We start from the raw sequence: 113843 nt of genomic DNA, 5'->3' as shown, positions 1-113843 counted from the left end.
CCCGTCGAGGTCGTCGGCCTCGATGACGTAGAAGCCGTTGGCGATCTCGGCCGACTCGGCGAACGGGCCGTCGGTGACCACCGGCGCATCGGGTCCCCCCGAGATCCGGACGGCCTCCTGCGAACCCGTCAGCGCATCGCCGGCCAGTATCGCCGCGCCCGCCTTCGCATGGAACTTCTCGTATGCCGCGAAGACGGCCGCCCCGGTGTCGGCGTCGGGCTGCTCGGTCGATTCGGGGCCCAGCAGCAGCGCGAAGTAGTACATGGCGATCCTCTCGGTGGGGGAGGGGAACCCGTCGATCCCCTCTCTACCCGACCGACGAACGGGTCGTCAGAAATCCGACAACGGGACTTGTCCAATCCGCGATCAGCAACCACGACCGTGTGTGATCTTTGACGTATGCGTAAGGCTTTGCAGACGATCCTGGTGGCCGCCGGCGTGCTGCTGGCGACGCTGGTGCTCACCGTCGCGGCGGCGTTCACGGCGGCGCTGTCGCACGGCGCGGTGGCGCTCATCGTGCCGGGCACCGGGACCCCGGATCCGACGCTGCCGGAGAAAGCCGGCTACCTGGAGCAGGCGCGGGACCGGTATCTCACCGGCACCGCGTGCGGACCGACGGGGCAGGGCTGCCCGGACGGCAACCTCGTCGGCATCAAATATCCGGCGTCGTTCTGGCCGCTGGTGATCTTCCCCAACTGGTGCCGATCGGGCCCGAACGGCTGCGACAAGTGGGACGAGTCGGTGGGCAAGGGCACCGAGGCGCTGGTCGGCCAGCTCAGCAACTACGTGGAGCACACGGACCAGGACATCGTCGTCTTCGGCTACTCGCAGGGCGGTGCGGTGGTCTCCGATGCGCTCGCCGAGTACATCAACGGGCTGCCCGACGAGGACCAGCGGCGCATCGAGGTCGTCACCATCGGCGGCATCCAGACGCCCGACGGCGGGCTGTGGTCGCGGCTGGCGTTCCTGGGCCACATCCCGATCCTCGACGTCACGCTCACCCCGGCGATGCAACCCGATCCCGACGTGCACTACACCAGCTACGCCTTCCACTTCGATCCGGTGGCCGACGCGCCGCGCTACTGGGGCAACCCGTTCGCGATGCTCAACGCGATCGCCGCACTGCAGACCGTGCACGGGTACTACCTGACGCCCTACGGCCCGCCGGGCAGCGAGACCTCGCGGGAGACACTGCCCTACGGCTACGACGACGACTCGCTCGCGCCGCAGCTGGTGTGCACCGGGAACCCGAACTGCCGCACCGACGACCGCGGCAACGAGTACATCGTCATCCCCGCGCGGTCGCTGCCGATCGCGGACCTGATCTACAGCTCCGCCCCGGCGCCGCTGCGACCGCTGATCAAACCGATGCTCGAGCTGGTGGCTCCCGCCTACCGGGTGCTGGCGGAGCTGGGTTACGACTACACCGGCAACCCGGGCGTCTCCACGCCGCTGTCGCCGCTGCCGTTCAACCCCTTCACCCTGAACCCGGTGGCGCTGGCCGCGAACCTCGCCGGGGCCGTGGTCACGGGCGTCGGCAACGCGCTCGGCGGTGGCACCAGCTTGTCGCCGCTCAACCCGCCCGAGACCGCCCCGAGCACGACGAGGACCTCGCCCGCGACGCCGGTCGCGAGCCCGGCGGCCGGCGCCCGGGCGGCGGCGGAGCCGAAGGTGGCGGCGGACAAGGCCGCGACGGAGCCGAAGGCCGCGGAGAAGGTCGCCGAGAAGCACGCGGCCGATCCGCTGCCGGCGCCCCAGCCGGGCGAGAAGACGTCCGACAACGGCACACACGCCGAGGTCGTCGACCTGAAGCGCGAACGCGACAAGGTCGCGGCGGGCGAGGGGCCGCAGGGCGCGACGCCGGCCGACGTCGCGGCGAGTAAGGCCCCGGCCGGCGCCGCCACGCCGACCGAGGACCACGCCACCGGCGCCGCGGCGACGGACACCACCGCCACCCGTCAGCAGCCGGCCGAAGACCGGCCCGCAGCCTGACCGAAACGCGACGCCTGACCAAAACGAGACGCCTGACCAAAACGCGACGTCCCCCGCACCGAAGTGCGGGGGACGTCGCGTTACCGGGGGCGGCTCAGGCCGCGGCGCCGGGCTTCAGGTACGTCACGAGGCTGACGTCGATGGCCTCGTCGAGGAAGTAGAACTGACAACCGGTCAGGTACTTCATGTAGCGCTCGTAGTTCTCGACACCCGCGGCGGCGATCGCCTCGTCCTTGTGCTGCTCCAGGCGGGCGGCCCAGATGCCGAGCGTCTTGATGTAGTGGTTGCGCAGCGACAGCACCTCGGGCACGACGAAGCCGGCCTTCTCGCCGTGCTCCACCATCATCTTGGTGCTGGGGATCCGACCGCCCGGGAAGATCTCGGTGATCATGAACTTCACGAACCGGGCCAGCTCGAACGTCAACTTCTTGCCGCGGGCCTGCAGGTCGTCGGGATGGATGGAATCCGACGCTGCTCTGGATGGTCATGCGGCCGTCGTCGGGCAGGATGTCGAAGCAGGTCTTGAAGAAGTCGTCGTAGCGCTCGAACCCGAAGTGCTCGAAGGCCTCGATCGACACGATGCGATCGACGGGGGAGTGGAACTGTTCCCAGCCCTCCAGCCGGACGTCGAAGGTGCGCTCGCTGTCGACCTTGCTGAGCAGCTGATTGCAGTAGGCCTGCTGGTTCTTGCTGAGCGTCAGCCCGATGACGTTGACGTCGTACTTTTCCATCGCGCGCTGCAGGGTGAGGCCCCAGCCGCAGCCGACCTCCAGCAGCGTCATCCCCGGCTTGAGGTCGAGCCGGTCGAGGTGCTGGTCGACGTTGGCGACCTGCGCCTCCGACAGCGTGACGTTCGGGCCCGTGAAGTAGGCGCAGCTGTACTTGCGCGTCGGGTCCTGGAACAAGCCGAAGAAGTCGTCCGACAGGTCGTAGTGCGCCTGGATGTCCTCGAAATGCGGCCGCAGGTCCTTGGTGCCGGTCGAAGTGTCAGACATCGTGATGGTGGTCCTCCTGGTAGTGCCCACGCCCCCCGCGGGTGCTTTTCGTTTGCAGAAACCCTACAGGCAGCACGGCGCGCGGGGCTGTCGTCGGCGGTTCGCGGCGGGTTCCGCTCGCCGTCGCCTACTTGGCCAGGGTGAACTGGTTGACGTCGATGTATCCCCGGCGGAACAGGTCCGCGCAGCCGGTCAGATACCGCATGTACCGCTCGTACACTTCCTCCGACTGCAGGGCGATCGCGTCCTCGCGGCGCGCAGCCAGCGACGCGGCCCACTGGTCGAGGGTGCGCGCGTAGTGCGGCTGGAGCGACTGGATGCGCTCGACGGAGAAACCGACGGCCGTGGCGTGCGTCTCCACGTCCTCGATGGCCGGTAGCTGGCCGCCCGGGAAGATCTCCTTGGCGATGAAGAGCGTGAACCGCGCGACGTCCATCGACAGCGGGATGCCGCGCCGCTTGAGGTCGGCCATCATCAGCCGCGTGATGGTGTGCAGCAGCATGACGCCGTCGTCGGGCAGCACCCGATAGGCCATCTCGAAGAACGGCTTCCACCGGTCGGCGCCGAAGTGCTCGAACGCGCCGATGGACACGATGCGGTCGACGGGCTCGTCGAACTGCTCCCAGCCTTGCAGCAGCACCCGCTTCGAGCGCGGATGGTCCGACGCCTCGAACGCCGCACGCACGTGGGCGTACTGGTTCTCCGACAGCGTGAGCCCGATGACGTTGACGTCGTAGCGCTGCAAGGCGCGCAGCAGCGTGGCGCCCCAGCCACAGCCCACGTCGAGCAGCGTCATCCCGGGCTGCAGCCCGAGCTTGCCCAGCGAGAGATCGATCTTCGCCAGCTGCGCCTCCTCGAGCGTCATGTCGTCGCGCTCGAAATAGGCGCAGCTGTAGGTCTGCGTCCGGTCGAGGAACAGCCGGTAGAACTCGTCGGAGAGGTCGTAGTGCGTCTGCACGTCCTCGAAGTGGGGCGTCATCTCTGCCACGAGCGACGCCCTACTTCTCGAGAGTGAACTGGCAGACGTCGGTGTAGCCCTTGCGGAACGCGTCCGCGCAACCCGTCAGGTAGCGCATGTAGCGGTCGTACACCTCTTCGGACTGGATGGCGATCGCCTCGTCGCGGTGCGCCTCGAGCGCTGCGGACCAGTGGTCGAGCGTCTTGGCGTAGTGCGGCTGCAGCGACTGCGTGCGGGTGAGCGTGAACCCGGCCTTGGCGGCGTGCTCGCCGACCAGCTCGATGGTCGGCAGGTATCCGCCGGGGAAGATCTCGGTGAGGATGAACTTGATGAACCGTGCGACGGAGAACGTCAGCGGAATCTTGCGCTCGGCCATCTGCGGGATGGTGAGCGCCGTGATGGTGTGCAGCAGCATCACGCCGTCGTCGGGCAGCACCCGATAGGCCATGGTGAAGAAGTCGTCCCAGCGGTCGCGGCCGAAGTGCTCGAACGCGCCGATGGACACGATGCGGTCGACCGGCTCGTCGAACTGCTCCCAGCCCTGCAGCAGCACCCGCTTGCTCCGAGGGCTGTCGGATGCGTCGAACAGCCGCTCGACGTGCGCCTTCTGGTTCTCGCTCAGCGTCAGACCGATGACGTTGACGTCGTAGCGCTCGATCGCCCGCATCATCGTGGAGCCCCAGCCACACCCGACGTCGAGCAGCGTCATGCCGGGCTGCAGGCCCAGCTTGCCGAGGGCCAGGTCGACCTTCGCGCGCTGCGCCTCTTCGAGCGTCATGTCGTCGCGCTCGAAGTAGGCGCAGCTGTAGGTCTGCGACGGGTCCAGGAACAGCCGGAAGAAATCGTCGGAGAGGTCGTAGTGCGCCTGCACGTCGTCGAAGTGCGGCGTCATGTCCTTGGACGCCGCGCGGTTGGTTCTCGCCATGCTGATGTGCCTCTCCGGCTGTTCGATCTCGACGCTGCGACCGCCATCGGCGGTGTTCGTCTGCGTGCGCGCAAAGCGCGGCAGCACCCGTCGGGCATGGTATCCGACGCCGTCGCCGGTTACCCAAACGGCCTTATCGCTGCTGGTCAGGACGCCTGTTCGAATGTGGTGACCAACTCGGCGACGATGTCGTCCCACAGCGGCTCGGGCAGCTCGTGGCCCATGCCGTCGTAGGTCACCCACCGCGCGCCGCGGATGGCTTTCGCCACGGCGCGCCCGCCGCTGGGGCGCATGAGCTTGTCGGCGGTGCCGTGGATGACGACGGTCGGACAGCTGATCTGACGGTCGTAGTGCAACAGGCTGCCGCTGCCCACGATCGCGTTGAACTGCCGGGCGATGCCCTGCGGGTAATAGGCGCGGTCATAGGAGGCGACGGCGTCGGCGCGCAGTGCGTCGTCACTGAGCGGATAGCGCGGGCTGCCGATGATCTTGCTGACGCGGATCGAGTTCTCGATGATCTGCTCGCGCGGCGCGTTCGGCGGCGGACCGGTGGTGACGGCGAGCAGCTGACGGGGGCCGGGCGGCGGCAGCAGCGGCTGGTTGTTCGACGAGAAGATGACCGCCAGCGACCGGACCCGGTCGGCGTGCCGGGCCGCCACGATCTGGGCGATCATGCCGCCCATCGAGCCGCCGACGACGTGCGCCTTGTCGATGTCGAGGTGGTCGAGCAGCGCGGCGGCGTCGTCGGCCATGTCTTCGAGCGTGTACACCGACGGGCTCTTGATGCCGAGGAACGAGCGGACCATGTTGCCGACCTGCGAACCCTTGGTGCGCCGGCCGTCGAGGTGGCTGGACAGGCCGACGTCACGGTTGTCGTAGCGGATGACGCGGTAGCCCCGGTCGACGATCTTCTGGCAGAACCCCTCGCGCCAGAAGGTCAGCTGGGCGCCGAGGCCCATGATGAGCAGCACGGCCGGGTCGGCCGGATCACCCATGTCCTCGTAGTGGATCTTGAGGTCACCGGACAGCGCCTTGCCTTCGCGGATCTCCATCAGACCTCCAACTCGTCGGTGTGCTCGCGGCTGATGTCCACCATGAAGTTGGCGAAGTAGCCGGTGAGCTGCGGGTCGCTCATCATCTGCCAGCGCGGGGCGAGCAATTTCATGTAGCGCTCGACGTAGAGGAACTGCTTGCCGATGAGCACCAGCTCGCGTGGCAGCTTGACGTCGTAGGCGTCGGCCAGCGCCGAGAGCTGCTTGCCGATCTCGGCGTAGCTCATGTCGCCGAGCGTCGACATGGTCAGCGGCGTGGCGAAGCGCTCCAGATCCTTCGCCGCCTGCGCCTCGGGTTTCACGGTGCCCACCGCGCCCATCAGCACGACGATCTTGCCGGCGGCGGCGTGGTCCTTCTTCACCAGCAGCGCGTACACCAGCTCGCGGAGCAGCCAGCGGGTGCGGGGGTCGATGCGGCCCATGATCCCGAAGTCGAGGAACACGATCCGGCCCTCGTCGTCGACGAACAGGTTGCCCGCGTGCAGGTCGCCGTGGAACAGGCCGTGCCGCAGCCCGCCCTCGAAGACGCTGAACAGCAGCGCCTTGACCAGCTCGGTGCCGTCGAAGCCCTTCTTGCGGATCGCGGCGACGTCGTCGATGCGCACACCGCTGACCCGCTCCATGGTGAGCACCCGCTCGCTGGTGTAGTCCCAGTAGACCTGCGGCACCCTGATGTTCTTGCCGAGCGGCGAGGCGTGCATGTGCGCCACCCAGGCGTCCATCGACTGCGCCTCGAGCCGGAAGTCGAGCTCCTCGGCCAGGTTGTCGGCGAAGTCGGCGACGACGTCCTGCGCCGACAGCCGGCGCCCCAGCTTGGCCCGCTCGACCAGCTGCGCGAAGCGCTTGAGGATTTGCAGGTCGGCGGCCACCCGGCGGCGGATGCCGGGCCGCTGGATCTTGACGACGACCTCTTCGCCGGTGTGCAGCGTCGCGAAGTGCACCTGCGCGATGGACGCCGAGGCGACCGGGGTCTCGTCGAAGCTGGCGAACAGGTTGGCGGGCTCGTCGCCGAGCTCCTCCTTGAACAGTTTCTGCACGGCTTTGGGATCCGCCGGCGGGACCTTGTCGAGCAGCCCGCGGAACTCCCGGGACAACGATTCGCCGAACGCGCCGGGGCTCGAGGCGATGATCTGGCCGAATTTCACGTAGGTGGGACCGAGGTCGGCGAAGGTCTGCGGGATCTCCTTGATCACCTTCTGCTGCCACGGGCCGCGCTTCGGCAGCTTCGCGAGGAACCGGGCGCCGGTGCGGGTGAGCTGCCAACCCGTCACGCCGACGCGGGCGGCCTCGACGGGCAACGGCACCCGATCGAGCTTGGCGACCTCGCGGTGCTTCGTGGTTGAACTCATGTACGCAGTGTCTCAAAAGGGCGCGAGCGGGCCCAAAAACCTGTGGATCAGGTCACAGCCGGGCTGCGTACGCTCGGCAGATGGCTCCCCGGGCGTCCAAGGCGACGTCGAGCGCGACCCGCTGGGCCGGCGTACCGCTGACCGACCGCCGCGCCGAACGGCGCGCCCTGCTCGTCGCCGCGGCGTTCCGCCTGTTCGGTGCCGGCGGGGAGGCGGCGGTGTCGGTGCGCTCGGTGTGCCGCGAGAGCGGGCTCAACACCCGCTACTTCTACGAGTCCTTCGCCGACGTCGACGAGCTCCTGGGCGCGGCGTACGACGAGGTGAACGCGGGCCTCGCGGCGGCCGTCGACGACGCGATGGCGGCGGCGGACACGTCGTTTCGAGCGCGCACCCGCGCCGGGATGGCGGCCGTGCTGCACTACAGCTCGGCCGATCCGCGGCGGGGCCGGCTGCTGTTCACCGACGCGCGCACCAACCCGGTGCTGGCGGCCCGGCGCGCCGCATCACAGGACCGGCTGCGGGAAGCGGTGCTCACCGAAGGGGGCCGGGTGCGCCCGGGCGCCGACGCGGTGCTCACCCGCGTCGGCGCCGCGATGTACACCGGCGCGATGGCCGAGCTGGCGCAGCAGTGGCTCGCCGGCGCGCTGGGCGACGACCTCGACGCCGTCGTCGACCACGCGCTGGCGCTGGTGCTTCAGCGCTGATCCGCCGGCCGCCACGGCGTGAGCCAGCCGGTCTCCGGCCAGCCCTCCGCGGCGGCGATCAGCTCGTACATCGTTGCGCCGTCGAGGGATTCGCGGATGATGTCCGCGTGGCCGGCGTGCCGGGCCAGCTCGCTGCTGAGGTGGTGGAACACCCAGCGCACCGACCAGTGCTCGACGTCGGCCGGAAACCACGGCGCGTCGCGCGGCACCGGTACTGGCGTGTCGAGGTCCAGCTCGTCGAGCGCCCGCAGCGTCGCGGCGTTCTGCGCGGTCAGCTCGGAAAGCAGCGCCGCGAGCGTCTCGTCGTCGCGCATCCGGTACTCGTCCTCGTACTCGGCGACCCGCTCGGCGAACGGGCGGTCGTCGGCGGGCGGCACGCCGGGCGCGCAGCGGGCCCGCTGCAGCCAGCCGCGCTGCACGCCGGTCGCGTGCTTGATCAGCCCGCCGATCGACAGCGCGCTGACCGTCGGGGTGGCGCGGGCCTGGGCGTCGGTCAAGCCGTACGCCACCGCCAGGAACGCCGTCTGGTGCAGGTGCAGGAACTGGCGCAGGCCGTCGCGTTCGTCGCGGACGGGAGAGGCGAGTGCGGGCATGTCAGCTGTCCTTCCGATGGATGTGAAGGTCACGGAGACAGGCGATCTCCGCGCCGTGGTGGATGACCTCGCGATTGATGTGCAGCACCAGGTCGATCAGCGGATGGTCGGCGAACGGGCCCTCGGCAGGGCCGCACGGGCGCCGGAGGTCGTCGTCGCGCAGCGCGCGGACGCCGCCGATCCAGGTGGCGTAGGCGTCGTCGAGCTGGCGCAGCGCGGTCGCGGCGTCGGTGGCGTACCGCCAGGTGTCGTACGACGCGGGCGGTCCACCGAAGTGGCTGTGGTTGCGCATGGCGAAGACCCCGACGATGACGTGCGCCAGCCGCCACGCGATGGTGGTGAACGGCTCGGGTTGCGGTGGGGGATAGGCGAAGTCCACTCCCCCGTCGGGGTGGACGGTCCAACAGTGGGGCACCGGTTCCCAGAAGTACTCGTCGTCGGTGAGGCCGTCGAGGCGCGGGCGGAGCTGCTGCCGCCAGTGCTCGTCGAGCTGAGAGGCCACGTGTTCGGTGAGGTTCTCGGTCACGTCCATGACGATTGCACCCGTAGCGGACGAGTTCGGTCCTAAAAAGGTGACACGCTGTCGGCATGCCCGAGACCACCGCGCGCGTCCTCCAACTGCTCGGGCTGCTCCAGGCCCGCCGCGCGTGGAGCGGCGAGGAGCTGGCCGAGCGGCTGGGCGTCACCACCCGCTGCGTGCGCCGCGACGTCGACCGGCTGCGTGACCTCGGCTATCCCGTCGCCGCGAGCCGAGGCCACGGCGGCGGCTACCAGCTGGGCGCCGGGGCGGCGCTGCCACCGCTGCTGCTCGACCCCGACGAGGCCGTCGCGGTCGCGGTCTGCCTGCGACTGGCGGCGGGCGGCAGCGTCGCCGGCGTCGGCGAGTCGGCGCTGCGGGCGCTGGGCAAGCTGGACCAGGTGCTGCCGGCCCGGCTGCGGTCACAGGTCGCCGCCCTGCACCAGACGACGGTCACCCTGACCCATGACGCGGTCGACACGCCGGTCGAGCCGGACGTGTTGACGACGCTTGCCCGCGCGAGCCGCGACCACGAGCACGTCACCGCCGGCTACGTCGACCGCTCGGGCGCGGCGTCCCGGCGCCGGCTGGAGCCCTACCAGCTGGTGACCACCGGGCGACGCTGGTACCTGCTCGCGTGGGATCGCGACCGCCTCGACTGGCGCAGCCTGCGACTCGACCGGATGACCGACGTGCGCGCCGCCGGCACCACCTTCGTCCCACGCGAAGCGCCCGACGCCGCCGCCTACGTCCGCCGCTCCATCACCGCCTCGCCGTACCGCTACGTCGCCAAGGTGCGCTATCGGACGTCGGGCACCGATGTCGCGCAGCACTTCTCGCCCGCCGCGGTGACGATCGAACGGGACGGGTCCGACGCCTGCATCGTCACCACCGGTGCCGACGACCCGGAACGGATCGTGCTGTGGCTGGCGATGGTCGGCGCCGACTTCGAAGTGCTGGAGCCGCCGGAGGTGGTCGCGGCGGGGCGGCGGGTGGCCGACCGGGTGCGGCGCGCCGTCAGCCCGTGATCCGCAGCCGGTCGGTGAGCACCAGGAACGCCACCGCGAAGTCGTTGCCGGCGGTGTCGCGGCGCACGGCGTCCCAGTCGACCTGCTCGCGGACCGCCCGGACGCCCGGCAGCAGCATCGCGAAGTCGCAGTGGTGTTCGTTGAGCGACTTGAGCTTCTCGGTCACCACCTGCGTCGCCGACAGCACCGGCATGCGGATGGCCAGCACCTCCAGCTCCTGCGCCTCGCGGATGTCCTCGACGCGCACCGGGACGCCGTTGAGGCGGTGCAGCACGTCGACCACCACCTCGTCGCCGTCCGACGCGCACGCCTTGAGCAGCCAGTCCTCCGGCGTGCGGTCGATGCGGAACCCCGCCGCCGCCAGGGTGTCGGCGGCGGTGTCCGCGTCCGATTCGGCGACCACCAGATCGACGTCGTGCACCGGCTCCGGGCCGCCGTGCGCCCACAGCGCGTAGCTTCCGGCGAGCGCGAACTCCGGGCCGTGCGCCTTGAGCGCCGATGCGGCGCGCTTGAGCGCGTCGCGCAACTGGTCGTTGCGATTCAGCATTCGGCCGCGTCCCGGTGTCGTCGGAGTGGGGTCGGGGGTACCTCATACCCATGCGGATGGCTACCTTCAACATCCTGCACGGCCGCAGCGTGCGCGACGGCGACGTGCGCGTCGACCGGCTGGCAGCGGCGGTCGCGGAGCTCGACGCGGACATCCTGGCGCTGCAGGAGGTCGATCTCGACCAGCCGCGCTCCGGGATGGCCGACCTGACCGCGGTGGCCGCCGATGCGATGGGTGCGCGAAGCCACCGCTTCGTCGCTGCGATCTCCGGAACGCCCGGCGCCACCTGGATGGCTGCAACCGGCGACGAGCAGCCCGGGACGGCGGCCTACGGCATCGCGCTGCTGTCGCGCTACCCGGTGACGCAGTGGCACGTGCTGCGCCTGCCCCGGATTCCGCTGAAGTTCCCGATGTACCTGCCCGAGCCGGGCCGGCTGGCGATCATCGACGAGGAGCCGCGCGCGGTCGTCGTCGCCGAGCTGGACACCCCGGCCGGGCCGCTGACCATCGCCAACACCCATCTGTCCTTCGTGCCCGGCTGGAATCGGCTGCAGCTGCGGCGGGTGGTGCGCGACCTGCTCGGCTTCGCCGGGCCCCACGTGCTGATGGGCGACCTGAACATGCTGCCCGACACCGCCGCCACCTGGTCGGGCATGCGGGCGCTGGCGTCGGCACACACCTTTCCGGCGGGCTCGCCGAGCCGGCAGCTCGACCACATCCTCACCGACGACCCCGGGCTGCGGGCCGTCGCCGTGCAGGCGCCGGCGCTGCCGATCTCCGACCACCGCGCGCTGGTGGTCGACCTGGCCTGAGTTGCCGTTGTGTTCGGGCGCGAGCGTGCGCGCAGTGCCCGCGATGTGCGGCGTGTCGGAGTGCAGACACGCACGCTCGCGGTGCGACGGGAGGCGTTTTGGCTGATCGGGCGGCGTTGCGCTAGCCTGGCACTGCTCCACCGAAGACCGTCGGTCACCGATGAGCGCTTGCGCGAAGAGTAAGTAGCTCAGATGAGCTGCCCAGCAGCTCGAAGCACATCGGTTGAAGGTCCGGGTTATCCCGGCGGCCCACGCAGGAGGACGAGGCAACCGCTGCGTCGAGCAGCGAACTCTGTGCGCCCCGGCCGTCTGCGTCGGGGCGTTCGTCGTATTCGGGGGAGCTGACCGCATACGACAAGGAGGCATGCATGGCCAAGGCTGACAAGGCCACCGCGGTCGCCGACATCGCCGAGCAGTTCAAGGAGGCGACCGCCACGGTCGTCACCGAGTACCGCGGGCTGACGGTGGCCAACCTCGCCCAGCTGCGTCGATCCCTCGGCGACTCCGCCACCTACACCGTGGCGAAGAACACGCTGGTGAAGCGTGCCGCCGCGGAGGCCGGGGTGACGGGCCTCGACGAGCTGTTCGCCGGACCCACCGCGATCGCGTTCGTCAAGGGCGAGCCGGTGGACGCCGCGAAGGCGATCCGGACGTTCTCGCGCGAGCACAAGGCGCTGGTGATCAAGGGCGGCTACATGGAGGGCCGCGCCCTCTCGGTCGCCGACGTCGAGCGCATCGCCGACCTGGAGTCGCGCGAGGTGCTGCTGGCCAAGCTGGCCGGCGCGATGAAGGGCAACCTCTCCAAGGCTGCCGGACTGTTCGCCGCTCCGGCGTCGCAGGTGGCCCGCCTCGCGGCCGCGCTGCAGGAGAAGAAGGCCGCCGACGCGCCGGCTGCCGACTGACACGACCAACCCCGACCAAGACCCGTAAGAAGTAGGAAGGAAACACCATGGCCAAGCTCAGCAACGAAGAGCTGCTCGACGCGTTCAAAGAGATGACGCTGCTGGAGCTCTCCGAGTTCGTCAAGCAGTTCGAGGAGACGTTCGACGTCACCGCGGCCGCCCCGGTCGCCGTCGCCGCTGCCGGCCCCGCCGCCGGTGGTGCCCCGGCCGAGGCCGCCGAGGAGCAGAGCGAGTTCGACGTCATCCTCGAGTCCGCCGGCGAGAAGAAGATCGGCGTCATCAAGGTGGTCCGCGAGATCGTCTCCGGCCTGGGCCTCAAGGAGGCCAAGGACCTGGTCGACAGCGCCCCGAAGCCGATCCTGGAGAAGGCTCCGAAGGACGCGGCCGACGACGCCAAGGCAAAGCTCGAGGCTGCCGGCGCCACCGTCACCGTCAAGTAGTACGACCCGTGAAGGCCGCCCCTGGCGAAGGGGCGGCCTTCGCTGTCGGTGGGCTTGCGCACCGCCAGTGCCGAGTGCAGGCCGCGTAAGCTACAGTGACTCAAGCCACAGCCGGGGTGTGCGTGGCGACATTGGTTTTTGTGAAAGGAACGCCGTGGGGATTGCAATCGACGTTCAAGGGCTGACCAAGTCCTTCGGGTCCCAGCGCATCTGGGAAGACGTCACCATGACCATCCCGGCGGGCGAGGTCAGCGTGCTGCTCGGGCCGTCCGGTACCGGCAAGTCGGTGTTCCTGAAGTCCCTGATCGGCCTGCTGCGCCCCGAGCGCGGCGCCATCTACGTCGACGGCACCAACATCATCGACTGCTCCGCCAAGGAGCTCTACGAGATCCGCACGCTGTTCGGCGTCATGTTCCAGGACGGCGCGCTGTTCGGCTCGATGAACATCTACGACAACACGGCGTTCCCGCTGCGTGAGCACACCAAGAAGAAGGAGAGCGAGATCCGTGACATCGTCATGGAGAAGCTCGCGCTGGTGGGCCTCGACGGCGACGAGAACAAGTTCCCCGGTGAGATCTCCGGCGGTATGCGCAAGCGCGCCGGCCTGGCCCGCTCGCTGGTGCTGGACCCGGAGATCATCCTCTGCGACGAGCCCGACTCCGGTCTCGACCCGGTGCGTACGGCGTACCTGTCGCAGCTGCTGATCGACATCAACGCCCAGATCGACGCGACGATCCTCATCGTCACGCACAACATCAACATCGCCCGCACCGTGCCGGACAACATCGGCATGCTCTTCCGCCGCAAGCTCGTCATGTTCGGCCCGCGCGAGGTGCTGCTCACCAGCGACGAGCCCGTCGTCCGCCAGTTCCTCAACGGCCGCCGCGTCGGCCCCATCGGCATGTCCGAGGAGAAGGACGAGGCGCAGATGGCCGAGGAGCAGCGGATGGTCGAAGAGGGCCATCACGACGGCGGCGTCGAGGAGATCGTCGGGGTGCCCCCGCAGGTCATGGCCACCCCCGGCATGCCGGAGCGCAAGGCCGTCGCCCGCCGGCAGGCCCGCGTCCGCGAGACCCTGCACACGCTGCCCAAGAGCGCGCAGGAAGCCATCCTCGAAGACCTCGAGAAGAGCGGCCAGGGCAGCGGCTTCGGCAACCGCAGCAACGGTGGCAACGGCGAGCAGACGACGTCGCGCCGCAGCTACGACGGCGACGACTCGCCGACCGCGTCGATCCCGGTGACGCGCGAGCGCTGACGACGGCGCGGTCGTGACGCAGGCCGAGCAGAAGGTCACCTTCTGCCGGATCTGTGAACCGCTGTGCGGCATGGTCGCCACCGTCGAGGACGGTCGGCTGACCGCGCTGCGCCCCGATCGCGACCATCCGCTGTCGGCCGGGTTCGCCTGCCAGAAGGGCATCGCGTTCGCCGAAGTGCAGAACGACCCCGACCGGGTCACCACCCCGCTGCGGCGTCGGCCCGACGGCACGTTCGAGCCGGTCGACTGGGACACCGCGCTCGACGACATCGCCACCCGGCTCGCGGCGATCCACCGTCGCCACGGCGCGGGGGCGCTGGGGTGGTACCTCGGCAACCCGGGCACCTTCAGCTATTCGCACCTGCTGTGGCTGGGCGCGCTGGTGGCCGGTTTCGGGCCGCGCATGCACCTGTTCACGGCCGGCTCGCAGGACATCAACAACCGGTTCGTGGCCAGCCAGCTGCTCTACGGGTCGCCGCTCGCGATCCCGGTGCCCGACATCCCCCACACCGACCTGCTGGTGGTGCTGGGCGCCAACCCGGTCGTGTCGCACGGCAGCGCGGTCACCCAGCCCCGGATCCGCGACCGGATGCACGACATCGTCCGCCGCGGCGGCCGCGTGGTGGTCGTCGACCCGCGGCGCACCGAGACCGCGGCTCAATTCGAGTGGCTGCCGATCGTTCCCGACGGGGATGCGTTCCTGCTGCTGTCGCTGCTGCAGGTGATGTTCGACGAGTCGCTGGTCGACCACGCCGCTGTCGCGGCCCGCGTCGACGGGCTCGGCTGGCTGCAGCGGCTCGTCGCACCGTTTCCACCGGATGTCACCGCGCCGCACACCGGCGTCGAGCCCGGCGTGGTCCGCCGGCTGGCGCGCGACCTCGCCGCCACCCGCCGCGCCGCCGTCTACGGCCGGGTCGGCACGAGCGTCGGCGAGAACGGCACCCTGACCACCTATCTGCTCGACGCGGTGAACCTCATCGCCGGCAACCTCGACGTCGAGGGCGGCGCGATGTTCGGCAGCTTCGGCCTGCCGGGGGAGCGCTGGCTGCTCGCGGCCGCCGGTGCCGTGCTGCGTCGCCGCTACGACCGCAGCCGTTCGCGCATCGGCGGCTTCGGCTCGGTGCTGGGGTCCGAGCCCGCCGGCGTGATGGCCAAGGAGATCACCACACCGGGCCGCGGCCAGGTCCGGGCGCTCGTCGTGAGCGCCGGCAATCCCGTGCTGTCGGTGCCCAACGGCGCGGAGCTGGAGGACGCGCTGCGGTCCCTGGAGCTGATGGTCGGCATCGACCTCTACGTCACCGAGACCACCGCGCACTGCGACTACGTGCTTCCTGCCACGACCATGTACGAGCGGGAGGACTTCCCGCTGCCCTTCACCCTGTTGAACACCACACCGTTCCGGCAGGCCACCGAGGCCGTGGTGGCGCCGGCCGGCCAGGCCCGCCCCGAATGGGAGATCATCGACGCGCTGGCGCAGCGGCTGTGGCGGCGCACCCCGGCGCTGGCGGGCATGGCGGTGATGCGAAAGGCGTTGTCGGCGCTCGGGACTCGGCTGTCGCCGCGACTGCTGCTCGACGCGCTCATCCGGCTCTCCGCCGGCGGCGATCGGTTCGGGCTGCGCCCCGGCGGGCTGACGCTGCGGCGGCTGCTCGCCGACCACCCGCACGGGACGGTGCTGGCGCCGCAACTGCGGGCGGGCATGCTCGACGTCGTGTCCGCCTACCGGGGCCGCCGGGTGCGGTTGGCTCACAACGTGATCGGCGACGAGGTGGCCGCGCTGGGCGATCGGCGGCGCCCCGAGCAGTTCCCGTTGCGGCTGATCGGCAAGCGGGAATTGCGCTCGGAGAACTCCTGGATGCACAACGCGCCGACGCTGTTGCGCGGGCATCGCGGCCAGACGGCGCTGATGCACGTCAAGGACGCGGCAGTGGTCGGCGTCTCCGACGGCGACAGGATCGGTGTGGTGAGCGAGCACGGGCGCATCGAGCTCGCCGTCACCACGACCGAGGACATCGTCGAAGGTGTGATCGCGGTGCCGCACGGCTGGGGCCACCGCGGCACCGGCGGCTGGCGGCTGGCGAACGCCGCCGGCGGCGTGAACGTCAACCAGCTCATGTCGAGCGCCGCGGCGGACCTGGAGGCGCTGGCCGGAATGGCGCGGCTCACCGGCGTGCCGGTGCGCGTGGAGCGCTGCGGCGCCGCCGTCGACTAGAAACCGGACCTTCGTCGCGGGCCGGCCATTGCCGCCGGAGGCCGGCGGCTGGCTCCGCACTCAGCAAGGTGCTATTCGCCTCGGCCGCCGAGCGCGACGTCGCGACCTGCGCGGAGTCGCTCGGGGACATGCTCGGATCAGCGGGAACGACCGCCGCCGGACTCCCCGCGGGAAACCGCGCGTCAACTATTGACGAGACGACCGCGAGCCGTCAGTCTGTTGGGCAGCGATGTGTGACGGGATGAGAAGTATCAAGACGCCAGCCAGCGCCGTTACCCTGCGGCGCGCGTGCTGAAACGCGGCGGTTGAGGAATAGCCCGTCCTGCGCTACTGTTGGACGTTGCGCTGGCTGCCTCCTGCCCACTCACCTTCCGCATCCGCCCCGCACGTGTGATCGACCTCCTGAGTTCTGCTCAGTGATCTAGACGTGTGCCGAATGTGTCGGGTTCCCGGACAGGTCAGTCCAGCCGAACCGACGCAGATAACGCGCACTCGACGGCAGCGGCTTTGACCGGCTCCGTGGGTCGCATGAGGTGCTGGAAGGATGCATCTTGGCAGTCGCCCAGAGCAGGACAGCTACTAATTCTTCAAACTCCGTGCCAGGAGCACCAAACCGAATTTCCTTTGCAAAGCTCCGCGAACCGCTCGAGGTTCCGGGGCTTCTCGACGTGCAAACCGAGTCGTTCGAGTGGCTCATCGGCTCCGAGCGGTGGCGCACCATCGCCTCGGGCCGCGGCGACGAGAACCCCACCGGCGGCCTCGAAGAGGTGCTGGCCGAGCTCTCGCCGATCGAGGACTTCTCCGGCTCCATGTCGCTGTCGTTCTCCGATCCGCGCTTCGACGAGGTGAAGGCGCCCGTCGAGGAGTGCAAGGACAAGGACATGACGTACGCGGCTCCGCTGTTCGTCACGGCGGAGTTCATCAACAACAACACCGGCGAGATCAAGAGCCAGACGGTCTTCATGGGCGACTTCCCGATGATGACCGACAAGGGCACCTTCATCATCAACGGCACCGAGCGTGTCGTCGTCAGCCAGCTGGTCCGCTCGCCGGGCGTGTACTTCGACGAGAACATCGACAAGTCCACCGAGAAGACGCTGCACAGCGTCAAGGTGATCCCCGGTCGCGGTGCGTGGCTGGAATTCGACGTCGACAAGCGCGACACCGTGGGTGTGCGCATCGACCGCAAGCGCCGCCAGCCGGTCACCGTGCTGCTCAAGGCGCTGGGCTGGACGAACGAGCAGATCACCGAGCGGTTCGGCTTCAGCGAGATCATGATGGGCACGCTGGAGAAGGACAACACCGCCGGCCCCGACGAGGCGCTGCTCGACATCTACCGCAAGCTGCGCCCGGGCGAGCCGCCCACCAAGGAGTCCGCGCAGACCCTGCTGGAGAACCTGTTCTTCAAGGAAAAGCGCTACGACCTGGCCCGCGTCGGCCGCTACAAGGTCAACAAGAAGCTGGGCCTGTCGGCCGAGCCGAGCAAGACCAGCACGACGACGCTGACCGAAGAGGACATCGTCGCCACCATCGAGTACCTGGTGCGCCTGCACGACGGCGACGCCACCATGACGGTGCCCGGCGGTGTCGAGGTGCCCGTCGAGGTGGACGACATCGACCACTTCGGCAACCGGCGCCTGCGCACGGTCGGCGAGCTGATCCAGAACCAGATCCGGGTGGGCCTGTCCCGCATGGAGCGCGTGGTCCGCGAGCGGATGACCACCCAGGACGTCGAGGCCATCACGCCGCAGACCCTGATCAACATCCGCCCGGTGGTCGCCGCGATCAAGGAGTTCTTCGGAACCTCCCAGCTGTCGCAGTTCATGGACCAGAACAACCCGCTCTCCGGGCTCACCCACAAGCGTCGGCTCTCGGCGCTGGGCCCGGGCGGGCTGTCCCGTGAGCGCGCCGGCCTCGAGGTCCGCGACGTGCACCCCAGCCACTACGGCCGGATGTGCCCGATCGAGACCCCGGAAGGCCCGAACATCGGCCTGATCGGCTCGCTGTCGGTGTACGCGCGGGTCAACCCGTTCGGCTTCATCGAGACGCCGTACCGCAAGGTCGAGAACGGTGTCGTCACCGACGAGATCCACTACCTGACGGCCGACGAGGAGGACCGCCACGTCGTGGCGCAGGCCAACTCGCCGATCGACGACAGCGGTCAGTTCGTGGAGGACCGCGTGCTGGTGCGCCGGAAGGGTGGCGAGGTCGAGTACGTGTCGTCGACCGAGGTCGACTACATGGACGTCTCGCCGCGCCAGATGGTGTCGGTCGCGACCGCGATGATCCCGTTCCTGGAGCACGACGACGCCAACCGCGCGCTGATGGGCGCCAACATGCAGCGTCAGGCCGTTCCGCTGGTGCGCAGTGAGGCGCCGCTGGTGGGCACCGGCATGGAGCTGCGTGCCGCCATCGACGCCGGTGACGTCATCGTCGCCGACAAGACCGGTGTGATCGAAGAGGTCAGCGCCGACTACGTCACGGTCATGGCCGACGACGGCAGCCGGCAGACCTACCGGATGCGCAAGTTCGCCCGCTCCAACCACGGCACCTGCGCCAACCAGCGTCCGATCGTGGACGCCGGTCAGCGGGTGGAGGCCGGCCAGGTCATCGCCGACGGGCCGTGCACCGAGAACGGTGAGATGGCGCTGGGCAAGAACCTGCTGGTTGCCGTCATGCCGTGGGAAGGCCACAACTACGAAGACGCGATCATCCTCTCCAACCGCCTGGTCGAAGAGGACGTGCTGACCTCGATCCACATCGAGGAGCACGAGATCGACGCCCGCGACACCAAGCTGGGCGCCGAGGAGATCACCCGGGACATCCCGAACGTCTCCGACGAGGTGCTGGCCGACCTCGACGAGCGCGGCATCGTCCGCATCGGCGCCGAGGTCCGCGACGGCGACATCCTGGTCGGCAAGGTGACGCCGAAGGGCGAGACCGAGCTGACCCCGGAGGAGCGGCTGCTGCGGGCGATCTTCGGTGAGAAGGCGCGCGAGGTCCGTGACACGTCGCTGAAGGTGCCGCACGGCGAGTCCGGCAAGGTCATCGGCATCCGGGTGTTCTCCCGCGAGGACGACGACGAGCTGCCCGCCGGCGTCAACGAGCTGGTGCGCGTGTACGTCGCGCAGAAACGCAAGATCTCCGACGGCGACAAGCTCGCCGGACGCCACGGCAACAAGGGCGTCATCGGCAAGATCCTGCCGATCGAGGACATGCCGTTCCTGCCCGACGGCACGCCGGTGGACATCATCCTCAACACCCACGGTGTGCCGCGACGGATGAACATCGGCCAGATCCTGGAGACCCACCTGGGGTGGGTGGCCAAGGCCGGCTGGCAGATCGACGGTTCGCCAGAGTGGGCCGCCGCGCTGCCGGAGGAGCTGCACTCGTCGCAGCCGGACAGCATCGTCAGCACCCCGGTGTTCGACGGTGCCCGCGAGGCGGAGCTGCAGGGCCTGCTCGGCTCGACGCTGCCCAACCGCGACGGCGAGGTGATGGTGAACGCCGACGGCAAGGCCAACCTGTTCGACGGCCGCAGCGGCGAACCGTTCCCGTACCCGGTGACGGTCGGCTACATGTACATCCTCAAGCTGCACCACCTGGTGGACGACAAGATCCACGCCCGCTCCACCGGCCCGTACTCGATGATCACCCAGCAGCCGCTGGGCGGTAAGGCGCAGTTCGGTGGCCAGCGGTTCGGCGAGATGGAGTGCTGGGCCATGCAGGCCTACGGCGCGGCGTACACGCTGCAGGAGCTGTTGACCATCAAGTCCGACGACACCGTCGGCCGGGTCAAGGTGTACGAGGCGATCGTCAAGGGCGAGAACATCCCCGAGCCGGGCATCCCGGAGTCGTTCAAGGTGCTGCTCAAGGAGCTGCAGTCGCTGTGCCTCAACGTCGAGGTGCTCTCCAGTGACGGCGCCGCGATCGAGATGCGCGACGGCGACGACGAGGACCTGGAGCGCGCAGCGGCGAACCTGGGAATCAACCTGTCGCGCAACGAATCCGCCTCCGTCGAGGACCTCGCGTAGCCGCGCGCATTGCTCGCGGCCGTAGTTAATTTTTTCTAGTCCCGAAAGGGGAAAGGGAGTTACGTGCTAGACGTCAACTTCTTCGATGAGCTCCGGATCGGCCTGGCCACCGCGGACGACATCCGCAACTGGTCCTACGGCGAGGTCAAGAAGCCGGAGACCATCAACTACCGCACCCTCAAGCCGGAAAAGGACGGCCTGTTTTGCGAGAAGATCTTCGGACCGACTCGCGACTGGGAGTGCTACTGCGGCAAGTACAAGCGCGTCCGCTTCAAGGGCATCATCTGCGAGCGCTGCGGCGTCGAGGTGACGCGCGCCAAGGTGCGTCGTGAGCGGATGGGCCACATCGAGCTGGCCGCGCCCGTCACGCACATCTGGTATTTCAAGGGAGTTCCGTCGCGGCTGGGCTACCTGCTGGACCTGGCGCCGAAGGATCTCGAGAAGATCATCTACTTCGCCGCCTACGTCATCACCGGCGTCAACGACGAGATGCGCCACAACGAGCTGTCGACGCTGGAAGCGGAGATGGCCGTCGAGCGCAAGGGCGTCGAGGACCAGCGTGATCTCGACCTCGCCGAGCGCAGCCAGAAGCTCGAAGCCGACCTCGCCGAGCTGGAGAAGGAAGGCGCCAAGAGCGACGTCCGCCGCAAGGTGCGTGACGGCGGCGAGCGCGAGATGCGCCAGATCCGCGACCGGGCGCAGCGTGAGCTGGACCGGCTCGACGAGATCTGGACGACGTTCACCAAGCTGGCGCCCAAGCAGCTGATCATCGACGAGCTGCTCTACCGCGAGCTGCAGGACCGCTACGGCGAGTACTTCGAGGGCGCGATGGGCGCGGAGTCCATCCAGAAGCTCATCGAGAACTTCGACATCGACGCCGAGGCCGACTCCCTGCGCGAGGTCATCCGCAACGGCAAGGGCCAGAAGAAGCTGCGGGCGCTCAAGCGGCTCAAGGTCGTGGCGGCGTTCCAGCAGTCCGGCAACTCGCCGATGGGCATGGTGCTCGACGCCGTGCCGGTGATCCCGCCGGAACTTCGTCCGATGGTGCAGCTCGACGGTGGCCGGTTCGCGACGTCGGACCTCAACGACCTGTACCGCCGCGTCATCAACCGCAACAACCGCCTCAAGCGACTGATCGACCTCGGCGCGCCCGAGATCATCGTCAACAACGAGAAGCGGATGCTGCAGGAGTCGGTGGACGCGCTGTTCGACAACGGCCGGCGCGGCCGCCCCGTCACCGGGCCGGGCAACCGTCCGCTCAAGTCGCTGTCGGATCTGCTCAAGGGCAAGCAGGGCCGGTTCCGTCAGAACCTGCTCGGCAAGCGCGTCGACTACTCGGGCCGTTCGGTCATCGTGGTCGGCCCGCAGCTCAAGCTGCACCAGTGCGGCCTGCCGAAGCTGATGGCGCTCGAGCTGTTCAAGCCGTTCGTGATGAAGCGGCTCGTCGACCTCAACCACGCGCAGAACATCAAGAGCGCCAAGCGCATGGTGGAGCGGCAGCGCCCGCAGGTGTGGGATGTGCTCGAAGAGGTGATCGCCGAGCATCCGGTGCTGCTCAACCGCGCACCCACGCTGCACCGCCTCGGCATCCAGGCCTTCGAGCCGCAGCTGGTGGAGGGCAAGGCCATCCAGCTGCACCCGCTGGTCTGCGAGGCGTTCAACGCCGACTTCGACGGCGACCAGATGGCCGTGCACCTTCCGCTGAGTGCGGAGGCGCAGGCCGAGGCGCGCATCCTGATGCTGTCCAGCAACAACATCCTGTCGCCGGCGTCGGGCAAGCCGCTGGCCATGCCGCGACTGGACATGGTCACCGGGCTCTACTACCTGACCACGATGATCGAGGGCGACACCGGCGAGTACGCCCCGGCCACGGCCGATGCGCCGGAGACCGGCGTGTACAGCTCGCCGGCCGAGGCCATCATGGCGATGGACCGCGGCGCGCTCAGTGTGCGGGCGAAGATCAAGGTCCGGCTGACGCAGCTGCGTCCGCCGGCCGACGTGGAGGCCTCACTTTTCGGCTCCTCCGAGAACGGTGGGTGGCAGCACGGCGACGCCTGGACCGTCGAGACGACGCTGGGCCGCGTGCTGTTCAACGAGCTGCTGCCGCGGGGCTATCCGTTCGTCAACGAGCAGATGCACAAGAAGGTCCAGGCCACGATCATCAACGATCTGGCCGAGCGCTACCCGATGATCGTGGTGGCGCAGACCGTCGACAAGCTCAAGGACGCCGGCTTCTACTGGGCCACCCGCTCGGGTGTCACCGTCTCGATGGCCGACGTGCTCGTGCCGCCGGAGAAGCAGGAGATCCTCGAGCGCTACGAGGGCGAGGCCGACGGCATCGAGCGCAAGTACCAGCGTGGCGCGCTGAACAAGCAGGAGCGCACCGACGCCCTGGTCGACATCTGGAAGAAGGCGACCGACGAGGTGGGTGAGGCCCTGCGGGCCCACTACCCGGCGGACAACCCGATCATCACGATCGTCGACTCGGGCGCCACGGGTAACTTCACCCAGACGCGGACGCTGGCGGGCATGAAGGGCCTGGTGACCAACCCCAAGGGTGAGTTCATCCCGCGGCCCATCAAGTCGTCGTTCCGCGAGGGCCTGACGGTGTTGGAGTACTTCATCAACACCCACGGCGCCCGCAAGGGGCTGGCGGACACCGCGCTGCGCACCGCCGACTCGGGGTACCTGACCCGTCGCCTGGTCGACGTCAGCCAGGACGTCATCGTCCGCGAGCACGACTGCGAGACCGAGCGCGGCATCACCGTCGCGCTGGCCGACCGGCAGCCGGACGGCTCGCTGGTGCGGCACCCGCACGTCGAGACCTCGGCGTACGCCCGCACGCTGGCCGCCGACGCCGTCGACGAGAACGGCAACGTGCTGGTGGCCCGCGGTCACGACCTCGGCGATCCGGCGATCGACCTGCTGCTCGCCTCCGGCGTCAGCCAGGTGAAGGTGCGGTCGGTGCTGACGTGCGCGTCGGCGTCCGGGGTGTGTGCGATGTGCTACGGCCGCTCGATGGCCACCGGCAAGCTGGTGGACATCGGTGAGGCGGTCGGCATCGTCGCCGCGCAGTCCATCGGCGAGCCCGGCACGCAGCTGACCATGCGCACCTTCCACCAGGGCGGCGTCGGCGGCGACATCACCGGCGGTCTGCCCCGCGTGCAGGAGCTGTTCGAGGCCCGCATCCCGCGGAACAAGGCGCCCATCGCCGACGTCAGCGGCCGCGTGCAGCTGGAGGAGGGCGAGCGGTTCTACAAGATCACGATCATCCCGGACGACGGGAGCGAGGAAGTGGTCTACGACAAGCTCTCCAAGCGGCAGCGGCTGCGCGTGATCAAGCACGAGGACGGCACCGAGAAGCTGCTGTCCGACGGCGACCACGTGCGTGTCGGCGACCAGCTGATGGAGGGCTCGGCCGATCCGCACGAGGTGCTGCGTGTGCAGGGCCCGCGCGACGTGCAGATCCACCTGACCAACGAGGTGCAGGAGGTCTACCGGGCGCAGGGCGTGTCGATCCACGACAAGCACATCGAGGTGATCGTCCGGCAGATGCTGCGGCGCGTCACGATCATCGACTCGGGCGCGACGGAGTTCCTGCCCGGTTCGCTGACGGAGCGCTCGGAGTTCGAGGCGGAGAACCGCCGCGTGGTGGCCGAAGGTGCCGAGCCGGCTGCCGGCCGTCCGGTGCTGATGGGCATCACCAAGGCGAGCCTCGCCACCGACTCGTGGCTGTCGGCGGCGTCGTTCCAGGAGACCACCCGCGTGCTGACCGATGCGGCGATCAACTGCCGCAGCGACAAGCTGCAGGGTCTCAAGGAGAACGTGATCATCGGCAAGCTGATCCCGGCCGGCACCGGTATCAACCGCTACCGCAACATCCAGGTGCAGCCCACCGAAGAGGCCCGCGCTGCGGCGTACACGATCCCGTCCTACGAGGATCAGTACTACAGCCCGGACTTCGGCCAGGCGACCGGTGCCGCGGTGCCGCTGGACGATTACGGCTACTCCGACTACCGGTAGTTCGACGACGGAAAGCCCCCGCTTGCGAGCGGGGGCTTTTCGCGTTCCGCGTTAGGTTGGGCGTGTGCTGCGCTGGCTGTCGGTGGTGGGTGTGCTGCTGGCGGTGGGCTGTTCCGCGCCGGGCACCGCCGCGAACGGCCTGCCCGCGGGCCTGTCGACGCGGACCGCCGGGCGCGACTACCGCGTCTACGTTCCCGCCGGCGTGGCGCCCAGCGCGCCGCTCGTGGTGGTGCTGGGCAGCGACGACCGCTGGCAGCGCCTCGCCGACGCGCAGCGCTTCGTCGTCGCCTACGCCGAGGGCGGGGACGCCGCGGCGGCCGACGCCGTGGTGACCGACGTGTCGGCGAACGTGTCGGTGGACCCGCGGCGGGTGTTCGCGGTCGGCGGCACGCCCGCCTATGCCGCGGTGTGCGCCACCGGGACCTTCGCCGCCATCGCGGTCGTGGCGGCCCCGCCGCCCGCGAGCTGTCCGGCGCCGCGGCCGACGTCGGTGCTCGCACTGGCCGCGGGCCCCAACGACGCCGCAGCGGCCCGCGCCACCGAGTACTGGCGAGCAGTGGACCGCTGCGGCCCGCCGACCGTCGACGCCGCGCCGCCGCTGCTGTCGGTGACCGCCGACTGTCCCGACGGGCGGGCGGTGGAGCTGCTCGCGGTCGACGGCGTGGGCGCCGGACGGCCGGTGCCGGTCGGCAGGCTGTGGCGGTTCTTCGCCGACCACCCCCGCCTAGACTGACCACCGTGCTGATCGGATCCCACGTCCGCTCCGAGGACCCGCTGGCCGCCGCCGACGCCGACGGCGCCGACGTCGTGCAGTTCTTCCTCGGCGACCCGCAGAGCTGGAAGAAGCCGAAGCCGCGAGCGGACGCCGAGCTGCTCAAGGCGTCGCCGATCCCGCTGTACGTGCATGCGCCGTACCTGATCAACGTGGCGTCGGCGAACAACCGGGTGCGGATCCCGTCGCGCAAGATCCTGCAGGACACCTGCGACGCCGCGGCCCAGGTCGGGGCGACGGCGGTGATCGTGCACGGCGGCCACGCCGACGACCGCGACCTGGAGGCCGGCTTCGAGCGGTGGGTCAAGGCGCTGAAGTACCTGGAGACCGACGTGCCGGTGTACCTGGAGAACACCGCGGGCGGCGACCACGCCATGGCCCGCCACTTCGACACCATCGGCCGGCTGTGGGACCACATCGGCGGCACCGGTGTCGGTTTCTGCCTCGACACCTGCCACGCGTGGGCGGCCGGTGAGGCGCTGATCGACGCCGTCGACCGCATCCGCGCGCTCACCGGGCGCATCGACCTGGTGCACTGCAACGATTCCCGCGACGCCGCCGGCTCGGGCGCCGACCGGCACGCCAACTTCGGCGACGGGCAGATCGATCCGCAGCTGCTCGTCGCGGTGGTGGAAACCGCCGACGCTCCCGTCATCTGCGAGACCTCGGACGCCGGCCGCAAGGACGACATCGCGTTCCTGCGCGAACACGTCGGCTGACCCGCCACGGTATTACCGATCTTGTGCAACCGTCGAGACGGTGTAACACTCGGCGGCATGCCCGATACGCACGTCGTCACCAATCAGGTCCCGCCGCTCGCAGACCACAACCCGGCGTCGTCGCCGGTGCTCGTCGAGGCGCTGATCCGCGAGGGCGGGCAGTGGGGGCTCGACGAGGTGACCGAGCTCGGCGCGCTGTCCGGCGGTGCGCAGGCACAGCGCTGGGGTGAGCTCGCCGACCGGCACCGCCCGGTGCTGCACACCCACGACCGCTACGGCCACCGCGTCGACGAGGTCGAATACGACCCCGCCTACCACGAGCTGATGCGGGTGGCGATCGCCCACGGGCTGCACGCGGCGCCGTGGGCCGACGACCGGCCCGGCGCGCACGTCGTCCGCGCGGCCAAGACCTCGGTGTGGACGCCGGAGCCCGGCCACATGTGTCCGATCTCGATGACCTACGCCGTCGTGCCCGCGTTGCGTGCCCATCCCGAGCTCGCCGCGACCTACGAGCCGCTGCTCACCAGCCGGGTCTACGACCCCGAACTCAAGGTGCCCAGCACCAAGGCCGGCATCACCGCGGGCATGTCGATGACCGAGAAGCAGGGCGGCTCCGACGTCCGGGCCGGGACCACCGAGGCCGTCCCCAACGGCGACGGCACCTACCGGCTCACCGGCCACAAGTGGTTCACCTCGGCGCCGATGGGCGACATCTTCCTGGTGCTGGCGCAGGCGCCCAGCCGGGGCGAGCGAAGCGACGGGGGATCAGGCGGCTTGAGTTGCTTCTTCCTGCCGCGCGTGCTGCCCGACGGCACCCGCAACCGGATGTTCCTGCAGCGCCTGAAGGACAAGCTCGGCAACCACGCCAACGCCTCCAGCGAGGTGGAGTACGACGGCGCCACCGCATGGCTGGTCGGCGAGGAGGGCCGCGGCGTCGCGACGATCATCGAGATGGTCAACCTCACCCGGCTCGACTGCACGCTGGGTAGCGCGACGAGCATGCGCACCGGGCTGACGCGCGCCATCCACCACGCCCGGCACCGCAAGGCGTTCGGCGAGTACCTGATCGACCAGCCGCTGATGCGCAACGTGCTCGCGGACCTGGCGGTGGAGGCCGAGGCCGCGACCATGGTCGCGATGCGGATGGCCGGCGCCACCGACAACGCGGTGCGCGGCGACGAGCGCGAGGCGCTGCTGCGGCGCATCGGCCTCGCCGCGAGCAAGTACTGGGTGTGCAAGCGCGCCACCCCGCACGCCGCCGAGGCGATGGAATGCCTGGGCGGCAACGGCTACGTCGAGGACTTCGGCATGGCGCGGCTGTACCGCGAAGCGCCGCTGATGGGCATCTGGGAGGGCTCGGGCAACGTCAGCGCCCTGGACACGCTGCGGGCCATGGTGACCAAGCCCGACAGCGTCGAGGCGCTGTTCGACGAGCTCGCGCAGACCTCCGGGGAGGACCCGCGCCTTGGCGTGCACGTCGACGCGCTCAAGCAGGCGCTCGGCGATGTCGAGACCGTCCAGTACCGGGCCCGCAAGGTCGCCGAGGACATCTGCCTGGCGCTGCAGGCGTCGCTGCTGGTGCGGCACGGGCATCCGGCGGTCGCCGAGGCGTTTTTGGCCACCCGGCTGGACCGCCGGTGGGGCGGTGCGTTCGGCACGCTGCCCGTCGGCCTGGACCTCGACCCGATCCTCGAGCGTGCGATGGTCACGGCATGACTCTCGGTGGTCGCGAGCGTGCGCAGCATGCCGGTGCTGCGCGGCGTGTCGCGTGCAGACACGCACGCTCGCGGGGGAGGGGGAGCACGCTGTGACCCACGCGATCCGGCCCGTCGACTTCGACGACCTCAAGACGATGACCTACGAGGTCACCGACCGCGTCGCCCGCATCACCTTCAACCGGCCCGAGAAGGGCAACGCGATCGTCGCCGACACGCCGCTGGAGCTGTCGGCGCTGGTCGAGCGCGCTGATCTCGACCCGAACGTGCACGTCATCCTGGTGTCGGGCCGCGGCGAGGGGTTCTGCGCGGGCTTCGACCTGTCGGCCTACGCCGAAGGGTCGTCGTCGGCGGGTGGCGGCAGCCCGTATCGCGACACCGTGCTGTCGGGGAAGGTGCAGGGCCCCAACCACCGGCCCGATCAGCCGTGGGACCCGATGATCGACTACCAGATGATGAGCCGGTTCGTGCGCGGCTTCGCCAGCCTCATGCACTGCGACAAGCCCACGGTGGTCAAGATCCACGGCTACTGCGTGGCCGGCGGCACGGACATCGCGCTGCACGCCGACCAGGTGATCGCCGCCTCGAACGCCAAGATCGGCTACCCGCCCACCCGCGTCTGGGGGGTGCCCGCGACGGGCCTGTGGGCCCACCGGCTCGGCGACCAGCGAGCCAAACGGCTGCTGCTCACCGGCGACAGCATCACCGGCGCGCAGGCCGCCGAATGGGGGCTGGCCGTCGAGGCGCCCGACCCCGAGGAGCTCGACGAGCGCACCGAGCGGCTGGTCGCGCGCATCGCGGCGATGCCGATCAACCAGCTCATGATGATCAAGCTCGCGATGAACTCCGTGCTGCTGCAGCAGGGCGTCGCGACCAGCCGGGTGCTCGGCACGGTGTTCGACGGCATCGCGCGGCACACGCCCGAGGGCCACGACTTCGTCGCGCTGTCGCGGGAGCACGGCTTCCGCGAGGCGGTGCGCCGCCGCGACGAACCGTTCGGCGACCACGGGCGACGGGCCTCCGAGGTCTGATGCCGCACGGTGTGGGCCGCATGACGGCGCGGTCGGTGCTGCTGAGCGTGCTGCTCGGCGCGCATCCCGCCCATGCCACGGCCGCGGAGCTGGTGAAGCTCGTCGCCGACTTCGGCATCCGCGAGGCCACCGTGCGCGTGGCGCTGACGCGGCTGGTGGCGGCGGGCGATCTGGTGCGAGACGACGACGGCTACCGGCTTTCCGACCGGCTGCTCGCTCGGCAGCGCCGGCAGGACGACGCGCTGGCGCCCCGCGTCCGGCCGTGGGACGGCGGCTGGCTCGTGCTGGTGATCACCGCTGTGGGCAACGCCCCCCGCGACCGCGCGGCGCTGCGGACCGGCCTGCAGCAGCTGCGGTACGGCGAGCTGCGCGAAGGCGTGTGGCTGCGGCCCGACAACCTAGTCGGCACGCTGCCGCCGGCGGTCGATCACCAGGTGCGCATGCTGCGCGCCACCGACGACCGGCCGCACGAGCTGGCCGCCCGGCTCTGGGATCTGCAGGGCTGGGCGGCGACGGGCCGGGAGCTCTTGGCGGCCATGTCGGCCGCCGATATGCCCGCCCGCTTCGTCACCGCCGCCGCGATCGTCCGTCACGTCGTCACCGACCCCGTGCTGCCCGACGCGCTGCTGCCGCCCGCATGGCCCGGCGCCGAGCTGCGGCGCGCCTACGCCGAGTTCGCCGCCGAGCTGGCGGCGCGCCGCCATCAGATCGAACTGACGAAAGGCGTCACATGACCGAGCCGGTACGGGTCGAGCGCGCAGGCGCGGTGACCACGGTGATCCTCGACCGGCCCGCGGCCCGCAACGCGGTCAACGGCCCCACCGCCGCCGCGTTGTACGAGGCATTCCGAGACTTCGACGCCGACGATTCGGCGGCCGTGGCGGTGCTGTGGGGCGACCACGGCACCTTTTGTGCGGGCGCGGACCTCAAGGCGTTCGGCACGCCCGACGCCAACCCGACCCACCGCAGCGGTCCCGGCCCGATGGGCCCGACCCGGATGGTGCTCTCGAAACCCGTCATCGCCGCGGTCAGCGGTTACGCCGTCGCGGGCGGGCTCGAACTGGCGCTGTGGTGCGACCTGCGGGTGGCCGAGGAGGACGCGGTGTTCGGCGTCTACTGCCGCCGCTGGGGCGTGCCGCTGATCGACGGCGGGACGGTGCGGCTGCCGCGGCTCATCGGGCAGAGCCGGGCCATGGACATGATCCTCACCGGTCGCTCGGTCGACGCCGCCGAGGCGCTGGCCATCGGGCTGGCCAACCGTGTCGTGCCGCCGGGAACGTCGCGGCGGGCGGCCGAGGAGCTCGCCGCGCAGCTGGCCGAGTTCCCGCAGCTGTGCCTGCGCAGCGACCGGCTGTCGACGCTGCGCCAGTGGGGGCAGCCCGAAGCCGAGGCGATGGACTTCGAGTTCGGCAGCCTCTCGCGCGTCAAGCACGAGTCGGTGGCCGGCGCGCAACGGTTCGCCGCCGGCGCCGGTCGGCACGGCGCGACGGAATAGGCCGTTACGCCATCACCCGTTCGACGCGGTTGAGCAGCCCCAGTTCGCGGCCCCGGTCCCACACGACCGGGTCACCCCACTTGTAGAACACCGTCTGGTCGAACCCGTACACCGTGATGTCGTTGGTCACCGTGTCCGCGACGATGACGTTGCCCGCGCCCTGCACCGTCACCGCGTAGCAATTGCCCAGCGCGGTGACGTTGATGTTGTTGCCGTTGACGAACAGCGTCGCATCGTTGCAGTCGATGGTCTGCACGATGCCCTGTCCCGTGATGTGGGTGTCGCCGAGCTTGGCGTGGGCGGCGGGCGCCGCCGACAGGGCCGCCCCGAGCGCCGCGGCGGCACACACCCGTGCCGCCCGTACCGCGGTGGACTTGCTCATGGCTCACCTCATACCCGCAGGGCCGAAGGACGAACAAGAGCCTACGCGGGGCCGCGCTGTCGCCGGGGCCCGTTGGTGAACTCGCCGGGATCGGCGGCGCGACGTACCGTGTGCCCGGTGGGCCTGCGAAAGACGCTGGTCGTGGCGGCGACGATCGCCGTGGCGGCCGGTGCGTGCACCCAGACCGTCGACGGCTCCGCCACCCGCGACGCGGCCGGGCCGGCCGGGCGCGACTACGGCTACGCCGACGACCGCTGCGGGCTGCTGTCCGACGACACCGTTCAGCAACTGCTCGCCGGCACCGACGTCGACCGCGTCTACAACGGAGCCGTCTGCCAGTACATCGTCGATCGGGGCGGCGCGGTGGTCGACACGACCTTCGCATGGTTCGAGACCGGCACCCTGGCGCGCGAACGCGCGGTGGCCGCCGAGCGCGGCGGGCAGCCGACCGACACCGTCGTCGTCCGGCGCGAGGCCATCGTCGTCCGCACCGCGGGCACGGCGTGCGCGGTGACCGCCGCGACCGACCCGGGAGTGGCGAGCTGGTGGGTGCAGTTCCGCGGCGGCGGCAGCGGCGACCCCTGCGCCGACGCCGAGCGGCTGCTGACGGCGACGCTCTCGACGGAGATGTGACCGTGCGCCGCGCGCTCGGCTCCGGCCTGGCCCTCCTGTTGGTCGCCGTCGGCTGCGGCACCGGCGCGACGACGCCGCCGGACCCGCCGGCCGCGGGCGCCGGCTTCCGCAGCGGCGAATGCAACCGCGTCTCCGACGCCGAGGTGGTCGCCGCGGCGCAGTCGGCCTACACCAGGAAGGTCGACAACGACGTCGGGTGCTTTTGGCAGGAAGACGCCGCGATCGGTTCGGTGGGGCTGGGCTCGGGCATCTCGACGTGGTGGTACCGGGGCAGCACACTGGCCGCCGAGCGGGAGCTGGAGTCCGCGGTCGGTCGAACGGTCGAGGAGCTGACCCTGCGGGGCAACAAGGCGTTCCGGGCCCACGACGACAACGCCTGCAGCGTCTACGTCGCCAAGGGCGCCGACGTGATCGCGTGGTCGGTCTCCACCCTGGATCCTTCGGCGCTGCCCGACCTGTGCTCGATCGTCGACCGGCTGGCGCAGGCCACGCAGGACCGCGTCAACTGAACGGCCCGTCACCCGGGATAGAGTCGGGCGCTGACCCGCTTCCGGGTCCGTGGGAAGGCACAATCCGATGGCAGTTGGGCCGGCAGGTGGGCCGCCGCCGCGCCCGGCGAACGGCCGGGCGCGCGCCGCGTCGCGTCCCCTCGGCAAGCCACCGCGCCTGAGCCGTGAGGGCATCGTCAACGCGGCGATGACGTTCCTCGACCGCGAGGGCTGGGACGCGCTGACCATCAACGCGCTCGCCGCGCAGCTCGGGACCAAGGGCCCGTCGCTGTACAACCACGTCGACAGCCTCGAAGACCTGCGCCGCATGGTGCGGGTGCGGGTGATCGGCGACATCATCGGCATGCTCAACACCGTCGGGCAGGGCCGCACCCGCGAGGACGCCGTGCTGGCGATGGCCGGCGCATACCGCAGCTACGCCCACCACCACCCGGGGCGGTACTCCGCGTTCACCCGCATGCCGCTCGGCGGCGACGACCCCGAGTACACGGCCGCCACCCGGGCGGCGGCCGAGCCCGTCATCGCGGTGCTGGCGTCCTACGGGCTGTCGGGCGAGCTGGCGTTCTACGCCGCGCTGGAGTTCTGGGCGGCCATGCACGGGTTCGTCCTGCTGGAGATGACCGGGGTGATGGGCGATGTCGACGTCGACGCCGTCTACTCGGACATGGTGCTGCGGCTGACGGCCGGACTCGAAGCGCGATGAGCGCTCGCGCGAAGAGCCGGCGGCACCGATGAGCGCTCGCGCGAAGAGCCGGCGGCACCGATGAGCGCTCGCGCGAAGAGCAGATGGTGCAGTTGAACACCGCTTGACCTGCGGATTGCGGTCGGTCCGTGAGTTTGTTCCGGCCGCAATGCCCCTGGTATGGTAGGAGATCGAGCCTGGCGGTCAAGGCGCTTGCGGTCTGTAGAGCACGAGCGCACGCCGGGCAATTTGCATGTCGCCAGTCCTGGTAAGTGCCGACGCGTTGACGCCGCGGCGGGCGCGTGCGACACGGCCGGACCCGGGGTGACCGGGGCCGGACGAACCGCAGGACGACAGACCGATAACGACAACCGCCATACGACGACAGCGCAACACGAGAAAGCCGGTACATGCCAACCATCAACCAGCTGGTCCGCAAGGGTCGCCACGACAAGGTCACCAAGGTGAAGACCGCGGCCCTCAAAGGCAGCCCGCAGCGCCGCGGCGTGTGCACCCGCGTGTACACCACCACCCCGAAGAAGCCGAACTCGGCGCTTCGCAAGGTCGCGCGCGTGCGGTTGACCAGCGCGGTCGAGGTCACCGCCTACATCCCGGGCGAGGGCCACAACCTGCAGGAGCACTCGATGGTGCTGGTGCGCGGCGGTCGTGTGAAGGACCTGCCCGGTGTGCGGTACAAGATCATCCGCGGCTCGCTCGACACCCAGGGCGTCAAGAACCGCAAGCAGGCCCGCAGCCGGTACGGCGCCAAGAAGGAGAAGAGCTGATGCCTCGTAAGGGCCCCGCACCCAAGCGTCCGCTGGTCAACGACCCGGTCTACGGCTCGCAGCTGGTCACCCAGCTGGTCAACAAAGTGCTGCTCGACGGGAAGAAATCGCTGGCCGAACGCATTGTCTATGGTGCGCTCGAACAAGCCCGCGACAAGACCGGCACCGATCCGGTCGTCACGTTGAAGCGGGCCATGGACAACGTCAAGCCGGCGCTGGAGGTGCGCAGCCGCCGCGTCGGTGGTGCCACCTACCAGGTGCCGGTCGAGGTCCGTCCGGAGCGGTCGACCACGCTGGCGCTGCGCTGGCTGGTCAGCTTCTCGAAGGCCCGCCGCGAGAAGACCATGGTCGAGCGCCTGGCGAACGAGATCCTGGACGCCAGCAACGGCCTGGGTGCCGCCGTCAAGCGACGGGAAGACACCCACAAGATGGCCGAGGCGAACCGGGCCTTCGCGCACTACCGCTGGTGACCCCTGGGTCGGCTGCCGGCTTCGCCGGATGACGCCGCCGACGGCGTGACCGCACCACCCGACGAGCAAGCAAGCGAAGAGGAAGAACTTCTGTGGCACAGAAGGACGTGCTGACCGACCTGAACAAGGTCCGCAACATCGGCATCATGGCGCACATCGACGCCGGCAAGACGACGACCACCGAGCGGATCCTGTACTACACCGGGATCAGCTACAAGATCGGTGAGGTCCATGACGGCGCGGCCACCATGGACTGGATGGAGCAGGAGCAGGAGCGGGGGATCACCATCACCTCCGCCGCCACCACCTGTTTCTGGAACGACAACCAGATCAACATCATCGACACCCCCGGCCACGTCGACTTCACCGTCGAGGTGGAGCGCAGCCTGCGCGTGCTCGACGGCGCCGTCGCGGTGTTCGACGGCAAAGAGGGGGTCGAGCCGCAGTCCGAGCAGGTCTGGCGACAGGCCGACAAATACGACGTGCCGCGCATCTGCTTCGTCAACAAGATGGACAAGATCGGCGCGGACTTCTACTTCTCGGTGCGCACCATGCAGGAGCGCCTCGGCGCGAACGTCATCCCGATCCAGCTGCCGATCGGTTCCGAGGGCGACTTCGCCGGCGTCGTCGACCTGGTCGAGATGAAGGCCAAGGTGTGGAGCGCCGAGGCCAAGCTCGGCGAGAAGTACGACGTCGTCGAGATCCCCGCCGACATGGCCGAGAAGGCCGACGAGTACCGCACCAAGCTGCTCGAGGCGGTCGCCGAGACCGACGAGGCGCTGCTCGAGAAGTACTTCGGCGGCGAAGAGCTCACGGTCGAGGAGATCAAGGGCGCGCTGCGCAAGCTGACCATCAGCTCGCAGGCCTACCTCGTGCTCTGCGGCAGCGCGTTCAAGAACAAGGGCGTGCAGCCCATGCTCGACGCGGTCATCGACTACCTGCCGTCGCCGCTCGACGTTCCGCCCGCCGTGGGCCACGTCCCCGGCAAGGAGGACGTGGAGATCACCCGCAAGCCGTCGGTCGACGAGCCGTTCTCGGCGCTGGCGTTCAAGGTCGCCTCGCACCCGTTCTTCGGCAAGCTGACCTACGTCCGGGTGTACTCGGGCACCGTGGACTCCGGCTCGCAGGTCATCAACGCCACCAAGGGCAAGAAGGAGCGGCTGGGCAAGCTGTTCCAGATGCACTCCAACAAGGAGAACCCGGTGGAGCGGGCGTCGGCGGGCCACATCTACGCGGTGATCGGCCTCAAGGACACCACCACCGGTGACACCCTGAGCGACCCGAACAACCAGATCGTGCTCGAGTCGATGACCTTCCCCGATCCCGTGATCGAGGTGGCCATCGAGCCGAAGACCAAGAGCGACCAGGAGAAGCTGGGCACCGCGATCCAGAAGCTCGCCGAAGAAGACCCGACCTTCAAGGTGCACCTGGATCAGGAGACCGGCCAGACCGTCATCGGCGGCATGGGCGAACTTCACCTGGACATCCTGGTGGACCGCATGCGCCGCGAGTTCAAGGTCGAGGCGAACGTCGGGAAACCGCAGGTCGCCTACCGCGAGACCATCAAGCGGCCGGTGCAGAACGTGGAGTTCACCCACAAGAAGCAGACCGGCGGCTCGGGCCAGTTCGCGAAGGTCATCATCAACCTCGAGCCGTTCACCGGCGAGGACGGCGCGACCTACGAGTTCGAGAACAAGGTCACCGGCGGCCGCATCCCGCGGGAGTACATCCCGTCGGTGGACGCCGGCGCCCAGGACGCCATGCAGTACGGCGTGCTGGCCGGTTATCCGCTGGTGAACGTCAAGGTGACGCTGCTCGACGGCGCCTACCACGACGTCGACTCGTCGGAGATGGCCTTCAAGATCGCCGGTTCGCAGGTGCTCAAGAAGGCGGCGCAGCAGGCGCAGCCGGTCATCCTGGAACCGATCATGGCTGTCGAGGTCACGACGCCCGAGGACTACATGGGCGACGTGATCGGCGACCTGAACTCCCGCCGTGGCCAAATCCAGGCCATGGAGGAGCGCAGCGGTGCGCGTGTCGTCAGGGCGCAGGTGCCGCTGTCGGAGATGTTCGGCTACGTCGGCGACCTCCGGTCGAAGACGCAGGGCCGGGCGAACTACTCCATGGTCTTCGACTCCTACGCCGAAGTTCCGGCGAACGTGGCGAAGGAGATCATCGCGAAGGCGACGGGCCAGTAATCGGGACGCCGGCGGGTCAGTACTCTGGCCCGTCGGTATCAGGACAGCCAGCACTGAACAACCAACTGCTTAACCAAGCACCAACAAGTCCAGGAGGACACACAAGTGGCGAAGGCGAAGTTCGAGCGGACGAAGCCGCACGTCAACATCGGGACCATCGGTCACGTTGACCACGGCAAGACCACGCTGACCGCAGCGATCACCAAGGTGCTGCATGACAAGTACCCCGATTTGAACGAGTCGCGCGCATTCGACCAGATCGACAATGCGCCCGAGGAGCGTCAGCGCGGCATCACGATCAACATCTCGCACGTCGAGTACCAGACCGAGAAGCGGCACTACGCGCACGTCGACGCCCCCGGCCACGCCGACTACATCAAGAACATGATCACCGGTGCGGCGCAGATGGACGGCGCCATCCTGGTGGTGGCCGCCACCGACGGCCCGATGCCGCAGACCCGCGAGCACGTGCTGCTGGCCCGCCAGGTCGGCGTGCCGTACATCCTGGTCGCGCTGAACAAGGCGGACATGGTCGACGACGAGGAGCTCATCGAGCTCGTCGAGATGGAGGTCCGCGAGCTGCTGGCCGCCCAGGACTTCGACGAGGATGCCCCGGTCGTCAAGGTGTCGGCGCTCAAGGCCCTCGAGGGTGATCCGGAGTGGGTCAAGTCCGTCGAGGAGCTCATGGAGGCCGTCGACGAGTCCATCCCGGACCCGGTCCGCGACACCGACCGTCCGTTCCTGATGCCCGTCGAGGACGTCTTCACGATCACCGGCCGCGGCACCGTGGTCACCGGTCGTGTCGAGCGCGGCGTGATCAACGTGAACGAGGAAGTCGAGATCGTCGGCATCCGCCCCGGCACCACCAAGACCACGGTCACCGGTGTCGAGATGTTCCGCAAGCTGCTCGATCAGGGCCAGGCCGGCGACAACGTCGGTCTGCTGCTGCGCGGCATCAAGCGTGAGGACGTCGAGCGCGGCCAGGTCGTGGTCAAGCCCGGTACCACCACGCCGCACACCGAGTTCGAGGGCCAGGTGTACATCCTGTCCAAGGACGAGGGCGGCCGCCACACGCCGTTCTTCAACAACTACCGTCCGCAGTTCTACTTCCGGACCACGGACGTGACCGGCGTGGTTACGCTGCCGGAGGGCACCGAGATGGTGATGCCCGGTGACAACACCGACATCTCCGTCAAGCTCATCCAGCCCGTCGCCATGGACGAGGGTCTGCGCTTCGCGATCCGCGAGGGTGGCCGCACCGTCGGCGCCGGCCGGGTCACGAAGATCATCAAGTGATCTGACTGCAGTCGCAGGAAGCGGCGCTCACCTTCGGGTGGGCGCCGCTTTCGCATGTCGGCGCGGTCGACCACGCGGCGGCGTATTGAATTGGTGACATTGCATTCGCGGCGTTGACTCTCACACCACGGCGGCGACACGCCCATGCGGGCCGACATCAGGTGGAAGTCAGCGCCGTGGCGTGGAAGCGAGCGCCGTGGCGTGGAAGCCAGCGCCACGCCATCGTCACGCCGGCGACCGGCCCGGTGTCGCTCGGAGGTGGGCAATCGCGTCGCACGCTCCAGGCGGTGACGGGTGGGGCTGCTGGGGGTAGAGCACCAAGCGCGCACCGATCAGCGCCGAGCCGTGGCACCGATACCAAAGCTAGAACACGTTCTAGTAGCCTGAGCGGCAGCTCGGCGAAAGGGGCCCCGGTGGCAGCACCACACACCGCATCGTTGCAGGGACGGGTAGCGCTGGTCACCGGCGCCGCGCGGGGCCAGGGGCGGGCGCATGCGATCCGGCTGGCCACCGAGGGGGCCGACGTCATCGCGCTCGACATCTGCGCGCCGGTGTCCGACACCATCACCTATCCGGCCGCCACGCCCGGCGAGCTCGCCGAAACGGTGGCGGCGGTCGAGGCCACCGGCCGCAAGGCACTGGCCCGCGAGGTCGACATCCGCGACCTCGCCGCGCTGCAGCAGCTGGTCGCCGACGGCGTCGAGCAATTCGGCCGGCTGGACATCGTCGTCGCCAACGCGGGCGTGCTGAGCTGGGGCCGGCTGTGGGAACTCACCGAGGAGCAGTGGGACACCGTCATCGACGTCAACCTGTCGGGCACCTGGCGGACGCTGCGCGCAGCCATTCCCGCGATGATCGAGGCCGGCAACGGCGGGTCCATCGTCGTAGTCAGCTCGTCGGCCGGCCTCAAGGCCACCCCCGGCAACAGCCACTACGGCGCGTCCAAGCACGGCCTGGTGGCGATCACCAACGCGCTCGCGCTCGAATTGGGCGAGTTCGGCATCCGGGTGAACTCGATCCACCCCTACTCCATCGACACCCCGATGGTGGAGCGCGACGCGATGATGGCTGTCTTCGCGAAACACCCGAACTTCCTGCACAGCTTCGCCCCGATGCCGCTGCACCCGGTGAACCACGAGGGCAAGCAGGGCCTGCAGGAGTTCATGACGCCCGAGGAGGTGTCGGACGTCGTCGCGTGGCTCGCCGGCGACGGCTCGGCCACCATCTCGGGTTCGCAGATCGCGGTCGACCGCGGCGTGATGAAGTACTGAGTTTCTACGCCGGCAGCACGAGCACCGGCACCGGGCTGTGGCGCACGATCTTCGCGCCGCGGGACCCGAGGAAGACGCTCGTCAGCCCCGAGCGCGGCGAGGTGCCGAGCGCCAGCACGTCGCCGTCCCGCCACTCGGTGGCGTCCAGCGCCTGCCCCCAGTCGTTGCCCGTCACCACCTGCAGCTCGACGTCCGGCCCGACGATCCCGTCGATCTTCAACTGCGCCAACAGTTTTCGCGCTTCCGACGCCCACTCGGCGAGGATCGAATCCTCGGCGTGCAGTCCCACCTCGGGCGGGTACATCGTGCGGCCCCGCACCGCGAACGTCACCACCCGCAGCGGCACCTCCAGCTGGTCGGTGAGGGCGGCGACCCGCTGCACCACCGCAACCGCCTCCGGTGTCGCGGGATAGCCGACGGTGATCCGGGTGACCCGGCCCGCCGCCGCGCCGCGATAGCCCCGGGGGCTGACGGCCAGCGGCACCGGCGACGAGTGCAGCAGCCGGTCGGCGGTGGAGCCGATGACCACCTGCCCCCGCTGGCCGTCGGCCGCCGAACCGAGCACCAGCACCCGGGCGGACGCCGCCTCCGCCGCCTGCACGAGCCCGCCCGGCACCGAGCGGTGCGCCACCTTGCGGAAGCTCACCGCCACCCCGTCGGCGATCTCGCCGAGGAACGCGCGGGCCTCGGCCTCCGAGTCGGCGGCGAGCCGGTCGGCCCACTCGGCGTATTCGGCGTCGATGCGGGCCGGTGACGGCGTGGTCCACGGCCGGGGCACCACGGTGGCGACAGTGAGCGGCAGGTGCAGGGCGCGGGCGAGTTCGACGGCCAGGTGCAGCCCGGCGTGCCCGCCCTTGCCGGCCAGATACCCGACGACGACGGTCACGACGGGTCCCGCGGCGCCACGATCTCGACGCCGGGCGTGGCCGTCGCGATGACGCGGTCGCCGCCGTCGTTCAGTGCGCTGTGCCGCCGGCCCCACACCAGGTAGAAGACGAGCACCGCGGCAACCCACGCGCCGAACGCCAGCCAGGTGTACCAGCGCAGGCTGAACAGGATGTAGGCGCACGCCGCGATCGACAGCACCGGTGTGACGGGATAGCCGGGCACCCGGAAGCCGCGCGGCAGGTCGGGCTCGCGGACCCGCAGCAGGATGACGCCGACCGACACCACGATGAAGGCCGTGAGGGTGCCGATCGAGACCATGTCGGCGAGCTTGTCCAGCGGGATGAACCCGGCCAGCAACGCCACGACGATCGCCACCACGACGGTGTTGTTCACCGGGGTCATGGTGCGCGGGTTGACCTTCGCGAACATCGACGGCAGCAGGCCGTCGCGGCCCATCGCGAACAGGATGCGGGTCTGGCCGTACATCGTCACCAGCGTCACCGAGAAGATCGAGATCACGGCGCCGGCGGCCAGCGCCGTGCCGGCCCAGTCGTCGCCGGTCACCGACTCCAGGATCGCGGCCAGGCCCGCGGTCTGACCCTCGAAGAGCTGCCAGTCCTGCGCTCCCAGCGCCGCGACGGTGACCAGCAGGTAGAAGGTGGTGACGATCAGCAGCGCGGCGATGATGGCCCGCGGCATGGTGCGCTGCGGATCGCGCACCTCGTCGCCGGCGGTGGAGACGGCGTCGAGGCCGATGTAGGAGAAGAAGATGGTGCCGGCGGCCAGGCCGACGGCGGCGGTGCCCAGCGGCGCGAAGTCGGCGAACCGGTCGGCCCGGAACGCGGTGAATGCGATCAGCGCGAAACCGCCGAGCACCGCCAACTTGATGATCACCATGACCGTGTTCGCCAACGCCGACTCCGAGGCGCCGCGGATCAGCAGCACCATGCACATGCCCACCAGGACCACCGCCGGCAGGTTGATCACGCCCGGGTCGGCGTCCCACGGCGCGGCGGTGACGGCGCCGGGCAGCGAAAGCCCGAAGACGTTCTCCAACAATTTGTTCAGGTACTGGCTCCAGCCGACGGCCACCGCGGCGGTGGACACGCCGTACTCCAGCAGCAGGCAGGCGGCCACGCCCATCGCGACGAACTCGCCGAGCGTCGTGTAGGCGTAGGAGTAGGTCGACCCCGACACGGGCACCGCCGACGCCATCTCCGCGTAACAGATGGCGGCCAGTCCGGCGGCCAGGCCGGCGAGCAGGAACGAGACGATCACGGCGGGCCCGGCCTCCGGCACCGCCTCGGACAACACGAAGAAGATGCCGGTGCCGACGGTCGCGCCGACCCCGAACATCGTCAGCTGGAAGGTGCCGATGGTGCGCTGCAGCTGGTCGTCGGCACCGTGCGCCACCGGCGCGCCGAACACCGGTCTGCGCCGCGTCAGCTGCTGGGCGAAGGTGGGCTGCCGTACCTGATCGTCGCCTGCCATGGGGCCTCCGAGGTGCGCCGTACCGATTCGAGTGAACCTAGCCGCCCGGGCCGGGCCCGGCAGCCGAACGTGCGGTGTTTACACCACCGTGAGCGGCCGTAATGCGCCGCCGTGGTGTAAGAACAACGGACGTGAGCAACGGAATCGTCATCGTCGGCGGCGGGCTGGCCGCCACCCGGGCCGCCGAGCAGCTGCGCAAGACGGGCTACCGCGCGCCGGTCACGATCGTCAGCGACGAGGTGCACCTGCCCTATGACCGGCCGCCGCTGTCCAAGGCGGTGCTGCGCAGCCAGCTCGACGACGTGACGCTGAAGCCGCGCGAGTTCTACGACGACAACGACATCACGCTGCGGCTCGGCTCGGCCGCCACCGCGCTCGACACCGCCGCGCAGACGGTGACCCTCGCCGACGGCGACACGCTGCGCTACGACGAGCTCATCATCGCCACCGGGCTGCTGCCGCGGCGGATCCCGTCGTTCCCCGATCTCGACGGCATCCACGTGCTGCGCACCCTCGACGAGTCGCTGGCGCTGCGCCGGAAGGCCGGCTCCTGCCGGCACGCCGTCGTCGTCGGCGCGGGCTTCATCGGCTGCGAGGTGGCGTCCAGCCTCCGCGAGCTGGGCGTCGAGGTGGTGCTGGTCGAGCCGCAGCCCGAACCGCTCGCGTCGGTGCTCGGCCGGCAGGTCGGCGCGCTGGTGGCGCGACTGCACCGCGACGAAGGCGTGGACGTGCGCACCAGCGTCGGCGTGGCGTCGGTGTCGGGCAACGACGCCGGCCACGTGGAGACCGTCGTGTTGTCCGACGGCACCGAGGTGCGCACCGACCTGGTCGTCGTCGGCATCGGTTCGCGGCCGGCCACCGATTGGCTCGCGGGTAGCGGCGTGGCGGTCGACAACGGCGTCGTCTGCGACCACGTCGGCAAGACCTCCGCCCCGCACGTGTGGGCGCTGGGTGACGTGGCGTCCTGGACCGACGCCACCGGCCACCAGGCCCGCGTCGAGCACTGGAGCAACGTCGCCGAACAGGCCCGCGTGCTGGTCCCCGCGCTGCTCGGCCAGGACGTTCCCGCGGATGTCGTGGTGGTGCCGTACTTCTGGAGCGACCAGTACGACGTGAAGATCCAGTGCCTGGGCGAACCGGAGGCCGACGACGTCGTGCACGTGGTCGTCGACGACGGCCGCAAGTTCCTGGCCTACTACGAGCGCGACGGCGTGGTCGCCGGAGTGGTCGGTGGCGGCATGCCGGGCAAGGTGATGAAGGCCCGCGCCAAGATCGCCGCCGGCGCGCCCATCGGCGACGTCCTCGGCTAGAACTCCCCGAGGTAGAACCGGACGCCCTGGTCGTCGACGCACTCGGCCATCACCCCGTAGGGCTGGCGCGACGGCAGCTGCACCACCGTGCCGCCGGCGTCGCGCACCCGATCGACGGCCGCCTCGATGTCGGTCACGGTCCACATCGGCACCGTCACCGCGCGGGGACGGCCGCCGGCCACGCCGGACATCGGATGGCAGTCGTGCACCTCCCAGCCGTCTTTCACCCGGCCGGGGGTAAACGACCAGCCGAGCACCCGGGCGTAAAAGGCGCGGAATCCCGCGGAGTCGGTGACCTCGTGGGTGACGTAGGACAGGTCACCCGGCCCGCTGCCGTTGAGCGGCGGCCGCGGCGTGCGCCGCGACGCGCTGAACACCGCGAACGGCTGACCGAAGGGGTCGGCGGCGTCGAGCGTCGTACCGAACTCGTGTTCGGTGGTGGCGCCGACCGATCCGCCGGCGGCGACGATGCGCTCGCGGGCGGTCTGCAGGTCGTCGACCGCGTAGCAGCAGAACAGTGTGCCCGGACCGTCGCCGGCGAAGATGCCGGTCGGCAGCGTGGTGTTGACGACCTGCCGGCCGGTTCCGTCCGCCGTCGCCGCCGGCCTGTCGTACGCCCAGCCGAGTACGTGGCCGTAGAACGCGGCCGCGCGGTCGACGTCGCGCGTCCACACCGAGACGTAGCCGATGTCGCCGCGCCGGATCGGCGCCGGTCTGCCGGTGACGGGACCCGCCAGCATCCACCGGTGGCCGAACGGGTCGAGGATCGTGGCGGTGCGGCTGCCGTACGCCTCGTACGGTTCGCGTTCGACGGTCGCCCCGCCCGCCCGCGCCCGGTGCAGCGCGGCGTCGGTGTCGTCGACGGCCAGCCGCAGGCTCACCGACACCGCCCGGGGTGCGGGGGCGCGCAGCCCGAGCTCCGGGTGCTCGTCCGCCAGGTACAGCGTGGCGCCCGCCAGCCGGAGCTCGGCGTGACCGATCCGGCCGTCGTCCATCACGATCGGGTCGCCGACCGATTCGGCGCCCAGCGCGTCGGCGTACCACGCGATCGCGGCCCGCGCGTCGTGGATCGCGAGATAGGGGATCAGCGGGGCGGGCGGCTCGGGCGCCGGATCCTGGTGCAGCGCAGCGCGAGCGGCGTCGGATCGACTCATGACGACTCCTTCGGTGGGTAGCGACGTGGGCACAGCTGCGGCCGCCTCGAGCCGGGTGCGCAGCCGGGCCGCGAACTGCGGGTCGGGAGCAACCGGAGGGTCGTCGATGCGCAGGACGTCGAGCGGATCGCGATGTTGCCCGGTCATGACGGACCTCCCTCCGGGTATTGGGCGCGAAAGGCGCGGCGGGCGCGGACGAGCAGGGCTTCGGTGGCGTGCACGGTCCGGCCGAGCAGCGCCGCGCACTCGGGCACCGGGCAGCCGTCGAAGTAGCGCAGCATCAGCACCACCCGGTGCGGTTCGGCGAGCCGCGCCAGCACGGCTTCGGCCACGATCCGGTCGAGCTCGGCGTCCCAGGTGTCGGGCGGATCCGCCGGCTCCGGCAGCTCGTCGACCGGCTGCGGGGGTTGCCGGCGCCGGTAGTGGTCGGCGAGCTTGTGGCGCGCGATCCCGATCAGCCACGGCACGCTCATCGTCGGCGGATCCGGCTTCCGCGCGCTGTCCATCGCCGCCAGGAACGTCTCGGAGGTCAGGTCCTCGGCGGTGCTCCGGTCCGGACATCGCCGCACGAAGTAGCCGTACACCGTCGGCAGCGCCGCGTCGTACAGGTCCAGCAGCGCCCGCGGAGCCTCCGGTCGGTCGGTTTCGGCGCCCACGACCCTATCGTCGTCCCAGCGGCCCGAACTCCGACGCGTTCTTCCGCGATACCTCTCAGGCCAGCCCGTCGAGCGCAGGGCGGACGACGTCGAACGCGTCGCCCAGCGCCTGCGGCAGGGGGACGGTTTCGTCGCGCAACCAGTGCCCGTAGGCGGACAGCGCGACGCCGAGCAGCGTCCACGCCACCGTCTGCGGCAAGAGGTCGGTCGCCTTCAGGCCCGCGCGTTGCGCGACGAACTCGGCGATCACCTCGCGCCACCCGGCGTACATCGTCATCGAATGCGCCTGCAGCGCCGTGGTTTCCAGGATCACGCGCATGCGCTCGCGGTGGATGGCGGTCTGCGAGGGGTCGAAGGTGTTGAACGCCAGCAGCGCCTCGCGCAGCGCGTCTCCGGTGCGCGTCGCCGGCGGCACGGCCGCCAGCAGCGTGCGCATGTGGTGCAGGTGCGCGTCGAACTCGCCCCACGGGATCGCGTTCTTCGAGGGGTAGTAGCGGAACAGGGTGCGTCGCGAGATGCCGGCGGCGTGCGCGACGTCCTCGACGCTGACCTCGTCGAAGCCGCGGGCCGCGAACAGCCGCAGGGCGACCTCGGTGATGTGGTCCCCGGTGGTCGAACGGCGCCGCCCAACCCGCGACACGGCCTCGGCGGCCATATCCCCCCTTCCGTTACGGCACCCGATGCCATAAAGTTGCGATCCAAGTCACAAGTGTGATGACCAGCACAACGAAAGGCAATGCCATGGAGCCGCAGCAGCAGGTGAACGAGGACGCCGAGTTGGTCACCGAGACCCTCGTCGAAGAGGTCTCCATCGACGGCATGTGCGGGGTCTACTGACCGTGCCCGCGCAGCAGGCGCCGGCCGGCACCGCCGCTCGGCCGGTGGGCGACCCCTGCGCCGTGGCGTTCGACCCGGACGCCGGCTGGCGCCTGCACCCGCAGGTCGCCGTCCGCCCCGAGCCGTTCGGGGCGCTGCTCTACCACTTCGGCACGCGCAAGCTGTCGTTCCTCAAGAACCGCACCATCCTTTCGGTGGTGCAGTCGCTGCCCGACCACGCCGACGTCCGCTCGGCATTGCGGGCGGCCGGCGTCGACGAGGCCCGGCAGCACCCCTACCTGCACGCCCTGGCCATGCTCGCGCAGTCCGCGATGCTGGTCCGCGAGGAGAACCCATGACGTCTGCAGCGGTATCGACCGCAGTCCCCAGCCTCATCGAGCAGTTCGAGCACGGCCTCGACGCGCCGATCTGCCTCACCTGGGAGCTCACCTACGCCTGCAACCTGGCGTGCGTGCACTGCCTCTCGGCGTCCGGCAAGCGCGATCCGCGGGAGCTCTCCACCCGGCAGTGCAAGGACATCATCGACGAGCTCGAGCGGATGCAGGTGTTCTACGTGAACATCGGCGGCGGCGAACCGACGGTGCGACCGGACTTCTGGGAGCTCGTCGACTACGCGACCGAACACCACGTCGGGGTGAAGTTCTCCACCAACGGGGTGCGCATCACCCCGGACGTGGCGCGGCGGCTCGCGGCGAGCGACTACGTCGACGTGCAGATCTCGCTCGACGGCGCGACGGCCGAGGTCAATGACGCCGTGCGCGGCGACGGCTCCTACGCCATGGCGGTGCGGGCGCTGGAAAACCTTGCCGCCGCCGGCTTTTCCGACGCCAAGATCTCGGTGGTCGTCACCCGCCACAACGTCGGCCAGCTCGACCAGTTCAAGGCGCTGGCCGACCGCTACGGCGCGACGCTGCGCATCACGCGGCTGCGGCCGTCGGGCCGCGGCGCCGACGTGTGGGACGAGCTGCACCCCACCGCCGATCAGCAGGTCCAGCTGTTCGACTGGCTGGTGGGCCACGGCGAGAACGTGCTCACCGGCGACTCGTTCTTCCACCTCTCGGCGCTCGGGGCGCCCGGCGCGCTCGCCGGCCTCAACATGTGCGGCGCCGGCCGCGTCGTCTGCCTGATCGACCCGGTGGGCGACGTCTACGCCTGCCCGTTCGCCATCCACGACACGTTCCTCGCCGGAAACGTGCTAGGCGACGGCGGTTTCGGAGAAGTCTGGCAACACTCGCCACTGTTCACCGAGCTGCGCGCACCGCAGTCCGCGGGCGCCTGCGGCAGCTGCGGACACTACGACAGCTGCCGGGGTGGCTGCATGGCCGCCAAGTTCTTCACCGGCCTGCCGCTCGACGGCCCCGACCCGGAATGCGTTCAGGGCTATGGTGCTTCGGCGCTGGCCGGCGAGCGGGACAAGCCGAAGCCCAGCGTCGACCACTCGCGCACCGGCCGCCGGCGCGCCGAGCCGGTGCCCCTCACCCTCACCGTCCGCCCGCCGAGCACTCCGCCGGCGCGCATGTGTCACGAAAGCCCGGTGTAGTCATGGCCGACAAATGGTTCGAGACAGTCGCTTTCGCGCAGCAGCGGGCCAAGCGGCGGCTGCCCGCACCGGTGTACTCCTCGCTGCTCGCCGCCAGCGAGCGCGGCATCACCGTCGCCGACAACGTCGACGCTTTCAGCGAACTCGGCTTCGCGCCGCACGTCATCGGCGCGCTCGAGAAGCGCGACATGGCGACAACCGTGATGGGGCAGGAGATCTCGCTACCGGTGCTGATCTCGCCCACCGGGGTACAGGCCGTGCACCCCGACGGTGAGGTGGCCGTCGCGCGCGCCGCCGCCGCGCGGGGCACCGCGATGGGACTGTCGTCGTTCGCGAGCAAACCGATCGAAGAGGTCATCGCGGCGAATCCCAAGCTGTTCTTCCAGATCTACTGGCTCGGCGGCCGCGACGCGATCGCCGCCCGGGTGGAGCGGGCGCGCGCGGCCGGCGCCGTCGGCCTCATCGTCACCACCGACTGGAGCTTCTCGCACGGCCGGGACTGGGGGAGCCCCAAGGTCCCGGCGGAGATGAACGCCAGGACCGCGGTGCGGATGATGCCGATCGGCCTGACGCGGCCCGGCTGGCTGTTCCAGTGGGCCAAGACCATGCGGCCGCCGACCCTGCGGGTGCCCAATCAGGCCGCGCGCGGCGAGGCCGGTCCGCCGTTCTTCGCCGCCTACGGCGAGTGGATGAGCACCCCGCCGCCCACCTGGGAGGACATCGCCTGGCTGCGCGAGCTGTGGGGCGGCCCGTTCATGCTCAAGGGCGTCATGCGCGTCGACGACGCGAAGCGGGCGGTCGACGCCGGCTGCACCGCGATCTCGGTCTCCAATCACGGCGGCAACAACCTCGACGGCACCCCGGCGTCCATCCGCGCGCTGCCGGCCATCGCCGACGCCGTCGGGGACCAGGTGGAGGTGCTGCTCGACGGCGGCATCCGCCGCGGCAGCGACGTCATCAAGGCCGTGGCGCTCGGTGCGCGGGCGGTGATGATCGGGCGTGCCTACCTGTGGGGCCTGGCGGCCAACGGCCAGGCCGGCGTCGAGAACGTGCTCGACGTGCTGCGTGGCGGCATCGACTCGGCGCTGATGGGGCTGGGAAAGGCGGCCATTGCCGACCTGGGGCCGCAGGACGTCGTCGTGCCGCCCGATTTCGTCCGGGCGCTGGGCGTCCCGGCGGAATGACGCGGTCGTGATTAGCTGACAGCGACTTTGATTTGACGGATTCCGTCAACTCCTGGCGTGCCAGGCAATGATCCGCCTTACCATCAGCGGGTGGTCCTTCCCAAGAAGCTCGGGAGGGCGACGGCCAGCCAGCTCGGGACGGCGTCGCCGACACTGGTCATACCGGTGGGCGCCACCGAGCAGCACGGTCCCCACCTGCCGCTGGACACCGATTGCGTGATCGCCGCGGCGGTCGCGGACGCGGCGGTCGACCGGCTGCCCGCGGGCGATCACCTGCTTGCCCCGACAATCAACTACGGGGCGAGCGGAGAGCACGAGGGCTTTGCTGGCACCGTTTCGATCGGTACGGTGGCGCTGTGCTCGCTGCTCGTCGAATACGGCAGATCGGCGCTGCGCTGGGCGGGTCGGCTGGCCTTCGTCAACGGTCATGGCGGAAACGTGAGCGCGCTGCGGCAAGCCTGCGCGACGCTGCGCGCGGAAGGCCGCGACGCCGGCTGGTGCGCATGCTGGACGCCCGATGCCGACGCGCATGCCGGACACACGGAAACGTCGCTGCTGCTGCACCTTTCGCCGGCTGCCGTCCGGGTGCAGGAGTGGCAGCCGGGAAACCTGGCGCCGCTGGCGGAGCTGATGCCCCGGATGCGGCGGGGCGGGCTGCTCGCGGTCAGCGAGGTGGGAGTGCTGGGGGATCCGACCACGGCGAGCGCGGCCGCGGGGGAGCGGATCTTCGCGGACATGGTCGACGGCTGCGTGCGGGCGATCGAGCGCTGGCAGCCGGCGGACGACGGGAGGCTGAGATGACGCAGCCACGACTGCCCGACGGTTTCGCGGTACAGGTCGACCGCCGGGTCCGGGTGCTCGGTGCCGGCGCGGCGCTGCTCGGCGGTTCGCCCACCCGGTTGCTGCGGCTCGCGCCCGCTGCGCAGTCGATGCTCGACGGCGGCCGGCTCGAGGTCCACGATGCGCGCAGCGCCCAGCTGGCCCGCACGCTGCTCGACGCCACGGTGGCCCATCCGCGACCGACGTCGGGGCCGTCGCACCTCGACGTCACCGTCGTGATCCCGGTGTGCGACAACGCGTTCGGCGTCAGCCGGCTGGTGTCGTCGCTGCGCGGCCTGCGGGTCGTGGTGGTCGACGACGGCTCACGGATACCGCTCACCGACGCCGACTTCGCCGGCTGCACCTGCGATCTCACCATCATCCGCCACGACCAGCGGCGCGGCCCGGCCGCCGCCCGTAACACCGGACTTGCCGCCTGCGCAACGCAATTCGTGGCCTTCCTGGACTCCGACGTGGTGCCGCGGCGCGGCTGGCTCGAGGCGCTGCTGGGCCACTTCTCCGATCCCGCGGTGGCGCTCGTGGCGCCGCGCATCGTCGCGCTGTCGCCGTCGGACTCGGTCGTGGCCCGCTACGAGTCGGTGCGCAGCGCGCTGGACCTCGGCCGCCGGGAAGCACCGGTCGTGCCCTACGGCCCGGTGTCTTATGTCCCGAGCGCCGCCATCATCTGCCGCTGCTCGGCGCTGCGGGACGTCGGCGGCTTCGACGAGACGCTGCACTGCGGCGAAGACGTCGACCTGTGCTGGCGGTTGGTCGAGGCGGGCGCCCGGATGCGCTACGAGCCGATCGCGCTGGTGGCGCACGATCACCGCACCCAGCTGTGGGAGTGGTTGCGTCGCAGAGCCTTCTACGGGCGGTCCGCCGCACCGCTGGCGCGGCGCCACCCCGACAAGACGGCGCCGCTGCTGATGTCGGCCCCGATGCTCGGCGCGTGGCTGCTGATGGCGATCGGTTCGGCCCTCGGCTACCTCGCGTCGCTGGTGCTGGCCGGCTGGGCGGCCGGCCGGATCGCGGCGGCCATGGCCGGTGCGGACACCAGCGCCCGTGACGTCCTCACCGTCGCGCTGCGGGGGCTGGGCCAATCGGCGCTGCAGTTCGCGTCGGCGTTGTGCCGCGCCTACTGGCCGCTGGCGCTGTTGGCCGCGCTGCTGTCGCGGCGCTGCCGGCACGTGGTGATCGTCGCGGCCATCGCGGACGGGGTGGCGGACTGGCTCACCCGCTACGGCAAAGCCGACGACGCCCAGCAGCGCATCGGCGTGCTGCCCTACCTGGTGCTGAAGCGGCTCGACGACCTCGCCTACGGCGCCGGGCTCTGGGCCGGTGTGGCGGGCGAGCGCAGCCTCGGCCCGCTGCGGCCGCAGGTCACCACCTGAGTCCGTGCACAGCGACGTCCTGGTGATCGGGGCCGGCAGCGCCGGATCGGTCGTGGCCGAACGGTTGTCGGCGGACCTGTCGTGCGCCGTCACGGTGCTCGAGGCCGGTCCGGCGCCCACCGATCCGGGCGTCGGGGCGCTGATCGCCGACGCCACCGTGCTGCCCGTCGGGGCGGCGAGCCGGCTGGTGCAGCGCTACGAGACCACCCTCACCGAGCACCCCCCGCGCCGCTCCGCGATCGTCCGGGGCGCCGTGGCCGGTGGCTCCGGCGCGGTCAACGGCGGCTACTTCTGCCACGGGCTCCCGGCCGACTTCGACGGCTGGCGCCTACCCGGGTGGTCGTGGGCCGAGGTGGTTCCGGCGTTCGCCGCCATCGAGACCGACCTCGACTTCCCGCAGCCGCCGCACGGCACCACCGGACCCATCACCGTGCGGCGGACATCCGGCTTCGAAGGCGGCACAGCGGATTTCGTGTCGGCGGCAACGGCTGCGGGATACCCGTGGTTGGCGGACCTCAACGCCGGCGGCCCGGACCTGCCGACCGGGATCGGCGCCGTGCCGCTGAACGTCGTCGACGGCAGGCGCATGGGACCCGGCGCGGCGTTCCTCACACCGGCGCTGAGCCGGCCGAACCTGCGGCTGGCCAGCGAGTCCCGGGTCCGGCGGCTGCGGTTCCGCGGGGGCCGGGCGGTGGGGGTCGAGGTCGACGGGCCGGCCGGCGGGCAGTACCGCACCGCAGACCGCTTCGTGCTCACCGCGGGCGCCATCGCCACCGCGCAGCTGCTGCTGCTCTCCGGGGTGGGCGATCCGGCGGCGCTCGCTGCGGTGGGCGTCGAGTGCCACACCGCGCTGGCGGTCGGGCAGCGCACCAGCGACCATCCGGAGTGGGTGATGCCCACGCAGTGGCGCACCCGAACCGGTCGGCCCGTCCTGGAGGTGGTGCTCAGCACTGCAGATGTCGAAATACGGCCCTACACCGGCGGTTTCGTCGCCATGGTGGGCGACGGCGGCACGGGCCGGCCGGACTGGCCGCACCTCGGCGTCGCGGTCATGCACCCCGCGTCGCGGGGCCGCGTCGCGCTGCGCTCGGCGGATCCGGACGCACCGCCCCGGATCGAACACCGTTACGACAGTGCGCCATCCGACGTTACCGCCCTGCGCGAGGGATGCGCATTGGCCGCCGAGCTCGGCCGGCGGATGACGGTGGTCGGCGAGCCGTCCTGGTCGACGTCACAACACCTGTGCGGCACCGCGCCGATGGGCGTCGACGGCGACCCGCACGCCGTCGTCGACCCCCGCGGCCGGCTCCGCGGAATCGAGAACGTCTGGGTGGCAGACGGTTCCGTACTACCGGCGATCACCGGCCGCGGCGTGCACGCCACCATCGTGATGGCCGCCCACCGCATCGCCGGGTTCGTCGCCGGCTGAGCCGTCGGCACCTGCCGCCCGCAGCCGCCGCACGGGCCGCCACTGCCGGCCGTCACGGCCGGGTGATATGACGGCGACCACCACCGAGGCGGCACCGAGCACGATCGCCAGCATCAGCAGCGAGGAATCCATGGCGTCCAGAAAGGCGCGCTGTGCCAACTCGGCCAGCTGGGGTCCCTGCGGTCCCAATTGTGCTGCGGCGCCGAGACCTTCGGCCAGCGAATTCAGCGCCGGCTGACGCGCAGGCTCGGGGATGGCACCCAGCTGCGGTGCCAGGACGTCTTCGTAGCGGGCCGCCAGCACGGAGCCCGCGACCGCGATCCCGAGTGCCGCACCCACTTCGCGGGTGGTGTCGTTGACCGCGGAGGCGACGCCCTGCTTCTCGTCCGGTGCGGCGTTCATGATCGCCGAGGTGGTCGGTGCGGTGCACAGGCCGATGCCCGCACTCATGATGAGCAGCGGCCACATCAGGTCGAGGTAGGGCGAGCCGATGTCGAGGACGCGCAGCGACACCAGGCTGACGGCGATGAGCGCCAGCCCGAGCGCCGTGGAGAGCCGCAACCCGATGCGGGGAAGCCACAGGGGCAGCGCGGCGCTGAGCACCAGCACCGGAAGGGCCAGCGGCACCAGTGCCACCGCGGTCATCAGCGCGCTGTAACCCATCACCAGCTGCATGTACTGCATGACGACGTAGAAGAACCCGAAGTTGCCGAAGAACAGGAACGTGACGCCGAGCGATCCGGTGGCGAAGTCGGGCCGGGCGAACAACCGCACGTCAAGCAGCGGGTGGCGGCGGCGCAATTGCACCACCGCGAAGACGGCGGTCAACGCCACCCCGCCGGCCATGCAGCCCCACACCAGCGGATGCGTCCAGCCGCGCGCCGGCGCCTCGACGGTGCCGAAGACGAACACCGCGACCGCCGCGCCGATCAGCACCGCGCCCGGCCAGTCGAGCGGGGCGGCCTCGGAGTCGCGCGACGACGACACCGTGCAGGTGAGCGCGAACAGGCCGACCCCGGCCGCGGCGAACGCGACGAAGATCGACTGCCAGCCGAAGAAGTGCAGCAGCACGCCGGTCACCAGGAATCCGGAGATCGCGCCGGAGCCGGCGACACCCGCCCAGATTCCCACCGCCTTGTTGCGATCGGCCTTCGAATACGCCGCCGTCAGCAGCGACAGCGTCGCCGGCATCACAAACGCCGCGCCCGCCCCGGCGACCGCCCGGGCCGCGATGAGCTGCAACGGGCTGTCGAAGACCAAGGGTGCGGCGGAGGCGGCCGTGAAGATGGCCAGGCCCGTCAGCAGCGCCCCGCGCCGGCCGTAGCGGTCGCCCAGCGCGCCCGCCGGCAGCAGCAGACAGGCCAGCACGAGCGTGTAGCCGTCGACCACCCAGGTCAGCTGGGATTGGGTGGCCGAGGTCTGGCGCGCGATGTCGGGCAGCGCCGTGTTGAGCGCCACCATCGAGGAGATGACCGTCGACACGCCCAGGCAGGCGACGATCAGCAGCCAGGTCCGCGCCCGCGGTGACAGGGCGGCGAGCGCCGGGTCGATATCCTGATCGGGCTCGGAGCGGGTGTCAGACACCGGCGGGCTCCTTCGAACGAAGTTTTGAGACTCATAGTCTCGTTGTGGGCAGTTCCCCCGCGGGAGGTGGATCAAACGGTGGCGATCGGATCCGATCCGCGGCCCGCCCGCTCGCGGGCCCGGCTCTTGGCCGCGGCAACGGCGCTGCTGCGGTCCGGCGGGCCGAGCGCGGTCACCATCGACGCGGTGACCCGCAGCGCCAACGTCGCCCGCGCCACGCTGTACCGCCACTTCGGCGGCGCCAACGATCTGCTCGCCGCCGCGTTCCAGGGGATGCTGCCGCCACCGCCGATGCCTCCGGCGCACGGCAGCCTGCGCGACCGGCTGACCGCCGTCGTCGTCGGCTGGGCCGAGTCCATCGCCGAGGTCCCGACGACGCTGACGGCGATGACGTGGCTGGCGTCGGGACCCGACCTGCAGAGCTGGCGGAGCGGCACGCACTCCGATGCCGTCGGCTCGCTGCGCGAGCGCATCCTGGCGCTCTACGCGGTGCCGTTCGACGCGATCTTCGACAGCCCGCAGGCCGCGGCCGAACTCGACGACGTCGACCGCGTGCAGGCGGTGGCGCTGCTGATCGGCCCACTCATCCTCGGCCGGCTCTCCACGCTGCCCGACTTCGACTACCACGCGTGTGCGCGGGCCGCCGTCGACGGCTTCCTGCACACGCACGCGCGCGTCAGCGCACCCGGTACCGGATCGGAAGGTGCTTGAGGCCGCCGACGAAGGTGGTGGCGGTGCGCTGCGGGACGCCGGCGAGCTCGACGGCCGCCAGCCGCGGCAGGAGCTGGCCGAAGAAGCTCCGCATCTCCATCCGCGCCAGCGCCGCCCCCAGGCAGTAGTGCACCCCGTAGCCGAACGACACGTGCTTGTTCGGATCCCGGCCGACGTCGAACCGGAACGGGTCGACGAAGACCTCCTCGTCGCGGTTCCTCGACACGTAGGCGAGGTAGACCGCCTCGCCCGCGGCGATCGGGACGCCGCGGACCTCGGTGTCGCGCGCGGCGGTCCGCATGAACTCCTTCACCGGGGTCGACCAGCGGATCATCTCCTCGACCGCGGTTCCCAGCAGCGCCGGATCGCGTTGCAGCCGGGCGAGTTGGTCGGGGTTCTCGATCAGCGCCAGCAGCCCGCCGGAGATCGCGTCCTTGGTGGTGTCGTGGCCGGCGCTGGCGACGATCACGTAGTAGGACAAGGTGTCCATGTCCGACATCAGCTCGCCGTCGACGCGGCCGTTGGCGATCGCCGACGCCAGATCGTCGGTCGGGTGTTCCCGCCGCGACCTCGTCAGCGCCGAGAAGTAGGCGAAGAAGTCGGCCAGCACCGCGAGCAGGTCCTCGGTGGTGCCGCCCCGCTGATGCTCCTCGTCGGCGCCGCCGAACAATTCCTGCGTGAGCTGGAGCATGCGCGGGAAATCCGATTCGGGCAGCCCGAGCAGCGACAGGATCACATACAGCGGGAAGTTGATCGCGATGTCGGTGACGAAGTCGCATTCCGGGCCGATGTCCCGCATCCGGTCGACGTACTGCTCGGCGAGCTCGTCGACTCGAACCTGCAACGCGCGCATGGCTTTCGGGCGGAACCAGTCGGCGCCGATGGCGCGCACCTTCCGGTGGTGCGGATCGTCCATGTGAATGAGGGTGCGGATGCCGATGCCCGCCTCGACCTGCGCCTTGAGCGCGTCGTCGGCCTCGGCCTGGCTCAGCAGCGGTCGCGGCTCGGAGAGCCACCGGGTGTTGTCACGCTCGATCGCCATGATGTCGGCGTGCTTGGTGACGGCCCAGAACGGCCGGTAGGGCGCGAAGTCCACCCACACCACGGGTTGGTGGTGGCGCAGGTGGGTCAGCGCCTCGTGGAGGCGGTCGTCGTCGGCGTAGGCGCTGGGGTCGGCCAGGACGCGGGCGGCCTCGTCACTGGCTCGGTCCATCGTGGTGCTCATCGCTGCTCCTCGCGCTTGACGGGTGTCAACAGCCTAATGTGACCCAGCGCACGCTGCGGCGGCAAGGGGCCGGGGTCATTAGGCTTCCGCGGGTGCCCGCCGCCCGTGCTGTCCACCGACGCGGGCGTGTGTGCGCCCGCCTCGCGGCCGCGGTGACCATGGCGACGCTGGTGGTCGCCGGCTGCGCGGCCCCCGCCCCACCGGCGGCGCCGGCAGAGCTGCTGCACGGGGTGGCGCGCACCGCGGCCGGCGCCGTCCGCGGGCTGATCGCGCCCGATCACGTGGCCTTCGAGGGCGTTCCGTACGCCGCAGCCCCGGTGGGGCCGCTGCGCTGGCGGGCCCCGGAACCGCCCGCGCCGTGGACCGGGATGCGCGACGCCACCCGGCCCGGCCTGCGGTGCGTGCAGGACACCTCCGCCGATCCCGACCTGGGTCGCGCCATCGGCGAGGACTGCCTGTCGGTCAACGTCTGGGTGCCCACGGCGGCGGCGCGAGGCCCGCACGCGGTGCTCGTGTGGCTGCACGGCGGCGCCTTCGTCAACGGCAGCGGCGACGTCTACGACGCCCGCCGGCTCGCGGTGGCCGGCGACATCGTGGTCGTCACCGTCAACTACCGGTTGGGCGCGCTCGGCTTCCTCGCCCACCCGTCGCTGGGGAGGGGAACTACGGGCTCGCCGACCAGCAGGCCGCGCTGCGCTGGGTGCGCGACAACATCGCGGCGTTCGGCGGCGACCCGGCGCGGGTCACCCTCGCCGGGGAGTCGGCGGGGGCGATGTCGGTGTGCGACCACCTGGTCGCCCCGGCGTCGACCGGGCTGTTCCGGGCCGCCATCATCTCCAGCGGGCCCTGCCAGGCGCAGGTCGGCGCCACCGTCGCCCGGCAGGCGAGCATCGCCTACGCCGCACGGGTGGGCTGCGGCGACGCCGCCGCGGCGGCGGCCTGCCTGCGGGCGCTCCCGGTCACCAGGCTCACCGAACCGCCCTTCTACCTGTCGCTGGGTGGTGAGCGGCTGACGGGACCGGTCACCGGCACCGCCGCGCTGCCCGTCGACCCGATGGCGGGCATCGCCGACGGCCGGGCCCAGGCGGTGCCGGTGCTGATCGGCACCAACCTCGACGAGTTCACCCTGTTCGTCGCGCTGCAGTACCTGCGCACCGGGGTCGAGCCCGACCTCGGGCAGGCGCTGCAGCAGACCTTCGGCGCGGCGGCCGGCGAGGTGGCGGCGCGCTACCCGCCGGCACGCCACGGCGGCAGCGGCTCGCTGGCCTTCGCCGCCGCCGTCACCGACTGGGCGTTCGCCTGCCCCGCCGACCGCATGGCGACCGGGCTGGTGCGCCGCGCGCCGGTGTTCGGCTACGAATTCGCCGACCGCGACGCCCCCGCGCCCGAACCGCTGCGGACGCTGCCGTTCCCGGTCGGGGCGACGCACGGGCTGGAGCTTCGGTACCTGTTCGACGTCGGCGGTGCGCCGCCACTGCAGGAGGCGCAGTCGCGGCTGGCGGCCGACATGATCGCCGCGTGGGGCCGGTTCGTGCGCGACGGCGACCCGGGTTGGCCGGCGCTCGACGGCAACGGCGCGCCGTGGCGGTCGCTGTCGCCGGCCGGGCCGGCGGTCACCGACTACCGGGCCGGCCACCAGTGCGCGTACTGGAACGCCCGCCGCTGACCGCCGGCCCGGCTCGCACGCGCAGATGTGCAGGTCAGCAGACCTGCGGCGGGATTTGGTCCGGTCGGGATCTTCAGGCATACTGTTCGGGTTGCCTTGAGCCGGGTTTGCCGCCGTGTGCGGTGCCGGGCCGGGCAGACGACCGGCGTCCCCACGGACGCGTCCGGTCCACCTTGTCAGTCAGCGACGGATCACGCAGCTGCGGACGAGTATGCGAGCGGGCGACCCACCCGAACGCGTGGGCCGGTGCACCAGGACAGATGAACAGCGGCGGCACCAGACACCAGCGCAGCGAACGACGGCGCCGGACGAACCAGGCCCCAGCAGGAGTGAGGTAGGAAAGCGTGGCGGGACAGAAGATCCGCATTCGGCTCAAGGCCTACGACCACGAGGCCATCGACGCCTCGGCGCGCAAGATCGTCGAGACGGTGACCCGTACCGGCGCCAGCGTGGTCGGCCCGGTGCCGCTGCCCACCGAGAAGAACGTGTACTGCGTCATCCGGTCCCCGCACAAGTACAAGGACTCGCGGGAGCACTTCGAGATGCGGACGCACAAGCGGCTGATCGACATCCTCGACCCCACGCCGAAGACGGTGGACGCGCTGATGCGCATCGACCTGCCGGCCAGTGTCGACGTCAACATCCAGTAGGAGATCCCAGAAAATGGCGAGAAAAGGCATTTTGGGCACCAAGCTGGGCATGACGCAGGTGTTCGACGAGAACAACCGGGTCGTCCCGGTGACGGTGGTGAAGGCCGGCCCCAACGTCGTCACCCGCATCCGCACGCCCGAGCGCGACGGCTACAGCGCCGTGCAGCTGGCCTACGGCGAGATCAGCCCCCGCAAGGTGAACAAGCCCCTGACCGGACAGTTCACCGCCGCCGGTGTCAATCCGCGCCGCCACCTGGCAGAGCTGCGGCTCGACAGCGAAGAGGCGGCCGCCGCCTACGAGGTCGGCCAGGAGCTGACCGCCGAGATCTTCGCCGACGGCAGCTACGTCGACGTCACCGGCACCAGCAAGGGCAAGGGCTTCGCCGGCACCATGAAGCGGCACGGTTTCCGCGGCCAGGGCGCCAGCCACGGTGCGCAGGCCGTGCACCGCCGGCCCGGCTCCATCGGCGGCTGCGCCACCCCCGGCCGCGTCTTCAAGGGCACCCGGATGGCCGGCCGGATGGGCAATGACAAGGTCACCACCCAGAACCTGGTGGTGCACAAGGTCGACGCCGAGAACGGCGTGCTGTTGATCAAGGGCGCGATCCCCGGCCGCACCGGCGGGCTCGTCATGGTCCGCAGCGCAATCAAGCGAGGCGAGAAGTAACGATGGCATCCATTGACGTAGTGACCCCGGCCGGCACCACCGACGGTTCCGTCGAGCTGCCCGCCGAGCTGTTCGACGTGGAACCCAACATCGCGCTGATGCACCAGGTCGTCACCGCACAGCTCGCCGCGGCCCGGCAGGGCACGCACTCGACCAAGACCCGCGGCGAGGTCAGCGGCGGCGGCAAGAAGCCGTACCGGCAGAAGGGCACCGGCCGCGCCCGGCAGGGCTCGACGCGGGCGCCGCAGTTCACCGGCGGTGGCACCGTGCACGGCCCGAAGCCCCGCGACTACAGCCAGCGGACGCCGAAGAAGATGATCGCGGCCGCGCTGCGCCAGGCGCTCTCGGACCGGGCCCGCAACGACCGGATCCACGCCGTCACCGAGCTCGTCGAGGGTCAGACGCCGTCGACCAAGAGCGCCAAGGCGTTCCTGACGACGCTGCTGCCCGACCGCACGATCGAGCAGAGCAAGATCCTGGTCGTCATCGGGCGCGCCGACGAGGTGGGCGCCAAGAGCGTCCGCAACCTGCCCGGTGTGCATGTCCTGGCGCCGGACCAGCTCAACACCTACGACGTGCTCAAGGCCGACGACGTGGTGTTCAGCGTCGAGGCGCTCAATGCCTACATCTCGGCGAACCGGACACAGGAGGTCTCCGCCTGATGGCCACCATCACCGATCCCCGCGACATCATCCTCGCGCCGGTGATCTCGGAGAAGTCCTACGGCCTGATCGAGGACAACGTCTACACGTTCATCGTCCACCCGGACTCGAACAAGACGCAGATCAAGATCGCGGTCGAGAAGATCTTCGCGGTCAAGGTCGATTCCGTGAACACCGCCAACCGGCAGGGCAAGCGCAAGCGCACCCGCAGCGGCTTCGGCAAGCGCAAGAGCACCAAGCGCGCCATCGTCACGCTGGCGCCGGGCAGCAAGCCGATCGATCTGTTCGGAGCACCGGCCTGACCGGCCGGGAGTAAGGAACCCAAGAGCCATGGCCATTCGCAAGTACAAGCCGACGACCCCGGGTCGCCGCGGTTCGAGCGTCTCCGACTTCGCCGAGATCACCCGGTCGACGCCGGAGAAGTCGCTGATCCGCCCGCTGCACGGCACCGGTGGCCGCAACGCCCACGGCCGGATCACCACCCGGCACAAGGGCGGCGGCCACAAGCGCGCCTACCGCGTCATCGACTTCCGTCGCCACGACAAGGACGGCGTCAACGCCAAGGTCGCGCACATCGAGTACGACCCGAACCGCACCGCGAACATCGCGCTGCTGCACTACCTGGACGGCGAGAAGCGCTACATCATCGCGCCGCAGGGCCTGAAGCAGGGCGCGGTCGTGGAGTCCGGCGCCAACGCCGACATCAAGCCGGGCAACAACCTGCCGCTGCGCAACATCCCGGCCGGCACCGTCATCCACGCCGTGGAGCTGCGGCCCGGCGGCGGCGCGAAGCTCGCCCGCTCGGCCGGTGTCAGCATCCAGCTGCTCGGCAAGGAAGGCAGCTACGCCTCGCTGCGGATGCCGTCCGGTGAAATCCGCCGCGTCGACGTGCGCTGCCGCGCCACCGTCGGCGAGGTCGGCAACGCCGAGCAGTCGAACATCAACTGGGGCAAGGCCGGCCGCATGCGGTGGAAGGGCAAGCGCCCCACCGTCCGCGGTGTCGTGATGAACCCGGTCGACCACCCGCACGGCGGCGGCGAGGGCAAGACCTCGGGCGGTCGCCACCCGGTGAGCCCGTGGGGCAAGCCCGAGGGCCGCACCCGCAAGCCGAACAAGGCGAGCGACAAGCTCATCGTCCGACGCCGGCGCACCGGCAAGAAGCGCTAGGGAGTAACCAGCGATGCCACGCAGCCTGAAGAAGGGCCCGTTCGTCGACGACCATCTGCTCAAGAAGGTCGACGTCCAGAACGAGAAGAACACCAAGCAGGTCATCAAGACCTGGTCGCGCCGGTCGACCATCATCCCGGACTTCATCGGCCACACGTTCGCCGTCCACGACGGCCGCAAGCATGTGCCGGTGTTCGTCACCGAGGCGATGGTGGGCCACAAGCTCGGCGAGTTCGCCCCGACGCGGACGTTCAAGGGCCACATCAAGGACGACCGGAAGAGCAAGAGGCGATAGGCGATGCCCACCACAGTGAGTGAATATCCGTCGGCCAGGGCCGTCGCGCGCTTCGTGCGGGTCTCGCCGACCAAGGCCCGCCGGGTGATCGACCTGGTGCGCGGCAAGCCCGTCGCCGAGGCGCTCGACCTGCTGCGTTGGGCGCCGCAGGCCGCCAGCGAGCCCGTCGCCAAGGTGATCGCCAGCGCCGCCGCCAACGCCCAGAACAACGAGGGCCTCGACCCCGACACCCTGGTGGTGGCCACCGTCTTCGCCGACGAGGGACCGACCGCCAAGCGGATCCGGCCGCGCGCGCAGGGCCGGGCGTTCCGGATCCGCAAACGCACCAGCCACATCACCGTGATCGTAGAAAGTAGGCCGAGCCGGTCCGACCGGGGCGCCTCGCCGCAGTCCGCGCGGTCGCGCCGCGCCGCCGCCAGCAAGGCCAGCACGCGGTCGACGGGCGCCGCCACCGAGAAGGCTGCACAGCCAGCGAAGGGAGGCTCGGAGTAGTGGGCCAGAAGATCAACCCGCACGGCTTCCGGCTCGGCATCACCACCGGCTGGAAGTCGCGGTGGTACGCCGACAAGCAGTACGCCGACTACATCAAGGAAGACGTCGCGATCCGCAAGCTCCTCGCGAGCGGGCTGGAGCGCGCCGGCATCGCCGACGTGGAGATCGAGCGCACCCGCGACCGGGTCCGGGTGGACATCCACACCGCGCGTCCGGGCATCGTGATCGGCCGCCGCGGCACCGAGGCCGACCGCATCCGCGCCGACCTGGAGAAGCTCACCAAGAAGCAGGTCCAGCTCAACATCCTCGAGGTGAAGAACCCCGAGTCGGTGGCGCAGCTGGTGGCTCAGGGCGTCGCCGAGCAGCTGAGCAACCGCGTGGCGTTCCGCCGCGCGATGCGCAAGGCCATCCAGTCCGCGATGCGCCAGCCCAACGTCAAGGGCATCCGGGTGCAGTGCTCGGGTCGCCTCGGCGGCGCGGAGATGAGCCGCTCGGAGTTCTACCGCGAGGGTCGCGTGCCGCTGCACACGCTGCGCGCCGACATCGACTACGGCCTCTACGAGGCCAAGACCACCTTCGGCCGCATCGGCGTGAAGGTGTGGATCTACAAGGGCGACATCGTCGGTGGTAAGCGGGAGCTGACCGCGTCGACGCCCGCCGGCGACCGGCCTCGCCGCGATCGGCCGTCGGGCACCCGGCCGCGCCGCAGCGGCGCCGCGGGCACCACGGCCACCAGCACCGAAGCGGGTCGTGCCGCCTCCGGGGGCTCCGAGAGCGGCACCGCCCCGGCTGGCAGCGTCGCGGCCAATTCGGCGGCGTCGGCAGCCGCCGAGTCCGCCGATTCGACCACCGAGAATCCAGGGAGCTAGCCATGTTGATTCCCCGCAAGGTCAAGCACCGCAAGCAGCACCACCCCAGGCAGCGGGGCGTGGCCAGCGGCGGCACCTCGGTGAGCTTCGGCGACTACGGCATCCAGGCGCTCGAGCACGCCTACGTGACGAACCGGCAGATCGAGTCCGCCCGTATCGCCATCAACCGGCACATCAAGCGTGGCGGCAAGGTGTGGATCAACATCTTCCCCGACCGCCCGCTGACCAAGAAGCCCGCCGAGACCCGCATGGGGTCGGGTAAGGGTTCGCCGGAGTGGTGGGTCGCCAACGTCAAGCCCGGCCGCATCCTGTTCGAGCTGAGCTACCCGAACGAGGAGACCGCGCGGGCGGCGTTGACCCGCGCTATCCACAAGTTGCCGATCAAGGCACGCATCGTGACCCGAGAGGAGCAGTTCTGATGGCCGTGGGAACGTCCGCCGGCGAACTGCGCGAGCTGACCGACGACGAACTGGTCGAGCGGTTGCGCGAGGCGAAGGAGGAGCTGTTCAACCTGCGCTTCCAGCTGGCCACCGGACAGCTCGCCAACAACCGACGACTGCGCACCGTCCGCCAGGACATCGCGCGCGTGTACACCATCCTGCGGGAACGTGAGCTGGGTCTGGCCGCCGGACCCGCCGGTGAGGAATCGTGATGGCAGAGAACGAGACTAAGCAGGGCACCGAGCCCGGTCCGAAGCGCACACCGAAGGCCGACAAGCCGCGCGGTCGCCGCAAGACGGCCATCGGCTACGTCGTGAGCGACAAGATGCAGAAGACCATCGTGGTCGAGCTCGAGTCGCGCCGGAGCCACCCGCTCTACGGCAAGATCATCCGGACCACGACCAAGGTCAAGGCGCACGACGAGAACGGCGACGCCGGGGTCGGCGACCGGGTGTCCTTGATGGAGACGCGCCCGCTGTCGGCCACCAAGCGGTGGCGGCTCGTGCAGATCCTGGAGAAGGCCAAGTAGCTCGCCGCGCGGCGGGCAACACCGCCGGCCGCGCGTCGCTGACCGCAGTCTTCTCGTCCGCAGCAAAACTAGCTGAATAGCAGATCGGCCGACCGCCTGCGAGCGGCGGCCGTTTCTGTTTACGATCCCGTCGATGTCTACGCGGTGGGTACGGCGATTCGGTGCCGCAACGTTCGTCGTGATACTCCTCGGCGGGTCCGGAGGGCTGACCGCAGCGGGAGTCCTGGCAACGGCCGCGCCCGGCGACGGCGGGCTGCTCTCCCGCTCGCCGACCCTCGCCCTGCAAACGCTGACCGGCGCCGACGGACTTGCCTTCCACGGCTTGCAGAGTGTCCAGACCCTGGCCATCCCGGTGCTGCAGGGACTGCGGCCGACCGAGCTGCGGGCCGTGGTCGAGCGACCCGTGGCACTGCGCTTCGGTGTGGTCACGGTGGTTCAGGACAACCGCGTGGTCTCCCGGGTACCGCTGCCCGACGCCGACCGCGCCCCCATCGTCGTCCCGCTGGGCGGTGCGGTGGTCCGCGACAACGCGGTCACCGTCGACCTGCGGATGACGCTGGTGCCCATCGACGGCGCCTGCATAGACGACCCCGGCGACCCGCTGCGGTTCGCCGCCGCCGAGGTCGCCTACGACGGCGACGAGCTGCCGCCCACCACCGTGGCGGACTTCCTGCCGCCCGTGCTGCAGGGCCTCACCATCTTTGTGCCGGCCGACCCGACCCCGGCCGAGTCGGACGCCGCCGTGCGGCTCACCGCCGCCGTCACCGCCCGCTACGGCGCGCAGCACCCCGACATCGCCGTGGCCGAACTGCCCGCTGCCGCACCGGTCCCCGAACCGCCCGCGCCGCCGCTGACCCGCCGGATCGTGATCAGAGAGGACGCGCCGGCCGGGATCGCGCTGCAGCCGGCGCCGGGCGTCCCCGACCTGGTGTTCGGGGGGCCAGCGAACGAACTGCAGAACCAGGTGCGGCTGGTGGCCAGCGACGTCTCGCGGCTGGCGATCAGCTCCAAGGCCGTGGTCGGTCCGCTCGCGACCACCGCGCAGCTGCCCCCCGACGTGACCACCATCCGACGGCTGGGCCAGCCGGGCGTCAACGCCACCGCGGTCGCGAACCCGCGCGTCACCATCAATCTCGACCAGGCGCGGTTGGGCCGCTCGGCGAAGGATCTGCGCATCCGGCTGCAGGGCTCCTACACGCCGCTGCCCGCGAACCTCAACGGCCAGGTGGTGATCACCGTCGGCGACGAGACCGTGGCGCGCTGGCCCGCCGAGCCCAGCGGTGCGATCGACCGTTGGGTCGACGTGCCGAACGGGTTGCTGCAGCGCTACACCGCGGTGAACGTCGCACTGAACGCGGCCGGCAACACCGGCGGCTGCGGAGCCTCGCAACCGCTCACCCTCACCATCGACGGCGAGTCGACCGTGTCCAGCGTGCGCGCCCAGCCGCCCGTCGTCACCGGGTTCCAGTCGTTGCCGCAGGCGCTCATGCCGCGGCTGGAGATCGGGATCGGGGCCGGCGGCGATGCGCTGCCCGACACGGTCCGCGCCGCGGCGATCGTCGAGGGGCTGCAACGGCTCAGCGCCCTGCCACTGGACACCGCGGTGGTGCCGCTGCCGACCGCGATCGACTCGCCGAACCCGGCGGTCCTGATCTCGGCGGGCAGCTGGACCTCCGATGCCGTGCCGTTGCCGGTGAGCTCACCCGACGAAGGTGCCGTCAGCATCACCGGGATGGGTGACGACGGGGGGCCGGTGGCCCTCACATTGGACCCGCAGGTCCGGTTCGGTTCGCTGCAAACCGTGCTCGACGGGAACCGCACCGTGCTCGTCGCGACGTCCAACGGCGCCCCAGATCAACTCGACTCGCTGCTGAACTGGCTCGACGACGAACCGCGGCGCTGGTCGCGGCTCACCGGAGACGCGCTGCTCGGACCCGCCGGTGTCCAGCCGCTGACCTTCGACACCACCGCCGAGCCCGTCACCGCGGCCGACGACGGCGACGCGCCGCGGACGCTGTTGATCGCCGCCTGCATCGCCGCGGGTCTCGTCGTGGTGGTCGCCGTCGGTGTGGTGACGCTCCGGCGCCGCCGTGTCCCGAAGTAGGCGGCGGTGATGGCGACCGCCACGACGAACGCCCCGGACACCGCTACGGCACCGGCCCGTCCGATCGAGGCGTTCCTGCGCTGGTACTACGCGCTGCACCCGACGTATCGGCTGGCGGTCCGGTGGGCGCTCATCCTCGGCGCCGCCGGCGTGGCCTTCCACGCGTCGATCGCCAGCGTCGCCGAGACGACGAAGCACGGCGGCATCGGCGGCTACGTGTGGACCGTGCCGACCGCCGCGGCACTCGTCGCGGTGGGGGTGGCGCGGCGGCATCGCACGGAGCTGCCGATCCACGACCGGCAGACCGACATCATCGTCGGCGGCATGTGCATGGTGCTGGCGCTGCTGATCCAGGGTGTGCTGTCGCCGCGCTACGCCCTGTACTTCCACCTGCTGCGGCTCGATCTGCTGGCGATGTGGCTGTTCGTCGTCAGCTGCTGCATCGTGCTGTTCGGGCTGCGCCCGGTTATCCGGTTCAGCTGGGTGTGGCTGCTGCTGGCGATGGTGTTCTCGCTGCCGTACTACCTGCTGGTGGTGTTCCTCGACGGCGGCGCCTTTGCGGCCGGCGCGGCGACCCTGATCATCGCGGGCATCGCGACGGGCATCGCGGTCGGCCGGACCATGCGGCGCGGCCTGCTCGGGTCGCTCGGGTCGTGGGCGGTCGGCTTCGCGGTGCTGATCTCAGTCGACCAGTTCTTCCCGGACGTGCCGCTGATCGTCTACCAGCAGCTGCCGGCGCTGTCGGCGATCTGCCTGGTGGGCATGGCGATGTATTGGCGGGCGCGCCGCGGCGCACCGAAGAAGCTGCTCGACCGCAAGGTCGAGCCGCTCGCCGCCAAGCAGGTGTGGGCCGCGGTGCCCCTGGTGGTGATCGCGGCGCTGCTCCTGGCGGTGCTGCCGCTGCCGGCGCAGGTCAGCACCACGCCGATCGGCGGTCCCGCCCCGCACCCGCTCGCGTTCGGTCAGGCGCTGCTCGCGCCGCCGGGGTGGCGCACCGAGCGCCGCGTCGACTATCCCGAGGTCGACCGGCTCTACGGGGACTCCGCGGTGCTGGTGCGGCAGCGGATGGTCGCCGAGCGCGGCGACATCCGGTTCGACAAGCAGGCCCGTCCCCGCACCCTGATCGTCGACAGCATCGTCGCGCGGCGACCGTTCGCCTTCGACGTGTATCCGGCCAGGGTGCTCTACGGGCTGACGAGTGCGCGGCTCAGCGAGCTGCGGATGGTCGACCTCGGTCACGGCGTCACCGCGAGGATGCTGTCCGTCGTGGACGACGACTTACTGGTGACCTGGAACTCGATCCAGTTCGCGTGGGGCAGCGACCGTCTCGCGCAGCGCGTGACGGTGCTCGCCGTCGACAACCACCTGCCCGACGCACCGTTCCCGGAGCCGACGACCAACCTGCTGCCGACCGTCCGCACGCTGTTGACGCTGCTGTTCCGTGGCAACGCCGTCCTCGACGAGCGCACGCCGGTGTTCAAGGACGGCGAACTGCTCACCGAGTTCGGCCGCGCCCTGGTGGCGGCGCAGCAGCCGATCGGGGCCGGCCCGTGAGCGCGGGCCCGCGCCGCGCCGCCGCCCCCGACGAGGCCGAGCGGCGGTACGCGCTGCACCGCGCCATCGAGGGGCTCCGCCAGGACGACCCGTTGAGCTCGGCGTCGGTGGCGGTGATGGGCTGGCAACGGCCGGTGCTCTGGGGGCTGCTCGCGGTGGTGGTCGCGGGCGCGCTCTGGCGGCCGCTGCCGACCGCCACGGTGTTGATCGGCCTCTGCACCCTGGTCTACCTGCTCACCATGCTCGACCGGGTGCTCATCTTCCGGGAGGGGCTGGCGTCGCGCGCCATCGCGGTCTCCGACGAGGCGGCCCGCGCTCTGCCCGACGAGGAGCTGCCCGTCTACACGATCCTGGTGCCGGCCTACAACGAGCCGGAGGTGGTCGGCGACCTCATCGGTGCGATGGCCGCGCTGGAATATCCCGCCGACAAGCTGGAGGTGCTGCTGCTGCTCGAAGCCGACGACGACGTCACCATCGAGGCCGCCCGGTCCTGCGCCGAGTCCGACGCCATCACGATCGTGCTGGTGCCGCCCGCCGATCCCCGGACCAAACCCAAGGCGTGCAACTACGGCCTGCACTTCGCGACGGGCGAGTTCGTGACGATCTTCGACGCCGAGGACCTGCCCGAGCCGCTGCAGCTGCGGCGGGTGGTGGCGGCGTTCCGGCAACTGCCCGACGACGTCGCGTGCGTGCAGGCCAAGCTCGTGTACCACAACGGCCGGCAGAACCTGCTCACCGCGTGGTTCACCGCCGAGTACGCGCTGTGGTTCGGCTACCTGCTGCCGGGCATGATGCGCTCGACGTCGCCGATTCCGCTGGGCGGCACGTCGAACCATCTGCGGCGCGCGGTGCTCGACGAGATCGGGGCCTGGGACCCGTTCAACGTCACCGAGGACGCCGACCTGGGCCTGCGGATCGCGGCGAGCGGCTACCGCACCGCCGTGATCGACTCGTCGACCCAGGAGGAGGCCAACAGCGACCCGATCAACTGGGTGCGCCAGCGATCCCGCTGGTACAAGGGGTATCTGCAGACCTGGCTGGTGCAGATGCGGCGGCCGCGGCGGCTGTTCCGCACGCTGGGCCTGCGCAGCTTCGTCCGGTTCAACCTGGTGCTCGCCGGCACTCCGATCGTCGCGGTGCTGAACCTGGTGTTCTGGCTGATCACGCTGGTGTGGTTCCTCGGTCAACCCGCGGTGATCGAGACGGTGTTCCCGACCTACATCTACTTCCCGGCGCTCGTCGCGCTGGTGCTGGGCAACGCCGCCACGCTGTACATGAACGTGATCACGATCCGCGAGGACGACCGGGCCGACCTGCTCGGCGCCGCCCTGACCGTGCCGCTGTTCTGGTTGATGATGAGCGTCGCGGCGGCCAAGGGCTGCTACCAGATGATCCGCAACCCGTCCTACTGGGAGAAGACCTTCCACGGACTGGCCACCAAACCGCAGACCGCCGAGCCGTGACCGACCGACCGGGACGGGAGGTCTTCCGACTGAAGACGGCGTTCTTCGTCGCCTGCGCCGTGGTGTACGCGGGCGCCGGGTACTGGCTGCAGGTCCGGCACGGGTTCATCCTCGGTGACGCGCTGTCGCGGGTGTCGGCCGCTCAGTCGGTGCTGTTCAGCCGCGACCCGCACCTGGCGGCGATCGGTTTCATCTTCACCCCGCTCACCGCGATGGTGCAGCTGCCCGCCATCCTCGTCAGCCCGCTGTGGCCGGAGATTACCGAGCGGGCGTTCTCCGGCAGCCTGATGAGCGCGGTGTTCATGGCCGGCGCCGCGGTGCAGATCCTCGGCATCGGCACCGACCGCGGCCTGCCGCGCAGCTACGCGCTCACCATCGCGGCGCTGTTCGCCGCCAACCCGATGATCGTGTTCTACGGCGCGAACGGCATGAGCGAGGCGCCGTTCCTGTTCTTCATGACCTGGGCGGTGCGGCGGCTCGTCTCGTGGATGGCCGACGACGACGTACACCACCTCATCACCGCCGGCGGCATCGCGATGGGGTTGGCGTACCTCACCCGGTACGACGCCGTCGCCTGCATCGCCGCGGCGGGCCTGCTGGTCGGGGTGACGACCTACCTGCGGGCGCCCGAACCGCCGCGGTGGCGGCGGGCGCTATTGGACCTGCTGATGGTCAGCGCGCCGGGTGCGGCGGCGTTCCTCGGCTGGGCGGCGGTCAGCTGGCTGATCACCGGAGAGGCGTTCGCGCAGTTCACCTCCCAGTACGGCAACGCGGCGATCCTCGAGCAGTCCGGGCAGGTCACCCCGACCTTCGTAAGCGGCCTGTCGTTCGCGCTGACCTGCACCGTGCTGCTGGCTCCCACGCTGGTGCCGATCGCGGCGTGGGGCACGGTCCGGCGCTGGGGGACACCGACCTGGCCGGTGCTCGCCGTTCCGCTGGCGATCTACGGCGCCGCGCTGGCTTTCCAGAGTGTGAGCTACGCGACCGGCTCGACGTTTCCGTTCCTGCGGTTCTACATCGTCGCCATCCCGCTGACAGCGTGCCTGGCGATGCTGGCGGTGCCCGACGGCCGGCTCGCGCCCGCCAAGCGCCGCGGCCGGCACGCACCCGCGCTGGTGGACGCGCCGGCGCGACGCGCGGGCTGGCCGGCGTACGTGGCCGTCGCGGCGGCGCTCGCGGTGACGCTGCCGGTGACCGCCCACGGGATGAGCCTGCCCCGGTATGCGCCGCAGGAGTACGCGCTGGCCGCGGTGCTGGCGCCCGATCCCGATGCCACCGACTCGCGGGCCATGGTGGAACGCCGTGTCGCCGCGACCTTTTCGACGGAGCGGGTGATCGCCGACCACCTCGCGAGCCTGGAGCTGCCCGACAGCTCCGTCATCGTCGACACCGTCTACGGCTTCGCGATCATCGCCGCATCCCAGCGGCCGCGCATGTTCGTCGTCCCCTCCGATCCCGACTTCACCGCGCTGCTCAACGACCCCAGCGGCAACGGCGTTCGGTACCTGCTCGCGGTGCCGCCGGAGGGCCGCGGTGTGTCCGATGCGCTCAACCAGCGCTATCCCACGCTGTATGACACCGGCGCCGACGTCGCGACCCTGGAACTCGAGATCCCCAACGACGGCGACTCGCAGCCCACCTGGCGGCTGTATCGCGTCCTCGCGCCGCCGGCGCAGTCCTGACCGTCGCTTGCCGGCGTTGACTGCCGCGCCTGGGCGTTGATATCCGCGCCCGCGCGTTCACCCGCACGTGCGGGCGGTATTTCGGCCGATGCGCCGCCGTGGTGTGACGATGAACGCCGACAGGTGAGACTCGCGGCGCGGTTCGCGGCCGCATTCGCGCGCGACCGACCGCCGCCGGTGGCGATACTGGACCCATGAAGCGGATGGCGGTGCTCGCGGCCGGGCTGTGCGCGGCGGCCCTGGCGGTGGGCTGCACCCGCGTGGTCGACGGTGCCGCGCAGGCGCCCGAATCCCCGCAGGCAGCGGCGAGCACGTCGGCGCCGGCGGGGCCGACGGGGGCGCCGCCCACGATGGGTGTGGTGTCGACGCTGCCCGACACCGTGCCGCCCAACGCCCTGGTGTGTCTGCAACTGCCCCGAAACGGCGGCGGCGTCAGCATCGCCGCGGTGGTCGGCGATCCGGCGGCGCCGAGGATCGTGCTCAGCGCGCCGAGCGGGTGGGCGGCCACACCGGACCCGCGGGACGCCACGGCCATCGCCCTCACCGGTCCCGACGGCCTCACGGGCCGCATCACCATCGCCCGCACCGACCTGCCGCCGGCCGAGGCGTTCGAGCGCTACAGCAACCAGCAGCTTGCCCGCGCCCCCATCGGTTCGGTCAGCCTGCTCCCGGCCGACTTCTGCGGCTACAGCGGGCAGCGCATCATCGGCTCGTGGTCCGGCGGACCCGACGGCGACGTGGTCTACGAAGACCGGGTCAACCACATCTGGACCAACACCGGCAGCTACCTGGTGGCCATCCACGTGCAGGCGCCCAAGGGTGCGCCGGGCTTCGATGCGGCGAAAGAGCAGCTGCTGCAGGACTATTCGATCACGATCCCGTGAGTGCGCTGACCGAACTCGTCCCGCTGCCCGGCGGCACCTTCCGGATGGGCTCGACGCGCTTCTATCCCGAGGAGGCGCCGGCGCACACCGCGACCGTCGGCCCGCTGGCCGTGGAGACCCATCCGGTGACCAACGCGCAGTACGCGGCGTTCGTCGCCGCCACCGGATACGTCACGGTGGCCGAACGCGCCATCGACCCGGCCGACTTCCCCGGCGCCGACCCCGCCGACCTGGTGCCCGGCGCGTTGACGTTCACGCCCACCGCCGGGCCGGTGGACCTGCGGGACTGGCGGCGGTGGTGGACCTGGACGCCCGGCGCGCACTGGCGGCGGCCCTTCGGCCCGGACGGCCCCGACAGCCTCGACGACCTCCCCGACCACCCCGTGGTGCAGATCGCCTACCCCGACGCCGCCGCCTACGCCGCCTGGGCCGGGCGCCGGCTGCCCAGCGAAGCCGAGTGGGAGTACGCCGCCCGCGCCGGCAGCGACACGGTGTACCCGTGGGGCGACGACGCCGCGCCCGGTGGTGCGTTGATGGCCAACACCTGGCAGGGCCGGTTCCCGTACCGCAACGACGGCGCGCTCGGCTGGCGCGGCACGTCGCCGGTCGGGACGTTTCCGGCCAACGGGTTCGGCCTGGTCGACATGATCGGCAACGTCTGGGAGTGGACGTCGACGCGCTTCCTCGGCCACCACCGGCCGGGGGAGCGGCACGAGTCGTGCTGCCCGTCGACCGCCGACCCGCGGATCAGCCAGGCGCTCAAGGGCGGTTCGCACCTGTGCGCGCCGGACTACTGCCACCGCTACCGCGCCGCCGCGCGTTCGCCGCAGTCCCAGGACAGCGCCACCACGCACATCGGCTTTCGCTGCGTGGCCGACGGCTAAGCGGCCGCGGGCGCCCGGCGCCGGCCGCCGTAGAAGCTGCGGGCCTCCTCGGTGGTCGCGAGCCCGACGATGCCCAGCGCCAGCACCACGCCGCCCAGCGTCGACACCGCCAGCGTCGGTAACCCGAGCGGCGCCGGCGCGTCGAACGCCACGATGCCCAGCACGATGCTCGTCACCGGGTTGGTCACGGTGAACGCGGCCACCGACGACGGCAGCGCGCCCGCGGCGAACGCCACCTGCACCAGCAGCAGCCCCGCCGACGTCGACGCCAGCAGCAGGTACACCGGCCAGTCGGTGAGCGTCGCCGCCAGCCCGGAGCTGCTCAGCACGCCGCCGGAAAGTTTCAGGAACACCGCCGTGAACGCGTGACACAGGCCCGCCGCGACACCCAGCAGCAGGCTCGCGAGCGCCGCCCGGCGCCGGCGCCCCAGCAGCAGCACCGCGCCCACCAGCACCGTTGCGCAGGCCGCGGCGACCAGCACCCGGTCGCGGTGCGGCGTGTCGGTCAGCGGCGACAGCCCGACCGTCACCACCACCGCGACCAGCCCGCCGCACACCGCGAGCGCCGACGCCCAGTCGCGCCGGTTCGGCCAGCGGCGGTCGCGCACCGACGCCACCGCCACCACGAACAGCAGCTGCGTGCTCACCAGCGGCTGCACCACCGCGACGGACCCGGCCTGCAGCGCGGTGGCCTGCAGCCCGAAGCCGAAGCCGTTGGTGACCCAGCCGGCGAGCCACATCCGGCTGCGGGCCAGCCCGCGCGCGAACCGGGCCAGCGCGGTCGGCCGGCGCAGCGCCGCGATGTCGTCGTCGAGGTTCTCGCCGACCACCCGGCGCGCGGCCCGCTGCTGCAGCACCGCCGCGAACGCATAGAGCAGCGCCGCGCCCAGGCCCAACGCGATCGCGGCGATCATCAGACGTCCGTGGCCCTTCCCGCCGCACGGCGACGCCGGTCGGCGCCCAGTCGTTCCATACCCCTCGCGCGCGCCTGCCACTCCGCCGGCTCCGACGTGCGGTGATTTGGTGCCGACGCCGGTGTCCCCTAGACTTGCGGGGTTGCCGTGGGCAGACCTCGGTCGGCTCGTTCGACCCTGCGTGCCTTTCAGCAACGAAGACCGCGTACGTCAGGTTGTCAGCCTGCACAGGGCTGGCGCTCGGGCGTGCACACGTTCATAGGTCAGGAGATCGAGTGATTCAGCAGGAATCGCGGCTCAAGGTCGCCGACAACACGGGCGCCAAGGAGATCTTGTGCATCCGGGTGCTGGGTGGCTCGTCGCGACGCTACGCCGGCATCGGCGACATCATCGTGGCGACCGTCAAGGACGCCATCCCCGGCGGCAACGTCAAGCGCGGTGACGTCGTCAAGGCCGTCGTCGTGCGCACCGTGAAGGAACGCCGTCGCGCCGACGGCAGCTACATCAAGTTCGACGAGAACGCCGCCGTCATCATCAAGAACGACAACGATCCGCGCGGCACCCGCATCTTCGGCCCCGTCGGCCGCGAGCTGCGGGAGAAGCGGTTCATGAAGATCGTCTCGCTCGCCCCGGAGGTGTTGTAGGTGAAGGTGCACAAGGGCGACACCGTCCTCGTCGTCGCCGGTAAGGACAAGGGTGCGAAAGGCAAGGTGCTGAAGGCCTTCCCGACCCGCAACCGGGTGCTCGTCGAGGGCGTCAACCGGATCAAGAAGCACACCGCGCAGTCGGCGAACCAGCGCGGTGCCAGCTCGGGCGGCATCGTCACCCAGGAGGCGCCGATCCACGTGAGCAACGTGATGGTCGTCGACTCCGACGGCAAGCCCACCCGCATCGGATACCGGATCGATGCCGAGACCGGCAAGAAGGTCCGCATCTCCAAGCGCAACGGCAAGGACATCTGATGACTACCGTCGAGAACAAGACGCTGCCCCGCCTCAAGCAGCGGTACCGCGAGGAGATCCGCGGCGCGCTGCAGGAGCAGTTCGGCTACGCCAACGTCATGCAGATCCCCGGCGTCGTGAAGGTCGTCGTCAACATGGGCGTCGGCGACGCAGCCCGGGACGCCAAGCTGATCAACGGCGCGGTGACCGACCTGGCGAAGATCACCGGCCAGAAGCCCGAGATCCGCAAGGCGCGCAAGTCCATCGCCCAGTTCAAGCTGCGCGAGGGCATGCCGATCGGCGCCCGCGTCACGCTGCGCGGCGACCGGATGTGGGAGTTCCTCGACCGGCTCATCTCGATCGCGCTGCCGCGTATCCGCGACTTTCGCGGACTTTCCCCCAAGCAGTTCGACGGCACCGGCAACTACACCTTCGGGCTCACCGAGCAGTCGGTGTTCCACGAGATCGACGTGGACTCGATCGACCGGCCCCGCGGAATGGACATCACCGTCGTCACCACGGCGACGACCGACGACGAGGGACGGGCGCTGCTGCGTCAGCTCGGCTTCCCGTTCAAGGAGAACTGACCATGGCCAAGAAAGCCCTGATCAACAAGGCCAACAAGAAGCCGAAGTTCGCCGTGCGCGCCTACACCCGGTGCAACCGATGCGGCCGCCCGCATTCGGTGTTCCGCAAGTTCGGGCTGTGCCGCATCTGCGTGCGCGAGATGGCGCACGCGGGCGAGCTGCCCGGCGTCCAGAAGAGCAGCTGGTAGGAGGCGGGCGATGAGCCTCTCGGGCGAAGAGCAGAGGACCTAGCATGACGATGACCGATCCGATCGCGGACTTCCTGACGCGCATCCGCAACGCCAACTCGGCGTACCACGACGAGGTGACGCTGCCGCACTCGAAGATCAAGGCGAACATCGCCGAGATCCTCAAGCGCGAGGGCTACATCACGGACTACCGCACCGAGGACGCCCGCGTGGGCAAGTCGCTGGTGGTCCAGCTCAAGTACGGCCCCAGCCGCGAGCGCAGCATCGCCGGCCTGCGCCGGGTCTCCAAGCCCGGCCTGCGGGTCTACGCGAAATCCACCAACCTGCCGCGGGTGCTCGGCGGCCTCGGCGTGGCGATCATCTCCACGTCGGCGGGGCTGAAGACCGATCGCCAGGCGGCGCGAGAGGGCGTGGGTGGGGAAGTCCTCGCCTACGTCTGGTGAGGGGTTAAGACATGTCGCGAATTGGTAAGCAGCCGGTCGTCGTGCCGGCCGGCGTCGACGTCACCATCGACGGCCAGAGCGTGTCGGTGAAGGGGCCCAAGGGCAGCTTGTCGCTGGACGTGGCCGAGCCGATCACGGTCGCGCGCGATGACGACGGCGCCATCGTGGTGAGCCGCCCGAACGACGAGCGGCGCAACCGCTCGCTGCACGGGCTGTCCCGCACGCTGGTCGCCAACCTGGTCACCGGCGTGACGCAGGGCTACACCACCAAGATGGAGATCTACGGCGTCGGCTACCGCGTCGCGCTCAAGGGCCAGAACCTCGAGTTCGCGCTGGGCTACAGCCATCCCGTCGTGATCGAGCCGCCCGAGGGCATCACCTTCACGGTCGAGTCGCCCACGAAGTTCACGATCACGGGCATCGACAAGCAGAAGGTCGGCCAGATCTCGGCGAACATCCGCCGCCTGCGCCGCCCCGACCCCTACAAGGGCAAGGGCGTGCGCTACGAAGGCGAGACGATCCGCCGCAAGGTCGGAAAGACAGGTAAGTAGTCATGGCTGAAACGACATCGACGGTCCACAAGCCGGTGGGCCAGAACATCTCGGCGACCCGCCGCACCTCGCGGCTGCGCCGGCACGCCCGGCTGCGCAAGAAGGTCAGCGGCACCGCCGCGCGGCCGCGGCTGGTGATCAACCGCTCGTCGCGCCACATCCACGTGCAGCTCGTCGACGACCTGACCGGCACCACGGTGGCCGCCGCGTCGTCCATCGAGGCCGACGTGCGGGCGGTCGAGGGCGACAAGAAGGCGCACAGCGCCCGGGTCGGGCAGCTGATCGCCGAGCGCGCCAAGGCTGCCGGTATCGACACCGTGGTGTTCGACCGCGGCGGCTACACCTACGGCGGGCGGATCGCCGCCCTGGCCGACGCGGCCCGCGAGGGTGGGTTGCAGTTCTGATGCACAACAACACTGGAAGGACCGCATGATGGCGGAGCAGCCCGCAGGCGCGCCCGACGCCGCACAGGCGACGGCCGGCGCCCCGGAGACCGGTGCCGCCGAGACCCGGACCGAAACTCGTGACCGCCGCGACGACCGGGGCGGCCGCTCCGACGGGCGTGGCCGTCGCGACGACCGCGGTGGCCGTGGCGGCCGCGGCGGCGACAGCGACAAGAACAACTACCTGGAGCGCGTGGTCACCATCAACCGCGTGTCCAAGGTCGTCAAGGGCGGCCGGCGCTTCAGCTTCACCGCGCTGGTGATCGTCGGCGACGGCAACGGCATGGTCGGTGTCGGCTACGGCAAGGCCAAAGAGGTGCCCGCCGCCATCGCCAAGGGCGTCGAAGAGGCCCGCAAGAACTTCTTCCGCGTGCCGCTGATCGGCGGGACCATCACCCACCCGGTGCAGGGTGAGGCCGCGGCCGGCGTCGTGCTGCTGCGCCCCGCGAGCCCCGGTACCGGTGTGATCGCCGGCGGTGCGGTGCGCGCGGTGCTGGAGTGCGCGGGCGTGCACGACATCCTGGCCAAGTCGCTGGGCAGCGACAACGCGATCAACGTGGTGCACGCCACCGTGGCCGCGCTGAAGCTGCTGCAGCGTCCCGAGGAGGTCGCGGCCCGCCGCGGCCTGCCCATCGAGGACGTCGCCCCGGCGGCGATGCTCAAGGCGCGCCGCGAGAGCGCCGCGCTGGCGGCCGCCGCGGCGCGGGGAGGTAACGCCTAGTCATGGCCGAACTGAAGATCACCCAGATCCGCGGCGTCATCGGCGCCCGGTGGAATCAGCGTGAGAGCCTGCGCACGCTGGGGCTCAAGGGCATCCGGAAGTCCGTGATCCGCGAGGACAACCCGCAGACGCGCGGCCTGATCCGGGCCGTGCACCACCTCGTCGACGTTGAGGAGGTTCAGTCATGACGCCGATCAAGCTGCACGACCTGCGCCCGGCACCCGGGGAGAAGAAGGCCAAGACCCGCGTCGGTCGCGGTGAGGGCTCCAAGGGCAAGACCGCCGGCCGCGGCACCAAGGGCACCAAGGCCCGCAAGAACGTGCCGGCCACCTTCGAGGGCGGGCAGATGCCGATCCACATGCGGCTGCCCAAGCTCAAGGGCTTCCGCAACCGGTTCCGCACCGAGTACGCCGTCGTCAACGTCGGCGAGCTGGGCAAGGCGTTCCCGGACGGCGGCACCGTCGGCATCGACGACCTGGTGGCCAAGGGCTTGGTGCGCAAGAACACGCTGGTGAAGGTGCTCGGCGACGGCAAGCTCACCGCGCGCGTCGACGTCACCGCCCACAAGTTCAGCGCCAGCGCGCGCGAGGCCATCACCGCCGCCGGCGGCTCGGCCACCGAAGCGTCCTAGCGCGCAGCGTCCAGCGCCGAGCGGAGAATCGCTGCGGAATTCCTCGGGAATGTCCGCCCTGGTTCTCCGCTCGGCGCTGTTGCATGTCGGCGTGGGTCGGCGGCGGTTGACGCTGTGATCTGGGCGTTGACTTTCGCTTGAGGGCGGGATTTCGGGCTTTTGCTCGCCATGACGCGAGAGTCAAAGCCATGACGCGAGAGTCAAAGTCATGACGTGAGAGTCAAAGCCATGACGCGAGAGTCGAAGCCGTAGCGTGCGAGTCGACGCTGGTGAGCCCCTCGAGCGGAAACGTGTCAGTCCAACTGCGGAATCACCTCGGCGGCCAGGCGCTCCAGCTGCTCGTGGTCCTCGGGCACGTCGGCGCCGACGGGGTTGAGCACCAGGTACTGCGCGCCGGCGTCGATCACGGCGCGCAGCCCGTCGGCGACCTGGGCGGGCGTGCCGGCGACGGGCACGGCGTCGATGCCGCGCATGTCGCCGTAGATGCGCCGCAGCCCGGCCAGCACCCGCTCCCGGGCGCGCGCGGCGTCGTCGTCGACCATCAGGTACACCCGCTTGCCGATGGTGAAGCCCGTTTTCTCCTGCGCCGCCAGCTCGCGGCGCACCACCGTGACGGCTTCGGCGAACGTCGCGGTGGTCGCCGACCCGGCGCCCAGAAACGCGTCGCCGAGCCGCACCGCGCGGGCCAGTGCGGCGGGCGCGGTGCCGCCGAACCAGAGCGGCGGATGCGGCCGCTGCACCGGCTTCGGGGCGATCGGCAGGTCGTCCAGGCGGCGGAACCGGCCGTCGAACGTCACCCGCGGCGCATCCGACCAGGCGAGCTTCATCAGCACCAAGCCCTCGGTGAACCGCGCCAGATAGGTCGAGCGGTCGACGCCGAACGCCTCGAAGCGGCGGTTCGGGCCACCGGACGCGACGCCGAGCTCGAGGCGGCCGTGGCTCAGCCGGTCGACGGCGGTGACCGACGACGCGAGCTGCAGCGGGTCGTGCAGCGCGGTGAGCAGCACCGCCACCCCGAGCCGCAGCCGCGTAGTGCACGCCGCCGCATAGGCCAGCAGCTCCAGCGGCGCGAGCGCGGGGGAGGGCCCGATGATCTGCTCGATGGTCCAGCCCGCCTCGAAATCCAGCTCCTCGGCGCGGCGCAGGTAGTCGCGCACTCCGTCGGCGTCGAACGCGCCGGGGAACAACTGGGGGATCGAGATCGCGTACCGCACGCCGTTCACCGTACGGTCGCACGCCCCGGGCCGGTGACGCGACGATCGGTAGGCTCGAAACCCATGTACGCCTTCCTGTCCGACCTGCCCGGCGCCGACGGGGTGCGCACGCTGGCGCGCCGCGTCGACACCGCCCGCCACCGCGGCGTCCCGGCGGGTGTGGTGCTGGAACTGGACCTGCTGTCGGCGCCGCCGGAGACCGTCCGGTTCGACCCGCTGGCGTTCCTCAGCAGCGGCGGGCGGCCGCTGACGCTGCGCGACACCGTGGCTGCGCTGCACCGCGCCGCCGACGACGACCGGGTGGCCGGCCTGATCGCCCGCGTCCAGCTCGGGCCGACGTCCGCCGGGCCGGTGCAGGAGCTCCGGGAGGCGATCGCCGCGGTCAGCGCCGCCAAGCCGACCTTGGCCTGGGCGGAGACCTATCCGGGCACCATGTCCTACTACCTGGCGTCGGCGTTTCGCGAGGTGTGGCTGCAGCCGTCCGGCACCGTCGGCCTCATCGGGTTCGCCACCAGCTCGCTGTTCCTGCGCAACGCGCTCGACAAGGCCGGTATCGAGGCGCAGTTCGTCGCGCGCGGCGAATACAAGTCCGCCGCCAACCTGTTCACCCAGGACGGCTACACCGAGGCCCACCGCGAGGCCGATACGGCGCTGCTGGAGAGCCTGCGCGGGCAGGTCTGGCAGGCCGTCGCCGAGGCTCGCGGGCTCGACCTCGGCGCCATCGATGCGCTCGCCGACCGGGCGCCGCTGCTGCGCGACGACGCGGTGGACGCCGGGCTGGTGGACCGCATCGGCTTCCGCGACGAGGCCTATGACCGCATGGCCTCGCTCGTGGGAGACGACGAGGCGGCGGCCGACTCCGGCGACGGGCCGCCGCGGCTCTTCCTCGCCCGCTACGCCCGGGCCAGCGCACCGCGGCCGGGCCCCGCGATGCCGGCGCTGCCCGGACGCGCGCCCAAGCCCACGGTGGCCGTCGTGACCGTGGCCGGCCCCATCGTCAGCGGCCGCGGCGGACCGGCGATGCCGCCGCTCGGCCCGAACAGTGTCGGCGGCGACACCGTCGCCGCGGCGATTCGGGAGGCCGCGGCCGACGACGACGTGTCGGCGATCGTGCTGCGGGTCGACAGCCCCGGCGGCTCGGTCACCGGCTCGGAGACCATCTGGCGCGAGGTGGTCCGCGCCCGCGACGCCGGCAAACCGGTCGTCGCGTCGATGGGCGCGGTGGCGGCCTCGGGCGGGTACTACGTCGCGATGTCCGCCGACGCGATCGTCGCCAACCCGGGCACCATCACCGGCTCGATCGGCGTCGTCACCGGCAAGCTCGTCGCCCGCGAGCTCAAGGAGAAGCTCGGCGTCGGCACCGGGGCGGTCCGCACCAACGCCAACGCCGACGCGTGGTCGGTCGACTCGCCGTTCACCGACGCCCAGCGCGCGCAGGTCGAGGCCGAGGCCGACCTGTTCTACACCGACTTCGTCGAGCGGGTGGCCGTCGGTCGCAGGCTCGACGTCGCGACCGTGGACGGGGTGGCCCGGGGCCGGGTGTGGTCCGGTGCCGACGCGCAGGCCCGCGGCCTGGTCGACGAACTCGGCGGCCTGCGCACCGCGATCGACCGCGCGAAGGTGCTCGCCGGCTTCGACACCGACACCGAGGTGCGCCTGGTCGCGTACCCGGGCTCGTCGCTCACCGACTTGCTGCACCCCAAGCCGTCGTCGCAGCCGGCCGCGGCGTCGGTGCCCGACGCCATCGGGTCGCTGCTCGGCCGGTCGGTGGCCGGCGTGCTGGAGCGGGCCGAGCGGTCGGTGACCGGCGTGCAGCTGCTGCTGGCCGGTGACTACCGGTTCTAGCCCCGCTCGGCGGTGAGGTAGCCACCGGCCCCGGCCAGCTGCGCCAGCTCGTCGTCGGGCACGTCGAACCCGTTCGCCGCATAGGCGTCCGCGGTGGACGTCACCGACACGCGCCAGCCCCGCTCGCGCAGATACGCGCCGGCGGCGCGGCGCTCACTGGGATAGAACAGCGCCGCCAGGTCCAGATCCGAGCCCAGCCGGCGCGACCGCTCGGTGAGCCGCTGCGCCCAGTCGGCGGGCAGCTCGGCGGTGTCCATGTGCTCGGTGGCCAGCCGGCTCCCCGGCGCACTGAGTGCGGTGACCGCGTCGAGCAGCCGGTCCTGGGCGTCGGGCGGCAGGTAGACCAGCAGCCCCTCGGCGATCCACGCCGTCGGCTGGTCGGCGGCGAACCCGGCGGACCGCAGCGCGGCCGGCCAGTCGTCGCGCAGGTCGATGCCCACCGTGCGGTGCTCGGCGGCGGGCGCGGCGCCGTGGGCGCCGAGCACGCGCGCCTTGAACGCGACGACGTCGGGCTGGTCGATCTCGAAGACCGTGCTGCCCGCGGGCCAGTCGAGCCGGTAGGCGCGGGTGTCCAGCCCGGCGGCGAGGATGACGGCCTGCCGGATGCCGGCGTGCGCCGCGGCGACGAAGAAGTCGTCGAAGAACCGGGTGCGCACGGTCATCTGCTAGCGCATCGCCGCGCGGGTCCCCGGCTCCCGCTCCGGAAGCCGGCCGTCGAGCAGGTCGACGAAGCGCTGGATGCCGACCGCGCGCACCAGGCGATCGGCGAAGCGGTCGGCGAGCAGCGCGTCGGGACCCTGTGACGCCAGCGCGCGCGACGCCGCGACCGCCGTCGCGGTGACGCCGACGCCCGAGGCGAGGTCCCAACCGGGGCGAGCGAAGCGACGGGCGACGCCGCTGTCGTTCTCGGTGCGGGTCATCGCGGGCTCCGGACGGCGGTGACGGCCAGCGATCCGCTGAGCGGGCCCGTGAGATCGCTGTCGGGCAGTCGCCGGCCGTAGTCGGCGAACACCTCGCGTCGGCTCCGCACGCTGACCTCCCAGCCGGAATCGGCCAGGTAGGAGTCCACGGGGTTGCGCTCGCCGTCATAGAACAGCTGCGTCAGGTCCACCGAGAAGCCGGAGTCGCGGAACTGGTCACCGATCGCCTTGACGCGCTGGGCGATACCGCCGCCGCCGTCCGGGTGGAACTCGGTGGCGAGCCGGCTGCCGGGGGCGCTGAGCGCGGTGATGTGGTCGAACAGCCGGTCCTGGGCGTCGGGCGGCAGGTAGATCAGCAGGCCTTCGGCGCTCCACGCGGTGGGCCGCGACGGGTCGAACCCGGCGTCGCGCAGCGCGGCGGGCCAGTCGTCGCGCAGGTCGACGCCGACGGTGCGGTGCCCGGTGACCGGTGTCGCGCCGATCTCGGCCATCGCGGCGGCCTTGGCGTCGATCACCTGCGGCTGGTCCAGCTCGTACACCACGGTGCCGGCGGGCCACGCCAACCGGTAGGGCCGCGAATCGAGTCCGGACGCCAGGATCACCGCCTGCGCGCACCCCGTGGACTGCTCGAAGAAGTCGTCGAAGAACTTCGTGCGGACCGCCATCACGCCGGTCATCATGCGGACCACCTCACCGCCGGGATCGGCGGGCGGGCCGTCGTCGACCAGGGTGGTGAAGAAGTCCATCCCGACCGCGCGCACCAGGTCGGCGGCGTACGGGTCGACGATCAGCGGTTCGGGCTCGCGGCTTGCCAGGGCACGCGCGGCCGCGACCATGGTGGCGGTGGCGCCGACCGACGACGCCAGATCCCAGGAATCGGTGTCGCTGCGGCTCATCGCGCGATCTTGTCGACGAGCGTGCCGCTGACGTACTGCATGTCGGCGAAGCCGGTCTGGTCGTCGTCGTCGAACGGCGGCAGTCCGTGCCGGACGAACAGGTCGCGCAGCGTGCTGCCGGTCATCTGCCAGCCGCGCTCGGTGAGGTACTCGGCGGGCACGTTGCGTTCGCCGAAATAGACCAGCTCGGCGAAGTCCAGGTCGAAGCCGTGCGCGCGCCACCGGTCGGCGATGGCCTTCATCCGCTCGCGCATCTCGTCCTCGGCGGCGGGGTCGACGTTCGGGGCGCTCTCGGTGGCGATCCGGCTGCCCACCGCACTGAGCTCGGTGACGGTGTCGAGCAGCCGGTCCTGGGCGTCGGGCGGCAAGTATCCCAAGAGCCCCTCGGCGCTCCACGCGGTCGGCGTGGCGGGGTCGAACCCGGCGGCCCGCAACGCGGCGGGCCAGTCGTCGCGCAGATCCACGGCGACGTGGCGCAGGTCGGCGGTCGGCTCGGCGCCCAGCTCCCCGATCACCTGGGACTTGAAGGCGATCACGTCGGGCTGGTCGATCTCGAACACCACGGTGCCGGTGGGCCACGGCAACCGGTAACCGCGGGCGTCGAGGCCGGCGGCCAGGATGACGGCCTGCGTGACGCCGGCGGCCGTCTCGGTCGCGAAGCCGCCACCGCCGGTCGCGGTGAGGAAGAAATCGTCGAAGAACTTGGTGCGCACGGCCATGTTGTCGGTCATGCGCCGCATGCCCATGAGCTCGTCGGTGTCGAGTTCCTCGGCGGACAGCTCGCCGGTCGCGAGCCGGGTGAACAGGTCGATGCCCACGGCGCGCACGAGCGGTTCGGCGAACGGGTCGGAGATCATCGGATTGTCGGCACGGCTCGCCATCGCACGCGCCGCCGCGACCATCGTCGCGGTGGCCCCCACGCTGGTCGCCAGGTCCCAGCTGTCGTCGTCGGTCCGGGCCATGCCCACCTCCAATAGTTAGCAAATATAAGTAGCAGGTCCCGACTGTACGCTTCGCGCGATTGCGGGTGGCACGAAGCAGACTGTTACTCTCGTAGACTGTTTGGCACGTGCCTTCAAGCTGGTCATGAGCAGGTCATGACCTTCCGGGACGCGCTTATCGACGACGTATCCGCGCTGGTGCATCCAGCCCCATCGGCACGCCGAACCACACGCATCGGCTTGCGCAGGAGGAAGAGTGCTTTCGGCTTTCATCTCGTCTCTGCGAACAGCCGACCTGCGACGCAAGATTCTGTTCACCCTGGGCATGGTCGTCCTCTACCGGTTGGGCGCCTCGCTGCCGTCCCCGGGAGTGAACTACCCCAACGTGCAGACCTGCATCGGCGAGGTCAGCGGCGGTGATTCGGCGCAGGTCTACTCGCTGATCAACCTGTTCTCCGGCGGGGCGCTGCTGCAGCTGTCGGTGTTCGCGGTCGGCGTCATGCCCTACATCACGGCCAGCATCATCGTGCAGCTGCTGACCGTGGTGATCCCGCGCTTCGAGCAGCTCCGCAAGGAGGGCCAGGCCGGGCAGGCGAAGATGACGCAGTACACCCGCTACCTCGCCGTCGCGCTGGCGATCCTGCAGGCCACCAGCATCGTCGCGCTCGCCGCCAACGGCGGGCTGTTCCCGAGCTGCAGCGTCAACATCATCGACGACGCCGGCATCTTCACCCTCATCGTCATCGTCATCGTGATGACCGCCGGCGCGACGCTGGTGATGTGGATGGGCGAGCTGGTCACCGAACGCGGCGTCGGCAACGGTATGTCGCTGCTCATCTTCGGCGGCATCGCGGCCCGCATCCCGTCCGAGGGCCAGATGATCCTCCACAACAAGGGCGGGCTCGTCTTCGGCGTCGTCTGCGTCGCGGCGCTTGCGGTGCTGGTCGGCGTGGTCTTCGTCGAGCAGGGGCAGCGCCGCATCCCGGTGCACTACGCCAAGCGCATGGTGGGCCGCAAGATGTACGGCGGCACGTCGACCTACCTGCCGCTGAAGGTCAACCAGGCCGGCGTCATCCCCGTCATCTTCGCGTCGTCGCTGATCTACATCCCGCAGCTGGTCACCCAGCTCATCCGCAGCGGCAGCCCGGGCACCGGCAACTCGTGGTGGGACAAGTTCGTCGGCAACTACCTCACCAACCCGGCGAGCCCCGCCTACATCGGCATCTACTTCGCGCTGATCATCTTCTTCACCTACTTCTACGTCTCGATCACGTTCAACCCCGACGAGCGGGCCGACGAGATGAAGAAGTTCGGCGGCTTCATCCCGGGCATCCGGCCGGGCCGGCCGACGGCCGACCATCTGCGCTACGTGCTCAACCGCATCACGCTCCCGGGCTCGATCTACCTCGGCATGATCGCCGTGCTGCCGAACGTCTTCCTGCGGATGGGCGGCGGCGGCGCGACGCTGCAGAACCTGCCCTTCGGCGGCGTCGCGGTGCTCATCATGATCGGCGTGGGCCTGGACACGGTGAAGCAGATCGAAAGCCAGCTCATGCAGCGCAACTATGAAGGGTTCCTCAAGTGAGACTCGTTCTGCTCGGCCCGCCCGGGGCCGGTAAGGGCACGCAGGCGGCGAAGCTGGCCGACAAGCTGGGGGTCCCGCACATCTCCACCGGCGATCTGTTCCGCCACAACATCGGCGAGGAGACCGAGCTGGGCGTCGAGGCCAAGCGCTACCTCGACGCGGGCGATCTGGTGCCGAGCTCGCTGACCAACAAGATGGTCGCCGACCGGATCGATCAGGAGGACGCGGCCGACGGCTTCATCCTCGACGGCTACCCCCGCTCGGTGGAGCAGGCCGAGGCGCTGCGCGACATGCTGGCCGAGCGCAACCAGCGCCTCGACGCCGTCGTCGAGTTCCGCGTCACCGAGGACGAGCTGCTGAGCCGGCTCAAGGCCCGCGGCCGCGCCGACGACACCGAGGACGTCATCCTCAACCGCATGAACGTCTACCGCAAAGAGACCGAGCCGCTGCTGGAGTACTACCGCGACAAGCTGCAGACCGTCGACGCGGTCGGCTCGATGGACGAAGTGTTCGCGCGTACGCTGCGGGCACTCGGCCAGTAGATGTCGCCCCTGCCGGGTCTGCGCGGCCGCAAGACGGTGGCCCAGCGCAGTGCCGCCGAGCTCGACGCGATGGCCGCGGCGGGCGCGGTGGTGGCCGCGGCGCTGCTGGCGGTGCGCAACGCGGCCCGGCCCGGCGTCACCACCCTGGAGCTCGACGGGATCGCCGAGGCGGTGATCCGCGACGCCGGCGCGGTGCCGTCGTTCCTGGGCTATCACGGCTTCCCGGGCTCCATCTGCTCGTCGGTGAACGACCGCGTCGTGCACGGCATCCCGTCGGCCACCGAGGTGCTGGCCGCCGGTGACCTGGTGTCCATCGACTGCGGCGCGATCCTCGACGGCTGGCACGGCGACTCGGCCGTCACCTTCGGCGTGGGCGCGCTGATCCCCGCCGACGAGGCGCTGTCGGAGGCCACGAAATCGTCGATGGAGGCCGGTATCGCGGCGATGCTGCCCGGCAACCGGCTGACCGACGTCTCCCACGCGATCGAGAGCGGCACGCGGGCCGCCGAGCGCCGCTTCGACCGGGCGTTCGGCATCGTCGAGGGCTACGGCGGGCACGGCATCGGCCGGCAGATGCACATGGACCCGTTCCTGCCCAACGAGGGCGTGCCCGGCAAGGGGCCGTATCTGGCGCCCGGGTCGGTGCTGGCGATCGAGCCGATGCTGACGCTCGGCACCCGCCGCACCCGCGTGCTCGACGACGAGTGGACCGTCGTCACCACCGACGGCTCGCGGGCCGCGCACTGGGAGCACACCGTCGCGGTGACCGAGGACGGGCCGCGCGTGCTGACCGCGCTGGGCTAGCCGGCGTCGCCTGATCCTCGTGACATCTTCGCAGCGCGACCCGATCGCGCAGGCCCGGCTGAACTGGGAGCGGGCCGGCTGGGACGACGTCGCCGACGGCATGGTGGCCGTGACGTCGGTGATGCGGGCCCACCAGATCCTGCTCGCCCGCGTGGAGAACGCGTTGCGGCCCTACGACCTGAGCTTCTCGCGCTTCGAGCTGCTGCGGCTGCTGGCGTTCAGCCGCACCGGCGCGCTGCCGATCACCAAGGCGTCGGATCGGCTGCAGGTGCACGTCACCAGCGTCACCCACGCCATCCGCCGGCTGGAGGCCGCCGGGCTGGTGCAGCGGCTGCCGCATCCCACCGACGGGCGCACGACGCTGGTGCAGATCACCGACCTCGGCCGCGCCACCGTCGAGGATGCCACCGTGACCCTCAACGAGCAGGTGTTCGCCGACATCGGCATGTCCGACGACGAGGCCCGCGCGCTGGTCGCGTCGATCGAGACGCTGCGCCGCTCCGCCGGGGACTTCTGACGCCCGTCGCTCCGCGAGCGTGCGTGTCTGCCCGCCGACACGCCGCTGCGCGCGTGGCGGCGGCGCACGCTCGCGGCCGGTGAGCGCTACGGCAGCGTCGGCGTCAGCGGGATCGTCGCGATCACGGCGGTGCCGGCGCCCGGCCGCGAGCGGATGTTGAGCCGCCCGCCGACCAGCTCTGCGCGCTCGGCCATCGACAGCAGCCCGTAGCCGCCCATCTCGTCGGAGCCCAGCGGATGCTCGAAGGTGTCGAAGCCGACGCCGTCGTCGCTGATCTCCAGCCGAGCGACCCCGTCGGCGACCGAATAGGCCAGCTTCGCCCGCGTCGCCCGCGCATGCTTGACGACGTTCTGCAGGCACTCCTGGGCGATCCGGTACAGCGCCAGCTCGATGTGCTCGGGCAGCCGGCGCTCGACCAGGTCCACCTCCGTCTCCAGGTCGGGGATCGACCGCGCGAGGCTCGCGAGCCCACCCGCCAGCCCCAGATCGTCGAGCACCGGCGGCCGCAGCCCGCTGATCGCCGCGCGCGCCTCCCCGAGGGTCAGGTCGACCAGCTCGCGGGCCCGTTCCAGCTGCTCGGCCAGCAGCGCCGGATCGCCGACCGCGCGGCTGGCGGCGTCGAGCCGGAACTTCAGCGTGACGAGCCGCTGCGAGATGCCGTCGTGGATGTCGCCGGCGAGCCGGCGGCGTTCGATTTCCTGCGCCTCGATCACCTGCTCGACGAAGTGCTCGTGCGCCCGTTCGCGCGCCACCAGCTGGCGGTGTAGCCGCGCCTGGTGCAGCGCCCCGGCGATCAGCCGGCCGATCACCAGCAGCAGCCGCACCTCGTGGTCGGCGAACTCGCGGCGGGCGACGGTGTGCACGTTCAGCACGCCGACCAGACCGCCCGGATCGGTCTCCATCGGCACCGAGACCATCGACGTGAAGTCCGAGCCGCGCAGCGACTGGAACGGCAGATACCGCGGGTCGGACTCCTTTTCGGCGCGGATGACGACCGGTTCGCGGTGCTGGGCGACCCAGCCGGTGATGCCGCGGCCCAGCGGCAGCCGGATCTTGCCGACCTCGCTGTCGAACGGCGGTGTGGCGCCGGTCAGGGTCAGCGACCGCTCGGTGTCGTCGAGCACGTGCACGAAGCACACGTCGGTGGCGGTGGCGGCGGTGATCATCCGCGCCGCCGCGGCGGCCAGCGGTTCGACGCCCGGCCCGCTGGACGCCGCCTGGATGAGCTCGCGCAGCAGGGCGAGCTCCCGGTCGGCGGAGAGCTCGTAGCTCAGCCCGCCGACGGCGTCGCGCGACGGCGTCATACGTAGATGCCCTCCCGCAGGGCGGTGGCGACGGCGCCGGCGCGGTCGCTGACGCCGAGCTTGCGGTAGATGGCCCGCAGGTGCGTCTTGACGGTCTCCTCGCCGATCACCAGCTTGGTGGCGATGCCGCGGTTGGACAGCCCGCCGACCACGAACGACAGGATCTCGCTCTCCCGCTGCGTCAGCCCCTGCCGCGCGCCCGGCCAGAACTCGTCGCGCTGCAACCGCGCCGCGGTGTCGGCCGCGCGGGCCGCCATGCCCGGGTCGATGGCGATCTGGCCGGCGTGCACCAGCTCCAGCTGCCGCACCAGCTCGTCGCTGCCGATGCTCTTGAGCAGGTAGCCGCAGGCGCCCACCCGCAGCGCCTGGAACAGGTACTGCTCGTCGTCGTAGACGCTCAGCATCACGACCTTGCGCTGCGGGTCGCGCTCGCGCAGCTCGCGGCACAGGTCCAACCCGCTGGCGCCCTGCATCCGCACGTCGCACAGCACGATGTCGGGCGCCAGCTCCTCGACCACGCTGCCGGCCCGCTCGGCGCCGACCGCCTGGCCGACCACCCGCACCCGGTCGTCGAACGCCACGAGCATGGCCTTGAGGCCTTCGATCACCATCTCGTGGTCGTCGACCAGCACCAGCCGCACGGGGTCGGACATGCCCCACACCCTAGAGCCGGGTGACCCGCCGGGAACCGGATTCGCCGTCCGCCTCGTCCGCGCAATCCCCCGTAGGGGGGACGCGCCGGCGCGGTGACATGAGCCACAGTTGAGCCCATGTTGACCTCGACTACGTGGCGGGCGGGCCGATTCGGCGGCGTCGTGCCCGACCGGTACGACGCGCCCACCCTGCGGGCTCTGGTGTTCGACCTCGACGCGGTGGCCGACATCGAATGCGACGGGCACCGGTTGGTGTTCAACGCCGCCTTCGCCGCGCACGGACTCGACGTGGCGTGGGATGTGCGGCGCTACCGGCAGCTGTTGGCGCTGCCCGACGAGCGGCAGCGGGTGGCGGCCGAGTTGCGGGCGCGGGGCATCGCGTCGGAATGCGACGTGCTCACCGACATGCTCGCCGACGAGATCCACCTGACGAAGACGCTGATGTTCGAGGAGATGATCGTCGGCGCCGACATCGCGGCGCGGCCGGGCGTCACGACCCTGATCGCCGACGCCGCCGCAGCCGGGGTGAGCGTGGGCGTGGTGTCGACGGGCACGCGCAGCTGGGTGGAACCGGTGCTGCACCGGCTGCTCGACGGCCGCGGCGTCGATGCGCTGGTGACCGCCGACGACGCGACAGCCGGCGGCGCGCCGGCCTACCGGCTCGCGACGCAGCGGCTGCGGGCCGGCGAGACGCAGGCGTTGACCGTCGCGGCGTCGATGAGCGGCGTGCGGGGTGCGCAGAGCGCCGGCCTGGCGACCATGCTCGTCGCGGCGCCGTGCGACGCCCCCCGCGGCTTCCCGCCCAGCGCCATCCGCGCCGACTACGGCGGCAGCGACCCGCTCACCCTCGACGAGTGTCGCGAGCAGTTGGCGCTGTGGTGGCAGACCCACCGCGCGCCCGCGGCGTAGTCGCCGCCCTCCTCAGCCGCGCAGCAGCTCGATGACGGCGCTGAAGTCCAAGGCGCCGTGCTGCTCGGCGAAGCGCGCGTAGATCTCGGCGGCGTGGCTGCCCAGCGGCGCGTTGGCGCCCGTCGACTGCACGGCGGCCATCGCGAGCCCCAGGTCCTTGTTCATCAGCGCCGTGGCGAAGCCGGGCTTGAAGTCGTTGTTGGCCGGTGACGTCGGCACCGGTCCTGGCACCGGGCAGTTGGTGTGCACCGCCCAGCAGTTGCCGGTGGCACCGGTGATCACGTCGAACAGTGACTGCGCTTCCAGCCCCAGCTTCTCCGCGAGCACGAACGCCTCGCCGATCGCGATCTGCTGCACCGCCAGCACCATGTTGTTGCACAGTTTGGCGGCCTGGCCCGCGCCGGTGTCGCCGCAGTGGATGATCTTGCCCGCCAACGGTTCCAGCACCGGCCGCGCCCGCTCGAGCGCCTCGGCGGTGCCGCCGACCATGAAGGCCAACGTGCCCGCCGTGGCGCCCTTGATGCCGCCCGACACCGGTGCGTCGAGTTGCTGGTAGCCGTGCTCGACGGCCAGTGCGTTGACGGCCCGGGCGTCGTCGACCGAGATCGTCGAGGTGTCGATGAACAGCGTCGCGGGCGGCGCCTGCAGCAGCACGTCGTCGTAGACCTGCCGCACCAGCGTCCCGTTGGGCAGCGAGGTGATGACGACATCGGCGTGCGCGACCGCTTCGACGCTGGTCGCGACGACGTGCACGCCCTTGGCCGCCGCGGCGTCGGCGGCTGCCGGCACGGGGTCGAAGCCCTGGACGTCGAAACCCGCCGCGACGAGGTTCGCCGACATCGGGCCGCCCATGTTGCCCAGCCCCAGGAACGCAATCGTGGTCACGCTCAACCCTTTCCGGTGACGCGGGCCGCTGACGCCGAGTTGCCGGCTCGCGCCGCGGCGGCCCGGCCGACGACCACCCGCATGATCTCGTTCGCGCCTTCCAGGATGCGGTGCACCCGCAGGTCGCGCACGATCTTCTCGATGCCGTACTCCCGCAGATAGCCGTAGCCGCCGTGGAGTTGCAGCGCGGTGTCGGCGACGTCGAAGCAGGTGTCGGTGACGTAGCGCTTGGCCATCGCGCAGAGCTCGACCTTGTCGGGGTCGTCGTCGTCGAGCGCCGACGCGGCGCGCCACAGCATGAGCCGCGACGTCTCCAGGCCCGTCGCCATGTCGGCGACCGCGAATCGGATGGTCGGCTCGTCGATCAGCTTGCGCCCGAACGCCTCCCGCTCGCCGAGGTAGCGGACCGTCTTGTCGTAGGCGGCCTGCGCGCCGCCCAGCGAGCAGGCCGCGATGTTGAGGCGCCCGCCGTTGAGGCCGTTCATCGCGATGCCGAACCCGGTGCCGAGCGCGTCCTGGCCGCCCAGCAGCGCGTCCGCCGGCACCCGCACGCCGTCGAGGATCACCTGGGCGGTGGGCTGGGCGTGCCAGCCCATCTTCTGCTCGTCGGCCCCGAACGACAGCCCCTTGGCGCCCTTCTCGACGACGAACGTCGAGATACCGCGCGGACCCTCGCCGCCGGTGCGCGCCATGACGACGTAGACGTCGGATTCGCCGGCGCCGGAGATGAATTGCTTGACGCCGTCGAGCACGTAGTGGTCGCCGTCACGCACCGCGCGGGTGCGTAGCGCCGCGGCGTCCGACCCGGCGGCCGGTTCGGTGAGGCAGTAGCTGGCGATCAGCTCCATCGACGCCAGCCGCGGCACCCAGGACTTGCGCTGCTCGGGTGTGCCGTAGCGGTCGATCATCCAGGCGCACATGTTGTGGATCGACAGGTACGCGGCGACGGGCGGATCGCCATAGGACAGCTCCTCGAAGATCCGCACACCGTCGAGGCGGCGCAGCCCGCTCCCGCCGACGTCCTCGCGGCAGTAGATGGCGGCCATGCCGAGCCCGGCGGCCTCGCGCAGCACGTCGGTGGGGAAGTGGTTCGTCTGGTCCCACTCCAGCGACTGCGGCGCAAGGCGTTTCGCGGCGAACGCGGCGGCGGTGTCGACGATGACGCGCTCGTCGTCGTCCAGCTGTGAGTACCGCATCACTGCATGGTGGGGATGACGAACTCGGCCCCGTCCTTGATGCCCGACGGCCAGCGCTGGGTGACGGTCTTGGTCTTGGTGTAGAAGAGGACCGAGTGCGGCCCATGCTGGTTCAGGTCGCCGAAGCCGGACCGCTTCCAGCCGCCGAACGTGTGGTAGGACACCGGCACCGGGATCGGCACGTTGACGCCCACCATGCCGACCTGCACGCGCGCGACGAAGTCGCGGGCCGTGTCGCCGTCGCGGGTGAAGATCGCCACGCCGTTGCCGTACTCGTGCTCGGACGGAAGTCGCAGCGCCTCTTCGTAGTTCGGGGCCCTGACGATCGCCAGCACCGGCCCGAAGATCTCGTCGGTGTAGATGCTCATGTCCGGCGTGACGTGGTCGAACAGCGTCGGCCCCACGAAGAAGCCGCCTTCGAGGCTGTCGTCGCCGAAGGTCAGGTCGTCGCTGCCACGCTCGCGGCCGTCCACCACCGCTTCGGCGCCGACCTCCACGCCCTGGCGGATGTAGTCCTTGACGCGCTCGAGCGCCGCGCCGGTGACCAGCGGGCCGTAGTCGGCCTTCGGGTCCAGGCTGTGGCCGACCCGCAGGTTGTTGACGCGCTCGACGAGCCGGTTGCGCAGCCGGTTCGCCGTTTCTTCGCCGACGGGCACCGCCACGCTGATCGCCATGCAGCGCTCACCGGCGCTGCCGTAGCCGGCGCCGATCAGCGCGTCGACGGCCTGGTCGAGGTCGGCGTCGGGCATCACGATCATGTGGTTCTTGGCGCCGCCGAAGCACTGCGCGCGCTTGCCGTTGGCGGTGGCGGTGGCGTAGATGTACTGCGCGATGTCGGAGCTGCCGACGAAGCCGACCGCGGCGATGTCGGGGTGGTGCAGGATCGCGTCGACCGCTTCCTTGTCGCCGTGGACCACCTGGAACACGCCGTCGGGCAGGCCCGCCTCGGAGAACAGCTCGGCGAGGCGCACCGGCACCGACGGGTCGCGCTCGCTGGGCTTGAGGATGAACGCGTTGCCGCACGCCAGCGCCGGGCCGGCCTTCCACAGCGGGATCATCGCGGGGAAGTTGAACGGCGTGATGCCCGCGACGACGCCCAGCGGCTGGCGCAACGAGTAGACGTCGATCCCGGGACCGGCGCCCTCGGTGTATTCCCCCTTGAGCAGGTGGGGGATGCCGACGGCGAACTCGATGACCTCAAGGCCGCGCTGGATGTCGCCCTTGGAGTCGGCGACGGTCTTGCCGTGCTCGAGCGAGAGCAGCTCGGCCAGTTCGTCGGCGTGCTGGTTGACCAGGTCGATGAACCGCATGAGCACGCGGGCGCGTCGCTGCGGGTTGTAGGCGGCCCATACCCGCTGCGCCTCCTTGGCCGACGCGACGGCGGCGTCGACGTCGGCCTGCGTGCCCATCACCACCTGCGCCTGGACCGCGCCGGTGCTCGGGTTCAGCACGTCGGCCGTGCGGGTGGACCGGCCGGGTGTGCGTTGGCCGTCGAGGTAGTGGTGGATCTGTCGGGTCATGGAAGTCCTTGAGGTCGAGCCGGAAATACTTGCATATCCTAGTAAGGGTGTGACGGGCGTCGCAAGGACTCCGCTGCTATTGCGCCGAGATCGACGACATGCCGGATGCTTCTCGCACGTCCGCGCCCGGTGGTCGGGTTGGGCGGTCAGGAGCCGGCCCAGGTGGGCAGCAGGCCCTGCGCCTGGACCTCGGCGAGCGTCGGGGCGGCGCGGTCGCGGTCGCTGAGGATGACCTCGGTGAGTGGCCAGTCGATGCCGATCGCCGGGTCGGTGGGGCAGATCGTGTGCTCGCGGGCCGGGGTGTAGGGCGTCGAGCACAGGTACACCACCGTCGAGTGGTCCTCGAGCGCCAAAAAGGCGTGCCCGAGCCCCTCGGCCAGGTACACCGAGCGGTGGTCACGGTCGTCGAGCCGGACGGCGTCCCACCGCCCGAACGTCGGTGAGCCGACGCGGATGTCGACGACGACGTCGTACACCGCGCCGCGCGGACACGACACGTACTTGGCCTGGCCGGGCGGCACCTGCGCGAAGTGCAGCCCGCGCAGCACGCCCGCCGCCGACACCGAACAGTTCGCCTGCGCCAGCGGGAAGCCGTGGCCGGCGACGCCGCGGAACCTGGCGTCGGTGAACCATTCGAAGAACTCGCCGCGGTGGTCGGTGTGCACGTCGGGCGTGATCTCCCAGGCGCCGGGCACCGCCAGTTCGCGCGCCCGCACTCACTGCCCCCGCTCGGCGTAGCGGCGTTCGGCGGCGTCCTTGCGGGGCCGCCACCACGCCTCGTTCGCGCGGTACCAGTCGATCGTGGCGCGCAGGCCGTCGGCGAAGTCGGTGTGCCGGGGCGCCCAGCCGAGCTCGTCGCGCAGCGCGCCCGGGTCGATCGCGTAGCGCAGGTCGTGGCCGGCGCGATCCGGCACGCGGTCGAAGTCGTCGGCGTCGCGGCCCATCAGCTCCAGGATGGTGCGCAGCACCGACAGGTTGTCGCGCTCGCCGTCGGCGCCGATCAGATAGGTGCGGCCCGGTTCTCCGGCTTCCAGGATCCGCCACACGGCGTCGTTGTGGTCGTCGACGTGGATCCAGTCGCGCACGTGGGCGCCGCTGCCGTAGAGCTTGGGCCGCCGCCCGGTGAGGATGTTGGTGATCTGCCGCGGGATGAACTTCTCGACGTGCTGGTAGGGCCCGTAGTTGTTCGAGCAGTTGGAGATCGTCGCGCGCACGCCGTAGCTGCGCACCCACGCCTGCACCAGCATGTCGGCGCCGGCCTTGGTCGCGGCGTACGGGCTCGACGGCCGGTACGGCGTGTCCGGGGTGAAGCGCCGCGGGTCGTCGAGCGGCAGGTCGCCGTAGACCTCGTCGGTGGAGACGTGGTGCAGCCGCGCCCCATGGCGCCGGACCGCTTCGAGCACCGAGCAGGTGCCGACGACGTTCGAGCGCACGAATGGGTCGGGATCGGCGAGCGCGTTGTCGACGTGGGTTTCCGCGGCGAAGTGCACGACGGCGTCGCAGTCGGCCACCAGGCGATCGACGAGGGCACGGTCGGTGACGTCGCCTTCGACGAGCCGGATCCGGTGGGCGACGGGCGCCAGCGATTCCCGGTTGCCGGCGTAGGTGAGCGCGTCGAGCACCGTCACCGCGACGTCGGGCCGTTCGCGGACGCTGCGGTGCACGAAGTTCGCGCCGATGAACCCGGCGCCACCGGTCACCAGCAGCCGCATGCGCACCACCCTAAACGCGGCCGCCGACGCGGTTCAGGACTGCTGCAGGCCCAACGGCCCGGCCAGCTCCTCCAGCGTCGGCAGCAGCTCGTCCCAGCCGCCCAGCACCTGGATCGCGACATGATCGGCGCCGGCCTCGAGGTGCTCGCGGAGCCGGTGGGCGATCTGCTCGGGCGTGCCGTGCGCCACCACCTCGTCGATCAGCTTGTCGCTGCCCGGCGGGGCGACGTCGTCGTCGCTGAACCCCAGCCGCTTCCAGTTGTTGACGTAGTTCGACAGCCCCAGATAGAAGCCGACGGTCTCGCGGCCGATCGTGCGGGCCTGCTCCGGGTCGTCGGTGAGCACCACCTTGTGCTCGGGTGCCAGGAACACCGTGTTGCCCACGAGGTTGCGCGCCTGGCCGGTGTGCTCCGGGATCGTGAGATAGGGATGCGCGCCGGCGCTGCGGCGCGCCGCGAGCTCGAGCACCCGCGGGCCGAGCGCCGCCAGCACCCGGCGGCTGGTGGGAACCTTCGCCACGTCGAGCTCGTCGAGGTACTCGGTGAGCGCGTCGTAGGGCTTGCGGTACTCCTGCGTGTGCTCGGGATGACCGATGCCGACGCCGAGCAGGAAGCGGCCCGGGAACGCCTTCTCGATGCGGTGGTAGGACGCCGCCACCTCCTTGGCCGGCGCCGTCCAGATGTTGACGATGCCGGTGGCGACCTGCAGGTGCTCGGTGGCCTCGAGGATCGGCTCGACGAACTCCAGATCCGCCGCGGGGGAGCCGCCGACCCACACGGCGCCGTAGCCGAGCCGCTCGATCTCGGCGGCCTGCTCCGGCGTGACCGGCCCGCCGGTCCACACCCCGAACGTGCCGAGGTTCGGCTTGAGCGAAACTGCGTCGGTCATCCCTCGTCCTCTCGTCGGCGCTGCGCCCGCAACGGTTCCAGGCCCAGCGGCCCCGCCAGCTCTGCCAGTGCCGGCACCAGCTTCTCAGGTCCGGTGAGCACCTGGACAGGAACGTGGTCGGCGCCGGCCGCCAGGTGTTCGGCGAGCCGGGCGGCGACCGCGTCAGCCGTGCCATGGGCCACCACGGCGTCGATCAGCTTGTCACTACCCGGTTTGCTGAGATCGGAATCCGTGAATCCGAGGCGCAGCCAGTTGTTGCGGTAGTTCTGCAGGCCGAGGTAGATGTCGAGCGCCCGGCGGCCGATCGCGCGGGCGGTGTCCGGCTGGGTGGTCAGCACCGCCTTGTGCTCCGGCGCCAGGAAGGCCGACGGGCCGATCAGCTCACGGGCCTGCGCGGTGTGCTCGGGCGTCGTCAGGTACGGGTGGGCGCCGGCGCTGCGGCGCGCCGCGAGCCGCAGCACGCGCGGCCCGAGGGCTGCCACCACCCGGCGGTCGGCCGGGACGCCGAGCTCGTCGAGCCGGTCGAGGTAGTCGACGAGCGCGTCGTACGGTTTGCGGTACTCCTGGTGGGCCTCGGGATGGCCGACGCCGATGCCGAGCAGGAAGCGGCCCGGATAGCCGCGCTCGATGCGGTGGAAGCTCTCGGCGACCGCGTCGGCGGCGGCGGTCCAGATGTTGACGATGGCGGTGGCGACCTGCAGCGTCTCGGTGGCGGCGAGGATCGGCTCCACCCAGTCGAGCTCGGCCGGAGGCGAGCCGCCCGCCCACAGTGCGCCGTAGCCGAGCGCCTCGATGTCGCGCAACTGCTGCGGCGGGAGCGCCGCGAACTGCGTGTACAGACCCATGACGCCGTAGCGGCCGAGCGCAGGTTTGGTCATGGCATGCCCAACCCGGCACCGCGGACCGCTTATTCCGGGTGCGCGGTCATTCCGGTGGAACGGGGGCCTGCGGCGCCGGTGCCACCAGCGGCAGGGTGATCGTGAAGGTCGTCTCGCCGGGTCGCGACGCGACCTGCAGATCGCCGTGATGCTTCTCGACGACGATGCGCCACGCCAGGTCCAGCCCCAGCCCGGTGCCCTCGCCGACGGCCTTCGTCGTGAAGAACGGCGTGAAGATCCGGCCGATGACGTCCTCGGGGATGCCCGGGCCGTCGTCGCTGATCTCGACGCGGATGGTGTCGTCGTCGATGCGCCGGCTGCGCAGCGTCAGCGTGCCGCGGCCGCCCATCGCCTGCACGGCGTTGTCGATGATGTTCGTCCACACCTGGTTGAGATCCCGCGGATAGCAGTGCACTTCGGGGATCGAGCGATCGAAGTCCTTCACCAGCCGGACGGGCTTGTCCGCGCCGACGACGCCGCCGAAGATCGTCTTCACCGTGCTGTGGATCAGCTCGTGCACGTTGGCCGCCTGGTATTCGCCGCGGTCCATCTGCGAGTACTGCTTGGCGCCGGCGAGCAGCGCGGAGATCCGCCGGCTCGCCTCGGCGATCTCGTTCATCCGCTGCTCGGTGTCGATGGTGTACTTCAGCCAGCCCATGGCGCTTTGCAGCAGGTCCCCGGCGTCCACCTCCGCGATCGACGCCGACACCCGCTCCAGCCAGTCGACGTCCAGGCCGGCCTCGACGAAGGTCGGCGCGTAGTCCCAGCCGCCGCTGATGCCGTGCTCGTCGAGCCAGTCGCCGATCCGCTCCTCGCGGTCGGCGGCCTCCAGCGCCGAGAGCTCCACGGTGGCGGACTTCGCGACCAGCTCGGCCACCTCGTCCTGGATGCCGATCAGCACCCGCAGCGCCGCGGGCGTGAACGCGCCGTCGGCCACCATCGCCAGCTTGTGCCGCATCTTGCCGACGCCCTCGCGCAGGTCGGCGACCGCCCGGGCGGTGGCCGCCGCCGGATTGTTGAGCTGGTGCGTGAGCCCGGCCGTGATGGTGCCCAGGGCCAGCAGCTTCTCGCGTTGGCCGAGGATCTGCCGCTGCCGCAGGCCGCCCACCTTCTGGCCTTCGAGCAGGTGCACCGCCATCGGGAACTCGGCGCGCATGAAACGCGCAAAGGCGTCGGCGTCGAGGACGAAGAACCGCGACGGCCGGGTGACGCGCACCGACGCCTCGTAGAGGTGGCGCTCGCCGGGGACGTAGGCCGACCAGGCGCCGCAGTAGACGCCGCGCTGCGAGGTCCGGTTGATCTCGACGTCCAGCGCGCCGGACCGCTTGGACATGACCAGCTCGCCGTCGAGCAGGACGTAGAAGCAGGTCGCCGGCTCACCCTCGACGCAGATGGTGCCGGGCTCGAAGGACTCGATGTGCCCGATGTCGCAGAGCCGCTGCAACTGCTGGTCGGTCAGGTGCTCGAACAGGAACAGCGTGCGCAGTTCGTCGGGCAGGCAGTGTTGACCCATCGCTTCTCCTCCGCGTCGCCGGCCGTCAGGCTTCCGCCAGGTAGCGGTGCACGAGCATCACGGCCATCGAGCCCTCGCCGACGGCGGCGGCCACCCGCTTGGCGGATTCGGCCCGCACGTCACCGGCGGCGAAGACACCCGGGACGCTCGTCTCGAGCTGGTGGGGCGGCCGCTGCAGCGGCCAACCGCTGCCGTCACGCAGGTCCGGCCCGCACAGCACGAAGCCGTGGCCGTCGCGGGCCACCACGCCGTCGAGCCAGTCGGTCTTGGGGGCGGCGCCGATGAAGATGAACAGCCGCGCGCAGCCGACCTCGGTGGTCTCGCCGGTCTCCCGGTTGTGCAGTTCGAGGTGCTGCAGCCGCCCGTCGCCGCGGGCGCGGACCACTTCGGTGCACGTCAGCACGTCGATGTTGGGGGTCGCCTCGATCTGCTGGATGAGGTAGTGCGACATCGACGCCGCCAGCGACGGGCCGCGCACCACCATCGTGACCTGCGCGGCGGTCCGCGACAGGTTCATGGCGGCCTGGCCCGCCGAGTTGGCGCCGCCCACGACATAGACCCGCTCGTCCTGGCACTCGGCGGCGAGGTAGCCCGCGGCGCCGTAGTAGACGCCGCGGCCGGTCAGGTTGAGGTGCTCGCCGCCACTGCCGTTGCAGCCCTCGGCCGCCAGCTCGCGGTAGGTGACACCGGTCGCGAGGATGACGGCGCGGGCGTCGATGGACCCACCGTCGGTGAAGTGGATGGTGCGGGCGGCGCCGTTGACCTCCAGCCGGGTGGCCTTGCGGGCGGTGATGAGCTCGGCGTCGAACTTCTCGGCCTGGCGCCGGGCGCGATCGGCGAGCTGGCTGCCGGACAACCCGTCGGGGAAACCGAGGTAGTTCTCGATCCGCGAGCTCTGCCCCGCCTGGCCGCCGGTGGCGACCGCCTCGATGAGCACCGTCGCGAGCCCCTCGGAGGCTCCGTAGACCGCCGCCGCCAGCCCTGCCGGGCCGCCGCCGATGACGGCCAGGTCGTAGAACTCGGCGGCCGGGGTGGTCGAGAGCCCGAGCCGGTCGGCGAGCTCGGCGTTCGTCGGCTCGACCATCGGTTCGCCCTCGCCGCTGATGACGACCGGCAGCCGCTGCGCGTCGAGCCCGGCCGCCTCCAGCATCCGCCTGCCCTCCGCCTCGTCGACGGGCAGCCAGTGGTAGGAGAGCCGGTTGCGAGCGAGGAATTCGCGGACCTCCGACGACCGCCGGCTGAGCCGGTGACCGACCACCTTGGTGTCCGGGATGGGCCGTTCGCCGTCGGCGCGCCAGGCGTCCAGCAGCGCGTCGATCACCGGGTACAGCTTCTCCTCGGGCGGATCCCACGGCTTGAGCAGGTAGTGGTCGAGGTCGACGACGTTGATGGCGTCGATCGCGGCGTGGGTGTCGGCGTAGGCGGTGAGCAGCACCCGGCGCGCGATCGGGAAGATGTCCATGGCGCGCTCGAGGAACTCGATGCCGCTCAGCGCCGGCATGCGGTAGTCGGCGACGAACACCGCGACGGTGTCGCCCCGCAACTTCAGCTCCCGCAGCGTGTCGAGCGCGTCGACCGCCGATTCGGCGCGCACGATCCGGTAGCCGTCGCCGTAGTGGCGCCGGAGGTCGCGGGCCACGGCGCGCGACACCGCCGGATCGTCGTCCACGGTGAGGATGATGGGTTTTCTCGGCGCAGCGGCCGGGCCTGTCGTCATCGCCTTCAAGTATGCGCCCGCCGCCGGTCGCAGCGATTTTGGTCCGCGCCGCCGTGCGGGTAAGGTGGACCAACGGTGCGGCTTCCGCCGCCGACGCTTTGCGTGCCCAGCGACGGATTTCCCGGAATTTCCCGCTGCCGGTTCACGTTCTGCAGTCGGTCGTCTTTGGCCGTACCGGCTCCAGGACAGTACCGACGAGTATCAATCAAGCACGAACCGCGGAGGATTCGCAGAGTTTATGGCCAAGAAAGACGGCGCCATAGAGGTCGAGGGTCGGGTGGTCGAGCCTCTGCCCAATGCGATGTTCCGCATTGAGCTGGAGAACGGCCACAAGGTTCTCGCGCACATCAGCGGCAAGATGCGGCAGCACTACATCCGCATCCTGCCCGAGGACCGGGTGGTGGTGGAGCTCTCCCCCTACGACCTGTCCCGGGGCCGCATCGTCTACCGCTACAAGTAACGACACGAAGGACCGAGTAAGCCGTGAAGGTGAACCCGAGCGTCAAGCCCATCTGTGACAAGTGCAGGGTGATCCGCCGGCATGGGCGGGTCATGGTGATCTGCCCCGATCCGCGTCACAAGCAGCGGCAGGGATGAGCGCTCGCGCGAAGACCCAAAGGTAGGGCTAGTCAGACCGCTCGACGCGCAGCACAACTGAATGATGACCTCCCAGTACCAGTGATCGGATACGCCGCTCACCCACGCCCGGATCGGAGGCCGGGCCCCGGCAGTGCGCAGTTCGCCGGGAACGGACTGGGAACAGACCTCCGCCAGTGAAGAAGGAATGGCACACCCATGGCCCGACTTATGGGCGTCGACCTCCCGCGTGACAAGCGCATGGAGATCGCTCTGACCTACATCTACGGCGTCGGCCGTACCCGGTCGCAGGAAATCCTGGCCGCGACCGGCATCGACAAGGACCAGCGCAGCCGCGATCTCACCGATGATCAGCTGACCCAGCTGCGCGACTACATCGAGGGCAGCCTCAAGGTGGAGGGCGACCTGCGCCGGGAGGTGCAGGCCGACATCCGCCGCAAGATCGAGATCGGCTGCTACCAGGGGCTGCGCCACCGCCGCGGCCTGCCGGTGCGCGGCCAGCGGACCAAGACCAATGCGCGCACCCGCAAGGGCCCCAAGCGCACCATCGCCGGCAAGAAGAAGGCCAGGTAATCGACGATGCCCCCAGCTAAGAAGGCCGGCCAGCCGGCGGCTGCCCGCCGCGGTGGCAAGACCGCCCGCCGGCGCGAGAAGAAGAACGTCCCGCACGGCGCCGCGCACATCAAGAGCACGTTCAACAACACGATCGTGTCGATCACCGATCCGCAGGGCAACGTCATCGCGTGGGCGTCGTCGGGTCACGTGGGCTTCAAGGGCTCGCGTAAGTCGACGCCGTTCGCCGCGCAGCTCGCCGCCGAGAACGCCGCCCGCAAGGCCCAGGAGCACGGCGTGAAGAAGGTCGACGTGTTCGTCAAGGGTCCGGGCTCCGGCCGCGAGACCGCGATCCGTTCGCTGCAGGCCGCCGGACTCGAGGTCGGCGCCATCTCCGACGTCACGCCGCAGCCGCACAACGGTTGCCGTCCGCCGAAGCGCCGCCGGGTCTAGGTCGAGGGAGGAACACCACCATGGCTCGTTACACCGGACCCGTCACCCGCAAGTCGCGCCGCCTCGGCGTCGACCTGGTCGGCGGCGATCAGTCGTTCGAGAAGCGCCCCTACCCGCCCGGCCAGCACGGCCGCGCGCGGATCAAGGAGAGCGAATACCGCACCCAGCTGCAGGAGAAGCAGAAGGCCCGCTTCACCTACGGCGTGATGGAGAAGCAGTTCCGCCGCTACTACGAGGAAGCCAACCGGCTGCCCGGCAAGACCGGTGACAACCTGCTGCGCATCCTGGAGAGCCGGCTGGACAACGTCGTCTACCGCGCCGGCCTGGCCCGCACGCGTCGCATGGCGCGGCAGCTGGTGAGCCACGGCCATTTCACCGTCAACGGCGTCAAGGTCGACATCCCCAGCTACCGAGTGTCGCAGTACGACATCATCGACGTCCGCGAGAAGTCGCTCAACACCGATCCGTTCGTCATCGCGCGGGAGACCGCGGGCGACCGGCCGATCCCCGGCTGGCTGCAGGTCGTCGGCGATCGGCAGCGGATCCTCGTCCACCAGTTGCCCGAGCGCGCCCAGATCGACGTGCCGCTCACCGAGCAGCTGATCGTCGAGCTCTACTCGAAGTAACGCACCCGGCCGTCCGGATGACGGCTTGGGCACACGGCATCAAATAGCGGGTGTCGTGGAAGAAGGAGATAACACCATGCTGATTTCTCAGCGACCCACCCTGAGCGAAGAGGTCATCGCCGACAATCGCTCACACTTCGTCATCGAGCCGCTGGAGCCGGGTTTCGGCTACACGCTCGGCAACTCGCTGCGGCGCACGCTGCTGTCGTCCATCCCGGGCGCGGCGGTCACCAGCATCCGCATCGACGGCGTGCTGCACGAGTTCACCACCGTGCCGGGGGTGAAGGAAGACGTCACCGACATCATCCTCAACCTCAAGGGCCTCGTGGTGTCCTCCGACGAGGACGAGCCCGTCACCATGTACCTGCGCAAGCAGGGCCCGGGTGCGGTCACCGCCGGCGACATCGTGCCGCCGGCCGGCGTCACCGTCCACAACCCGGACATGCACATCGCGACGCTGAACGACAAGGGCAAGCTCGAGGTCGAGCTGGTCGTCGAGCGGGGCCGCGGCTACGTGCCGGCCGTCATGAACAAGGCGTCGGGCGCCGAGATCGGCCGCATCCCGGTCGATTCCATCTACTCGCCGGTGCTCAAGGTGACGTACAAGGTGGAGGCCACCCGCGTCGAGCAGCGCACCGACTTCGACAAGCTGATCCTCGACGTCGAGACCAAGAACTCGATCACGCCGCGTGACGCGCTGGCGTCGGCCGGCAAGACGCTGGTCGAATTGTTCGGGCTGGCCCGGGAACTGAACGTCGAGGCCGAGGGCATCGAGATCGGGCCGTCGCCGGCCGAGGCCGATCACATCGCGGCGTTCGCGCTGCCGATCGACGACCTGGACCTCACCGTCCGCTCGTACAACTGCCTGAAGCGCGAGGGCGTGCACACCGTCGGCGAGCTGGTGGCGCGCACGGAGTCCGATCTGCTGGACATCCGCAACTTCGGTCAGAAGTCGATCGACGAGGTCAAGATCAAGCTGCACCAGCTCGGTCTGTCGCTCAAGGACAGCCCGGCCAGCTTCGACCCGTCGGAGGTCGCCGGCTACGACGTCGCGACCGGCACCTGGAACGGCGACAGCAGCTACGACGCCGATGCCGACGCCGACTACGCCGAGACCGAACAGCTCTAGCCAGCACAGTCCCGGTCCTACCTGATACGGGGACCGGCCCCACAAGGAGATAGTCGCCATGCCCAAACCCACCAAGGGGCCTCGTCTCGGCGGGTCGTCCTCGCACCAGAAGGCGATCCTGGCCAACCTCGCCACGTCGCTGTTCGAGCACGGCCGGATCAGGACCACCGAGCCCAAGGCGCGGGCGTTGCGGCCGTACGCCGAGAAGCTCATCACCCACGCCAAGAAGGGCACGCTGCACAACCGGCGCGAGGTGATGAAGAAGATCCGCGACAAGGACGTCGTCCACACGCTGTTCGCGGAGATCGGGCCGTTCTACGCCGACCGCAACGGCGGCTACACCCGCATCATCAAGGTCGAGAACCGCAAGGGCGACAACGCGCCCATGGCGGTGATCGAGCTGGTGCAGGAGAAGACGGTGACGTCGGAGGCCGACCGCGCGCGCCGCAGCGGCGGGGCGGCCACCGCGGCGCCGCAGAAGGTCGCCGCGGCGGCTGCGCCGCAGGCCGCGGTGGAGCCGGAAGCGGCCGACGGGCCGACCGACGAGGCCTCGGCCGAGGACGACACGACGGCAGCCGACGAGACCGCAAGCGATTCGCAGACCGAGACGGTCGAGACCGAGGCGGTCGCCGACGACGACGCCACCGAGTCCGGGGCCGACGACGCCACGTCCTGACGCTGTCATGAACGAACCCGCCGCCGCTCCCGGTGGCGGGTTTGTTCGTCTCCGGCTCGACATCGCCTACGACGGCACCGATTTCGCGGGCTGGGCGGTGCAGGCGGGGCAGCGGACGGTCGCCGGCGTGGTCGCCGAGGGGCTCTCGACGGTGTTTCGGTTGCCGCTGCAGGTGTTCGCGGCGGGCCGCACCGACAGCGGGGTGCACGCCGGCGGTCAGGTCGCGCACGTCGACGTGCCGGCGGACGCGCTGCCGCTGGCCCAGCCGCGGACGCGCCGCCCCGACGACGACGAGTTCGGCCCGCTGGTGCGCAGGCTGGGGCGCCTGCTGCCGGCGGACGTCCGGGTGACCGCGATCAGGCGGGTGCCGGCGGAGTTCGACGCCCGGTTTTCGGCGCTGCGCCGCCACTACGAGTACCGGCTGACCCGCGCGCCCTACGGCGCCGATCCGGTCGAGCGGCACGTCCTCGTGGCGTGGCCGCGCCCGCTGGACGTCGACGCGATGGCGCAGGCGTCGGCGCAGCTGCTCGGCCTGCACGACTTCGCCGCGTTCTGCCGGCACCGCGACGGCGCCACCACCATCCGCGATCTGCAGCGCTTCGACTGGGTGAGCGACGGCGACCGGTTGACCGCTCACGTCACCGCGGACGCGTTCTGCTGGTCGATGGTGCGCTCGCTGGTGGGCGCCGTCTTGGCCGTGGGGGAGGGCCGGCGGTCGGTGGCGTGGTGCGCCGGGCTGCTGACCGCGACCCGCCGCTCGAGCGGTTTCGCGGCGGCGCCGGCACGCGGGTTGACGCTGGTGGGCGTCGACTATCCGCCCGACGAGCAGCTCGCGGCGCGCGCCGTCGTCACCCGCGACCTACGGGTGCGCTGACCCCGCTTCAGATCCGCGGCGCGATGAAGTCGGCCGCCTGATTGACCATGCCGGCGTTGATGTAGGCGTTCGCGGCGTGGTCACCCCAGTTGTCGCTCCAGGTGTTGGGATCGGCCGGGTTGCAGACCGGGTCGGCGCCGTGGCACAGCTCGATGGTCCGCTCGCTGTAGAGCGGGCTGAAGGTGCTGATCGGTCCCGCCCACGCGGAGCCGTTGCCGAACAGGGCGACCGCGGCGATGTGGTTGTCGGTGCCCGGCGGCAGCGGCTTGTCGAAGCCGAACGCCGCGATCGGGGCGGCGAGCACGACGTCGGTGACCGCGGCGCCCAGGGAGTAGCCGCCGAGCACCAGCCGGGTGTCGGGGCAGCGGCCCGCCATGTCCTGGATGCGGGAGCTCATGTCGTTGGCGCCGATGTCGATCTCGGTGTCAGCGGGGTAGTTCACCGCGTAGAGCGAGATGTTCTTCCCGGTCTTGCTGCGCAGTGCGCTGAGCAAGGCGTTGCCGATGCGGCCGGGTCCGGCGGGCTCGATGCGGCCGCGCGCGAAGATCAGCTCGGCTTGCGGGCAGGGCGCGGCGGACGCGGTGGGCAGGGTGCGCGGCGCCGGGGCGGCGATCGACACGGCGACGAGGCCGAGCGCGAAGACCGCCGCGAGCGCCACGCCGGTCGACCGATGGAGGGCACGGACCGCGAAGGGCATGAGCAGATCCTAAGCCTTCACTCAACACCGCAGGTGGGGTACGGCTCACGGCCCGAGCAGTGGTGCGGCCGTACCAGTCGCGGCGGGCGTCAGACCAGGGCGGCGACGAAGCCGGCCGCCTGCGCCGCGGGCTCGCCTTCGTAGCTGCGGTGCGCGAACGGGTTTCGGCCGTCCGAGCAGATCGGGTCGCCGTCGTTGCACAGGTCGACGCCCCGGCCGGCGAACAGGCCCGTGGTGTTGATCGGTGCGCCGAACTTGGTCGACGGGTTACCGAACACCGCGGCGGCCGAGATCTTGGCGGCGGCAGCAGCGGCCAGCGGCGGCGCCGACCCGATGGTGCCGACCTTGTCGCCGAGCGGCGGCACACCGGCCAGCATGTCGACCACCGCCGCGCCCTGCGAGTACCCGCCGAGCACGAAGCGGGTGCCCGGGCACGCCGCGGTGGTGGCGGCGATGCGGGCGCTGGCGTCGGTGGCGCCGGCTGCGGTGGTCAGGAAGTCGTAGGACGCCGGGTACTCGACGCCGTAGAGCTCGACGGTGCGGCCGCCGAGGGTGTTCCGCAGTGCCGCCGCAAACGCCTCGCCGACGCGGCCGGGGCCGGCGGGTTCTGCGGTGCCGCGCGCGAACACCACCTCGACGTCGGGACAGGGTGCCGCCGCGGCCCGCGGCGCGGCGACGACGGCGACGAGCGCGGCGCCGGCCACGGTGGTGGTGAGCAGCGCCGTCAGCAGCCGGAGACCCGCCCGCGGCGGCGTCTGCTCACCCGGAAAACCAGCGACCTCGCTCATGGGAGCACATCCTCACACGCCGACCGCGGCGAACCCGAATCGCGGCGGGCGTCAGCGACACGCCGCGGCGTCGACCGCGTCGGTGTCCGGGAGTTCCGGGGTGGCCGCCGACTGGTCGGAGCGGTCGCCGATGCGCGCCAGTGCGAGCCCGCCGAGCACCACCAGCCCGCCGGCGGCCTGCGTCGCGGTGATGCCCTCGCCGAGCAGGACCCAGGCCGCCAGGACGGCGAACAGCACCTCGCTCAAGCCGACCAGCGACGCGAACCCGGGCCGCAGCCGCGCGATGCCCACGATGCCGAGCGTGTAGGCGACCGCCGTCGCCACGACGGCCAGCGCGGCGACCGGCACTGCCGGGGAGGTCGTGTACCCGGCGACGACGGTGTCGTGGGCGGTGAAGCGCATCGGCAGCACGCCGAGCGCGCCCAGCGAACCGGCGACGGCAGCGCCGACGATCAGCCCGCCGGTGGCCAGCGTGATCGGATGCAACCCGCCGTCGGGCGCGCCGGCCGCCCGCTCCGAGAGCAGGAAGTAGCAGGCCGCGCACACCGCCGCGCCGAGCCCCCACACCACGCCGACCGGATCGATCCGGCCTGTGCCCGCGCCGCCGATGACGTCGAGCACCAGGGCGATGCCGGCCACCGCCAGCGCCGCACCGGCGAGCGTGAGGGTGGCGGGCCGGTGGCGCGTGGTCAGCCACAGGTAGGCGACGACGAGCACCGGCGCGAGGTATTCGAGCAGCAGCGCGATGCCGACGGGCAGGTGGGCGACGGCGTTGTAGTAGCAGACCTGCGCCCCGGCGATCGGGGCGACGCCGTACATCACGACGGTGCGGCCGTGCGTCGCCGCCTCCCGCCACCAGCGGCGGCGGACGACTGTTGCGAACACGGCCATGAGCAGCGCGCCGGCCGCGAGCCGGGCGGTGACGGCGGCGGTCGGGGTCCAGCCGGCGGTGATCAGCGCCTTGGCGAAGGGGCCGGAGAAGCCGAACGCCAGCGCCGACGTCAGCGCGAAGGCCAGCCCGACGCGGAACCGGTGACCCGCCACATCACACCTCCTGTCATGAGCAAAAATAGTTTTGGTACTGACGCCACGCTAGCGACCGGTAAAGTCAGGAGTCAAATGCTTTTCAGTCATGACACCGAGCTCACGTTGCGGGCCGCCGCAGCGCTGATCAACACCGACCGCATCGACGGTGAGCAGCTCGGCGACACCGAACAGCTCGGCGACTACCTCGACGGCTGGGGCTGGACCGGCCGGCGCGACCGCGACGACGCCGAGCTGGCGGCCGTGCAGGCGCTGCGCGGCCGGCTCGGCCGCATCTGGGCGAGCGCCGACGACGAGGAACGCGCGGTCGAGCAGGTCAACGCGCTGCTGGCCGACACCCACGCCTCGCCGTGGCTCACCCGTCACCCCGAGATGCCCGAGTGGCATCTGCACCTGGCCTCGGCACACGACCCGCTGGCCCAGCGCATGGGCGCCGAGTTGGCCATGGCGCTGGCCGACCTCATCCGCGCGGGCGAGCTGCGCCGGCTGAAGATCTGCGCGGCGCCCGACTGCGAGGCGGTGCTGCTCGACCTGTCGCGCAACCGCTCGCGCATCTTCTGCGACACCGGCAACTGCGGGAACCGCCAGCACGTGGCCGCCTACCGCGAGCGGCGGGCGGCCACCGGCGACAGCTGAATTGCCGCGCGGTGCGGCCGCGTCCCCACGTTAGGGTCGTGTCAGGGCCGGATTCGGGGGGATCTGTGGCACGACAACCGACGACGCCGCTGCAGGTGAGCGGTCACCGCTTCCTGATGCGGCGGCTCCGCACGGCGCTGCTGCGCGACGATCCGCACGCCGCCGACGACCGCGGCCATTCGCGCGCACTGGCGGTGGGTGCGGCCCTGGCGACCGTCGGGCTGCTCGGCTGCACCGCGTTCGCCGTCGTCCGGCCGCGCGGTGAGCTCACCGATCACCCGATCCTGCTGGACCGGAGCACCGGCGCGCTCTACGTGCGGGTCGGCGCGGCCGTGCACCCGGTGCTGAACCTGGCGTCGGCACGGCTCGTGGCCGGGCGTCCCGACACGCCGGCCGCGGTGCGCGGGGATGCGCTCGCCGACACGACCCGCGGCGCGCTGCTCGGCATCCCGGGTGCCCCGGACGTGCTGACGACGTCCACCGACGCCGGGCCGTGGTCGGTCTGCGACGTCGTCGCCGGTGCGCCCGCGGCCGTCGTCGGCACGACGGTGCTGGCCGGCGGCGAGCGGCCCGCCGCCGGTGACGGGCCGGTGCTGGTGAGCAGCGGACGTGCCGCCTATCTGCTCTACGACGGCCGGCGCGCCCGGGTCGACCTGACCGACTCCGCGGTGACGCGCATCCTGCAGCTGGACGGCGTGGCGCCGCGGCCGGTGTCCGCGGCACTGCTCAACGCGGTGCCGGAGCAGCCGCCGATCACCACCCCGGCCGTGCCGGGTGCCGGACGTCCCGGTCCCGCCGGCCTGTCCGCACTGCCGGTCGGAACGGTGCTGCGCGTCCGCCGAACCGGCGGTGACGAGTACGCCGTGGTGCTGGCCGACGGCGTGCAACCGGTCTCCCGCGTGGCGGCGGATCTGCTGCGCGCCGCGGACTCCCGCGGTACGCCCGACGCCGTCGAGGTGGCGCCCGACGTGCTGGCACGCATACCGCTCGTCCACGGCGTCGCGGTCGACGCCTACCCCACGACGGCGACGCGGCCCGTCGACGGCGCCGCGCTGTGCGTCACCTGGACGGCGGCGGACGGGCCCGCCGACATCGCCGTCGCACCACGGCTTCCGCTGCCGGCCGGGCGCGCCGCGGTCGCGCTCGCCCAGGCGGACGGCCCCGGACCGGCCGCCGACGCCGCGTACCTGCCGCCCGGCCGCTCGGTGTACGCCCGCGCCGCCGTCGACTCCGGGCCGCTGCAGGTCGTGACCGACACCGGCGTCCGGTTCGGCGTCCCCGACCAGGCGACCGCCGCGATGCTGGGGCTGCCCGCCGAACCGGTCGCCGCGCCGTGGCCGCTGCTCAAGCTGCTGCCGGCGGGACCCGAGCTGAGCCGGGGCGCCGCCCTGCTCGCCCACGACGCCGTGGGCGTCGACCGCGGGGCGGTGCCGCTACCGCAACCGGCGCGCTGACCCGGCGGCGACGACGATCCCGGCCGTCACGGCCAGGCAGACGCCGACGCCGACGAGCGCGTGCCTGCCGGCGCGGTCGGCACTCGCCGCGGGCCGGTCGACGACGACGGGTCCGGCGACCGCGGGCGCCGATGCGCCGGCGGCGACGTCGCTGACCGCCGCGCCGGCGTCCACGCGGCCATGTCCCACCGCCGGTGTCCAGCCGCCCGCCGGCGCGACCGCGGTGTGCTCGATGCGCGACATCACCTCGCGCGCCGACAGGCTGGGGAAGCGGGAGCGCACCAGCGCGACGACCCCGGTCACCAGCGGCGCGGCGAAGCTGGTGCCCACGATGGGACGCTCGCCGTCGTCGGCCGTCATGACGTCGGCCAGCCCGGTGCCTCCCGGATCGAGTGACACGACGCCTTCGCCGGGCGCCGCGACGTCGACCCAGGGGCCCGTCATGGTGAACGCCGACGGCGTGCCCTGTGCCGACAGCGACCCCACGGCCAGCACGTACTCGTCGTACCAGGCCGGTGTCACCGCCACGGCGACGGTGTCCCACTGCGGTCGGCCCGCGGCGGCCGGATCACCGGCGGGATTCTGCTCGGGGCAGGTGGTGCTGCCGGCGTTGCCGGCGGCGGTGACCACCACCGCGTCCTTCACGTCGACGGCGTAGGCGACCGCCGCGCCCAGCGCGCGGTCGTCGAATTCGGCGTCGACCGGCTGGCAGGCCACCGACGAGATGTTGATGACGGTCGCCCCGAGGTCCGCGGCCGTCCGCACCGCCGCCGCCATCGTGTCGACGTCGCCGTATCCGGGTTCGGCACCCGAAGCGGCGCCGAACATCCCGCTCGACTGCCGGATCGAGAGGACCTCCGCGTCCGGCGCCACGCCGCTGAACCCGTCGCCGGGCGCCGGTTGCGCGGCGATCAGCCCGGCGACCAGGGTGCCGTGACCGTCGCAATCGTCGAGCCCGTCGCCGTCGGACACGTAGTCACCGCCGGGCCGCAGGCGCGGCAGGCGGGGATGCGGGGCGACGCCGGTGTCGATCACCGCCACCCGCTGTCCCGCTCCGCGCGTCAACCGCCAGATCGACGGCAGGTCGTATCCCGTTGCCGCCGTGCTGTTCACCGCACGCCGCTCGGCGCGCAGCCGCAACCTCGCGCAGTCGTGTCGCTGCTGGGTGCGCTCCGGTGGGGCGGGTGCCGCGGCGGCGGGCAGGAACCGGTCGTCCGCCCGGGGCGGAGCGATGGCGGCGACCGGCGGTGCGGCCGCGAGCTGCCAGCTCGTGGCCAACAGCGTCGCCGCGGCCACCCGCACCGCGATGCCGGCGTGGTTCACCGCACGTCCAGTCGCAGCAGCGCGTCGAACACGCCGGCGGCCCACCACGCGATCGGGACCGCCACCGCGACCGCGGCGTATTCGACGAGGTCCACGGCGCGACGGCCCACCGGTGTCACCGGGGCCGACCGCAGGTAGCCGAGCGCCAGTGCGCCCGCCGCGGCGACCCCAGCGGCGACGGCGGCCCACGGCGCGGGGAGTGCGGTGCCGGCCAGCACCACGGCGGGCGCACCGCCGGCCGCGGTGACCGCGATGCGCTGCACCGCGTCGGTGTGCGACCGCGACCGCAGCAGCAGCGCGGCGGACACGGTGGCACCGCACAGCATCGCGGCCAGGTGACCGTCGGCGGTGAGCACCGTCAACCCGCTTCCGGCCGCCGCGGTGGCCGCCGCGCCGCACACCAGCCCGGTGAACAGCGTCCTGGTCCGGGCCGCGGCCGTGGCGAGCTCGGCGTCCGGTGGTGTGACGGGATGCGCGGTCGGCAGCGGCGTGCCACCTGCGCGCAACGCCATCGCGGGCGCCGCCGCCAGCAGCAGTACGCCGCCGATCGCGACCACCGGCGCGCTGCTGCGCCACGGCACACCGATCGACGTGTCGAGCGCGGCCGCCGCGGCGATCGCCCCGGCGGTCATCACGACGGCGAGCGCAGCAACCGCGGACAGTTCGCGCAGTCGCGCCGCGACCACCGCCGCGCACCCGGCAGCCACCGCCGCCAGCACCGCGTGCGCCGAACCCGGCGATCCGGGCACCGCGGTGGCACCGGCAGCGCCGGCGAACACCACGCTGCACCAGGGCAGGACGGCGATCGGGGTGCCGCAGCGGCGGCGCGCCACCCCGGCGGCCGCGAGCGAGGTGATCGCGAAGACGGCCGGCGCGACCGCGAGACCCGGGTCGGGCTGCCGCCCCGCGGCGATCACCGTGACGACGGCGCTCAGCGCGGTGAAGAGCACCGCCGCCATGTCGGCGAGCCGCCGCGCGCTGTGCTCGTCAAAGGCGCGCGTCGACGCGCGGGCGACCGTCTCGGCGACAGCATCGAACACCGGCCCGCGGTGGTGCTGCGCTGCCGTGTCCAGCACCAGCAGTTCGCCGTCGGCGACCGCGCTGCCGGCCAGCGTGGCGAACACGTTTAGCGGCGGTTGTCCCGGCCGGCTGAGCTGCCACCGCCCGCCGGCCTGCCACCGCGGCGCACCCGGCCGGCGGTGCAGCATGTCGACGATCGGCGGCAGCAGCTCGACAACCGGCACGCCGGCGGGCAGCGCCAGGTCGACGGCCGTCGCGCCGTGCGCGATGGTCAAGCGGCTCAACGTATTCGGCACCTGCATCTCGGACACCGGTCACCCCCCCGTGATTGGCGTCTCCTCACGCTAGGCGACGCCTGCGCCGCGCCGGTGCACCGATCCGCAGCGCTGTGGATAACGCTTTGCCGGCCCTGCCGCGGTGTCCCTAGCGTCGGCGGGACGGGTCGATGCGGAGGTGATGTGTTGTCGCACAATGGTGCCCAGCCGGTGGTGGTGCCGGGGCCTCGGTTGGCCGTGCCGCCGGTGCCGCTCGACGACATCGTGCTCGCCGCCCCGCCCGACCCGCCGCGCCCGTCGCCGGCGCCGCTGCGCACCCGGCTCATGGGCTTGGTGATGGTGGCGGCGGTACTCGGGACGGGCGCGGTGTTCCTGACCTCCGGCGCGGCGGCGTCCCGCAGTCCGATGACGTTGTTGTTCCCGGTCATGATGCTCGTCTCGACGGTCGGCATGCTCGCCCAGCAGGGCCGCGGCGGGTCGACGGCCGACCTCGACGGCGAGCGCCGCGACTACCTGCGCTACCTGGCGACGCAGCGCGACCGGGCCGTAGAGGTCGCCGAGGCGCAGCGGGCGTCGCTGCGTTGGCTGCATCCCGATCCGGCGACGCTGTGGACCTTCGCCGGCGACCGGCGGATGTGGGAGCGCAGCGTGGCGGACTCCGACTTCATGAGCGTGCGCGTCGGCACCGGGCCGCAGCGGCTGGCCGCCCGACTGCTGCCGCCGGAGCTGGGGCCCGTCGACGACCTCGAACCGGTCGGCGCGATGGCGCTGCGGGAGTTCGTGCAGGCGCATACCGCCGTCCCCGACGTCCCGATCTCGCTGGCGCTGCGCGACCTCGCCGCGGTCGCCGTCACCGGCGACGCCCAGGCGGCGCGCGGGATGCTGCGGGCCGTGGTCTGCCAGGCGGCGGTGTGGCACAGCCCGCGGGACTTGGTCGTGGTCGCAGTGGTCGACCGGCTTCGGCTGCCGCACTGGGACTGGCTGAAGTGGCTGCCGCACCACCAATTCGACCGGGCCGCAGACGATTGCGGAGCGCGGCGGCTCATGTTCCCGAGCTTGCGGGCGGCGGAGTCGACGCTCGGCGACACGCTCGCCGGCCGGCCCGCGTTCGGCGGGCACAGCGGCGACGTGCCCCATCTCCTGGTCCTCGTCGACGCCGCCGAGCCGGGTGCGGTGCTGGGGACCGAACGCAGCGTGGCAGGCGGGGGCGCCGCCGGAGTCACCGTCGTCGAGATCGGTGAGCGGTGTGGGGACATCGCCTCCCGCAACGGCATTCGGCTCACCGTCGACGCCGAGTCGCTCGCGGTCCGGACGATCGACGGGGCGGAGCGGTTCGCCCGACCCGACCAGCTGAGCCTGCCCGAAGCGGCGGTGTGCGCCCGCCGCCTCGCGCGCTACCGTCCGCCCGCCGCCGGTGTCACGGGCGCATCGGCGTCCGCCGAGCGGCCGGACTGGACGGCGCTGGTCGACCTGCCCGACCCCGCCGGCTTCGATCCCGCCGCGCGGTGGCGGGACCAACCGCCGCGCAACCGGTTACGGGTGCCGATCGGCGTGACGGCCGCCGGAGCCGTCGTCGAACTCGACCTCAAGGAGGCCGCCGAGCACGGCATGGGGCCGCACGGGCTCTGCGTCGGCGCCACGGGATCGGGGAATCCTGTCCGGCAGTTAGTACACAATTAAGCCGTGGGTACACGCACCGCCGCCAACGCGGCCATCTACTGCAGAATCAGCCGGGACAAGACCGGCGCCGGACTGGGCGTGGAGCGCCAGGAAGCCGATTGCCGCGCGTTGGCAAATCGGTTGGGCTGGAACGTGATTAAGGTATACGCCGACAACGACGTTAGCGCCTACAGCGGCAAGCGGAGACCGGACTACGAGGCGCTGCTGGCCGCCATGCGCAGCGGCCTCATCACAGGCGTGCTGGCCTGGCACCCTGACCGGCTGCACCGCAGCCCCAGGGAGCTAGAGACGTACATCGACCTCTCGGAGGCGCACGGCGTCACCACCCACACCGTGCAGGCCGGGCAGTGGGACCTGTCCACCCCCGCGGGTAGGTTGAACGCCCGTGTGGTGGGAGGGTTCAGCCGCTACGAGTCCGAGCACCGGGCCAGCCGCGTGCGCGCCGCCAACGAGCAGCGCGCCGTGAAGCGTGGCGGCTGGCACGGCGGGCGCCGCTGCTACGGCTGGGAACCTGACGGTCTCACGCCACGGGAGGCCGAGGCTGCGGAGCTACGCAAGGCCGCGGAGCAGATCGCAGAGGGCATCTCGCTGCGCGCCGTCGTGGCCGACCTCAACGCCCGAAAGGTGCCCACCACCACCGGCAGCAAGCCATGGGTCAGCGCCACCCTGCGCAGCGCGCTCATCAGCCCCCGGCAGGCCGGATTGTGCTCCTACCGTGGGGAAATCGTGGGGGAGGCCGAGTGGCCGGCGATCATCGCGCCCGACGTTTGGCACAAGGTGCACCGCACCCTTACTGACCCCGCGCGGCGCACCAACCACGTGGGCGGTGCCGTGAAGTGGCTGGGCAGCGGCATCTACCACTGCGGGGTGTGCGGCTCCGCTGAGCACATGCGTGCCCGCCTCACCACGGAGGGCCGCAAGCGGTACCGCTGCGCCAACCGCATCAAGGGGGACCCCGCCACCCACGTGGGCCGGGACGCCCCCCTGCTGGACGCCTACGTGGAGGCCACGCTGGTGGAGCGCCTGAGCGACCCCAAGGTGCTTCGCCGCATCACCAAGGCCCTGGACCAGGGACATGTGGACGCACCCAAGCTGCGCACCGAGTTGGCCGCCAAGCGCGACCTGCTCACGGAGGCCGCCCAGATGTTCACCGCCGGGGAGATCACGCGGGCGCAGCTGGCCACCATCACCGCAGACGCGCGGGCACGCATCGACGCCGTAGAGAGCCAGCTGGCGCAGGCGGGCACCAGCAGCCCGCTGGCGCAGTTCACCACCGGTGCGGACGTGGGCCTGGTGTGGTTCGGGCCTGGCGGCCCTGACGGTGACCGTGCGGGCGGGCTGTCCCTGGGCGCCCGCCGGGAGGTGCTGCGGCTGCTGTGCGACGTGACGATCCTGCCCGCCCCGTTTGGCCGCGCACCAGGCGGCGCGTACTTCAAACCGGACTGCATCCGCATCGACTGGCGCGGTCCCGCCGCGTAGCCCGAGTTGCTGCCGGGCGCGCTGATCTGTGTAGCGACCTGGTAGAGGGCAACACGCCGCAGCCCCACACGTACGGAACTCTGCACCAGGTGCCAACTCCCAGGTAAGCCGCGCCAAGCGCGCTTGGCATCCCCTGTAACGCAACAGCTTTCAACAGAG

114 protein-coding genes and 3 pseudogenes (1 of these 117 cut by a window edge) are annotated in these 113843 nt (G+C 71.0%); 79 read left to right on the top strand and 38 right to left on the bottom strand.

Annotated features, from left to right (window positions below):
• Positions 1-264, bottom strand: the beginning of a protein-coding gene (locus LV457_RS06395) for a YciI family protein (RefSeq protein ID WP_232169828.1). Its footprint begins 441 nt before the window's first position; the window shows 264 of its 705 coding nt (coding positions 1-264); its start codon is at positions 262-264; the stop codon falls past the left edge of the window.
• 135 nt (positions 265-399) lie between these two features.
• Here LV457_RS06395 and LV457_RS06390 point away from each other — a divergent pair, with 135 nt between their 5' ends.
• Positions 400-1992 carry a PE-PPE domain-containing protein gene (locus tag LV457_RS06390; RefSeq protein ID WP_232169825.1) on the top strand — a complete coding sequence of 531 codons (1593 nt, stop codon included), beginning with the start codon at positions 400-402 and terminating at the stop codon, positions 1990-1992.
• Positions 1993-2086: 94 nt separating this feature from the next.
• Here the strand turns inward: LV457_RS06390 and LV457_RS06385 are convergent.
• The 5 genes and pseudogenes from LV457_RS06385 to LV457_RS06365 all read right to left on the bottom strand — a co-directional run bounded on the left by LV457_RS06385 (position 2087) and on the right by LV457_RS06365 (position 7271).
• Positions 2087-2987, bottom strand: a pseudogene (locus LV457_RS06385) (cyclopropane mycolic acid synthase family methyltransferase).
• Between the two features lie 127 nt (positions 2988-3114).
• Positions 3115-3966 (bottom strand): cyclopropane mycolic acid synthase family methyltransferase, encoded by an 852-nt coding sequence (locus tag LV457_RS06380; RefSeq protein ID WP_232169988.1) that lies wholly within the window; start codon positions 3964-3966, stop codon positions 3115-3117.
• Positions 3967-3985: 19 nt separating this feature from the next.
• The gene (locus LV457_RS06375; protein WP_232169823.1) at positions 3986-4870 is read right to left on the bottom strand and encodes a cyclopropane mycolic acid synthase family methyltransferase; all 885 of its coding nucleotides are present in this window, start codon (positions 4868-4870) and stop codon (positions 3986-3988) included.
• Positions 4871-5016: 146 nt separating this feature from the next.
• Positions 5017-5922 (bottom strand): alpha/beta fold hydrolase, encoded by a 906-nt coding sequence (locus LV457_RS06370; protein ID WP_232169822.1) that lies wholly within the window; start codon positions 5920-5922, stop codon positions 5017-5019.
• Entirely contained in the window at positions 5922-7271 is a 1350-nt protein-coding gene (locus tag LV457_RS06365; protein ID WP_232169820.1) for an AarF/ABC1/UbiB kinase family protein, read from the bottom strand. The genes LV457_RS06370 and LV457_RS06365 overlap by 1 nt, the downstream gene beginning before the upstream one ends.
• Before the next feature lie 80 nt (positions 7272-7351).
• On the opposite strand from LV457_RS06365, the gene LV457_RS06360 reads away from it, so the two are divergent.
• Entirely contained in the window at positions 7352-7975 is a 624-nt protein-coding gene (locus LV457_RS06360) for a TetR/AcrR family transcriptional regulator (RefSeq protein WP_232169819.1), read from the top strand.
• Here LV457_RS06360 and LV457_RS06355 read toward each other — a convergent pair.
• Positions 7966-8568 (bottom strand): DinB family protein, encoded by a 603-nt coding sequence (locus LV457_RS06355; protein WP_232169816.1) that lies wholly within the window; start codon positions 8566-8568, stop codon positions 7966-7968. The genes LV457_RS06360 and LV457_RS06355 overlap by 10 nt on opposite strands.
• Position 8569: 1 nt before the next feature.
• Positions 8570-9100, bottom strand: a complete 531-nt coding sequence (locus tag LV457_RS06350; protein ID WP_232169814.1) for a DinB family protein — start codon at positions 9098-9100, stop codon at positions 8570-8572.
• Between the two features lie 56 nt (positions 9101-9156).
• Here LV457_RS06350 and LV457_RS06345 point away from each other — a divergent pair, with 56 nt between their 5' ends.
• Positions 9157-10113: a YafY family protein gene (locus LV457_RS06345; protein ID WP_232169809.1), complete on the top strand. Its 957-nt coding sequence runs from the start codon at positions 9157-9159 to the stop codon at positions 10111-10113.
• Here LV457_RS06345 and LV457_RS06340 read toward each other — a convergent pair.
• Positions 10103-10660: a nucleotidyltransferase gene (locus tag LV457_RS06340; RefSeq protein WP_232169808.1), complete on the bottom strand. Its 558-nt coding sequence runs from the start codon at positions 10658-10660 to the stop codon at positions 10103-10105. The genes LV457_RS06345 and LV457_RS06340 overlap by 11 nt on opposite strands.
• A 50-nt stretch (positions 10661-10710) precedes the next feature.
• On the opposite strand from LV457_RS06340, the gene LV457_RS06335 reads away from it, so the two are divergent.
• The 13 genes from LV457_RS06335 to LV457_RS06275 all read left to right on the top strand — a co-directional run bounded on the left by LV457_RS06335 (position 10711) and on the right by LV457_RS06275 (position 30070).
• The gene (locus tag LV457_RS06335) at positions 10711-11472 is read left to right on the top strand and encodes an endonuclease/exonuclease/phosphatase family protein (protein ID WP_232169805.1); all 762 of its coding nucleotides are present in this window, start codon (positions 10711-10713) and stop codon (positions 11470-11472) included.
• Positions 11473-11840: 368 nt separating this feature from the next.
• Positions 11841-12374 carry a 50S ribosomal protein L10 gene (gene rplJ / locus LV457_RS06330; RefSeq protein ID WP_232169801.1) on the top strand — a complete coding sequence of 178 codons (534 nt, stop codon included), beginning with the start codon at positions 11841-11843 and terminating at the stop codon, positions 12372-12374.
• A 47-nt stretch (positions 12375-12421) separates the two neighbouring features.
• Positions 12422-12814 carry a 50S ribosomal protein L7/L12 gene (rplL, locus tag LV457_RS06325; protein WP_232169799.1) on the top strand — a complete coding sequence of 131 codons (393 nt, stop codon included), beginning with the start codon at positions 12422-12424 and terminating at the stop codon, positions 12812-12814.
• Positions 12815-12968: 154 nt separating this feature from the next.
• Positions 12969-14069, top strand: a complete 1101-nt coding sequence (locus LV457_RS06320) for an ABC transporter ATP-binding protein (RefSeq protein WP_232169796.1) — start codon at positions 12969-12971, stop codon at positions 14067-14069.
• Positions 14070-14082: 13 nt separating this feature from the next.
• A complete protein-coding gene (locus LV457_RS06315) occupies positions 14083-16281 on the top strand; it encodes a molybdopterin-dependent oxidoreductase (RefSeq protein ID WP_308192170.1) in 2199 nt (732 codons plus the stop codon).
• 533 nt (positions 16282-16814) lie between these two features.
• Positions 16815-20315, top strand: a complete 3501-nt coding sequence (locus tag LV457_RS06310) for a DNA-directed RNA polymerase subunit beta (protein ID WP_232169794.1) — start codon at positions 16815-16817, stop codon at positions 20313-20315.
• Between the two features lie 63 nt (positions 20316-20378).
• The gene (locus tag LV457_RS06305) at positions 20379-24338 is read left to right on the top strand and encodes a DNA-directed RNA polymerase subunit beta' (RefSeq protein WP_232169792.1); all 3960 of its coding nucleotides are present in this window, start codon (positions 20379-20381) and stop codon (positions 24336-24338) included.
• 64 nt (positions 24339-24402) lie between these two features.
• Complete coding sequence (locus LV457_RS06300) at positions 24403-25071, top strand: hypothetical protein (protein WP_232169791.1); 669 nt, start codon at positions 24403-24405, stop codon at positions 25069-25071.
• 5 nt (positions 25072-25076) lie between these two features.
• Complete coding sequence (locus LV457_RS06295) at positions 25077-25829, top strand: deoxyribonuclease IV (protein WP_232169789.1); 753 nt, start codon at positions 25077-25079, stop codon at positions 25827-25829.
• A gap of 57 nt (positions 25830-25886) precedes the next feature.
• Positions 25887-27545 (top strand): acyl-CoA dehydrogenase family protein, encoded by a 1659-nt coding sequence (locus LV457_RS06290; RefSeq protein ID WP_232169786.1) that lies wholly within the window; start codon positions 25887-25889, stop codon positions 27543-27545.
• Between the two features lie 91 nt (positions 27546-27636).
• Positions 27637-28575 carry a crotonase/enoyl-CoA hydratase family protein gene (locus tag LV457_RS06285; protein WP_232169785.1) on the top strand — a complete coding sequence of 313 codons (939 nt, stop codon included), beginning with the start codon at positions 27637-27639 and terminating at the stop codon, positions 28573-28575.
• Positions 28576-28595: 20 nt separating this feature from the next.
• Positions 28596-29309 (top strand): PaaX family transcriptional regulator C-terminal domain-containing protein, encoded by a 714-nt coding sequence (locus LV457_RS06280; protein ID WP_232169784.1) that lies wholly within the window; start codon positions 28596-28598, stop codon positions 29307-29309.
• Complete coding sequence (locus LV457_RS06275; RefSeq protein WP_232169783.1) at positions 29306-30070, top strand: crotonase/enoyl-CoA hydratase family protein; 765 nt, start codon at positions 29306-29308, stop codon at positions 30068-30070. The genes LV457_RS06280 and LV457_RS06275 overlap by 4 nt, the downstream gene beginning before the upstream one ends.
• 4 nt (positions 30071-30074) lie before the next feature.
• On the opposite strand, the gene LV457_RS06270 is transcribed toward LV457_RS06275, so the two are convergent.
• Positions 30075-30452: a DUF3060 domain-containing protein gene (locus tag LV457_RS06270; protein WP_232169781.1), complete on the bottom strand. Its 378-nt coding sequence runs from the start codon at positions 30450-30452 to the stop codon at positions 30075-30077.
• A 117-nt stretch (positions 30453-30569) separates the two neighbouring features.
• Here LV457_RS06270 and LV457_RS06265 point away from each other — a divergent pair, with 117 nt between their 5' ends.
• The 8 genes from LV457_RS06265 to LV457_RS06230 all read left to right on the top strand — a co-directional run bounded on the left by LV457_RS06265 (position 30570) and on the right by LV457_RS06230 (position 38296).
• A complete protein-coding gene (locus LV457_RS06265) occupies positions 30570-31085 on the top strand; it encodes a DUF3558 domain-containing protein (RefSeq protein ID WP_232169780.1) in 516 nt (171 codons plus the stop codon).
• Positions 31082-31594, top strand: coding sequence for a DUF3558 family protein (locus tag LV457_RS06260; RefSeq protein WP_232169779.1), 513 nt, complete (start codon positions 31082-31084; stop codon positions 31592-31594). Before LV457_RS06265 ends, LV457_RS06260 begins: the two co-directional genes overlap by 4 nt.
• A 187-nt stretch (positions 31595-31781) precedes the next feature.
• Complete coding sequence (locus tag LV457_RS06255) at positions 31782-32297, top strand: TetR-like C-terminal domain-containing protein (protein ID WP_232169986.1); 516 nt, start codon at positions 31782-31784, stop codon at positions 32295-32297.
• 389 nt (positions 32298-32686) lie between these two features.
• Entirely contained in the window at positions 32687-33061 is a 375-nt protein-coding gene (gene rpsL, locus LV457_RS06250) for a 30S ribosomal protein S12 (RefSeq protein ID WP_232169778.1), read from the top strand.
• The gene (gene rpsG / locus LV457_RS06245; RefSeq protein WP_232169776.1) at positions 33061-33531 is read left to right on the top strand and encodes a 30S ribosomal protein S7; all 471 of its coding nucleotides are present in this window, start codon (positions 33061-33063) and stop codon (positions 33529-33531) included. Before rpsL ends, rpsG begins: the two co-directional genes overlap by 1 nt.
• Positions 33532-33623: 92 nt before the next feature.
• Entirely contained in the window at positions 33624-35729 is a 2106-nt protein-coding gene (gene fusA / locus LV457_RS06240; protein WP_232169774.1) for an elongation factor G, read from the top strand.
• Positions 35730-35834: 105 nt separating this feature from the next.
• Entirely contained in the window at positions 35835-37025 is a 1191-nt protein-coding gene (gene tuf / locus LV457_RS06235; RefSeq protein WP_232169772.1) for an elongation factor Tu, read from the top strand.
• A 413-nt stretch (positions 37026-37438) separates the two neighbouring features.
• On the top strand, positions 37439-38296 hold the full coding sequence (locus LV457_RS06230; protein ID WP_232169770.1) for a mycofactocin-coupled SDR family oxidoreductase: 858 nt from the start codon (positions 37439-37441) through the stop codon (positions 38294-38296).
• Positions 38297-38300: 4 nt separating this feature from the next.
• On the opposite strand, the gene LV457_RS06225 is transcribed toward LV457_RS06230, so the two are convergent.
• Entirely contained in the window at positions 38301-39182 is an 882-nt protein-coding gene (locus tag LV457_RS06225) for a universal stress protein (RefSeq protein ID WP_232169768.1), read from the bottom strand.
• On the bottom strand, positions 39179-40675 hold the full coding sequence (locus tag LV457_RS06220) for an amino acid permease (protein ID WP_232169766.1): 1497 nt from the start codon (positions 40673-40675) through the stop codon (positions 39179-39181). The genes LV457_RS06225 and LV457_RS06220 overlap by 4 nt, the downstream gene beginning before the upstream one ends.
• 101 nt (positions 40676-40776) lie before the next feature.
• On the opposite strand from LV457_RS06220, the gene LV457_RS06215 reads away from it, so the two are divergent.
• On the top strand, positions 40777-41985 hold the full coding sequence (locus LV457_RS06215) for an FAD-dependent oxidoreductase (RefSeq protein WP_232169764.1): 1209 nt from the start codon (positions 40777-40779) through the stop codon (positions 41983-41985).
• Here LV457_RS06215 and LV457_RS06210 read toward each other — a convergent pair.
• From LV457_RS06210 to mftR, 3 genes are read right to left on the bottom strand one after another with little or no spacing between them, the layout of a single operon-like run.
• Positions 41982-43286 carry a VOC family protein gene (locus LV457_RS06210; protein ID WP_232169761.1) on the bottom strand — a complete coding sequence of 435 codons (1305 nt, stop codon included), beginning with the start codon at positions 43284-43286 and terminating at the stop codon, positions 41982-41984. The two genes, LV457_RS06215 and LV457_RS06210, sit on opposite strands and share 4 nt — an antisense overlap.
• On the bottom strand, positions 43283-43795 hold the full coding sequence (locus LV457_RS06205) for an RNA polymerase sigma factor (protein WP_232169759.1): 513 nt from the start codon (positions 43793-43795) through the stop codon (positions 43283-43285). Before LV457_RS06205 ends, LV457_RS06210 begins: the two co-directional genes overlap by 4 nt.
• A 55-nt stretch (positions 43796-43850) precedes the next feature.
• On the bottom strand, positions 43851-44450 hold the full coding sequence (gene mftR / locus LV457_RS06200) for a mycofactocin system transcriptional regulator (RefSeq protein WP_232169758.1): 600 nt from the start codon (positions 44448-44450) through the stop codon (positions 43851-43853).
• 86 nt (positions 44451-44536) lie between these two features.
• Here mftR and mftA point away from each other — a divergent pair, with 86 nt between their 5' ends.
• The 7 genes from mftA to mftG are packed head-to-tail and all read left to right on the top strand — an operon-like array spanning position 44537 to position 50995.
• Complete coding sequence (gene mftA, locus LV457_RS06195; RefSeq protein ID WP_232169985.1) at positions 44537-44632, top strand: mycofactocin precursor MftA; 96 nt, start codon at positions 44537-44539, stop codon at positions 44630-44632.
• A 2-nt stretch (positions 44633-44634) separates the two neighbouring features.
• Positions 44635-44970 (top strand): mycofactocin biosynthesis chaperone MftB, encoded by a 336-nt coding sequence (mftB, locus tag LV457_RS06190; RefSeq protein WP_374198741.1) that lies wholly within the window; start codon positions 44635-44637, stop codon positions 44968-44970.
• Complete coding sequence (gene mftC, locus LV457_RS06185) at positions 44967-46172, top strand: mycofactocin radical SAM maturase (protein WP_232169757.1); 1206 nt, start codon at positions 44967-44969, stop codon at positions 46170-46172. The genes mftB and mftC overlap by 4 nt, the downstream gene beginning before the upstream one ends.
• 2 nt (positions 46173-46174) lie before the next feature.
• Positions 46175-47356, top strand: a complete 1182-nt coding sequence (gene mftD, locus LV457_RS06180) for a pre-mycofactocin synthase MftD (RefSeq protein WP_232169755.1) — start codon at positions 46175-46177, stop codon at positions 47354-47356.
• A 57-nt stretch (positions 47357-47413) separates the two neighbouring features.
• The gene (gene mftE / locus LV457_RS06175) at positions 47414-48157 is read left to right on the top strand and encodes a mycofactocin biosynthesis peptidyl-dipeptidase MftE (protein ID WP_232169753.1); all 744 of its coding nucleotides are present in this window, start codon (positions 47414-47416) and stop codon (positions 48155-48157) included.
• The gene (gene mftF / locus LV457_RS06170; RefSeq protein WP_232169752.1) at positions 48154-49566 is read left to right on the top strand and encodes a mycofactocin biosynthesis glycosyltransferase MftF; all 1413 of its coding nucleotides are present in this window, start codon (positions 48154-48156) and stop codon (positions 49564-49566) included. The genes mftE and mftF overlap by 4 nt, the downstream gene beginning before the upstream one ends.
• Positions 49567-49570: 4 nt before the next feature.
• Positions 49571-50995: a mycofactocin system GMC family oxidoreductase MftG gene (gene mftG, locus LV457_RS06165; protein ID WP_232169745.1), complete on the top strand. Its 1425-nt coding sequence runs from the start codon at positions 49571-49573 to the stop codon at positions 50993-50995.
• On the opposite strand, the gene LV457_RS06160 is transcribed toward mftG, so the two are convergent.
• The gene (locus LV457_RS06160) at positions 50915-52579 is read right to left on the bottom strand and encodes an MFS transporter (protein ID WP_232169742.1); all 1665 of its coding nucleotides are present in this window, start codon (positions 52577-52579) and stop codon (positions 50915-50917) included. The two genes, mftG and LV457_RS06160, sit on opposite strands and share 81 nt — an antisense overlap.
• Before the next feature lie 78 nt (positions 52580-52657).
• On the opposite strand from LV457_RS06160, the gene LV457_RS06155 reads away from it, so the two are divergent.
• Positions 52658-53290 (top strand): TetR/AcrR family transcriptional regulator, encoded by a 633-nt coding sequence (locus LV457_RS06155; protein ID WP_232169740.1) that lies wholly within the window; start codon positions 52658-52660, stop codon positions 53288-53290.
• Here the strand turns inward: LV457_RS06155 and LV457_RS06150 are convergent.
• On the bottom strand, positions 53256-54515 hold the full coding sequence (locus LV457_RS06150) for a cytochrome P450 (protein WP_232169738.1): 1260 nt from the start codon (positions 54513-54515) through the stop codon (positions 53256-53258). The two genes, LV457_RS06155 and LV457_RS06150, sit on opposite strands and share 35 nt — an antisense overlap.
• A 158-nt stretch (positions 54516-54673) precedes the next feature.
• Here LV457_RS06150 and LV457_RS06145 point away from each other — a divergent pair.
• The 18 genes and pseudogenes from LV457_RS06145 to LV457_RS06060 all read left to right on the top strand — a co-directional run bounded on the left by LV457_RS06145 (position 54674) and on the right by LV457_RS06060 (position 70523).
• Positions 54674-56181: pseudogene (locus tag LV457_RS06145) on the top strand (carboxylesterase/lipase family protein).
• 344 nt (positions 56182-56525) lie between these two features.
• Positions 56526-56831, top strand: a complete 306-nt coding sequence (gene rpsJ / locus LV457_RS06140) for a 30S ribosomal protein S10 (RefSeq protein WP_003883485.1) — start codon at positions 56526-56528, stop codon at positions 56829-56831.
• Positions 56832-56844: 13 nt separating this feature from the next.
• Entirely contained in the window at positions 56845-57498 is a 654-nt protein-coding gene (rplC, locus tag LV457_RS06135) for a 50S ribosomal protein L3 (protein WP_232169734.1), read from the top strand.
• A gap of 2 nt (positions 57499-57500) precedes the next feature.
• Positions 57501-58160 (top strand): 50S ribosomal protein L4, encoded by a 660-nt coding sequence (gene rplD, locus LV457_RS06130; RefSeq protein WP_232169733.1) that lies wholly within the window; start codon positions 57501-57503, stop codon positions 58158-58160.
• Positions 58160-58462, top strand: a complete 303-nt coding sequence (gene rplW / locus LV457_RS06125; RefSeq protein ID WP_232169732.1) for a 50S ribosomal protein L23 — start codon at positions 58160-58162, stop codon at positions 58460-58462. Before rplD ends, rplW begins: the two co-directional genes overlap by 1 nt.
• Before the next feature lie 28 nt (positions 58463-58490).
• Complete coding sequence (rplB, locus tag LV457_RS06120; protein ID WP_232169731.1) at positions 58491-59327, top strand: 50S ribosomal protein L2; 837 nt, start codon at positions 58491-58493, stop codon at positions 59325-59327.
• 13 nt (positions 59328-59340) lie between these two features.
• Entirely contained in the window at positions 59341-59622 is a 282-nt protein-coding gene (rpsS, locus tag LV457_RS06115) for a 30S ribosomal protein S19 (protein ID WP_003892827.1), read from the top strand.
• Between the two features lie 3 nt (positions 59623-59625).
• Positions 59626-60114: a 50S ribosomal protein L22 gene (rplV, locus tag LV457_RS06110; protein ID WP_232169730.1), complete on the top strand. Its 489-nt coding sequence runs from the start codon at positions 59626-59628 to the stop codon at positions 60112-60114.
• A complete protein-coding gene (gene rpsC / locus LV457_RS06105) occupies positions 60114-60983 on the top strand; it encodes a 30S ribosomal protein S3 (protein WP_232169729.1) in 870 nt (289 codons plus the stop codon). Before rplV ends, rpsC begins: the two co-directional genes overlap by 1 nt.
• A 2-nt stretch (positions 60984-60985) precedes the next feature.
• Positions 60986-61402, top strand: a complete 417-nt coding sequence (gene rplP / locus LV457_RS06100; protein ID WP_232169724.1) for a 50S ribosomal protein L16 — start codon at positions 60986-60988, stop codon at positions 61400-61402.
• Complete coding sequence (gene rpmC / locus LV457_RS06095) at positions 61402-61635, top strand: 50S ribosomal protein L29 (RefSeq protein WP_232169722.1); 234 nt, start codon at positions 61402-61404, stop codon at positions 61633-61635. The genes rplP and rpmC overlap by 1 nt, the downstream gene beginning before the upstream one ends.
• On the top strand, positions 61635-61952 hold the full coding sequence (rpsQ, locus tag LV457_RS06090) for a 30S ribosomal protein S17 (RefSeq protein ID WP_232169720.1): 318 nt from the start codon (positions 61635-61637) through the stop codon (positions 61950-61952). The genes rpmC and rpsQ overlap by 1 nt, the downstream gene beginning before the upstream one ends.
• A 133-nt stretch (positions 61953-62085) precedes the next feature.
• Positions 62086-64056, top strand: a complete 1971-nt coding sequence (locus LV457_RS06085) for a hypothetical protein (RefSeq protein ID WP_232169718.1) — start codon at positions 62086-62088, stop codon at positions 64054-64056.
• A 9-nt stretch (positions 64057-64065) separates the two neighbouring features.
• Positions 64066-65610: a hypothetical protein gene (locus tag LV457_RS06080; protein ID WP_232169716.1), complete on the top strand. Its 1545-nt coding sequence runs from the start codon at positions 64066-64068 to the stop codon at positions 65608-65610.
• Positions 65607-67073, top strand: coding sequence for a glycosyltransferase (locus LV457_RS06075; RefSeq protein WP_232169715.1), 1467 nt, complete (start codon positions 65607-65609; stop codon positions 67071-67073). The genes LV457_RS06080 and LV457_RS06075 overlap by 4 nt, the downstream gene beginning before the upstream one ends.
• Positions 67070-68755, top strand: coding sequence for a glycosyltransferase family 39 protein (locus tag LV457_RS06070; protein ID WP_232169713.1), 1686 nt, complete (start codon positions 67070-67072; stop codon positions 68753-68755). The genes LV457_RS06075 and LV457_RS06070 overlap by 4 nt, the downstream gene beginning before the upstream one ends.
• Before the next feature lie 194 nt (positions 68756-68949).
• On the top strand, positions 68950-69639 hold the full coding sequence (locus LV457_RS06065; protein ID WP_232169711.1) for a DUF1795 domain-containing protein: 690 nt from the start codon (positions 68950-68952) through the stop codon (positions 69637-69639).
• Positions 69636-70523: a formylglycine-generating enzyme family protein gene (locus LV457_RS06060; protein ID WP_308192169.1), complete on the top strand. Its 888-nt coding sequence runs from the start codon at positions 69636-69638 to the stop codon at positions 70521-70523. The genes LV457_RS06065 and LV457_RS06060 overlap by 4 nt, the downstream gene beginning before the upstream one ends.
• On the opposite strand, the gene LV457_RS06055 is transcribed toward LV457_RS06060, so the two are convergent.
• Positions 70520-71437 carry a DMT family transporter gene (locus tag LV457_RS06055; RefSeq protein WP_232169710.1) on the bottom strand — a complete coding sequence of 306 codons (918 nt, stop codon included), beginning with the start codon at positions 71435-71437 and terminating at the stop codon, positions 70520-70522. The genes LV457_RS06060 and LV457_RS06055 overlap by 4 nt on opposite strands.
• 275 nt (positions 71438-71712) lie before the next feature.
• Here LV457_RS06055 and rplN point away from each other — a divergent pair, with 275 nt between their 5' ends.
• The 10 genes from rplN to rplO are packed head-to-tail and all read left to right on the top strand — an operon-like array spanning position 71713 to position 75942.
• Complete coding sequence (rplN, locus tag LV457_RS06050) at positions 71713-72081, top strand: 50S ribosomal protein L14 (RefSeq protein WP_024453885.1); 369 nt, start codon at positions 71713-71715, stop codon at positions 72079-72081.
• The gene (gene rplX, locus LV457_RS06045; protein ID WP_232169708.1) at positions 72082-72399 is read left to right on the top strand and encodes a 50S ribosomal protein L24; all 318 of its coding nucleotides are present in this window, start codon (positions 72082-72084) and stop codon (positions 72397-72399) included. It begins immediately after the preceding gene.
• Positions 72399-72965: a 50S ribosomal protein L5 gene (rplE, locus tag LV457_RS06040; RefSeq protein ID WP_232169706.1), complete on the top strand. Its 567-nt coding sequence runs from the start codon at positions 72399-72401 to the stop codon at positions 72963-72965. The genes rplX and rplE overlap by 1 nt, the downstream gene beginning before the upstream one ends.
• A 2-nt stretch (positions 72966-72967) precedes the next feature.
• Positions 72968-73153, top strand: a complete 186-nt coding sequence (locus LV457_RS06035) for a type Z 30S ribosomal protein S14 (RefSeq protein ID WP_232169704.1) — start codon at positions 72968-72970, stop codon at positions 73151-73153.
• 44 nt (positions 73154-73197) lie between these two features.
• The gene (gene rpsH / locus LV457_RS06030; protein WP_232169702.1) at positions 73198-73596 is read left to right on the top strand and encodes a 30S ribosomal protein S8; all 399 of its coding nucleotides are present in this window, start codon (positions 73198-73200) and stop codon (positions 73594-73596) included.
• A gap of 11 nt (positions 73597-73607) precedes the next feature.
• Positions 73608-74147, top strand: coding sequence for a 50S ribosomal protein L6 (gene rplF / locus LV457_RS06025; protein ID WP_232169698.1), 540 nt, complete (start codon positions 73608-73610; stop codon positions 74145-74147).
• 35 nt (positions 74148-74182) lie between these two features.
• On the top strand, positions 74183-74551 hold the full coding sequence (rplR, locus tag LV457_RS06020; protein WP_232169982.1) for a 50S ribosomal protein L18: 369 nt from the start codon (positions 74183-74185) through the stop codon (positions 74549-74551).
• Between the two features lie 28 nt (positions 74552-74579).
• Entirely contained in the window at positions 74580-75311 is a 732-nt protein-coding gene (rpsE, locus tag LV457_RS06015) for a 30S ribosomal protein S5 (RefSeq protein WP_232169697.1), read from the top strand.
• A gap of 2 nt (positions 75312-75313) precedes the next feature.
• Positions 75314-75499 carry a 50S ribosomal protein L30 gene (gene rpmD, locus LV457_RS06010; RefSeq protein WP_232169695.1) on the top strand — a complete coding sequence of 62 codons (186 nt, stop codon included), beginning with the start codon at positions 75314-75316 and terminating at the stop codon, positions 75497-75499.
• Entirely contained in the window at positions 75496-75942 is a 447-nt protein-coding gene (gene rplO / locus LV457_RS06005) for a 50S ribosomal protein L15 (RefSeq protein ID WP_232169694.1), read from the top strand. The genes rpmD and rplO overlap by 4 nt, the downstream gene beginning before the upstream one ends.
• A gap of 293 nt (positions 75943-76235) precedes the next feature.
• Here the strand turns inward: rplO and LV457_RS06000 are convergent, their stop codons facing one another.
• The gene (locus LV457_RS06000) at positions 76236-77156 is read right to left on the bottom strand and encodes an LLM class flavin-dependent oxidoreductase (protein WP_232169692.1); all 921 of its coding nucleotides are present in this window, start codon (positions 77154-77156) and stop codon (positions 76236-76238) included.
• Between the two features lie 63 nt (positions 77157-77219).
• Here LV457_RS06000 and sppA point away from each other — a divergent pair, with 63 nt between their 5' ends.
• The gene (gene sppA / locus LV457_RS05995) at positions 77220-79001 is read left to right on the top strand and encodes a signal peptide peptidase SppA (RefSeq protein ID WP_232169691.1); all 1782 of its coding nucleotides are present in this window, start codon (positions 77220-77222) and stop codon (positions 78999-79001) included.
• Here the strand turns inward: sppA and LV457_RS05990 are convergent.
• The 3 genes and pseudogenes from LV457_RS05990 to LV457_RS05980 form a co-directional block, all read right to left on the bottom strand.
• Positions 78998-79921 (bottom strand): annotated as a pseudogene (locus LV457_RS05990) (SAM-dependent methyltransferase). The gene sppA and the pseudogene LV457_RS05990 sit on opposite strands and share 4 nt — an antisense overlap.
• Positions 79918-80817 carry a class I SAM-dependent methyltransferase gene (locus LV457_RS05985; RefSeq protein ID WP_232169690.1) on the bottom strand — a complete coding sequence of 300 codons (900 nt, stop codon included), beginning with the start codon at positions 80815-80817 and terminating at the stop codon, positions 79918-79920. The pseudogene LV457_RS05990 and the gene LV457_RS05985 overlap by 4 nt, the downstream one beginning before the upstream one ends.
• The gene (locus LV457_RS05980) at positions 80814-81779 is read right to left on the bottom strand and encodes an SAM-dependent methyltransferase (protein WP_232169689.1); all 966 of its coding nucleotides are present in this window, start codon (positions 81777-81779) and stop codon (positions 80814-80816) included. Before LV457_RS05980 ends, LV457_RS05985 begins: the two co-directional genes overlap by 4 nt.
• 235 nt (positions 81780-82014) lie before the next feature.
• Here LV457_RS05980 and secY point away from each other — a divergent pair, with 235 nt between their 5' ends.
• The 4 genes from secY to LV457_RS05960 are packed head-to-tail and all read left to right on the top strand — an operon-like array spanning position 82015 to position 85206.
• On the top strand, positions 82015-83343 hold the full coding sequence (gene secY, locus LV457_RS05975; RefSeq protein ID WP_232169685.1) for a preprotein translocase subunit SecY: 1329 nt from the start codon (positions 82015-82017) through the stop codon (positions 83341-83343).
• On the top strand, positions 83340-83885 hold the full coding sequence (locus tag LV457_RS05970; RefSeq protein ID WP_232169684.1) for an adenylate kinase: 546 nt from the start codon (positions 83340-83342) through the stop codon (positions 83883-83885). The genes secY and LV457_RS05970 overlap by 4 nt, the downstream gene beginning before the upstream one ends.
• Positions 83886-84689: a type I methionyl aminopeptidase gene (gene map / locus LV457_RS05965; RefSeq protein WP_232169682.1), complete on the top strand. Its 804-nt coding sequence runs from the start codon at positions 83886-83888 to the stop codon at positions 84687-84689.
• Between the two features lie 19 nt (positions 84690-84708).
• Positions 84709-85206 carry a MarR family transcriptional regulator gene (locus LV457_RS05960; protein ID WP_232169680.1) on the top strand — a complete coding sequence of 166 codons (498 nt, stop codon included), beginning with the start codon at positions 84709-84711 and terminating at the stop codon, positions 85204-85206.
• Positions 85207-85292: 86 nt separating this feature from the next.
• Here LV457_RS05960 and LV457_RS05955 read toward each other — a convergent pair whose 3' ends face one another.
• Both LV457_RS05955 and LV457_RS05950 read right to left on the bottom strand, forming a co-directional pair.
• Positions 85293-86510 (bottom strand): GAF domain-containing sensor histidine kinase, encoded by a 1218-nt coding sequence (locus LV457_RS05955; RefSeq protein WP_232169678.1) that lies wholly within the window; start codon positions 86508-86510, stop codon positions 85293-85295.
• Entirely contained in the window at positions 86507-87163 is a 657-nt protein-coding gene (locus LV457_RS05950) for a response regulator transcription factor (RefSeq protein WP_232169677.1), read from the bottom strand. The genes LV457_RS05955 and LV457_RS05950 overlap by 4 nt, the downstream gene beginning before the upstream one ends.
• 117 nt (positions 87164-87280) lie before the next feature.
• Here LV457_RS05950 and LV457_RS05945 point away from each other — a divergent pair, with 117 nt between their 5' ends.
• Positions 87281-88072 (top strand): HAD family hydrolase, encoded by a 792-nt coding sequence (locus tag LV457_RS05945; protein ID WP_232169675.1) that lies wholly within the window; start codon positions 87281-87283, stop codon positions 88070-88072.
• A gap of 12 nt (positions 88073-88084) precedes the next feature.
• On the opposite strand, the gene mmsB is transcribed toward LV457_RS05945, so the two are convergent.
• The 9 genes from mmsB to LV457_RS05900 all read right to left on the bottom strand — a co-directional run bounded on the left by mmsB (position 88085) and on the right by LV457_RS05900 (position 98381).
• Positions 88085-88957 carry a 3-hydroxyisobutyrate dehydrogenase gene (gene mmsB, locus LV457_RS05940; protein WP_232169674.1) on the bottom strand — a complete coding sequence of 291 codons (873 nt, stop codon included), beginning with the start codon at positions 88955-88957 and terminating at the stop codon, positions 88085-88087.
• A gap of 2 nt (positions 88958-88959) precedes the next feature.
• Complete coding sequence (locus LV457_RS05935) at positions 88960-90153, bottom strand: acyl-CoA dehydrogenase family protein (protein WP_232169673.1); 1194 nt, start codon at positions 90151-90153, stop codon at positions 88960-88962.
• Positions 90153-91673, bottom strand: coding sequence for a CoA-acylating methylmalonate-semialdehyde dehydrogenase (locus LV457_RS05930; protein ID WP_232169672.1), 1521 nt, complete (start codon positions 91671-91673; stop codon positions 90153-90155). The genes LV457_RS05935 and LV457_RS05930 overlap by 1 nt, the downstream gene beginning before the upstream one ends.
• Positions 91674-91819: 146 nt before the next feature.
• Positions 91820-92389 carry a dTDP-4-dehydrorhamnose 3,5-epimerase gene (gene rfbC, locus LV457_RS05925; RefSeq protein WP_232169671.1) on the bottom strand — a complete coding sequence of 190 codons (570 nt, stop codon included), beginning with the start codon at positions 92387-92389 and terminating at the stop codon, positions 91820-91822.
• Positions 92390-93385: a dTDP-glucose 4,6-dehydratase gene (rfbB, locus tag LV457_RS05920; RefSeq protein ID WP_232169669.1), complete on the bottom strand. Its 996-nt coding sequence runs from the start codon at positions 93383-93385 to the stop codon at positions 92390-92392.
• Between the two features lie 33 nt (positions 93386-93418).
• Positions 93419-94273: an LLM class F420-dependent oxidoreductase gene (locus tag LV457_RS05915; protein ID WP_232169667.1), complete on the bottom strand. Its 855-nt coding sequence runs from the start codon at positions 94271-94273 to the stop codon at positions 93419-93421.
• Positions 94270-95151, bottom strand: a complete 882-nt coding sequence (locus tag LV457_RS05910; protein WP_232169665.1) for an LLM class F420-dependent oxidoreductase — start codon at positions 95149-95151, stop codon at positions 94270-94272. Before LV457_RS05910 ends, LV457_RS05915 begins: the two co-directional genes overlap by 4 nt.
• A gap of 46 nt (positions 95152-95197) precedes the next feature.
• On the bottom strand, positions 95198-96664 hold the full coding sequence (locus LV457_RS05905) for an ATP-binding protein (RefSeq protein ID WP_232169663.1): 1467 nt from the start codon (positions 96662-96664) through the stop codon (positions 95198-95200).
• Between the two features lie 25 nt (positions 96665-96689).
• Entirely contained in the window at positions 96690-98381 is a 1692-nt protein-coding gene (locus LV457_RS05900; protein ID WP_232169660.1) for an FAD-dependent oxidoreductase, read from the bottom strand.
• A gap of 238 nt (positions 98382-98619) precedes the next feature.
• Between LV457_RS05900 and infA the strand changes: the two genes are divergently transcribed.
• From infA to truA, 8 genes are all read left to right on the top strand, one after another.
• On the top strand, positions 98620-98841 hold the full coding sequence (infA, locus tag LV457_RS05895) for a translation initiation factor IF-1 (protein ID WP_003418601.1): 222 nt from the start codon (positions 98620-98622) through the stop codon (positions 98839-98841).
• Between the two features lie 23 nt (positions 98842-98864).
• Positions 98865-98978, top strand: a complete 114-nt coding sequence (gene rpmJ, locus LV457_RS05890; protein WP_003919293.1) for a 50S ribosomal protein L36 — start codon at positions 98865-98867, stop codon at positions 98976-98978.
• Between the two features lie 198 nt (positions 98979-99176).
• Positions 99177-99551: a 30S ribosomal protein S13 gene (gene rpsM / locus LV457_RS05885; RefSeq protein ID WP_232169658.1), complete on the top strand. Its 375-nt coding sequence runs from the start codon at positions 99177-99179 to the stop codon at positions 99549-99551.
• A 6-nt stretch (positions 99552-99557) separates the two neighbouring features.
• On the top strand, positions 99558-99983 hold the full coding sequence (gene rpsK, locus LV457_RS05880; protein ID WP_232169656.1) for a 30S ribosomal protein S11: 426 nt from the start codon (positions 99558-99560) through the stop codon (positions 99981-99983).
• A gap of 20 nt (positions 99984-100003) precedes the next feature.
• On the top strand, positions 100004-100609 hold the full coding sequence (rpsD, locus tag LV457_RS05875; protein WP_232169653.1) for a 30S ribosomal protein S4: 606 nt from the start codon (positions 100004-100006) through the stop codon (positions 100607-100609).
• 76 nt (positions 100610-100685) lie between these two features.
• Complete coding sequence (locus LV457_RS05870; RefSeq protein WP_232169651.1) at positions 100686-101738, top strand: DNA-directed RNA polymerase subunit alpha; 1053 nt, start codon at positions 100686-100688, stop codon at positions 101736-101738.
• A 58-nt stretch (positions 101739-101796) separates the two neighbouring features.
• Positions 101797-102414, top strand: coding sequence for a 50S ribosomal protein L17 (rplQ, locus tag LV457_RS05865; RefSeq protein ID WP_232169649.1), 618 nt, complete (start codon positions 101797-101799; stop codon positions 102412-102414).
• 7 nt (positions 102415-102421) lie between these two features.
• Positions 102422-103288 (top strand): tRNA pseudouridine(38-40) synthase TruA, encoded by an 867-nt coding sequence (truA, locus tag LV457_RS05860; protein WP_232169647.1) that lies wholly within the window; start codon positions 102422-102424, stop codon positions 103286-103288.
• A 7-nt stretch (positions 103289-103295) separates the two neighbouring features.
• Here the strand turns inward: truA and LV457_RS05855 are convergent, their stop codons facing one another.
• The 3 genes from LV457_RS05855 to LV457_RS05845 form a co-directional block, all read right to left on the bottom strand.
• Positions 103296-103985: a cutinase family protein gene (locus LV457_RS05855; protein ID WP_232169645.1), complete on the bottom strand. Its 690-nt coding sequence runs from the start codon at positions 103983-103985 to the stop codon at positions 103296-103298.
• A gap of 89 nt (positions 103986-104074) precedes the next feature.
• Entirely contained in the window at positions 104075-104773 is a 699-nt protein-coding gene (locus LV457_RS05850; RefSeq protein ID WP_232169642.1) for a cutinase family protein, read from the bottom strand.
• Between the two features lie 51 nt (positions 104774-104824).
• Positions 104825-105817, bottom strand: coding sequence for a DMT family transporter (locus LV457_RS05845; protein ID WP_232169640.1), 993 nt, complete (start codon positions 105815-105817; stop codon positions 104825-104827).
• A gap of 75 nt (positions 105818-105892) precedes the next feature.
• Here LV457_RS05845 and LV457_RS05840 point away from each other — a divergent pair, with 75 nt between their 5' ends.
• Entirely contained in the window at positions 105893-106453 is a 561-nt protein-coding gene (locus tag LV457_RS05840) for a CGNR zinc finger domain-containing protein (protein WP_232169636.1), read from the top strand.
• A gap of 65 nt (positions 106454-106518) precedes the next feature.
• Positions 106519-107907 carry a type VII secretion protein EccB gene (gene eccB, locus LV457_RS05835; RefSeq protein ID WP_232169635.1) on the top strand — a complete coding sequence of 463 codons (1389 nt, stop codon included), beginning with the start codon at positions 106519-106521 and terminating at the stop codon, positions 107905-107907.
• Here eccB and mycP read toward each other — a convergent pair.
• Positions 107887-109230 (bottom strand): type VII secretion-associated serine protease mycosin, encoded by a 1344-nt coding sequence (gene mycP / locus LV457_RS05830; RefSeq protein WP_308192168.1) that lies wholly within the window; start codon positions 109228-109230, stop codon positions 107887-107889. The two genes, eccB and mycP, sit on opposite strands and share 21 nt — an antisense overlap.
• Positions 109227-110525, bottom strand: coding sequence for a type VII secretion integral membrane protein EccD (gene eccD, locus LV457_RS05825; RefSeq protein ID WP_232169634.1), 1299 nt, complete (start codon positions 110523-110525; stop codon positions 109227-109229). The genes mycP and eccD overlap by 4 nt, the downstream gene beginning before the upstream one ends.
• Before the next feature lie 183 nt (positions 110526-110708).
• Between eccD and LV457_RS05820 the strand changes: the two genes are divergently transcribed.
• Positions 110709-112205, top strand: a complete 1497-nt coding sequence (locus LV457_RS05820; protein ID WP_232169632.1) for a hypothetical protein — start codon at positions 110709-110711, stop codon at positions 112203-112205.
• A 3-nt stretch (positions 112206-112208) separates the two neighbouring features.
• Positions 112209-113684, top strand: a complete 1476-nt coding sequence (locus LV457_RS05815; protein ID WP_308192167.1) for a recombinase family protein — start codon at positions 112209-112211, stop codon at positions 113682-113684.
• Positions 113685-113843 lie beyond the last annotated feature (159 nt).

Source organism: Mycobacterium sp. MYCO198283 (genome assembly GCF_021213805.1).
In the GTDB taxonomy this organism is placed as follows: Bacteria; Actinomycetota; Actinomycetes; order Mycobacteriales; family Mycobacteriaceae; genus Mycobacterium.
Note: the sequence above shows the minus strand (reverse complement) of the source record. Positions and strands in the feature narration are given on the sequence as shown.

Coding starts and splice junctions, on each gene's coding strand:
- LV457_RS06390 (WP_232169825.1), top strand. CDS start 400: ATGCGTAAGGCTTTGCAGACGATCCTGGTGGCCGCCGGCGTGCTGCTG.
- LV457_RS06380 (WP_232169988.1), bottom strand. CDS start 3,966: ATGACGCCCCACTTCGAGGACGTGCAGACGCACTACGACCTCTCCGAC.
- LV457_RS06375 (WP_232169823.1), bottom strand. CDS start 4,870: ATGGCGAGAACCAACCGCGCGGCGTCCAAGGACATGACGCCGCACTTC.
- LV457_RS06370 (WP_232169822.1), bottom strand. CDS start 5,922: ATGGAGATCCGCGAAGGCAAGGCGCTGTCCGGTGACCTCAAGATCCAC.
- LV457_RS06365 (WP_232169820.1), bottom strand. CDS start 7,271: ATGAGTTCAACCACGAAGCACCGCGAGGTCGCCAAGCTCGATCGGGTG.
- LV457_RS06360 (WP_232169819.1), top strand. CDS start 7,352: ATGGCTCCCCGGGCGTCCAAGGCGACGTCGAGCGCGACCCGCTGGGCC.
- LV457_RS06355 (WP_232169816.1), bottom strand. CDS start 8,568: ATGCCCGCACTCGCCTCTCCCGTCCGCGACGAACGCGACGGCCTGCGC.
- LV457_RS06350 (WP_232169814.1), bottom strand. CDS start 9,100: ATGGACGTGACCGAGAACCTCACCGAACACGTGGCCTCTCAGCTCGAC.
- LV457_RS06345 (WP_232169809.1), top strand. CDS start 9,157: ATGCCCGAGACCACCGCGCGCGTCCTCCAACTGCTCGGGCTGCTCCAG.
- LV457_RS06340 (WP_232169808.1), bottom strand. CDS start 10,660: ATGCTGAATCGCAACGACCAGTTGCGCGACGCGCTCAAGCGCGCCGCA.
- LV457_RS06335 (WP_232169805.1), top strand. CDS start 10,711: ATGCGGATGGCTACCTTCAACATCCTGCACGGCCGCAGCGTGCGCGAC.
- rplJ (WP_232169801.1), top strand. CDS start 11,841: ATGGCCAAGGCTGACAAGGCCACCGCGGTCGCCGACATCGCCGAGCAG.
- rplL (WP_232169799.1), top strand. CDS start 12,422: ATGGCCAAGCTCAGCAACGAAGAGCTGCTCGACGCGTTCAAAGAGATG.
- LV457_RS06290 (WP_232169786.1), top strand. CDS start 25,887: ATGCCCGATACGCACGTCGTCACCAATCAGGTCCCGCCGCTCGCAGAC.
- LV457_RS06280 (WP_232169784.1), top strand. CDS start 28,596: ATGACGGCGCGGTCGGTGCTGCTGAGCGTGCTGCTCGGCGCGCATCCC.
- LV457_RS06275 (WP_232169783.1), top strand. CDS start 29,306: ATGACCGAGCCGGTACGGGTCGAGCGCGCAGGCGCGGTGACCACGGTG.
- LV457_RS06270 (WP_232169781.1), bottom strand. CDS start 30,452: ATGAGCAAGTCCACCGCGGTACGGGCGGCACGGGTGTGTGCCGCCGCG.
- LV457_RS06255 (WP_232169986.1), top strand. CDS start 31,782: ATGACGTTCCTCGACCGCGAGGGCTGGGACGCGCTGACCATCAACGCG.
- rpsL (WP_232169778.1), top strand. CDS start 32,687: ATGCCAACCATCAACCAGCTGGTCCGCAAGGGTCGCCACGACAAGGTC.
- rpsG (WP_232169776.1), top strand. CDS start 33,061: ATGCCTCGTAAGGGCCCCGCACCCAAGCGTCCGCTGGTCAACGACCCG.
- LV457_RS06220 (WP_232169766.1), bottom strand. CDS start 40,675: ATGGCAGGCGACGATCAGGTACGGCAGCCCACCTTCGCCCAGCAGCTG.
- LV457_RS06215 (WP_232169764.1), top strand. CDS start 40,777: ATGCGCCGCCGTGGTGTAAGAACAACGGACGTGAGCAACGGAATCGTC.
- LV457_RS06210 (WP_232169761.1), bottom strand. CDS start 43,286: ATGACCGGGCAACATCGCGATCCGCTCGACGTCCTGCGCATCGACGAC.
- mftR (WP_232169758.1), bottom strand. CDS start 44,450: ATGGCCGCCGAGGCCGTGTCGCGGGTTGGGCGGCGCCGTTCGACCACC.
- mftA (WP_232169985.1), top strand. CDS start 44,537: ATGGAGCCGCAGCAGCAGGTGAACGAGGACGCCGAGTTGGTCACCGAG.
- mftC (WP_232169757.1), top strand. CDS start 44,967: ATGACGTCTGCAGCGGTATCGACCGCAGTCCCCAGCCTCATCGAGCAG.
- mftD (WP_232169755.1), top strand. CDS start 46,175: ATGGCCGACAAATGGTTCGAGACAGTCGCTTTCGCGCAGCAGCGGGCC.
- mftF (WP_232169752.1), top strand. CDS start 48,154: ATGACGCAGCCACGACTGCCCGACGGTTTCGCGGTACAGGTCGACCGC.
- LV457_RS06150 (WP_232169738.1), bottom strand. CDS start 54,515: ATGAGCACCACGATGGACCGAGCCAGTGACGAGGCCGCCCGCGTCCTG.
- rplC (WP_232169734.1), top strand. CDS start 56,845: ATGGCGAGAAAAGGCATTTTGGGCACCAAGCTGGGCATGACGCAGGTG.
- rplD (WP_232169733.1), top strand. CDS start 57,501: ATGGCATCCATTGACGTAGTGACCCCGGCCGGCACCACCGACGGTTCC.
- rplW (WP_232169732.1), top strand. CDS start 58,160: ATGGCCACCATCACCGATCCCCGCGACATCATCCTCGCGCCGGTGATC.
- rplB (WP_232169731.1), top strand. CDS start 58,491: ATGGCCATTCGCAAGTACAAGCCGACGACCCCGGGTCGCCGCGGTTCG.
- rpsS (WP_003892827.1), top strand. CDS start 59,341: ATGCCACGCAGCCTGAAGAAGGGCCCGTTCGTCGACGACCATCTGCTC.
- rplV (WP_232169730.1), top strand. CDS start 59,626: ATGCCCACCACAGTGAGTGAATATCCGTCGGCCAGGGCCGTCGCGCGC.
- rplP (WP_232169724.1), top strand. CDS start 60,986: ATGTTGATTCCCCGCAAGGTCAAGCACCGCAAGCAGCACCACCCCAGG.
- rpmC (WP_232169722.1), top strand. CDS start 61,402: ATGGCCGTGGGAACGTCCGCCGGCGAACTGCGCGAGCTGACCGACGAC.
- rpsQ (WP_232169720.1), top strand. CDS start 61,635: ATGGCAGAGAACGAGACTAAGCAGGGCACCGAGCCCGGTCCGAAGCGC.
- LV457_RS06085 (WP_232169718.1), top strand. CDS start 62,086: ATGTCTACGCGGTGGGTACGGCGATTCGGTGCCGCAACGTTCGTCGTG.
- LV457_RS06080 (WP_232169716.1), top strand. CDS start 64,066: ATGGCGACCGCCACGACGAACGCCCCGGACACCGCTACGGCACCGGCC.
- LV457_RS06065 (WP_232169711.1), top strand. CDS start 68,950: ATGAAGCGGATGGCGGTGCTCGCGGCCGGGCTGTGCGCGGCGGCCCTG.
- LV457_RS06055 (WP_232169710.1), bottom strand. CDS start 71,437: ATGATCGCCGCGATCGCGTTGGGCCTGGGCGCGGCGCTGCTCTATGCG.
- rplE (WP_232169706.1), top strand. CDS start 72,399: ATGACTACCGTCGAGAACAAGACGCTGCCCCGCCTCAAGCAGCGGTAC.
- LV457_RS06035 (WP_232169704.1), top strand. CDS start 72,968: ATGGCCAAGAAAGCCCTGATCAACAAGGCCAACAAGAAGCCGAAGTTC.
- rpsH (WP_232169702.1), top strand. CDS start 73,198: ATGACGATGACCGATCCGATCGCGGACTTCCTGACGCGCATCCGCAAC.
- rplF (WP_232169698.1), top strand. CDS start 73,608: ATGTCGCGAATTGGTAAGCAGCCGGTCGTCGTGCCGGCCGGCGTCGAC.
- rpsE (WP_232169697.1), top strand. CDS start 74,580: ATGGCGGAGCAGCCCGCAGGCGCGCCCGACGCCGCACAGGCGACGGCC.
- rpmD (WP_232169695.1), top strand. CDS start 75,314: ATGGCCGAACTGAAGATCACCCAGATCCGCGGCGTCATCGGCGCCCGG.
- rplO (WP_232169694.1), top strand. CDS start 75,496: ATGACGCCGATCAAGCTGCACGACCTGCGCCCGGCACCCGGGGAGAAG.
- sppA (WP_232169691.1), top strand. CDS start 77,220: ATGTACGCCTTCCTGTCCGACCTGCCCGGCGCCGACGGGGTGCGCACG.
- LV457_RS05985 (WP_232169690.1), bottom strand. CDS start 80,817: ATGAGCCGCAGCGACACCGATTCCTGGGATCTGGCGTCGTCGGTCGGC.
- LV457_RS05980 (WP_232169689.1), bottom strand. CDS start 81,779: ATGGCCCGGACCGACGACGACAGCTGGGACCTGGCGACCAGCGTGGGG.
- map (WP_232169682.1), top strand. CDS start 83,886: ATGTCGCCCCTGCCGGGTCTGCGCGGCCGCAAGACGGTGGCCCAGCGC.
- LV457_RS05955 (WP_232169678.1), bottom strand. CDS start 86,510: ATGACGCCGTCGCGCGACGCCGTCGGCGGGCTGAGCTACGAGCTCTCC.
- LV457_RS05950 (WP_232169677.1), bottom strand. CDS start 87,163: ATGTCCGACCCCGTGCGGCTGGTGCTGGTCGACGACCACGAGATGGTG.
- LV457_RS05945 (WP_232169675.1), top strand. CDS start 87,281: ATGTTGACCTCGACTACGTGGCGGGCGGGCCGATTCGGCGGCGTCGTG.
- LV457_RS05935 (WP_232169673.1), bottom strand. CDS start 90,153: ATGCGGTACTCACAGCTGGACGACGACGAGCGCGTCATCGTCGACACC.
- LV457_RS05930 (WP_232169672.1), bottom strand. CDS start 91,673: ATGACCCGACAGATCCACCACTACCTCGACGGCCAACGCACACCCGGC.
- rfbB (WP_232169669.1), bottom strand. CDS start 93,385: ATGCGGCTGCTGGTGACCGGTGGCGCCGGGTTCATCGGCGCGAACTTC.
- LV457_RS05915 (WP_232169667.1), bottom strand. CDS start 94,273: ATGACCGACGCAGTTTCGCTCAAGCCGAACCTCGGCACGTTCGGGGTG.
- LV457_RS05910 (WP_232169665.1), bottom strand. CDS start 95,151: ATGACCAAACCTGCGCTCGGCCGCTACGGCGTCATGGGTCTGTACACG.
- LV457_RS05905 (WP_232169663.1), bottom strand. CDS start 96,664: ATGGGTCAACACTGCCTGCCCGACGAACTGCGCACGCTGTTCCTGTTC.
- LV457_RS05900 (WP_232169660.1), bottom strand. CDS start 98,381: ATGACGACAGGCCCGGCCGCTGCGCCGAGAAAACCCATCATCCTCACC.
- infA (WP_003418601.1), top strand. CDS start 98,620: ATGGCCAAGAAAGACGGCGCCATAGAGGTCGAGGGTCGGGTGGTCGAG.
- rpsM (WP_232169658.1), top strand. CDS start 99,177: ATGGCCCGACTTATGGGCGTCGACCTCCCGCGTGACAAGCGCATGGAG.
- rpsK (WP_232169656.1), top strand. CDS start 99,558: ATGCCCCCAGCTAAGAAGGCCGGCCAGCCGGCGGCTGCCCGCCGCGGT.
- rpsD (WP_232169653.1), top strand. CDS start 100,004: ATGGCTCGTTACACCGGACCCGTCACCCGCAAGTCGCGCCGCCTCGGC.
- LV457_RS05870 (WP_232169651.1), top strand. CDS start 100,686: ATGCTGATTTCTCAGCGACCCACCCTGAGCGAAGAGGTCATCGCCGAC.
- rplQ (WP_232169649.1), top strand. CDS start 101,797: ATGCCCAAACCCACCAAGGGGCCTCGTCTCGGCGGGTCGTCCTCGCAC.
- truA (WP_232169647.1), top strand. CDS start 102,422: ATGAACGAACCCGCCGCCGCTCCCGGTGGCGGGTTTGTTCGTCTCCGG.
- LV457_RS05855 (WP_232169645.1), bottom strand. CDS start 103,985: ATGCCCTTCGCGGTCCGTGCCCTCCATCGGTCGACCGGCGTGGCGCTC.
- LV457_RS05850 (WP_232169642.1), bottom strand. CDS start 104,773: ATGAGCGAGGTCGCTGGTTTTCCGGGTGAGCAGACGCCGCCGCGGGCG.
- LV457_RS05840 (WP_232169636.1), top strand. CDS start 105,893: ATGCTTTTCAGTCATGACACCGAGCTCACGTTGCGGGCCGCCGCAGCG.